Raw genomic sequence first — 115,343 nt, 5'->3', positions numbered from 1 at the left:
ATCAGGAGAAAAATTCATCGCCGTGGCTTGCCATGGCAATAAATTAATCAAAATAGCCAGTACAAACGAGCAAAAAATAAAGCCCACACCGGCAGGACGAAGTAATTGGCGGCTAATTGGCATGGCTCAATCTCCAGCCACTCGCGCAGAGAGTGCGCAAAAAGGATAAAAAATACACATTATTTAGTCTTGGCCTTCGGTGCTGAGGCTTCTGTTGGATAAGGTGGCGGCGCCGCTGGCGCATCCAAAATTAAGAAATAACGATGCTGATCAATTTTGGCTAAAGGCTCGCTATAAATGCGGGCAAAGGCGTTGCCGGTGGTGCGTTCAACCCGAGTCACTCGAGCCACTGGTAAACCCGCCGGATAAATACTATCAATGCCGGATGTAAGCAGTTGGTCGCCCACTTGAACGTCAACATTTTGTGCCATATTGCGCACTTCGAGCGGCGCATGCCGGCCTGTGCCATACACCACGGTTCGCAATTGATTGCGCGCCACGATGACTGGCACCATGTGATTGCGATCAGATAACAACCGCACTTCACTGGTGAGCGGTTGCACGCGAACAATTTGTCCAACCACACCACTGGCGTCGAGCACGATTTGCCCAGCACTAATTTGATTTTGCTGGCCTTTATCAAGGACTAATTTTGCGGCAAAAGGATCGCGGCTATTGTAAAGAATTTTGGTGAGCTGCGAGCGGCGCGGCGTGTTTTCACTGGCAATGCTGAGCGAGCGTAAATTGGCATTTTCAATCTCTAAAGCCTGCAAACGCATGGCCATGCCTTTGGCGGCGAGCTTATCGTTATTGAGTGCTTTGTTTTCGCTAACTAATTGGGCTTGTTGCTGCAGAAAATCGCCACCTTCAATCACCGCATTGATGGGCGTAGTGGCCAGCCATTGCAAGGGATATAGCGCCAAAGACAGCTTATCGCGGGCGAGCCCCAACCATTGATAGTTGGCATCGCCGAAAATCAGCGCAAGCGAGAGTGCAGAAAAAATCAAAACACGCGTCAGCGGTTTCGGGCCTTGTTTAAAAAAGGCAGGTTGATTAGCTTGCATTGGATCTGCGAAGTAGTGAAGGTGTGAGGATGGCGGTAGGGTGACAGCTGCCCAAACTAGCAAAGGCTTGGCATACGCCAAGCCCTATTTGCTTGCCTTACCGCCGATCTAATCAGTCATTAGCAAAAATGCCAATGCCGCCTTTATCGAGCTTTTCAAGTGCTTTACCTGAACCGCGTACGACGCAAGTGAGTGGATCTTCGGCCACAATCACTGGCAGGCCAGTTTCTTCCATCAATAAGCGATCCAAATCGCGCAATAATGCGCCACCGCCAGTTAGTACCATGCCTTTTTCGGCAATATCAGCACCGAGTTCTGGTGGAGTTTGTTCGAGCGCTTGTTTGACTGCTGAAACGATTTGATTGAGTGGGTCAGTCAAGGCTTCGAGAATTTCGTTGCTAGAGATCGTGAACGAGCGTGGAATGCCTTCGGCTAAATTGCGACCTTTGACTTCCATTTCGCGAACTTCGGCGCCCGGGAAGGCCGAACCGATGCGTTTTTTGATTTCTTCAGCAGTGGTTTCGCCGATCAACATGCCGTAGTTACGACGGATGTAGTTGATGATTGATTCATCAAATTTATCGCCACCTACACGCACGCTAGACGCATAAACGATACCGCCGAGCGAAATCACGCCGACTTCGGTCGTGCCGCCACCGATATCCACCACCATTGAGCCCGTTGCTTCTTCAACCGGCAGACCGGCGCCGATTGCGGCAGCCATTGGTTCTTCGATTAATTCAACCTTGCGCGCACCAGCGCCTAGTGCTGATTCACGAATCGCACGGCGCTCAACTTGCGTTGAGCCGCAAGGCACGCAAATGACGATGCGCGGTGGCGATGAAAACATGCGGCTTGGGTTCACTTTTTTAATGAACTGTTTGAGCATTTGTTCGGTGATAGTGAAGTCGGCAATTACACCGTCTTTCATTGGGCGCACGGCGTTGATATTGCCGGGGGTGCGGCCGAGCATTTTTTTGGCTTCTGTACCGACCGATAAAATGGTTTTCTTGCCTGAAGGGCCGCCTTCTTGTTGAATGGCGACGACCGACGGTTCGTCCAATACAATCCCTTTACCTTGCATATAAATCAAGGTGTTAGCTGTACCCAAGTCGATAGCGATGTCGTTGGCAAAGTAGCCAGAGAGAAGTCCAAACATTAATAATCCCGCAATGATGTTGTGTGATGGCAAGCCAAACTTCAGTTCAGCCCACTGTAAATTGGGCGAATGCTCGTATTATGCTGTATTGCAAGGAATCAAGCTTCGCATTTATTTTTAATTTCGCGTCCACTGTAAATGCTACCGCGAGCCTTCGCCGTAGGTGGGAGAAACAAACCCGATATGATACCCTATTGCGTTGTTGTTTAAGTAGCTTTAACGCGGTAAATACGACCACGTTCCGATTAAAGTACGCCGTACTTGGTCAGCAAGGTGATACCGTGGTTTCAGGATGAAAAAACGCGGTAAATTTAAGCTTAGTTGATGTTGGTTTTGCGCCGTGCGGGCACAATTTTCGCGGCAAATGCAATGTTGATAGAGTCTAGCCACGTTCCGATTAAAGTTGTTGTGTTGACCAACATGACTGCTCAGCTATTTAGGACGTATCTACAGGGAAATACGAATATGTCGCTATCTATAGACGATGTACAGCGCATTGCGCGTCTGGCACGGATTGCCGTGACCGAAAATGAAGTGATTGAGAGCCATAAACAACTCAATCAACTCTTTAATCTGATTGAAGAAATGCGCAGCATCGATACCACCGGTGTTGAGCCAATGCCACACCCACAAGACATGTTACTGCGCTTGCGTGACGATGTGGCGACAGCGACTAATCGCCGCGAAGCCTTTCAGGCGATTGCCCCTGCGGTTGAAAACGGCCTTTACCTGGTTCCGAAAGTCATTGAATAAGGAGCAGGGGGTTGGGAATGGGGATTGGGGAGTGGGGAGTGGGCCGTAAGCTCACTTGCTTTTACTCCCTACTCCCTATTCCCCACTCCCTCACAATTATGAACTACACCATCAAACAAATCATTGACCAACTCGCTAGCGGTGAAACCACGGCTGTCGCGTTGGCAACGCAATATTTAGATCGCATCGCGGCGCATCAGCACCTCAATGCCTTTATTACCGTTGACCGCGAAAAATCGCTCGCACAAGCTGCTGCTGCCGATGCCGCGCGGGCTGCCGGTGATACCCGACCGTTGCTCGGTGTTCCTTTGGCCCACAAAGATATTTTCTGCGCTGAAGGCTGGAAAACATCGTGTGGTAGCAAAATGCTCGACAACTTTATTGCGCCGTATTCGAGCAATGTCGTTGAGCGTTGTGATGCTGCCGGTTTGGTGACGCTAGGTCGCACCAATATGGATGAGTTCGCGATGGGCTCTTCCAATGAAAACAGCTTTTACGGCGCAGTTAAAAACCCTTGGGATTTAACTGCCGTACCTGGCGGCTCGTCCGGTGGTTCGGCAGCGGCAGTGGCCGCGCGATTAGTGCCAATGGCAACTGGCACCGATACCGGTGGTTCGATTAGACAGCCTGCGGCATTTTGCGGTATCACGGGAATTAAACCGACCTACGGTACGGTGAGTCGTTTTGGCATGATCGCTTACGCCAGCTCGCTTGACCAAGGTGGCGCAATGGCGCAAACCGCTGAAGATTGCGCGATTTTGCTCAATGTGATGGCTGGCTTTGACGAGCGTGATTCCACCAGCTTGCAGCAAGCGAGCGAAGACTATACTCGCGATTTAAACCAATCTTTGGCTGGACTTAAAATTGGCCTGCCACGCGAATATTTTGCCGATGGTTTAGCCGACGACGTGCGTGCCGCAATTGACGCCGCGGTGGCTGAGTTCAAAAAACTCGGCGCCAGCATTGTTGACGTGAGCCTGCCGAACACCAAAATGGCGATTCCAGCGTATTACGTTATCGCGCCAGCCGAAGCCTCAACCAACTTAAGCCGTTTTGACGGTGTTCGCTACGGTCATCGTGCCGCCGATTACAACGGCCTGAATGATATGTACGAAAAAACCCGTGCCGAGGGCTTTGGTGATGAAGTCAAACGCCGCATTCTGACCGGCGCGTATGTACTCAGCCACGGCTATTACGACGCTTACTACCTACAAGCGCAAAAAATCCGCCGCATGATTGCCAATGACTTCCAGTCTGTATTCAAAGAATGCGACGTATTGTTTAGCCCGGTTTCGCCAAGTACCGCATGGAACTTGGGCGAAAAAACTGCAGACCCAGTGGCGATGTATCTCGAAGACATTTATACGCTGGGCGTGAATTTGGCCGGCTTGCCTGCCATGAGCGTACCCGTTGGCTTTGGCAGCAACGGTCGCCCAGTCGGTATGCAAATCATCGGTAACTACGCAGGTGAAAGCCGCATGCTCGGCATGGCGCATCAATACCAGCAAGTGACTGATTGGCATACTAAGGCACCGCAACTCTAAGGAGATCGGCATGGCACTAACGCAAAGTGATTTGGTTTCACCTGAGCAGTACTTGGCTGAAGAAGAATCGCGGCAGGAACGGCATGAATATTATGACGGTCTCGTTTATGCCATGACGGGGGGCACATTGACGCACAATATTTTGGCGATGAATTTGCTCGTTCGCTTGATGGCGCATTTACAAGGCTCACCTTGCCGAGCGTTCATTAATGATGTTCGCCTGCAGATTGAAAGTGCCGATTGCTATTTTTACCCCGATTTATTGGTGCATTGTGCTGAAACTGCTAAATCGAGTTCGACGGTTAATTCAGCTAAGGTCGTCGTCGAAGTCTTGTCTGCGTCGACGAGTAACTACGATCAGGGTAAAAAATTTACAGTTTATCGCCAGCTTGAATCATTACAAGAATATGTGCTGATTGATTCGGAAATGAAGAGCGTTCGGGTGTATCGCCGTGCGGATCAAGGTGACTGGATCTTTCATGCCTATACCAACGATGAAACTGTACGCCTAGCCAGTATTGATTTTTCTGTGTCGTTGACTGAACTGTACGACGACACGGGCATAGAGGAATAAACCATGAAATGGGAAGTCGTAATCGGGCTAGAGGTTCACACTCAGCTCACCACAAAATCGAAAATTTTCTCACCGGCCAGCACGGCATTTGGCGCTGCGCCTAATACGCAAACGGCGGTGGTGGATATTGCACTGCCGGGCGCTTTGCCAGTGATGAACCGTGCCGCCGTTGAGCGCGCGATTCAGTTTGGTCTGGCCATTGGTGCCAACGTCAAACGCAGATCAGTGTTTGATCGTAAAAACTACTTTTACCCTGATTTGCCAAAAGGCTATCAAATTAGCCAAATGGATTTGCCGGTGGTTGAAGGTGGCGTGATCACCATTCAAGTTGGCGATGAAGAACGCAAAATCAACCTCACTCGCGCCCATTTAGAAGAAGATGCCGGCAAATCGCTGCACGAAGACTACCAAGGCATGACCGGCATCGACTTAAATCGCGCCGGTACACCATTGCTCGAAATCGTCTCTGAACCAGAAATGCGCTCCAGTGCCGAAGCCGTGGCGTATGCCAAAGCATTGTACGAGTTGGTGACATGGATCGGCATTTGCGACGGCAATATGTCGGAAGGCTCATTCCGTGTTGATGCTAACGTTTCGGTACGCCCAGCCGGCCAAGTTGAGCTAGGCACTCGCCGCGAAATCAAGAATCTGAACTCGTTTAAATTCTTGCAGCAAGCGATTGATTACGAAATCCGCTGGCAAATCGAAACCATCGAAGACGGTGGCCGCGTGGTGCAAGGCACGGTGCTGTTCGATCCCGATAAGGGCGAAACGCGCATGATGCGCAGTAAAGAGGACGCGCACGATTACCGCTACTTCCCAGATCCAGATTTGCCACCGCTGGTGATTAGTGAGGAATGGATTGAACGCGTACGCAGCGAATTGCCAGAATTGCCAGTGGCAATGCAAGCGCGCTTTATCGAGCAGTACGGTATTTCCGCCTACGATTCGCGGATGTTGACCACCAGCAAGATACTGGCCGCTTACTTTGAAGCCACCGTTGCTGCTGGCGCCGATGCCAAACTCGCCGCCAACTGGATCATGGGCGACATCTCGGCCACGCTGAACCGCGAAGATAAAGTGTTTGCTGATTGCCCAATTTCGGCAACGGCTTTGGGTGCGTTGATTGCTCGTATCTCGGACAACACCATCAACAACAAAACCGCCAAAGACGTGCTGAAGAAGATGTGGGAATCAGGCGATTCAGCCGACACCATTATCGAGCGCGATGGTCTGAAGCAAGAATCCGACACCGGCGCGATTGAAGCGATTGTCGATACCGTGCTGGCAGCCAACCCAAAAGCGATTGAAGAATATCGCAGCGGTAAAGAGAAGGCACTCAATGCCTTAGTCGGGCAGGTAATGAAAGGCTCCGGCGGCAAGGCCAATCCAGCGATGGCGTTGGAGTTGTTGAAGAAGAAGGTGGGGTGATAATCCTCAAATAATAAAGCGGCCAAATGGCCGCTTTATTTATGAGTAATAAAATTATGCGCTCAAAATATTCAGAGCTTGTTCAACGTTTATTTGCCAAATATTATTTAGCTCTTTAGATTTTTCAAGCATTCGGGTGTATTTATCAATCATCGGTATATGACTATTTAAATTGTCATTTTTTACCATGTACTGTTGTTGTTCAATGAATTTGTTTTGTTTTTGTATTAGGAAGCGACAAAAACTCATGTGCTCTGTTTCATTGTTCCCGTCGAATCCAGGGAAAATTGAGTATCTGTGATTTATTAGTTCATGATCTTTTGTTGTTCGTTTTAAGTCTTCGATTGCTCGATACAAATCAAGTATGTTAAGTACAAATTTACCATCTATTTCTGACATCTCATCAGAAATTCCGCCGATTATTTGATTGTAAAATATAGCATACCCATTTTCTAGGATGTCAATTGCTTCGTTGTAAAATTCAGCATCCTCATTGTCTAGTTTGGCAAGAATTCTGTATTGATTAATTAGGATTAATCGGTCTTTTTTACTGATTTCCAAGATTATCTCTCCTTCTATTTAGAGAATTTTTCGCTTTATGTGGTGTGCCATACCAACTATATCTGGATAGATTGTGTATTCATCTAAATTTGCCCATTTTAAAAATTCACGAGCTTCTGCTTTAGCCGATGCTGGAAGTATTATTTTTCGGTAGCAGGCTGAGGCTGCAGTCTGGCTTTGTTGCACAAATCAGCGGCGCAATGCTGCTGGTAGAATAGCGATATAGAATAGCGATATGAGCAAACCAGCACCCCACAAATACAAAACCACCAACTGGCCAAGCTATCACGCAGCTTTGAAATCGCGTGGCGCATTAATGATTTGGCTTGATCCAGCGCTGAAATGGGCTGCTGAGCCCACTGGCAAGCGCGGACGAAACCCCACTTTTAGCGATGCTGCCATTCAATTCTGCCTCACCATCAAATGCCTGTTTGGCCTCGCATTGCGCCAAGCAACCGGCATGGTTGAAAGCCTACTTCGGCTCGCCAACTTAGATTGGAACGTTCCTGATTCGAGCACGATCTCTCGTCGACAAAAAACGCTGAAAGTCACGATTCCGGCCCGTCAAAGTCAGGGTGGACTGCATTTACTCGTCGATAGCACAGGCATCAAAATGCTCGGTGAAGGTGAATGGAAAACCAAAAAACACGGCGCTGAATATCGTAGGCAGTGGCGTAAAGTTCACCTCGGCATTGATGCCGAAACCCTTGAAATTCGTGCCATCGAGGTCACCGATAACAAAACAGGTGATGCGCCCATTTTGCCGGAATTGATGAATCAGATTCCCGAGTCTGAACAGATTGCGGCGATTTACGGTGATGGCGCTTACGACACCAAAGAATGCCACAATGCCATTGCGGCAAGAGGTGCGGCAGCGATTATTCCTACACGGAAAAATGCACAATTTCGGAAAGAAAATACGGCCGGAGCGAGAGCGCGGAATGACATCTTACGGGCGACCAAATACTTGGGTAGGGCCATCTGGAAAAAATGGTCTGGGTATCATCGACGTAGCTTGGTAGAAACCAAAATGCAATGCTTCAAACTATTGGGTGAACGAGTGATGGCGCGGGACTTTGATCGTCAGGTGGCTGAGTTGCAAGTGCGTGCAGCGATCTTAAATCGCTTCACGCAACTGGGTACGCCAATGACGGTAAGAGTGGGATAAATCCGTCTGGGGTTAGGGGTGACTTACCCTCTAGTTGATTTGTGCAACAAAGCCCTGCAGTCTCAAATGACGCATCTTCTGTTCCAAATATGGTAAAAACACCTTGTTGAGCTCTAATTCGATCGCTAATTTGTTGGCTGGGTTTTATTGCTAATGGCTTTTCAATTTGTACGGGGCGTTTTTCCCAATAAATAGTTTTGTAATCAAATGTTTTGTCTTCTGGGATATTTATGACATCAGTACGGCCACTTAACCTATTTAATGATAGTGGATTCAATATGAAAAGAGCACTATCCTCTGTATCTGTGTAATCTCCGTGGAGAATAAATGCAATGGCTACCCCCATTACAGTTGACCAGTCAAGCAACCGTGTAGGGATCCAGTGATGCTGCATATCAAATAGAGTTTCCCAATCATTTGTCCTTTTTTCGAACAGTCTTGATGCTGTACGTGTAAATTCAAAAAATAGGCTTTTTTCTTTTTCTTCCCAAGAAGTTTGGCGTGGCAAACTTGGAATTAGTTCCCAATCTTTATTCGTATGCCCGCGATACCACGGTTCAGCTGGAGAGCCGAGCTCTTTTTCTGCTTTTCGCACTTCGGTAAGAAAATCATTCCAAGTTGACATTCTATTGTCCAAGTAATTATTTATTAGATTTTAATTAAATTTATTGTAAGCTTTGTGGGTTTTTACGTCTACGATTTTTATTCGTTACCGTATTAATTAGCTTTATGCGGCTGCGCCGCGTGTTTTTTGGTGCGCGTTCCGCCGCGCGGACGGGAAAGGGACTTTGCTTCTGCAAAGCCCCCTTCACCCCAAAGCAGCCCCCGGTATCTGCGCCGACTTCGTCGGTGCCCTCGCTGCGGACAATCGAGGCGGTTGCGCTCAAAACTCGGCCTGCGGCCTCAAACAATGAGCGCAAAAACCCCGCCCCGCTTGTTCCTCACTCGGCTGGATACAGGGGATTAGCAGCCCCAGACCAACGATCAAGCAGGTATGTATATGTATTGCCAGCTAAACATTGCGATATAAGGTCTGGATTTAAATACCTCTTGTTTATGCGAGCGAGGAGGGTGTAATTGCCGAAGGCATTACGCCGCATGAATATCGCTTGGTGTATTGCCGCTTCGCGTCGAATACACCCTAAGGATGTATTTGCTTATAGCCTTTGAATTACAATGCTTTTCTGGCAATACATCTAAATATATTCTTGATCGTGGGTCTGGGGCTTGAGATCCCGTCTAAGCGCACCGAGTGCGGAGCGAGACAGACAGTTTTATCGTTTGGCTCGCGACAATCGAGGGCACAGCGGAGCTGGGCGCGCTCGGGGCGACTTTCTTTCGCCTACCTTTCTTTGGCGAAGCAAAGAAAGGTAGGTGCCGCGCGGCATGAGCGCGACTTCATGTGCAAGAACGCCGCCCTGTACGGCTGCACCGCGTAGGTTTTTGGGCTGATGGGAATAAAAAAGCCACGAATATCGTGGCTTTTTGTTGCTTGGCGGCGGGTTAGCGCTGCGGGTTTATTTCAATTTGACTGACCATTTGGCTTCAACACATTGCGTGTATTGATTGTCGATCAGCGCCGAGAAGCCCGATTGCTCGCTGGTGAGGCGACATTGGTATTTGATTGGCGCTGGGTTGTCGGCGGTTTCTTCCGATTTATTCCAATAGATCGCCACTGCGGCTGAGCTGCCACCGCTAAAGGCTTTCATATCGGTACATTTCATTGACTCTTTGGAGATGTCCAAATTCAATTCGCGGGCAAATTCGACGTAGAAATTATTGCGCGCCTGTGCCGTTGGTTTGATTGGATTGGACATACATTCGCCATTGATAATCTGGCTGGTGGTTGGGAAGTCGTTACCCAAGCCGCCGGCGATATCGACTGCGTTCGGTACCCAAGTGCCATCCAGCGTATGCAATACCGATGGTTTAGGTGGCTGTGGCGTCACAAAGAAGTACAGCGCCGAGGCCATATTCAACCATGTTGATGCCACGAGGTCGGGGTTGTCGCGTAGCACGGCGCGGTCGCCATAAATCGCCAACGACAGTGGGGCGTAGTTGAAGATGTAAGAGATTTGATGCGCGCCACGGCCGTAGTAAGAAATCCACGTGCCATCTGGGTTTTTGCCACAAGCGAGGGTGCCGTCAAACTGCTTTTGCCAGTTCACATCACCACAACCGGATGAATACGCTTCTGAGCCTTTGCCGTCACCACCTTCACGCAGCGCGGTTAAGCCTTGGCGCCATTTTGGATTAGGGCTTGATGCGCTGTGATTACCGGTTTCTTGCACCACATGGGCAAAAAAGGCGGCAACAACGCGGCGGCAAATTTGATCCGCATTGCGGCCATCGGTGTAGTCGGCGCAGAAGCTTGGGAATTTCGCTACGCCGCGCAAAAAGTTGGTGTAGGTGTAGCCCGGATTGGCTTCTGGGAAGAAGTAATTCCATTGCTGCTGCGACACAATGCCTTCCACCCGTTTAACGTTGGCTGGATTGCTTTGATTGCCCGGCGTGACTTGCTCAACCAATTTATTGTCGAGCGTAGCGACCGAGGCGCGGATCATTTGCATATACGGCGTGCTGATCGCTGCGGTTTCGTGCGCTTGCGCTTCGGCTAAGGTTTCTGGGCCAGAGGCACGCGGTGTGCTTGGGCCAGTACACGCGCCAAGTGCTTTCCATGCGCCGCCGACAGCTGAGTTGGCGCTAGGCTCGATATTGCTCGAGTAATAATTGGCTTGGTAGTTTTTGCCATAGGCACTGCGAATCACTAGCCCTAAGTTCGGACGATAAATTTCATCCGGATTCCACACCGGCGCGCAAGTATTGCCACCCGGTGTTGGGCTCGCCGTTGGTGTGGCGGTTGGTGTTGCGGTTGGTGCTGCAGTCGGCGTTGCTGTTGGTGTCGCAGTTGGTTTTACTGTTGGGGTTGCTGTCGGTGTTGCTGTGGGGGTCGCAGTCGGTTTTACCGTTGGGGTGGCTGTTGGTATTGCGGTTGGTGTTGCAGTGGGTTTTGCCGTTGGGCTAGTCGTTGGTGTCGCAGTTGGTATTACTGTGGGGCTTGCTGTTGGTAATGGATTACTTTCGACTGCCCAAGGTCCCCATTGCGTGCCTCCGGGTATTTCGCCGGTAGTCCACCATTTGGCTTTCCAGTTTTTACCTTGATAGGTGACGCTGGCACCTGCGGTATACACGGCTTTGCTGTCCCAATCGGCTGCCATCACACTGGTGCTTAAAAATAGCGCAGCCAGCAGTGCGGCGAGTTTGATTTTTTTATTCATTATCCTCTCCATCCATAGTGGGATTCGCCTGTCCAAATTGGCCTTGATATGCTTCCCAGACACATCTCAGACGTCATACCTTATTGGTATTGTTTTATGAGTTGTAAGCATACTCTTTATGACGGCGTCGTCAAAGCGAGCGAGCATCAAACGCCGCTTTAAGTCGGTCATTGTGGCGAATCTTGTGATTGCTTGGGCGTTGCTACGTGGCTGCGCTGCTGGGGGTTGAATCGCTTGCATCGCACCATCGGCGGTAAGTTGCCGCTTGACCATGGCGCACGCCCATCTCGTCGATCAGATTCCATACGGTAACGTCTTCAATCCAAAAACGCCGTCCGGTTTTGGCGATCCGCAGCCCGCGGTAGCCGCAGGCGTAACCGTGTTCACGCACCGCGCTAAGTAATTGTTCGCGCTCTTCTTGATCAGGTGCAGCGGCAGATAGCCGTGATGGCAGCCCCAGTAATTGGCCATCGGGGTAGTCAAAACAGCGGTGGGCGCTGTCGTTGGCAAAAATAAATCGTGGGTCGTCGCTAGCATCATGCGCGAGCACACAAAACGGCGCCTCATGCTGCAGCCACGCCGCGGCATCGATTAAGGAGTCGGTGGCTGGCACCAAATCATGCCCAAGCAATTGGCGATAGCTGCTTAGCAGCAGTTGGATGAGTGCAAGTGAAGACACGAGAAAATCCGGTGGATGAATATGCGGCTTATTGTAAATTATTTTCACGGCATATTTTTTTGGCTTTGTTCAGATTACGTGTTGATGATTTTAAGTGCCTACGGCACATTGTTTTACAGTCGCAGTCCGCGACGGGGACTCACTTTTCTTGCTTCGCCAAGAAAAGTAAGCAAAAGAAGGCGACCCGTGCGCGCCCAGCTCCGCTGTGCCCTCGATTGTCGTGAGCCAAACGATAAAACCGTTTGTCTCCCTCCTCACTCGGTGCGCTTGGACGGGCTTTTAAGCCCCAGCTCAACGAGCGCGGCACAGCATCAACACAAAATCTGAGCATTGCCTATTTTCTATGGGTATTGACCAGAAATAAAGCCCAGATATATGCTGCATTCATATACCCTTGGTAAACTGATACGGCAGCTTGGTAGCTACAGTGGTTTTTTCTTTTGATTGAATTGTGGATTAATTTTAAATGAATATTTTTCAAGTTTTAAGTCAAGGCAAAGCGCGATTACATGAGCCAAGTATGTCGGCAATGCTGGGGTATTTATTAGATAGTTCGGAAGACCACGGTTTAGGGGATGCTTTTGTACGCGTTTTTCTCGAGCAACTCGGTGCCGAGCATTTTGCTGAGATCTTGAGCTGCCAATTTATTAATTCGAGTACCGAGCTTGAGGTGGCTTATCAGCTTGATGGCGCGAGAAAAGACATTGATATTGAGCTCACTCTATTGGGTAAGGCTGATAGCGTGCCATACCGAATTATTATCGAGAATAAGATTAAAGTCGGTGCAGCTAATCCCAAGCAGCTGCGCGATTATTACCAAGCCATTTTGCAAGATGATCCAACGATTCAGAAGTTGATGGTGGTATTTCTAACGCCAGAATCCAAAACCAGTGCGCTGGTTGCCGAGTATGACAATCTGACGGATTTAAACCCTGAGCATCATAAAGCTTGGTTATATTGGCATTCAGCTACGCAAGCTAGTCTGGTCGCTTTGCTGCGCCAAGTGCTATTGGCCGAGGCCAGCGGTGAAATTAATCCAATTAATGAATATATGCGGCATACGCTAAAAGCTTTTATTCGCCATGCAATCGGCGCATTTTCACCCGTTGCTGGGCAGGGCTCGCGGGTGGGAGAAGATATCGGTGAGATTCAGGCTGAGCTGCTGATCGAGTTAAAAGATGGTAGTCAGTATCGCGTGGTGCAGCGAGACAGTACGCAAATCCAAGTGTTTAATGTTCAAACTGGCGATAAAGAAGTGGCACGCCGGATTATGGGCCAATATATCGATGAACAAAATTTACCCATTAAACATCCCGATTTTAATACCCGTACGATAGGAAAAATGCTGTTTAAATTGCATTCTTCAGTCAGTTAATTGCTTGCCAACAATTTGAACAACAACAGAAAACCGCCAGATTGATTCTGGCGATGCAGTCCGCAAGGCGGTTTGGGGTGGGTGGTGACTTGCCAATCATCCCTTATATTGATTGGGCGAGCGCGGTAATTTGGCGCAGACATGGCTGGTGTGCAATGCCAAAGTACGCTCCTTTGCCGCTAAGCATGCCGCGGCGCTTGATTTAAATTGACTGTATAAGGAAACCGCCGGTGGACTCTTGGCTTACTCAACTTAAAACGCTGTTGTTTGACACGCCCGAAGTTCATCGCGTGCTCTTAGCCATTTTGGTGATTGTGGCGGTGAATGCCTTGCTGGCTTTTGCACTGCGTCAAGTGACGCGGCTGGCGCAAAAATCAAATACCCGCTGGGATGATGTATTGGTGCATGCAGCCCGGCCGGCTTTGCGTAGTTTGGTTTGGGTGCTGGGGATTAGCTATATTTTGACGCTGATTCCACAGTATTTGCATGTCAATATCGTCGGTTTAACGTCGCCATTACGCAGTGTTGGGGTGACGCTGTGCTTGGCTTGGTTTTTATTTCGCTTGATTGCTTTGACCAGCCAAAGCTTTTTGAGTGATCGCTATGAGCGCGGCGAAAGTGTCGATTCTACGACGGTGGATGCCTTATCCAAATTGGGGCGGTTAATCGTCGTTATTGCCACCGCACTCAGCATTTTGCAGACGCTCGGTTTTAGTGTCTCTGGGGTGCTTGCTGCGGGTGGGATTGGTGGTTTGGCGGTGGGTTTTGCCGCCAAAGATTTGCTGGCCAATTTTTTTGGTGGCTTGACGATTTATTTGGATCGACCATTTAGCGTGGGTGAATGGATACGCTCACCCGATAAGCAGATTGAAGGCACGGTAGAAAAAATTTCTTGGCGGCATACGCGAATTCGCGGCTTTAATAAAAATCCGATTTACGTACCGAATGCGATTTTTACTTCCATCGTGGTCGAAAACCCTTCGCGTATGACGCATCGGCGTATTCGCGAAACCATCGGTCTGCGGTATGACGATATTGCCCAAGTGCATAGCATTGTCAGCCAGATTAAAGAAATGCTACACGCTCATCCCGAAATTGATTCGACGCAAACCACCATCGTTAATTTCAATCAATTTGCCGCGTCATCGCTGGATATTATGTTGTACACCTTTACCAAAACCACCGACTGGGTGCGTTTTCATGCGGTGAAACAAGATGTGTTATTGCAAATTGCGGCCATTATTGAGCAGCACCACGCGCAGATTGCCTTTCCAACGCGTACTCTACATATTCCAGAACCACCAGAACCACCAGAAGCTTAAGTAGCCCTGTTGGGTGGAGCGTGCGCAGCACTGATTTCATCCAACACAGCCCAAGCCGCTCGATTCAATTGGAGCGGTTTTTTTATATGCGGCGGCAAATCACTCGTTGAGATTGTCGACGTATTGGCCGCTGGCGCAGTAGATTTAATCACTGCATCTCAATACCCAATGCATATTGTTAAATAGATTGCTGCCGATGTGGAACTCATTGCGCGGAGCAAGGTCTGAATTGACTAGATCGTAGTACTCATTTGATTGATTTATAAAAAGGGGAATTGAGATGGGTTTGTTTGATATGTTCAAGAGCGACACCAGCACGACGATGAGTCCACATTTCGCTTTTGCGACTGGCCTTTTATACATGATGTCGGCTGATGGCGAGATGGATAACGAAGAAGTCGGCCATTTGTTGTCAGTATTGGGCGGCCAAAAATCAAGCAGCGGTGCGATCGGTGTTGGCGCGCAAAATAAACAGTTGCTCGATCGTGCTTTGGCGTATCGCCAAAAAAATTCGATTGATACTTTCTTGGCCGAAGCGACACCGGTGTTAACCGATGCGCAAAAAATGTGCATTTTGATGAATCTGCTCGATTCAGCATTCTCTGATGGCGAAGCCGAGCCAGAAGAACAAGCCTTGTTTGCCAAGATTCAAGCGGCATTTGGTGTGAGCGATGAGCGTTTCAAACCGTTCTTCCAAGTGTTAATGGTGAAAAATGATCGCGCTGTATTTGTGAATAAAGATCACCCAAGCAACCAAGCCGGTTATACCGTGCAATTGAATTAAGCTTTGGACTGTTGTCAGGATGTTAAAAACCGCCGTTTACGGCGGTTTTTTTATGTCTTCGTCTTGCTGAGCACAAGGAAAGATGATGTTGAGCGCAAAGCTTAGATATTGCCTTTGCGCGTATGAAGGGTATTGATCGCGCTGGCATGATGACGTAGTGCTGGGATGAAATACCCTGTTGTTATGGTTTGGCTTTGCAGCTCGATTGGGAATGGATTGATGAAGTGATTGCTGAAGTGATCGACATCGTAAAGCGTGCTGACTGTGTTTTGATTAAGTATTTTGCTTGCAAAATTCTTGTGTTTTCATTGTGTTTGCTTGTTAAATGAGTCAGCAAAATGACTGTAAATGCATGATACTGAATTCAGCACTCATCGAGCTGAGATAGGCAAGGCAGTTATTTATCTCGTTTTTTACCGGCGGGTTTGGTAGGTATTGGGGCGTTATCGCGCTGCGGCGTAGTCATCATGGAGTTTGCTGGAGTCACAGGATGAGGCAAGAGACAAAGCAACAGTTTAATCAATTAGATTGGTCCGCGATGTTGGCGTTGATATGCGCGCTGCTGGCGGCGGTTTTTGTTTATCTTAGCTATTTTACTTTGGCTGAACGGCAAGAGGCGAGCGATCGGCGTTATCAATCATTTTTATTAGCTGAGCAAATGCGCCTGAGCTCAGACCAGCTGACATTGATGGCCCGGGCTTATGCAGCCACGGGTAATCCCAAGTTCTTGCAGTTTTATAATCAAATTTTAGATATTCGCAATGGCAAGCAGCCTAGACCAGAAAATTACCATCGCGTGTATTGGGATTTCTTAATGCCCCAGCAGGGGCAGCCGCCGTTTGCCAATGGCCAAACCATTAGTTTGCATAATTTATTGGATAAAAATGGTTTTACTGAGCAAGAATTGCAGCAATTGCGCTCGGCACAAGCGAGCTCGGATCAATTAGCTGACTTAGAAAGAACTGTATTTAAATTGGTGGCGCAAAATAAACCCAAAGTAGCTGGCAATTATGTAACGCCAGCGGCGGTAAGCCAGTTGTATAGCGAGGCTTATTTACAAGCTAAAAGCCAAATCATGGGGGGATTAATCAATTTTATCATTTGCAAGAAACAAGAAATAACAGCAGTGTTGCCTATGCAGTGACTATGAATAATTTAATGATTGCTTTTTCTGTGTTGAGCTTTATCGGCTTAATCATTAGCTTGATATTTAATTTTAAATTAAGGGCGCGGCTGTCAGCACAATTTATTTCTGACCTACAGAGAGAGGTTACCGAGCAAACTGACATTATTATTGAGAAAAACCAAGAGCTAACACATGCTTTTGATTTGATGGCTAAGGCGCAAAAAAATCTGATTGAAACCGAAAAAATGGCTTCCTTAGGTGCTTTGGTCGTTGGCGTGGCGCATGAAATTAACACGCCGGTTGGGATTTGTATTACCGCTACCAGCTATATGGAAGAAGAAAACAATGAATTAAGCAAAATGGTTTCTGATCAGTCATTAAAGAAAAAATCGCTAGAAAATTACTTAGAGAGGTTTGATCAAAGTATTAAATTGTCACTAAAAAATCTACATCGAATTGCAGGAATTATTAATAATTTTAAAGAAGTTGCAGTAGACCAAGATGTTGATGTTTTTTCTTCTATTGATTTAAAAAAAGACATTAGGTATATGGTTGATGAAATCGTATTGAGTAATCAGTACAATCAAAATAAAATTAATATTGATTTGCATTGCGATGAGCAGTGGATTTGCCTGTGTTACCCTGGGGTGTTAATTAAAGTATTAAGGCAGTTACTTAAAAATGCCTTGATTCATGCTTTTGATCCGGGGGCGAATGGGCAAGTGGATATCGTTGTCGCGAAAATTGATAATTGGTATCAAATTAGCGTGCAAGACAATGGCAAGGGTATGGAAGAGCTCGAGCAGCTCAAAATTTTTGACCCGTTTTATACCACCAAGCGTAATCAAGGCGGGATTGGTTTAGGCTTGCCGATTGTTTTTAATTTGGTAACGCAAAAACTTGGAGGCTCGATTCGTTGTACCTCGGTGCTTGGGCAAGGCACGTGTTTTCAAATAAAAATTCCAGTTGAGGGAAAATCGGTCGATCTTACTTAAGCCAGCTTTGCTGGCGGTAAGCGTGGGTGTTGCTGTTATTGATGGCAGAGCCTGAATGATTGACTTCATTTGGGCTTTATTTATGGCTGATGGAGTTAAGTATGCAATTGGTGATTGGCAATAAAAATTACTCTTCATGGTCGTTGCGGCCGTGGTTGGGGATGAAAGTCGCTGGGATAAAATTTGACGAAGTGGCGCATGATTTGTACGCGCCCAATGCCTGGGCTGAGCGTTTGCAGTTTTCGCCTAGCGCTAAAGTGCCGGTGCTAATTGATGGCGATATCCATATTTGGGATTCTTTAGCCATTGCTGAGTATTTGGCCGAACGTTATCCGGCGGCACAATTGTGGCCACAAGACATCGTGACGCGCGCTTATGCGCGATCGGTTTGTGCTGAAATGCATGCTGGATTTTCGGCATTACGTAGCATTTGCCCGATGGATATTCGGCAGAAACACCCTGTAGTCATGACCCCCGCATTGCAGGCGGATATTGATCGGGTATTGGCGATTTGGCATGACTGCCGCTCGCGTTTTGCGGGATATGGCGAATTTTTATTTGGGCATTTTTCTTGGGTGGATGCGTTTTTTGCGCCGGTGGTCACTCGCTTTGTAACTTACGGCATTGCGGTGCCTGCGCCGTTAGATCTATACATGAATGCCGTGTTGGCCTTGCCCGCAATGCAAGAATGGATGGCCGATGCATGTGCCGAGTCAAGTGTTGCGGTATAGCTGGATTTTAAGTGGTAATCAGCAGCAAAAACAGCGGCTTTTTGCCGCTTTTTGTTGCCTATTTTTTAGGCACGATGTAGAATCCGCGCCTTCCCCTTGAATGATTTATATGCCATGCAGATTGGCCCGTATCAGTTAAAAAATAATCTGATCGTTGCGCCCATGGCGGGAGTGACTGATCGTCCTTTTCGTCAGCTGTGTAAGCAGTTTGGAGCAGGGCATGCGGTCTCAGAAATGATGACTAGCGATGTGGCTTTGCGTTCAAGTCAAAAGTCTTTGCTGCGCGCAAATTTTGACGGTGAACTGGCGCCGATTTCGGCGCAGATTGCCGGATCAGATCCCAAAATGCTGGCCGAAGCGGCGCGATTTCAAGTCGCCAATGGCGCGCAGATTGTGGATATCAATATGGGCTGCCCAGTTAAGAAGGTTTGCAATAAGTTGGCCGGTTCGGCTTTATTGCAAAACGAGCAATTGGTTGGCGATATTTTGGATGCCGTAGTCAATGCCGTTGACGTTCCTGTAACACTCAAAACGCGCTTGGGTTTTGCCAATGGCGCCGAAAACATTTTGCGCGTTGCTCAGTTGGCCGAGAACGCCGGGATTGCCGCATTGGCGATTCATGGCCGTACGCGGGAAGATATGTATCAAGGGCAGGCCAGATATGGATTGATTCGTGCAGTCAAAGAATCAATCTCGATTCCGGTGATTGCCAATGGCGATATTGATAGTCCGGCCAAAGCCGCTTTGGTACTGAAAGAAACCGGTGCCGATGCCATTATGATCGGCCGTGCGGCACAAGGCCGACCTTGGTTATTCCGTGAAATTGCGCATTTTTTGGCGACTGGTGAAACCTTGCCGCCGCCCGAAGTGCTAGAAATTCATGGCGTATTGCTCGGGCATTTGGATGATTTGTATGCGTTTTATGGCGAATATTCCGGTTGCCGAATCGCGCGTAAGCATATTGCTTGGTATACCAAGGGTTTGCATGGCAGTAATGAATTTAGGCAAACGATGTATGCCGAGGAAACAACCGCTGGACAAGCGCTAGCGGTCGATACCTACTTAAAAAGCTTGCTCAATTTTGGCGAGCGACTGCAATACCGCAACACAGCGAACGAATCAGAATAGCGTAACAGCTGTGTGATGAAGACAATAACGAACACCGAAAAATCGGGAGATTGAATGACTACCCCCACCGACTTGATTGCAACGGCAATTAATGAATCGCTCGCGCAGTATTTTAATGACCTAGATGGTGAGCCGCCGAGTGCATTGTATGAAATGGTTTTGGCTCGCATGGAAAAGCCGCTCTTGGTGAACGTGCTGCAGCGCGTTGAGGGTAATCAATCGCGCGCTTCAGAAATGCTCGGCATTAATCGCAATACCCTGCGTAAAAAATTACAAGCCTACGATTTGTTATAAATCGACCCCTGTGGGGTCTAGTTTCAATTCAAACAGAGGAAGCATGATGAGCAAAATTACCCGTGCCTTGATCAGCGTATCGGATAAAACTGGTGTGTTAGCATTTGCCCAAGCCTTGCATCAGCAAGGTGTCGAGATTCTTTCGACTGGTGGCACTGCTAAATTATTTGCCGATCACGGTCTACCCGTGATTGAAGTTGCCGATTACACCGGCTTTCCTGAAATGCTCGATGGCCGCGTGAAGACCTTGCATCCAAAAATCCACGGTGGCATTTTAGGCCGTCGTGATTTAGACGCGCATGTAGCCACCATGGGCGAGCATGGCATTGGTAATATTGATTTAGTTTGTGTGAATCTGTATCCGTTTGAAGCGACGATTGCCAAGCCCGATTGCAGCTATGAAGACGCCATCGAAAACATCGACATCGGCGGCCCAGCCATGGTGCGCTCGGCAGCCAAAAACCACGCGCACGTGGCGATTGTGACCGATGCCGCTGACTACGATTTATTGATCGAAGAAATGCAAGCCAATGGCGGCGCATTGGCTTTGGCAACGCGCAAAAACTTGGCGAAAAAAGCCTTTAGCCATACCGCAGCGTATGACGGCGCGATTTCAAATTACCTCACCGCTTTAACCAGCGACGGTGAAAAAGCGATTTACCCAACGCGTTTAAACTTGCAGTTTGAAAAAGTGCAAGACATGCGTTACGGCGAAAATCCACACCAATCAGCGGCGTTTTACCGTGATTTGGACCCAGCAGCAGGCAGCTTGGCCAATTACAAGCAGTACCAAGGTAAAGAATTGTCGTACAACAATATCGCCGATTCGGATGCCGCGTGGGAATGCGTGAAGCAATTTGCCGAGCCAGCTTGCGTGATTGTTAAACACGCCAACCCTTGTGGCGTTGCCGTGGGTAAAGACAGCTATAGCGCATATCGCCTAGCCTTAGCGACCGATACCACCAGTGCCTTCGGTGGCATTATTGCTTTCAATAAAACCGTTGATGCCGATACGATTGAAGCGGTGTCTACGCAATTCTTGGAAGTATTGATTGCACCATCGTACACAGCAGAAGCATTGGCTTTGATCGCCAAAAAACAAAACGTTCGTGTATTGGAAATCGCCATTGAAAGCGGTGAAAACCGTTTTGATTTGAAGCGTGTTGGCGGTGGCTTGTTGGTGCAAACGCCCGATGTGCATGCCTTGATGTTGGCCGATTTGAAAGTCGTGACTAAGTTGCAACCGACGCCAGAACAATTGAAAGATTTGTTGTTCGCGTGGAATGTGGCCAAGTTTGTTAAATCAAACGCGATTGTGTTCTGCAAAGGCGGCCAAACTCTGGGCGTTGGCGCTGGCCAAATGAGCCGTGTGGATTCAACTAAAATTGCCGCGATTAAAGCGCGTAACGCTGGGTTGGAATTACGTGGTTCGGTCGCAGCGTCAGACGCTTTCTTCCCGTTCCGTGATGGCGTGGATGTGATTGCCGAAAACGGTGTGTCGGCGATTATTCAACCGGGCGGTAGCTTGCGTGATGAAGAAGTGATTGCTGCAGCCGATGAGCACGGCATTGCGATGGTAATGACTGGCATTCGCCACTTCCGTCATTAATTAAGTACGACCTCGGCAGTGCTCAGGCGTTGCCGAGGTGATAGATATAAAAATACTAATAATAAAAACCAATTAGCGAGCCAATAGAGTTCGTATTTCACGGGAAGATGAATACATTTCTAACTATACGAATTATTAAAACAATGACATTTAAAAAAATATGGGCAATGTGTATCGGGCTATTGTTAGCGGCCAATGTATCAGCAGCAGACTGTGCCGATTGGTGGCTGTTTGATAAAGCCTGCAGCAATATTAGTGGCATTTGGAATGAAGGCGAAACTGGATTATTACTCTCTGGCTACGCTTGGCATAATCGCAGCACCTATGATCGAGATAAAATCGATAACTATAACGAACTGGCGTATGGCGGTGGCCTCAGCCTTTATCGTGCTTTACCCAATAATAATGAAGAAATGATTTATGCGATGATGTTTTCTGATTCGCATAGCAAGCCAGAAACCCATATTGGTTATGCCTATATGTGGTACTGGAATGTCTTAGGACCACTTAAAGCGGGTGCAGGTTTGACTGCGGGTTTGTTCTCGCGCAGTGATATCGGCAGTTATGTCCCGTTGCCTTTTGCTTTGCCTTTAGTTGCTCTGAAATATGACAAAGTCAATCTGTATGCGACTTATATTCCAGGTGGTAGTAATAATGGCAATGTGTTGTTTTTATTTTCCCGCTTTGATTACTAATCAGCGCTTGGAGTAAGAAAGAAATGAATATCCTCGTCATTGGCTCAGGTGGCCGTGAACATGCATTAGCTTGGAAATTAGCCCAATCTGAGCGCTCGACTAAAGTATTTGTCGCGCCAGGCAATGCAGGGACTGCACTCGAAAAAAATCTCACCAATGTCGCAATCACCGCTATTCCAGAATTGATTGAATTTGCCAAAGCTGAAAACATCCAGCTGACCGTCGTTGGCCCAGAAGCGCCGTTGTCGCAAGGGATTGTGGATGCATTTCGTTTGGCTGGGCTTAAGATTTTTGGCCCAAGCCAAGCGGGTGCTCAGCTGGAATCATCTAAAGATTTTGCTAAAGCCTTTATGCAGCGCCATGGCATTCCAACTGCCGATTACCAAACTTTTGCCGATGCCGCAGCAGCGCATGCCTATATCGACGCTAAAGGCGCGCCGATTGTGATTAAGGCTGATGGCTTAGCGGCAGGTAAAGGCGTCGTGGTTGCGATGGATTTGCTTGAGGCCCACGCCGCTGTTGATGCGATGTTGTCAGACAATCAATTTGGCGACGCCGGTGCTCGCGTGGTGGTTGAAGAATTTCTCACCGGTGAAGAAGCCAGTTTTATCGTGATGGTCGATGGTAAAAACGTCTTGGCGATGGCCTCCAGCCAAGACCATAAGCGTTTGCTTGACGGCGATCTAGGCCCGAACACTGGCGGCATGGGCGCGTATAGCCCAGCACCGGTCGTTACCCCAGAAATCAACGCACGCGCGATGCGTGAGGTGATTTTGCCAACGGTGCAAGGCATGGCCAAAGACGGTATCGAATACACTGGGTTTTTGTACGCCGGTTTGATGGTGAGCCCTGATGGTTCACTCAAAACACTGGAATTTAACTGCCGCTTTGGTGATCCGGAAACGCAGCCGATTATGCTGCGCTTGAAGTCAGACTTTGTGACTTTGTGTGAACACGGTGTGAATGGCACGTTGGATCAAGTTGAATGCGAATGGGATCGTCGGGTCGCTTTGGGTGTGGTGATGGCCGCAGCTAATTACCCAGAAACCCCGCGCAAAGGCGATGTGATTACCGGTTTGCCAAGTGATTTAGAAGACGGTCATGTGTTCCATGCCGGTACTACGCTGAACGAAGCTGGCGAGCCAATCACCAGTGGCGGCCGTGTGTTGTGCGTTACCGCATTTGGTGAAAACTACAAAATGGCGCAAAAACGCGCGTATGAAATTTTGGCCGATATTCATTTTGATGGCGCGCAATATCGTAATGATATTGCTTGGCGAGCGATTAATCGTAAATAAAGTATTGTGATCAATACAAAGTAAAAAGCGGCCTTGGCCGCTTTTTTTACGCTATAAAATGCTGCTTGTGACTTAAATAAATCGGCGTTATTCGCGCCGATGGCTGCGTAAAGCGTGATTGATTCTGGCGATAAAGCGAGGCTTCATTTCGCTTTATTTTTTGTTGCGAGAGGATTTTGAATCGTGCTTTGTTGATCGGCATCAACGAGAAATCAGCAATATAGTGTGATATTATGAATCATTCTCATTGCGGATTGGCGACTATGCGTGCTCTCTCTCAGCTAGATTTAAACCAACGTGCTCTGGTACATGCCATCAGTACCGATGTTGATTTGCTGCCACGGTTATCGGCGCTGGGTTTGCGTGAGCACAGTGAAGTCACGGTGATTCGCCGCGGTTGGCTGGGTGGACCTTTACATTTGCGGGTAGGCAATACTGAATTTATGTTGCGCCGTGCTGATGCCGCGCTGATTCAGGTGCTGCCGATTGCGTCGAGTGTGGTCGTGCTGGCTCAGACTGAGGTTTTAGCATGAAGCGGGTGGCCCTGGTTGGGATGCCCAATACTGGAAAATCGACGTTATTTAATCGCCTCACTGGCGGCACCGCGCGCGTGGCCAATTGGCCGGGCTTAACTGTTGAGTTGGCTTCCAGCCGAATTTTGCTCGGCGCCAATATGGTGCAAATTTTTGATTTGCCGGGGATTTACGATTTAGTCGGTGGTGCTGAGGACGAACATGTGGCGCAGCGTTTTTTGGCTGAAGCCAAGCTCGACGCCATTGTGCTGGTACTCAATGCCACGCAACTCGATCGCCAATTGGCGCTGGCATTGCAGCTCAAAGCCTTGGGGGCGCCACTGCTGATTTGCCTCAATATGCAAGATGAAGCCAAGCGCGCTGGTATCTCGATTGATTGCGCTTTGCTGGCCAAGGAATTGGGCTGCTCAGTGCAATTAATTAGCGCTAAATTGGGCGCGGGCCTCAATGAAGCCAAGCAGCAATTAAATCAACTGATGTCGCAACCCAGTGTGCAGCTTAATTTAGCCAATGTCCCTGCGGCTAGCGCCATGCATGCGCAAGAAAAACGCCTGTTTCAAGCTGCGGTGCAGCAGCCGCCCACGCTGGCGCTGGACACGACGGCGCAAGTCGATCGCTTTGTGCTACACCCGTGGCTGGGTTTACCGCTGTTTATTGTGGTGATGTTTGGCTTGTTCCAACTCACATACGCCATCGGTACGCCGTTACAAGACACGCTGGAAGCGGGTTTGATTTGGCTTAAAGAAGCCTTTTTATTGCCTGCTACGCAATCGCTGCCGGCCTTTTGGCAAGGCTTGATTGTCAATGGCGTGTTTGATGGCGTGACTACGGTACTGACTTTTGCACCGATTATTTTCTTGTTTTTCTGCTTAATGTCGGTGATTGAAGACTCCGGTTATTTTGCCCGCGCCGCTTTTATGATGGATGGCATCATGAGCCGAATGGGGCTCGATGGCCGTGGTTTTGTCATGCTGATGATGGGCTTTGGCTGCAATGTGCCGGCGATTATGGGTACGCGGGTGATTCGCGATCACAAAGCGCGTTTACTGACGATGCTGACGATTCCATTTTCGCTATGCTCAGCGCGCTTGCAGATTTTCTTGTTTTTGAGTGGCGCTTTGTTTAGTCCAGCTCATGCGCCGTGGGTGTTGTTGTCGCTGTACATCATCAGCATTTTGGTGGCGATGGGCACTGCAGTGTTATTTCGCTCGCACTTTCAATCCAATGAGCCGTTTGCGCTGGAATTGCCGCCTTATCGTTTGCCATTGATGAGCCATATCTGGCGGCGGGGTTGGGGCGAGGCGCGCGACTTTTTGCGTTTAGCCAGCACTATGATCGTCATTGGCGTGGTGTTAGTGTGGCTACTGACTAATTTTCCTAATCCACAACACAGTTATGCTTTGATGGTGTCTGATTTTTTCCAACCGGTATTGTCACCGATTGGCATTGATTCGACCTTGTCGATTGCGTTGATCTTTGGTTTTGTTGCCAAAGAAGTTGTGCTCGGGGCCTTATCGGTGATTACTGGCCATGATGGTACGGCGCTGGCAACACAGCTCGCGCACACGCTTGATCCGGTGTCGGCCTATAGCTTTATGCTGTTTACGCTGACGTATATTCCTTGCGTTTCAGTGATTGCGGCGATGAAAAAAGAATCGAAATCGACAGCATTTACTGCGTTTTCGCTGGTTTGGTCTTTGGGCTTAGCGTGGACGATTTCCTTTGTTTTCTACCAGTCAGCGCGACTGCTGAATTTTTAATCGCGTTCTACTCCTTTAGTGTGGCGTGAAGTGGGTGTTTTCAGGGTAAAATGGCGGGTTTTGCAACCCGCCATTTTTTCATGAACCTGCTCGTCCTCGGCCTTAACTATCAAACTGCACCGCTCGCGGTACGGGAGCGGCTGGCCTTTAATCCGGATGAGTTGCCTTCGGCATTGGCCGACTTGGTCGCCCTCAAGGGTGTTTTTGAAGCTGCGATTGTCTCCACCTGTAATCGAACCGAGCTGTATTGCCACGCTCGCGATATCGATCAAGTGATGTATTGGCTTGCAGACAACAGAAATCAAAGCGTTGATAGCATTACCTCCCATATGTATGTCTATGAAGGTGAAGCTGCGGCGCGGCACGCTTATCGCGTGGTGTCGGGTTTGGACTCGATGGTGGTGGGTGAAACCCAAATTGTTGGCCAGTTTAAAGATGCCGAACGATTAGCGCGAGATGCCGGCACCTTGGGGACTTTGCTCAATGGGGTGTTTCAACGGGCGTTCTCAGTGGCCAAAGAAGTGCGCACGCGTACCCAAATTGGCGCGTCATCGGTGTCGATGGCCGCCGCTGCGGTGCGTTTAGCCGAGCGTATTTTCCCTTCGATTAGCGATTGCAAAGTACTGTTTATTGGTGCCGGTGAAATGATTGCGCTGTGCGCCACGCATTTTGCGGCACAAAATCCCAAAAAAATCGCCATTGCCAATCGCACGCTCGAGCGCGGTCAAGCGCTAGCGCAGCAATTTAATGGCGAAGCGATGCTGTTGGCCGATTTGCCCGCCAGAATGGCCGAGTTTGACGTGGTGGTTACGTCCACTGCCGCGTCCTTACCGATTGTTGGCAAGGGCATGGTCGAGCGGGCTTTAAAAGCGCGCCGCCATCGACCGATTTTTATGGTCGATTTGGCCGTACCGCGTGATATAGAAAGCGAAGTCGCCGATTTAAACGATGTGTATTTATTCACCGTCGACGATTTGGCCGAAGTCGTTCGCCAAGGGATGGCGTCGCGATCATTAGCTGTAGAAAGCGCCGAAGCGATTATCAGCGAGCGTTTGAGTGATTTTAATACTTGGTTAGCCAGCCGTGCATTGGTGCCAACGATTCGTGATTTACGCGATCATTCCGATCGCATTACACGCACCGAGCTGGCACGGGCGCAAAAACGCTTGGCAGCGGGCGCTGATCCAAGTGATGTGATCGAGCAAATGGCGCAGCAAATGAGTAATAAGTTTTTGCATACGCCGCTGTCCGCGCTCAATAGCGCTGCGCCCGATGAGCAAGAAGCCTTGGTCAATTTAGTTCGCCGTTTATATCGATTACAAGATATTGATTAAACGCTGGACTAGGGAGTATATGAATATGGCTTTTATTGTTTAAGGGTTATATTCATATACTTAATTTTTTTGACTTGTTGTCGTGTTGGACAGCAGGTACTGCCTGCGGCATTGCCTCCCCGTGAATGGGCTTATTTAATGGCTTACCTTAACGGACACCACAATCTGAATAAACCTTCTATTTATTGATTGTGCAGCCACAATTATTAGCATTGGTTTGAGTTCTGCGAGGTTTTAATTTTGCTTGCAGCTCGCCTTATGGAAACAGCATGAAACCATCAATTCAAGCCAAATTATCGCAATTGGCTGATCGTTTAGAAGAAGTTAGCGCCTTATTGGCGTCTGAAGAAGCCACTCGCGATATGGACCAATATCGCAAATTAAACCGTGAATACAGCGATATCACCCCGGTGGTTGAGTTGTGGCACGAATTTAATCGCATCAATGCCAATTTGGCCGATGCTGAGGCGATGTTGTCTGATCCGGAAATGGCTGAATTGGCCGCGGAAGAAATCAAAGACGGCAAAGTGCGCCTAGAGCAACTCGATTATGATTTGCAGACTGCGCTTTTGCCTAAAGATCCTAACGACGAGCGCAATATTTTCCTCGAAATTCGCGCCGGTACGGGTGGCGATGAAGCGGCGTTGTTTGCTGCTGATTTGTTCCGCATGTATAGCCGCTACGCCGAGCGCAACCGCTGGCAAGTTGAAATCATGTCGGTGAATGAGTCCGAGCTCGGTGGCTACAAAGAAGTTATCGCGCGCATTGTTGGGCAAGGCGCGTATTCGCGCTTACGTTTTGAATCGGGTGCGCACCGCGTACAGCGGGTGCCAGCGACTGAAACGCAAGGGCGGATTCATACGTCGGCGTGTACCGTTGCGGTGATGGCTGAAGCCGATGAGATGGAAGAAATCAACATCAATCCTGCCGATTTGCGTATTGATACTTACCGCGCTAGCGGGGCTGGTGGTCAGCATATTAATAAAACCGACTCGGCAGTGCGCGTGGTGCATATTCCTACCGGTATTATTGTTGAGTGCCAAGACGATCGCTCACAGCACAAAAATAAAGCCCGGGCATTAGCGGTGTTGTCGGCGCGAATTAAAGACGCGCAAATGCAAGAAATCAACGCCAAAGAGGCCGCAGAACGTAAATCGTTAATCGGCTCGGGCGACCGCTCGGAGCGCATCCGCACGTATAATTATCCGCAAGGCCGGATGACCGATCACCGTATTAATCTGACCTTATACAAGCTCGATTACATCATGGATGGCGATTTAACTGAGCTAACCCAAGCCTTGATGAGCGAGCGCCAAGCCGAATTGCTGGCACAGCTGAGTGATTAGTCCAAAACCTTTTCAACGCAGAGACGCAAAGGCGCAGAGGAAAAACAATTTAAATGGTTTTCTCTGTGCCTCTGTGTCTTTGCGTCAGATTTTAAAGTTGGAATATAAATGAACGTATTTTACGAAGAAGATGGCAGCTTTAAGGTTGCGACGATCCAAGACGAGCAGCCAGCGAGTTTGCAAGTCGAAGATACCCGCGGTAAACGCAGCAAAATCAAGGCCGCCAATGTCTTGCTCAAGTTCGATAAAGTCGGTTTGGATGACTTTTTCAAAGCCGCGCAAAGCGAAGCGGCCGACGTTGATGTGACTTTATTGTGGGAATGTTGCGGTGGCGACGAGCTTAATTTTGCCGCGATTGCCGCAGAGTATTTTGGTAAAAATCCAAGCTTAATTCAGCAAGCGGCCGCCGCGATCGCACTGCACGCTGCGCCGATGTACTTTTATCGTAAAGGTCGCGGGAACTATAAAGCCGCGCCAGAAGAAAACCTCAAAGCGGCGCTCGCCGGTTTAGAGCGTAAACAGCGTGAAGCCGAGCAAATGGCGGCATGGCAAGCCGAATTACTAGCAGGTATCTTGCCAGAAGCCTTTAAGCCTATCCTCTCTAAGCTAATACATCGCCCAGACAAAAACGGTTTGGAATACAAAGCCTTGGCGCAAGCGGCGGAAAGCGCGCAAACATCGACTTTGCGTTTACTGGATAAAGTCGGTGCGATTCCCAATATTGCGCAATATTTCCTTGATGGTTTTTTGGTGGAGCATTTCCCCAAAGGCCGCGGTTTTGCTGAATTTGAGCCGGTGACGGCACCGGAAGATTTACCCATTGCCGACGTGAAAGCATTCTCGATTGACGACGCAACGACGACCGAGATCGACGACGCCTTCAGTCTGCAGAAATTGAAAAACGGCAACTGGCAAGTCGGCATCCATATTGCCGCGCCAGTGCTGGGTATTGCGCCAGGCTCTGCGCTCGATCAAGTGGTGCTCGATCGCCTGTCGACGGTGTATTTCCCCGGCGACAAAATCACCATGTTGCCCGACGACGCGGTGGATGTATTCACGCTAGAAGAAGGCGCGGCGCGCCCAGCGGTATCGATGTATTTGGAAGTATCACTCGGCTTTGATATTTTGAGCTACCGCTCAGTGATTGAACGTGTGCCGGTGGTGGCGAACTTGCGCCACCATGATATCGAGCCGTATTTTAACGAAGAAACTGCCGGTCAAGACGGGCCAGATTATCCGTGGAAAGACGAGCTGAACTTCCTGTGGCATTTCGCCGGTGCGCTCGAAGGCCGTCGCGGTAAGGCTGATCAGCCGCAGCAAACGCGGATGGATTACAACTTTTATATCGACCGCGATGTGGTAGATGGCGTAGAGAATGAAAAAGTTCGCATCGTGCCACGTAAACGCGGCGCGCCGATGGATAAACTCGTCGCCGAGCTGATGATTTTGGTCAATAGCCAATGGGGTAAAGCGCTGCGCGATGCGCAAATCGCCGGTATTTATCGCTCGCAAGGCGGTGGCCGCGTGCGCTTGTCGACGCAAGCTACAGCGCATGCTGGCCTTGGCGTTGAATGCTATATGTGGTCGAGCTCGCCGCTACGCCGTGCCGTGGATTACATTAATCAACAGCAATTAGTGGCCATGCTGCGCGGCGAAAAACCGCGTTACCAAAAAAATGACGCTGAATTATTCACCGCGATTTCGTCATTTGACGCCGCTTATGCCGCTTACGCTGAATTCCAAGATAAGATGGAGCGCTACTGGTGCTTGCGTTACATGGAGCAAGAAAACCTGAAAGACTTTAACGCGCAAGTGATTAAAGAAAATCTGGTGCGTATTGACGGCATGCCTTTGGTATTGCGTGTTGGTGGTTTGCCTGAATTGCCAGCAGGAACTACCGTCGCCTTGCAACGTCTAAATATTGATTATCTTGAATTAGCCGTCGAGATGCGTGTGGCAAGAATGTAAGGCGCAGTCACCGAGCGAGCATCAGGCTCGCTCTGCCGTTTGCGCTGATTAGGCCCAAACGGGTGGTCGCTTTACAATAATATTTGATGGGCTTTCTATTACTTGCCATCAAACTTTTGCACGAGTACTGTTAAATTGACTTCAGTGCCGTGAATGATCGCGGCGTTGATGATTTGGAATACATGAATTTCGTGGCCGCGTTTAAGAATTAAACGCCTACTCACAAGGAATAATGATGCAGCCTAACCGCCGGCTCAGTGATTTTTTACCGTTGAAGTTTGCCAATGGTAATCAAGTAAAGCAATTCTCTAAGCCCTGTGTTCGTTGTGGCACGATGCTCGACGCCAAACAAATGAATGGCATTGCGCGTTTGGTAGAAAACCATATTGCCATTGCCGCGACAGCGCAGTGCCCAAAGTGCAGCGAAAACTTTGGCGTGGCGTGTGTGATTAACCCCGATAAACAAGTTAAGCGGGTGGTTTTGCCGCGTGTGCTATTTAATTTGTATTTACGCGCTTTGCCGGTGCAAAAAGGTGAAGTGAGCGCTCAAGCTACGTTCAATCGTGGCGGTATTACGCCATTGCCTGAAGTGCGTGATGCGATGGAAGACGCCGCCGAAATCGCCCGCCAGCAAGCCAGAAGCGCACAAGTGAAAGCTCGCGATATCGTGCGTTCCGAAGAGGCGCTAGGGCGTTTTAATGAAAAAGCGATTCCGGCTTGGTTGTTACTCGATGGACAACGGTTTGACTTTGAACGCATCGCCCCCAACGCTCAAGTGGGCGAAGGTGAATTTTTGCTCGATGGTTGTTTGATTTATCGCGCCAAAGCCTAATTGATTCTGGGCGCTCAGTCACTGTCAGACCATCAGTGGGGCAGCGTGAGACAGGGCGATCAGAAAGTTTTTGCTTTACTACTTACATTGGGCATTTTCGCCAATGCAATTTATAATCGAGCCCTATTTGAAATGCGCTTAAGTGAACGCTCTGTTTAGGGCACTTGGTCCACCCTTTCGGTATGACCTGCAGCGCGGGAGAAAACCATGCAACGCAATATGCTCAAATCCAAACTGCACCGTGTAACGGCAACGCACGCCGAACTGCATTATGAAGGTTCGTGCGCGATTGATGAAAATCTACTCGATGCCGCCAACATTCGTGAATATGAAGCCATTGATATTTGGAATATCAATAACGGCTCACGCTTCTCGACGTATGCCATTAAAGGCCAACGTGGTTCGGGGATTATTTCAGTGAATGGCTCTGCAGCACGCCATGCACAAGTGGGTGATTTATTGATCATTGCAACTTTTGCCGATTACGACGACAGCGAATTGGCTGACCATAAACCATCGTTGATTTATGTTGATAACAATAATCAAATGACGCATAGCAAAAATGCGATTCCAACGCAGCAGCTTTGATCGCAATTTGGCCGCGGACTAAATCGCTGCCGACTTGCCTTTCATGGCCCAATCCCCTTTAGCCGGTGTTGCCAAAGGGGATTTTTTTATGTGCTTGTTTTGCTAAATAATAATGCTCGTCAGCTCAATGAAGGAATGATGGAATGAATATCACTGCAGTAAAAGAATACCTACTGACGTTGCAACAAAATATCGTAGCGACATTAGAAAACATCGATGGCTGCTGTTTTCAAACCGATCGTTGGCAGCGCCCAGAAGGGGGTGGCGGCATTAGCCGAGTGATCGAAAACGGCGCGGTTTTTGAGCGTGGTGGCGTGAATTTCTCGCATGTATTGGGCGCAACTTTACCGCCGTCAGCCAGCGCGCATCGGCCCGAACTTGCTGGCTGTGCTTGGGAGGCAATGGGCGTTTCATTGGTGCTCCATCCGCGTAATCCGTATATTCCAACGGTGCATATGAATGTGCGGTTTTTTATCGCGCAGCCAGCTGCAGGTAGTGACGCTGAGCCGGTATTTTGGTTTGGTGGTGGTATGGATTTAACGCCGTATTATGGCCACCGCGAAGATGCGTCGCATTTTCATCAAACGTGTCATCAAGCGTTAGCGGACTTTGGCAGCGATTTATACCCACGTTTTAAAGATTGGTGTGACCGGTATTTTTATTTAAAACATCGTCAAGAAGCACGCGGCATTGGTGGGATTTTCTTTGATGATTTTTCTGAGCTGGGCTTTGCGCAAAGCTTTGCCATGATGCAATCGGTGGGCGACGCCTTTTTACCAGCCTACACGCCGATTGTGGCGCGTCGCCGTGATTTGGAATACGGCCAGCGTGAACGCGATTGGCAAGCTTATCGCCGTGGCCGTTATGTTGAATTTAATCTGGTTTGGGATCGTGGCACTTTATTTGGCTTGCAGTCGGGTGGCCGCACCGAATCAATTTTAATGTCGATGCCACCCATGGCGGCGTGGCGTTATGATTATCATCCTGAAGCGGGCTCGCCAGAAGCCGCCTTATTAAGCGATTTTTTACCGATTCAGCACTGGCTGGCATAAATCAAAATGGCGGGACACTGCTTCCCGCCTATCTCTCCGAGGACGCACGATTGCGTCCCTTCGTCGTTTGATCTGCTTGCGGCTTGCTGTCGCATTCTCTTGTTGTTGCCCCGCCTATTTTGCTCTTTAAGTCGAAAAACCTCAGATTATTTGTGGTTTGTGTTTCAGCTTGCGATAAGCAAAAAGTAAGCTAATTTGATAGCTGTGTATCAACTCCCGAGTTAGTGGCACTTTAGGCAAAGGGTATCGCATGGCGAAGACCATTTTAATTGTTGATGACTCATCGAGCATGCGACAAACCGTCGGTATGGCGCTGAAAAAAGCCGGTTATGACGTCGTAGATGCCTGCGATGGTCGTGATGCGCTCTCTAAGCTCGATGGCCGTAAATACAACCTGATTATTTCGGATGTCAATATGCCGAATATGGATGGGATTAGTTTTGTTAAGGCCGCGAAACAGTTGGCCAATTATCGTTTTACGCCGGTGATTATGTTAACCACCGAGTCGGGTGAAACACTTAAAAATGAAGGCCGTGCTGCTGGCGTTAAAGCTTGGGTGGTCAAGCCATTTCAACCCGCACAAATGCTCGAGGCGGTGCAAAAACTCATTTTGCCTTAAATGTCGTTTTAAATTGGCGTGACCCTCGATAAAACCAAAATGGTGTATCAGCAATGACTGAACTTATTTTGAACGGCGAACAAACCATCTACCAAGTGCGTGACACTTATCAGCAACTCAAATCGATCATGAATGAAAGCAAAGGTTTGTCTTTGTCTTTACAGCAGATTCAAGAATGCGATTGCGCTTTTGTGCAGTTACTACTTTGGGTCAAGCAAGAGGCTGAGCGCCAACAGCAGCCACTGCAGTTGTTGCAACCGACTGCACAATTGGTAGAACTACTGAGCTTGCTGGGTTTAAGCGATCACCTATTCGCGTCCAATCAGGAGATGCTCAATGGATGATGAAGGACTACAGGCATTCATTGATGAAGCCAATCAGCTATTGCAGCAAATGGAGCATATTTTACTCGACGCTGAAAATGCCCAAGGCAATATGGATTTGCTCAATGCGCTGTTTCGCACGATGCATACCATTAAAGGCTCGGCGGGATTATTTGCGCTCGATGACATCGTTAAATTTACCCACGAAGTTGAGAACGTACTCGATTTATTGCGAAAAGGTAGCATTGAGCTCGATGAAGCTTTAGTCAGTGTCATGCTGCGTTGTCGTGACTATGTGCAAACCATGGTCGATGCCATTAGTAATGCGAAAATTATCCCATCTATTGAAGATCGCACTGCATTATTAACTGAATTACAGTGCTATCAAGTGGCTAAAACAGTGCTGATCGCGACGTCCGCGCCGATCGTGAAAGAAGCGCAAATTGAGTTCGTTACTTGTGAATCCAGTTCGTTGAGCTGGTTAATCTTTCTGGGTTTTGGTCCTGATTTACTGCGTCATGGTTTGGATCCGGCTAGTTTTCTTCGCTTTCTGACTCGGCAAGGTCGGATTGAAAAGGTATTACCATTAATCGATACGCAGCTAAACGCTGCTGATTTTGACCCTGAGCATAATTATCTGCAGTTTGCGCTGCGCTTTGAAGGTAACACCACGGTCGCCGCCTTACATGATGTATTTGAGTTTGTGCGTGAAGACAGCCTGGTTTTGATTAGCCCATTGGCCGAGGCGCACGAGTTTTTGCAGCAACAAACTGGGCAAATTCAGCCTGAGGTGTGGGAAAAAATCAATGCGGCGTGGGTTGAATTAGGGCTCGCTCCGCTAGCGATAGAAAAACCAGCGCCCGTGGACGAGGCGCCTAGTCGCCCTGCACTGGAAACCACGGCGCAGCAAGGGGGCGGTAAAAAAGTTAAAACCGAGAAAACCGGTGAAACCACCTTTTTGCGAGTGGAGGCGGAAAAGCTCGATAGTTTGATTAATTTAGTCGGTGAATTGGTGATTTCGGGTGCCGCAGGTAATTTGCTGGCGAGTCAAAACGGTGCGATGGCTTTGCAAGAATGGAGCTTGAGCATGAGTAATCTGATCGAGCAAATTCGCGCCGGTGTGTTGTCGATGCGGATGGCGCAAATTGGTGAAGTGTTTCAGCGCTTTCCTCGCGTGGTGCGAGATGTGGCCAAAGAATTGGGTAAAGACATTCATTTGGAAGTCACTGGCGCGGAAACCGAGCTCGATAAATCGATGATTGAAAAGCTTTCTGATCCATTAATGCACATCGTTAGGAATGCCATGGACCATGGTATTGAGTCCAAAGAGGTAAGAATCAAGGCCGGCAAGCCAATACATGGCACTGTTTATCTGAATGCGTATCACGAATCTGGCAGCGTCATGATCGAGGTGAGTGATGACGGCGCCGGCTTACGCCGCGACAAAATCCTAGCTAAAGCGGTTGAGCGCGGCTTGGTCAGCGCCGAAGCACAACTCTCTGAGCAAGAAATATTCAGCCTGATTTTTGAGCCGGGTTTTTCAACCGCTGATCAAGTGACCAATTTATCAGGGCGCGGGGTCGGCATGGATGTGGTGAAAAAAAGCATCGATGCGCTACGTGGTCATGTGATGGTTGATTCGGATGTTGGTGTGGGTACGGTATTGCGCATTCGATTACCGCTCACTTTGGCGATTATTGATGGCTTTTTGGTTCGCAGCAGCAATGCCACGTATGTGGTGCCATTGGAATCAGTCATCGAATGTATTGAATTACCCGATGAATTAAAAATTGACGGTAGTTTGGATCATTTAAATCTACGTGGTGAATTATTGCCTTTATTGCGCTTATCTCAATTTCTTGAATTGGAGTCGAGTGATCAAGAAACTGAGCGAGCGAATGTGGTGGTGATTCGCGCCAATGAAAGAAAAGTCGGTTTAGTGGTGGATGCTTTATTGGGTGAGTTTCAAACGGTAATTAAGCCTTTAGGAACTTTATTTCAGCATTTAAAAGCCATTGGTGGCTCGACGATTTTAGGTAATGGGCAAGTGGCATTGATTTTAGATGTCAGTGAGTTGGTTCAGCATGTCACGCTGCGCGATGCTGAGATTTTTAGTTTTAATCATGAATTGGCCACTCGGTCAGCAATACATAACCACAACCATAACCATTTGGCATTTTGATTGTGTTTGCGGCAAGCGCAGAACCAAGGAGAAAGCGATGAATTCAACTAAAAATATGAGCATTGCAATGCGGCTAGGGCTGGGCTTTGGCGCGCTGGTGGTGATGCTGCTGATCTGTGTTGCGGTGGCGGTGCAGGGTTTGGTACAAATTAATCACGAGCTTGAGGATATTGTTAAAGTTAAATTTGCTCGCAATGATTTGTATGGCTTGATGGTGGATCAGCTGCAAGAAATACGCGTGCTTTATCGGCAAGCGGTGATCGAAGAAGATGAAACTAAGCTCAAAGGCATTGAAGAAAAATACCAAGCGGCGAAAAAAGCATTTTTAGAAACGCAAGCGGCATTTAATAAATCAATGGAAGAACACGACGGCCAAAATTCGCGCAAAGAAATTGAGGTGCAAAATCAAATCAAAGCGCTGGTTCCGCCAGCGTTTGAGTTGGCAGATAAAGTTCTAATGTTAGGTTTGGCCAATAAAGCCGATGAAGCAAAAGTAGTCTTAACGCAAGTCATCATTCCAATGAGCAATTTATTGCAAGTGGTGCGTGATTTGGGCGACGAGCAAACGCGCTTAAGTCAGATTGGCGGTAAAAACGCGGCTGAGAGTGTCGACAAAACCAAGTGGTTATTGATGTCGGTGGCTTTGATTGCCCTGTTATTGTCAATTGCGATTAGCTGGTTGATTATTCGCTCGATTACCCGCGCCTTGGGTGGCGAGCCGTATTATGTGCAAGCGCTGATGTTTGAATTATCAAAAGGCAATTTAATGATTGATGTTGCAGTGCGTGATAATGATAAAAGCAGTTTGGCGTATGGTATTCGAACCATGGTTGAGCGTTTGCGCGGCATTATTGTTGAAGTAAAAAGCAATACCGACAATATGTCTGCCGCTTCAATGCAGCTATCGAGTACCTCACAAAGCCTGTCGCAATCGTCGAGTGAGTCGGCTGCCAGTATTGAGGAAACCTCATCATCGATTGAAGAAATGACGTCTTCGATTAATCAAACCAATGAAAACGCCCGCTTAACTGAAAGTATTGCCACTAAAGCGTCGCGTGAGGCATCTGAGGGCGGCTCTGCGGTGCGCGAAACGGTTGAAGCGATGCGTAAAATCGCCGAACGCATTCGCATCGTCGATGATATTGCGTACAAAACTAATCTATTGGCCCTTAATGCTGCAATTGAAGCTGCGCGTGCCGGTGAGCATGGCAAAGGCTTTGCGGTGGTGGCTGCTGAGGTGCGTAAATTGGCCGAACGTAGTCAAGTTGCAGCGCAAGAAATTAGCTCAGTAGCCAGCAATAGCGTCGCTTTGGCTGAGCGCGCCGGTAGTTTGCTCGATGAAATGGTGCGCTCAAGTACTAAAACCGCCGATTTAGTGCAAGAAATCGCCGCCGCCGCCAATGAACAAGCCAGTGGCGTAGGGCAAATCAATAGCGCGGTTCAGCAAATTAATTGCTCGACGCAATCCAATGCTTCTGCCAGTGAAGAGCTGGCCGCTACGGCTGAAGAAGTCAGCTCGCAAGCGGGCAATCTACAAGATGTGATGGCATTTTTCAAAATCGATAGCAACAGCCACCGCCGCAGCCATGTGCCATCGGGTAAAGGCATGGGTAAAAAACCATCACAGGCGCAGCACGCCACCCAATCATCGGGTTTAGATGAAAATGATTTTGTCCATTTTTGAGAGGAGATGAATGATGGGGGCGCTCGCATTAATGAACAAAATGGTCGGTAAAAGTGATGCAGAAGTCCAAATGCAAAGCACCGAGCAATATCTTTCATTTCAACTGGGGGGGGAAACATTTGCGATTGGTATTCGCTCGATTCGCGAGATTTTAGAGTACGAATATTTAACTGAAGTGCCGATGATGCCGGATTTTTTGCGCGGGGTGATGAATTTGCGCGGGGCGGTGGTGCCGGTAACGGATTTAGCTTTGCGTTTTGGCCGGGCCCGTACCGAGCTGGGCCGGCGTACTTGCGTGGTGATTGTTGAAGTTTTAGATCCTGAAACCGACGCGGCGCAATTGATTGGCGTTTTGGTCGATGCGGTCCATGAAGTCTTAACCATTGCGCTGGATGCTATTGAAAGAGCGCCGCAGTTTGGCAGTAAATTACGCACTGAATTTATTTCCGGCATGGCGTGTGTGGATAATCGCTTTATCGTATTGCTGGATATTTCGCGCGTATTGTCGGTTGAGGAAATGTCCATTTTGGCAGGCATTGAGCATGATGGGGAAACGCCAAAAATGGATGAGAGCCATTCTCATGAAGAGCTTCATGCAATTAAATGATGCCACTTTTGCTCGCTTTAGCGCGTGGATGCGCGAGCAATCGGGCATGCATATGCCCGAGAGTAAAAAAACATTATTGCAGCAGCGCTTATTGAATCGTTTAACCGCAAGGCAAGTGAGTACGTACGAAGCGTATTTGCGGATGTTACAAGATCCAGACGAAGTGCAAGAGCAAGCCATTGCGGTAGATTTATTGACCACACACGAGACTTTTTTCTTTCGCGAGCGCAAGCACTTTGATTGGATGCAGCATGAAGTGGCGGCATGGCCTAAAAATCGATCGCTCAATGTATGGAGCGCTGCCTCATCAACTGGGGAAGAAATCTGGAGCATCGCGATGATTTTGGCGCATCAGCTCGGTGAGCAAGCCGATTGGCATGTACTCGGAAGTGATATTAGTTTGCGGGTGATTGCGCAAGCCAAAGCCGCGCATTATTCGCTCACTCGCGCTGATGGCATCCCTAGCACATTGATGCGCAAATATTGCCTTAAAGGCGTCGGCAAGCAAGATGGCTCATTATTGATTGCGCCAGTACTGAGAAAAAAAGTTGGATTTAGACAAATTAATTTGGCCGCACCATTGCCAGAAATTGGCTTGTTTGATTTTATTTTTTTAAGAAATTTACTGATTTATTTTGATGGTGATGGTAAGCAGGATATATTAAATCGAGTGCTTAAAAAATTAAAAAACAATGCATTTTTATTAGTTAGTCATTCTGAAAGTTTGTATGGTTTAAATGATGGTTTGAAATTAATTCAACCTGGAGTTTATCAATATAAATCGCTGGGGTAATTAAAATTTTTACCTGTATCTGCAGGAGTATTGATAGTCTGCTGTTTGAGTGTTTATACCGTATCCCGTATGCGATTTTTGATTGGAAATTGCTTTTTTTGATTCTAGTTTTTCAAATTCTAGCCCTAAACATACAGCAGTAATAAAAAAACTAACTGCTATGATATTTATCGGATAAAAATATGATTAAGGTCATGGTCGTTGATGATTCGGCAGTAATTCGTCAGGTGGTCAGTGCAGTTTTAAATGCAACTGTAGATATTCGCGTGGTTGATTCCGCGCCTGATCCTGTTTATGCGCTGGAAAAAATGAAAAAAGATTGGCCAGATGTATTGGTGCTGGATGTTGAAATGCCTCGCATGGACGGAATTACTTTTTTGAAGCAACTGATGAGTGAGCATCCAACTGCGGTGGTGGTTTTATCCTCGCTCACCACGCAAGGATCGGCCACTGCGATTGAGGCCTTGCGCGCTGGGGCGGTGCAGGTTTTGGCCAAATCCAGTTTAGGGGTAAAGCAAGCGCTACTGGATGATGCCGCTAGTTTGGTCAGTGCCGTTCGTGCCGCAGCCAGGGCCAAAGTGTCGTTGCTAAAACCCAAACCCGACACGCCGGCGATTGTGGTTCGTCCAAAATTGTCAGCTGATGTGGTGATTGCGCCGCCGACTCAGGGGGCGATGATTCAAACGACGGAGCGTATTGTGTTGCTGGGCGCTTCAACCGGAGGAACGCAGGCTTTGGAGGAGGTGCTAAAAAAATTATCCCGCACCTGCCCACCGATTGCGATTGTTCAGCATATGCCACCTAATTTTACTGAATCATTTGCCAAGCGTTTAGATCAGCTGTGCGATATCGATGTGCGCGAAGCCAAGCATGGTGATCGCTTATTGCCGGGTTTGGCGTTGATCGCGCCTGGCGGCAAGCATTTGATGATTAAGCGCAGTGGCGCTCAGTATCTGGTGGATGTCGTTGATGGTCCATTAGTGAGTCGACATTGCCCTTCGGTGGATGTGTTATTTCGTTCGGGCGCTAAATTTGCCGGCCGCAATGCCATTGGCGTGATTATGACGGGGATGGGGGATGATGGCGCAAAGGGCTTAAAAGAAATGCAAGAGGCAGGCGGGAGAACATACGCCCAAGATGAAACCAGCTGCGTAGTTTTTGGTATGCCTAAAGAAGCGATTAAATTGGGGGCGGCCGATGAGGTGCTGCCATTGTCGAGAATTTCTAGCGTGATCGGCGCTTAAGGAGTCATTGTGTCAACAACAGTGATGGTGGTGGATGATTCTTCGGTACAGCGAAGACACGCTGTTAATTTGTGCCGAGAGCTGGAGTTGGAGGTGATTGCCACGGCTGACGATGGCCTGAATGCTTTATTGCAATTAAAAGCGCCGACGCTAAAGCCTGATTTAATCTTGCTCGACTTAGAAATGCCGGGCGTGAATGGCATTGGTTTACTCAAAGAGTTGGGGCGTAGCCGTCAGCAAGCCGGTATTTTAGTGGTGAGCTCAAGAGAAACCGTATTGCTGTCTTCTGTGGTTTCTTTAGGGCGTAGTGATGGTCTGCATATTGTGGGCTCAGTACAAAAGCCATTGACTGCCGATTTATTACGCGCAGCATTAAGTGGATTTTCTCCGCGGACCAACACCGCCTTGAGTGCGGTTTTACCTGGCGATTTAATTGCGGCAATGAATGCCGGTTTAATTGGTTTTGCTTACCAACCACGGATTGATTTACATAGCCGAATGCTACAAGGGCTGCGTTTGGTGCCAACGTGGGATGAGAGCGTTTTTCCTGGGCAAAATCGCGATGCATTGATTGAGCAATTGTATGCCTTGCCGCAATTTACCGCGCTGGCGCATAGTTTTATGACTCAGGCACTCAATGATTTGGCATCGTGGCAGCGGCATGGATTACGCTTGGTAATGAATATTCCTTTGCCTTTTGCGACCTTTACCGCTTATACGATGGCACCGACGTTTTTAGGCGATTTAGATGCATTACAACTGCCAGCAAACTCAGTGGTATTAGAAGTGGCTTGCTGGGTAGGGCGCGACGATGCGGCGAGTATTCTGAATACTTTATTGCAACTTAGGATCAAAGAAGTGGGTATTGCGTATGTCGATCGTGGGCAAGGCTTTACTTGGCTCGAAGAACAGGGCCAGCTGCCATTGAGCGAGTTTCATTTATCCACCGGTTTGATTGAGCGCGCACAGCATCAAGATTTGAGTCAATTATTGCTGAAATACAGTATTCAACTGGCGCATGATTTATCGCTGAAAACCTATGCCAGTAATGTCACGACGGCAGCGCAATTACAACGATTAGAAAATGCCGCTTGTGATTATGTTTCGGGCGCATTGATTGGCGAGTTAATTAGCGCTGATGAAGTACCCAATTGGAGTAAACAGGCGGCGCTCAGTGGCAAAGTTTGATCCACGGTTTGATCCATTTTTTAACGGATCAAGCCGTGGTTTTAAAAGAAATCAATTCCGGCGCTGCGTGTAGCACTTTGCTGCGATTTGCCCGAGTGTATCGTTTTTTGCTCATGGGTGGTGTAGCTCGATTCTAGCTCGTTCAACCACTGACTTTGCGCAGGTATTGGGCTTTGTTTGGCCAGTAGCTGTTGTAATTTATCCATATCGCCTTGCACATGCCCCATGATTTGCCCCATTCGATCTTGGTATTGTAAGTGCACCAAGACTTCGTGGATTTCTTGCGCGACCGCTTGGCTTTCAGTATTGAGTTGTTGCACGGTTTGATTGAGTTGATCTGCCGTTTGATGAAAGCTGAGTACGACATCATCAATAATATTTTTTGACTCTCCGATCATGCAGGCTTCAGTGATAGATAGGTTTTTGGCTGCCGCTAAAGCACCTTCTATCGTGGCATTGATCGATTCGACTTTGTTGCGAATATGCTGACCGGTTTCGCCAGAGAGTGTTGACAATTTACGGACCTCATCGGCCACCACCGCAAAACCCCGACCCGCTTCACCAGCGCGCGCGGCTTCAATCGCTGCATTGAGTGCCAATAAATTAGTTTGCCCAGCGATTTCAGCCACTGAAGTCGCCATTTGTTTGAGTTCAGTATTAAATTGCCCCAGGCCTTCTAGCTCAACCAAGAGCGAGGCGCGATCTTTGAGCACTTGCTCGAGTGCTTTGACAATATTATTCAGTTGCGCCTCAGAGCGATGGATGGTGGCAATGACATTACCGCCATGTGCATCATCCGAAGCCAAGCGAATCGTGCCCCCCAAACTATCGATAATATCGGAAAAATGCGCTGCTAATTTATCCACCGCCTCTTGGCTTTGATCGCGCGCCAAGCCTAAATTGCGATGCCAAAGCGGCAGTAAATCCACCAATAATAAAGGCAATTCATTGTGAACCGATGGGGGCGGCTGCGCCTCTTGAATGCGTTGTTGCGCGTGATTTTGCTGCTGGTTAATGAGCAATGCGCCGCCTATTAGCCCACCAAGCAATAGACCTTGCCACCAAACTGAGGCAATCAGGCTGCTGATTATGCAATTTATTATTGCAATTGCAAGTAAATAAGCGGTTTTTGTGGACATTTTTCGTAATCTTTATGTAGGCTGTTGGTCTGTCATAGAAGATAAATGTCGCTTCGGCTAGTGGTGTTTCGCCTGACTTTGCTTAAGTTTATTGTTTTTATTTTTTCAGCAGCAAATTATTCTGGCACACTTATCCATTGGGCGATTTTTTCTTGATGAAGTCGGTTAAACGATGTGGTGAAGTCTGCTACTCAGACATTGATATTGCATAGGAATAGACGAATGGACATGGCATTTCCTAACGAGCAGGGGATGTACGACCCCGCCAATGAACATGACGCTTGCGGCGTGGGTTTTGTTGCTCACATCAAAGGCCAAAAAAGCCATCATATTATTGAGCAAGGTTTGCTCATTCTAAAAAATATTGACCATCGCGGCGCAGTGGGTGCGGATGCTTTAGCGGGGGATGGTGCAGGTATATTGATCCAGATCCCTGATGCGCTATTTCGCAAGGTGACACTCACCCAGGGTATTGTTTTACCGCCAATGGGCGATTACGGTGTAGCCATGTGCTTCTTGCCACAAGAAGCTGCAGCCCGCGCCGCCTGTGAAGAAGAAATCGAGCGCGCGGTTCGCGCCGAAAAACAAGTGGTGTTGGGTTGGCGTGATGTCCCCGTTAACCACGACATGCCGATGTCGCCATTGATTCGCGCCACCGAGCCGGTGATTCGCCAACTCTTTATTGGTCGTGGCAATGATGTTTTGGTGACCGATGCGCTAGAGCGCAAACTGTATATCATTCGCAAACGTGCCAGCCATGCCATTCGCGCTTTAAAGCTTAAATACGGTGGCGAGTATTACATTCCGTCGTGTTCCGCTCGAACTATCAATTACAAAGGTTTATTGCTCGCTGACCAAGTGGGCGAGTATTACCTAGATTTGCAAGATCCCGCCTGTATCTCGGCACTAGCCTTAGTGCATCAACGTTTCTCGACCAATACCTTCCCAACTTGGGATTTAGCCCATCCATTCCGTTATATCGCGCATAACGGCGAAATCAACACTTTGCGTGGCAATGTGAACTGGATTCGCGCGCGTGAAAAAGCCATTAGCTCGCCGGTGCTGGGTAAAGACATCGATAAAATCTGGCCGCTGATTTATCCAGGGCAATCGGATTCGGCATCGTTTGATAATGCGCTCGAACTCTTGGTGATGGGCGGTTATTCGCTAGCGCAAGCGATGATGATGATGATTCCTGAAGCTTGGGAACGTAACGGCGAAATGGATGAAAATCGCCGCGCCTTCTACGAATATCACGCCGCGATGATGGAACCTTGGGATGGCCCTGCCGCAGTGGCGTTTACCGACGGTCGCCAAATCGGCGCAACGCTCGATCGTAACGGCCTGCGTCCTGCACGTTATTTAGTCACCAACGATGATTTGGTGGTGATGGCGTCTGAATCGGGTGTGTTGCCGATTAGTGAAGAGCGCATTAATAAAAAATGGCGTTTGCAGCCAGGCAAGATGTTCTTGATCGACTTAGAGCAAGGCCGGATTATCGATGATAAAGAGCTGAAAGACAGCCTCGCCAACGCCAAGCCATATCGCGAATGGATTGAAAAAATCCGCATTAAGCTCGATGACATCGAAGGCGACGATGGCGAGGTGAGTTTCCCACTGCCTGATGCCCACTCGCTGCTCGATCAACAGCAAGCCTTTGGTTACACGCAAGAAGACCTCAAGTTCATTTTGGAGCCGATGGCCAAAGCTGGTGAAGAACCAACGGGCTCAATGGGCAATGACGCTGCGCTCACGGTGTTGTCGCGCAAAAACAAGCCGCTGTATCACTACTTCAAGCAATTATTTGCTCAAGTGACCAATCCACCGATCGATCCGATTCGTGAAGAAATGGTGATGTCTTTGGTGTCGTTTATCGGCCCGAAACCGAATCTACTTGGCACCACCGACATCAATCCACCGATTCGTCTGGAAGTTGCGCAACCGGTATTGTCGAGCGCGCAGTTTGAAAAAATCCGCAATATCGGCCAATACACTGGCGGTAAGTTTTATTCGCATCAACTCGATATCTGCTACCCCGTTGCTTGGGGTAAAGAAGGCGTTGAAGCGCGCTTGGCGTCTTTGGTCGCCGAAGCAGAAGACGCCGTTAAATCAGGCGCCAATATTCTGATCGTTTCTGATCGGGCGATGGATGCCACGCACGTGGCGATTCCGGCCTTGCTGGCCACCTCGGCGATTCATCAGCACTTGGTGAAGCGCGGTCTGCGCACCAGCACTGGTTTGGTGGTTGAAACCGGCTCAGCGCGGGAAACGCACCATATCGCCTTGCTCGGCGGCTATGGCGCAGAAGCGGTGTATCCGTATTTGACCTTGGCGACGCTGGCGGATTTGGCGTATGCCAATGGCGGCGACGCAGAACTGGCAGCGAAATATCAGAAAAACTTTATCAAAGCTGTGGGTAAGGGCTTGATGAAAGTGATGTCGAAAATGGGCATCTCAACGTATATGTCGTACACCGGCGCGCAGATTTTTGAAGCGATTGGTTTGCAAAAATCAGTGGTGAAAAAATACTTTACCGGCACGGCAAGTAATGTTGAGGGTATTGGCCTGTTTGACATTGCTGAAGAGGCTGTGCGGCTACATACCTCGGCATTTGGTACTGATCCGGTGCTCGCCAATCAGCTCGATGCTGGTGGCGAATATGCCTTTAGGATTCGCGGTGAAGACCATTTGTGGACGCCCGATTCGATTGCCAAATTGCAGCACGCAACACGCAGCAACTCGTATTCAACGTACAAAGAATACGCCGCGCTGATTAACGACCAAAGTAAGCGTCACCTGACGCTACGTGGCCTGTTTGAGATTAAACCAGCAGGCGCGCCTGTGCCTTTGGCAGAAGTTGAATCGGCAGCAGAAATCGTGAAACGTTTTGCCACCGGCGCGATGTCGCTGGGTTCGATTTCGACTGAAGCGCATTCAACGTTGGCAATTGCAATGAACCGCATTGGCGGCAAATCCAATACCGGTGAAGGTGGCGAAGACGCGGCGCGATTTGGAGCGCTAAAAGCGGGTCAAACGCTGTCTGAAGTGATTGGTAAGAGCCGCATCGAGCGTGATTACACGTTTAAAGAAGGCGATAGCCTGAGATCCGCCATTAAGCAGGTAGCATCGGGCCGTTTTGGTGTCACCACGGAATACTTGGTGAACGCCGATCAAATTCAGATCAAAATGGCGCAAGGCGCCAAGCCTGGTGAAGGCGGTCAACTTCCGGGCCATAAGGTTTCGGAATACATCGGTAAATTGCGCCATTCAGTGCCGGGCGTGGGTTTGATTTCGCCACCGCCGCATCATGATATTTATTCGATCGAAGATTTGGCGCAGCTGATTCACGATTTGAAAAACGTCAACCCAGTGGCGTCGATTTCGGTGAAATTGGTCGCAGAAGTGGGCGTGGGCACCGTGGCGGCAGGGGTGACTAAAGCCAAAGCCGACCACTTGGTGATTGCCGGTCATGACGGCGGTACCGGTGCTTCACCGCAATCGTCGATCAAGCATGCGGGTGGTCCGTGGGAATTGGGACTGGCTGAAACCCAGCAAACGCTGGTGCTCAATAAGCTACGCGGTCGAGTTCGGGTGCAGGTTGACGGCCAAATGAAAACCGGTCGCGACGTGGTGATTGGTGCTTTGCTCGGTGCGGATGAATTCGGTTTTGCCACAGCGCCGTTGGTGGTGGAGGGCTGCATCATGATGCGCAAATGCCATCTGAACACTTGCCCAGTCGGCGTGGCGACGCAAGATCCAGTGCTGCGTCAGCGTTTTTCGGGTCAGCCTGAGCATGTGGTGAATTACTTCTTCTTCGTTGCCGAAGAGGCGCGCCAAATCATGGCCGAAATGGGCGTTCGCACCATAGATGAATTGATTGGCCGTTCTGATTTACTCGATAAACAAGCAGGGGTAGACCATTGGAAGACCAAGGGTCTGGACTTTAGCAAGATTTTCTACCAGCCCAAAGCCGGGCCAGAAGTCTCTCGTTTGCACGCCGAAGTACAAGATCATGGCCTAAACAAAGCGCTCGACAATCAATTATTGGCGCAAGCGGCTCCAGCGCTGGAACGCGGTGAAGTGACCCAAATTAGTCTCGCCGTGAAAAACATTAACCGCACCGTCGGCGCAATGCTCTCGGGTGAAGTGGCACGTCGTTATGGCCACGCGGGCTTGCCGGAAGACACGCTGCAAGTGGCGCTACACGGCACTGCTGGGCAAAGTTTTGCCGCCTTCTTGGCGCGCGGCATCACCATCACCTTAACCGGTGAAGGTAATGATTATGTCGGTAAAGGCTTGTCGGGCGGGCGGATTGTGATTCGTCCAAATGCAGCATTTAGCGGCAAAACCTGGGAAAACATCATCGTTGGCAATACCGTACTATTTGGCGCGATTGCCGGTGAAGCCTTCTTTGCCGGTGTCGGTGGCGAGCGGTTTGCCGTGCGTAATTCCGGTGCCACGGCGGTGGTTGAAGGCTTGGGCGACCATGGTTGTGAATACATGACCGGTGGTACCGTCGTTGTTCTGGGGCAAACTGGGCGCAATTTTGCCGCCGGGATGTCGGGTGGCATAGCGTATGTTTATGATCCAGACGGCGTGTTTGCTGGGCGCTGCAATATGGCGCAAGTCGCGCTAGAGCGTGTGCTACCCGCAGCGGAACAAGCCGCACCGTTGCACAATGACCTTGCCGATGAAACCCAGCTCAAAGCTTTGATCGCTCGCCACGCTGAGTTAAGCGGCAGCGCTCGTGCCAGCCAGTTGCTGCAAGATTGGCCAGTGAGCCGTGCGGCGTTTGTGAAAGTGTTTCCGAATGAATATCGCCGGGCATTAAACGAAATGGCCGCAGCGAATGTGAATGCCGCAGCCGCAGTGAAGGAGATTGCATAATGGGCAAGCCAACTGGATTTTTAGAAATTGAACGCGTTAAAGACAGTTACGAGCCGGTGGCCCAGCGCCTAACGCATTATCGGGAATTTGTTCCAGCATTAAGCGATGACAAAGCCAAATTGCAAGGCGCACGCTGCATGGACTGCGGCATTCCGTTTTGTAATAACGGTTGCCCAGTCAACAATGTGATCCCTGATTTTAACGATTTGGTGTACCACCAAGACTGGAAAACGGCCTTGGATGTGTTGCATTCAACCAATAATTTTCCGGAGTTTACTGGCCGTGTGTGCCCTGCGCCGTGCGAAGCGGCCTGTACGCTGGGCATTAATGATGATCCGGTCGGGATTAAATCCATCGAGCGCTCGATCATTGATAAAGGCTGGGAAAACGGCTGGGTGCTACCGCAAATCGCCACGGTTAAAACCGGTAAAAAAGTCGCCGTCGTTGGCTCTGGCCCCGCGGGCTTAGCCGCCGCACAGCAATTAGCACGCGCGGGACACGCGGTGACGGTGTTTGAAAAAAACGCCGCTGTGGGTGGTTTATTGCGCTACGGCATTCCTGATTTTAAATTAGAGCAATCGGTGATTGATCGTCGTTTGGCGCAATTAAAAGCCGAGGGTATTTTGTTTAAGACCAATACCATTATTGGTTCTAAAGATATACCTGCTGGTATCGTTTGCGATGCGCAAACGGTGATCACCCCTGCAGAGCTTGATGCTCAGTTTGATGCGGTGATTTTGGCCGGTGGCGCAGAAGTGCCGCGTGATTTACCCGTAGCGGGGCGCGAGCTAAAAGGCGTGCATTACGCTTTGGAATTACTGATTGCGCAAAACAAACAAGTGGCCGGCGGTGCTGCCAATCCTATCCATGCGGCGGGTAAACACGTCGTGGTGATTGGGGGTGGCGATACCGGTTCTGACTGCGTTGGGACGAGTAACCGTCATGGCGCAGCGAGCGTGACGCAACTTGAATTAATGCCGCAACCGCCAGAGCAAGAAAACAAACCGCTGGTTTGGCCATATTGGCCGGTCAAAATGCGCACTTCAAGCAGTCATGAAGAAGGTGCTGACCGCGATTTCGCGGTGCAAACGCAAGCGTTTATCGGTGAAAATGGCGTACTCAAAGCGGTGCAGTTGGTGCGTTTAGCATGGCAAGATGGCAAACCGACCCCGATTGCTGGCAGTGAATTTGAACTGCCAGCCGATTTGGTATTCTTGGCTATGGGCTTTACCCATCCCGTTGCCAGCATCCTTGACGCTTTTGGCGTTGAGAAAGATGCGCGTGGCAATGCCAAAGCCAGCACTGAGGGCAATGCTTGCTATCAAACCAATGTCGCTAAAGTGTTTGCCGCGGGTGATATGCGCCGTGGTCAATCGTTAATTGTGTGGGCCATCCGCGAAGGCCGCCAAGCCGCACGTGAAGTCGATCAATTTTTGATGGGCAAAACAGTCCTGCCTCGTTGATAGGTATTGGCCGGTAGTGCTTTTTAATTATGGTCTACAGGTCAATACATTGAAAAAAGCCAGCATATGCTGGCTTTTTTGTTTTTATACACATGCTGTTGATTGACTGACTTTTAGCCTTACTAGCCCAAAAGCAGTAATCGCTGGCTTTGGGCTGGTATTTACCATGGCTTGTACTATTCGCGGCTCATATCAAAATAAGTGGTTTGCAATATTAATTGCGCACCAATCGTTTGGTTCATATAAAACGGCTTCACAATCTTTAAGCCATTACCGTTGGTGGTGAATGTATAGCGTACGGTGTAGTAGTTTTTTTGCTCGGGTGCGGCCTTGTTAAAGCCATCAGTGATGGTTTGCCACATTTTTTCTGGCATGCGAAATTGTAGCTGGTTGGCCTTCGGGGCTGTGAAGTGCCATCGACCACCAAACGGATGAGTTGGCAATGCGCCGACCCAATCTTTGCCGCCGGAAACAGAGGCGCCAACGGGCGATTCTCCACCTTGATCAGCGCCTGTGCCTTGAATATCTGAGAGTTCAAAGCCGAGTACAGGGGCACCCAGAATCGGGCTGCCGACCGATAAATCGCCGTCTTTTTGGCTGTGAAACAGTTCAATTTTAAGTTTGACTTGCTCACCTGGTGTGAGTGGCGTGATATAGGCGGGTAATAATTTGGCATTAATTGATTGGTTGGTCCATGAGGTCGCAAAGAATGGGTAGTAGCCATGCGAGTGCCACATTTCAACCCCTTGTTGCGCTGTCGCGGCAGGATATTTAGTGTAGTAAGCTTTCTCCGTTAGGCTATTCCAGCCCCAGTTTTTTTCTGGATTACTGCCCCACACGGTCCAAACTAAGGACCAGTTGTACACCCCAAAGCCAATGTCCTTGCTGGATTCATCTAAGAACACATGGCGATGCCCGAGGGCGGCCATACTATCCCATTCGCCCTCATTCCAAATAGCAGATAAGCGCTCATTACTCATAAAGTGGTTCAAATTACTCTGGTCACCACCGGTACCCCCAACTTGGATATTGGCACTGGAGCGACTATGGTAGCCCGCCTCAAAGGTGGCTTTCTTGATGCCGTATTTTTCATTGGCGATGGTCCAACTTGGATAATGGCCGCTGCCTCCTTCGGGTACCACTTGACGGCCAAGCCATGCGCCAGCTTGGGTGGTCGTTTGTTTATAGTTGGAGATATACGAGCGCTGAGCACCATACAGCGCACGAAAGAAATTATAAAAATCTAAACGATTTTCCAGAAACTCCCGCTTATAGACGCCAACATCATGGTCGGCCGTATTGAAGGGGGCTTGGCTTGCAAATACCGGAGGGTGTTTGAAAATAGCGCCACCATCAAATTCTCGGAACGGATTATCAGCAATCCCATGCCGGATATCTCGGTACCAGCGAACTAGATCTTCTTTTTTGGTACTGGCTTGGTCATTGCCTTTGGCAGAAGCATTGTTATAAGAAGTAGTCGGCTCGCGAATATAATCAATGACTCGCGGATCGTCCAGATCCAGATAGGGAATCATGTTTTCTTGAATGAGGCGTTTGCGAAACGAGAAATCATTAAGTAATAGATCTTCTTGCTGGTTGGTAAAAAGGTCATCCTCAAGGCAACTACCATCGTTACAGGGTGTGGTCGGCAGTGTGGCTACCGGTGGCAAGCTAGGCGCTGGAGAAGCACTCGGTATTGGAGAGGCGCTCGGTACGGGGGCTAAGCTGGGTATTGGGTTGACGCCAATACCGGGTTGCTCTGGGTTTGGTGATTCAGTGCCGCCACAAGCGGTTAGAAAGCCTAATAAAATCGGGGTATATAGGGAACGGTTCAACTGCTGCTAGCTCGCTTTAGATGGTCGTGAAGAGGAAGAAAATGAATGTGTAAGGTTTGAATATATTTCAGCATGTTATATTAGAATTTGATTATATTTAAAGTTTTTTATGCTACTTGAGGGTATTTTGTCACTATGTTGCGGCGCATCCGAGCGCATCAGTTAGAGGTTCTGGCTGCAGAGTATTGGTCGTTCAAGACGGATTATCTTTCGGCATTGCCAATTGGTCGTATAATCGAAGCATTCATATTTTTGCCTACACTGTTTGTGGCGGGCGGAAATGATCACGCTGGTGTTGTCGACGCTGCTGTCGGCTACTGGCTTAAGTAGGGATGAGACCAAATGGAAGAAGTTCAAAACGAGCCGAGCAATTGGCATGTGATTTTACGGCCCAATCATGAGCGTAAAGTGTTAGCCAAAAGCAAAATGTATCGCTTACGCAATAATCAACCTGAGCGTTTAGACGTTTTGGAAGAGATCGTCGGTAATTCGCAGTTTAAATACAATCGATTTGCTCGCGTGATTGATTCGCCTGAGCAATATTTAGTCGATCGTTTGCGCGCCGCATGCATCGAAAAAATCGGTCATGACCGCGATATTATCCATTATTTGATCGCCATTGCGATTGAGCGTAGTGAGCTATCAAAACGCCGCTAAAATCGGCAAATTGAGTTCGTTTGCGTGAAGAATTCTGAATGAATGTTTTGCGCAAACTGACTGATTTATTAAGTATTTTCGTCAATCTTCACCTCCCAATATGCCCCTTTCTTGGGGTTTCCCCCGATTGCCGTGCTTTTATGGCTTTGAGTTGCTTTGAGCCCCCTTTATCGCTAGAATCAAGCCCCTTTGCTTGACTAGGGTCAATCCCTAGCAGCATGTATTTGACTGATTCTTGAGCTTTAGTAAGGGTGCCGCTGTGATGGATAGACAAAGCTGGTTGAAGGGCACGTTATACCGCCCGCAGTTCGAGCAAGATAGCTGCGGCTTCGGTTTGATTGCACAAATGGATGATAAGCCGAGTCACTGGCTGGTCTCGACTGCGATCAATTCGCTGGCCTGTTTGACTCACCGCGGAGCGGTGGCTGCAGATGGTAAATCGGGCGATGGTTGTGGTTTACTATTTCGCTTGCCGAAAGGCTTTTTACGCGCAGTTGCTGCGGATAATGGCTACGCTTTAGCTGAGCAGTTCACTGCTGGCTTGGTGTTCTCAAGCCTCGATAAAACTGAATCGGCCAAGTCGATCAGCAATCTCGTGTCAGCGCTTGAAAGCCAAGGCTTGCAAGTAGCAGGTATTCGCGACGTACCGGTCAACCTCGATGCGCTTGGCGCAGCGGCAATGCGCTCTTTGCCGACCATTCAGCAAATCTTTGTTAATTCGCCAGTTACGCTGTCTGAGCTTGATTTTGCTCGACGTTTGTATCAAGCGCGTCGCTTGGCAGAAAAAGCCAATACGGCTGACGCCGCTTTCTACATCCCAACACTTAACCCTTATGTGATGTCATATAAGGGCTTGGTAACACCAGAAAATCTACCGGTGTTTTATCTCGATTTAAAAGACGAGCGTTTTGCTTCGAGTATGGCGGTGTATCATCAACGTTTCTCGACCAATACGTGGCCACAATGGAAATTGGCGCAGCCTTTCCGTTTCCTCGCGCACAATGGCGAAATCAATACGCTAACAGGTAACCGCGCATGGGCGCGTGCTCGCGAAGCGATCATGGACAGCAATGCGCTGGATATGGAAGCGATTCGTCCTATCGTGCAAACCAACGGTTCAGACTCGATGAGTATGGACAATATGCTGGAAAGCTTGGTACTTGGCGGCGTAGATGTGTTCCGTGCCTTCCGTTTGATGGTGCCACCAGCTTGGCAAAACGTCGATACCAATGATCGTGACTTGCGCGCTTTCTACGAATACAACTCGCTGCACATGGAACCATGGGATGGCCCGGCCGGTATCGTTTGGGCGGCAGGCGACTACGCTGGTTGTGCGCTTGACCGTAACGGTTTGCGCCCAGCGCGTTATGTCATCACCAAAGATCGCCATATCACTATCGCCTCAGAAATCGGCGTATGGGGCTATAAGCCAGAAGAAGTGGTGAAAAAAGGCCGCGTGAAACCCGGCCAAATCGTTGCGGTTGATTTTAAATCGGGCGAGTTTATCGAATCAGATGTGATCGATAACAAACTCAAAACTGCACAGCCGTACCGCGCTTGGCTCAAAGAGCACGCCCAGCATTTGGAAATGGCCGCTGACAATAGTCCTCTCGAAGAGATGGACAAAGCCGCCTTGCTGACGTACCAAAAACAATTCCAGTTGACGTTTGAAGAGCGTGATCAAATCTTGCGCATCTTGGCGAACGACGGTCAAGAAGCGATTGGTTCGATGGGGGATGACACGCCGATGGCGGTGTTATCAGAAAAAGTACGCTCGCCGTATGACTTCTTGCGCCAACAATTTGCGCAAGTGACCAACCCACCGATCGATCCAATCCGTGAAGCGATCGTAATGTCGCTGAACACGTGCTTTGGCCCTGAGCGCAATCTGTTTGAAGACGGCCCAGACCACGCCAAACGCATGGAAGTGACTTCGCCAGTGTTGTCGACTGATAAGTTTGCGGTATTGACTAGCCAAACTGATCCAGACTTTAAAACTGCGCATTTTGCATTGACGTTTGAAGGCGTGAGCTTGCAAGCGGCAATTGAAAAGCTGCAAGCCGATGTTATCGCTAGCGTCAACGCTGGCACGGTGATCATCGTATTGTCCGACAAAAATATCGCTAAAGGCCGTATGCCAATTCCGGCCTTATTCGCCGTCGGTGCGGTACATCATGGCTTGATTAACGCTGGTTTACGTTGCAAAACCAATATCATCGTTGAAACCGCCACCACGCGCGATCCGCATCATTTCGCCTGTTTGATCGGCTACGGTGCGACCGCAGTAGTGCCTTACCTTGCTTACCAAACGATCAAAGAATTGGTCGATATGGGTCAAGTTGAGGGCACGCTGGAAAAAGCCGCGAACAATTTCCGTAAGGGTATCAATAAAGGCTTGATGAAAATCTTGTCGAAAATGGGTATCTCGACCGTGGCGTCGTATCGCGGTTCGCAATTGTTTGAAGGCGTAGGGATTGGTGAAGAAGTGATCGATCTGTGCTTAACCGGCACGGTATCGCGGATTTCTGGCGCTAACTTCGCTGATTTTGAAGCCGATCAAATCAAACTCAATAAATTAGCCTTCAACCCAATGCGTCCATTGGCGCAAGGTGGTTTGCTGAAATACGTGTTTGGTGAGGAATATCACGCTTACAACCCTGATGTGGTGATGCAGCTGCAAAAAGCGGTGCAAGGCGGTGATTATAAGGAATACAGCAAGTACGCCGCACTGGTGAATACTCGCCCAGTGGCCATGCTGCGCGACTTAATGGCATTGCAAATTGACCCCGCCAAATCGATCTCTATCGACGAAGTTGAGCCAATTTCATCGATTGTGAAGCGTTTTGACTCGGCCGGTATGTCGCTGGGCGCCTTAAGCCCAGAAGCGCACGAAGCATTGGCAGAAGGCATGCATCGCCTTGGCGCTCGCTCGAACTCGGGTGAGGGTGGTGAAGACGAAGCGCGCTACGGCACGTCAAAAATGTCGAAAATCAAGCAAGTCGCTTCAGGTCGTTTCGGCGTTACGCCGCACTACTTGGTGAATGCTGAAGTCTTGCAAATTAAAGTGGCACAAGGCGCTAAGCCGGGTGAAGGCGGCCAATTGCCAGGCGATAAAGTATCGCCGCTGATCGCTAAATTGCGTCACAGCAAGCCAGGCATTAGCTTGATTTCGCCGCCGCCACATCACGATATTTATTCGATTGAAGACTTGGCACAGCTGATTTTTGACTTGAAACAAGTCAATCCAGAAGCCTTGGTTTCAGTCAAATTAGTGGCAGAACCGGGCGTGGGTACGATTGCTGCCGGTGTGGCTAAAGCCTACGCCGATTTGATCACCATCTCGGGGTATGACGGTGGAACCGCTGCTTCGCCACTGGCTTCAGTTAAATACGCTGGTTCGCCGTTTGAACTTGGCCTGACTGAAGCACAGCAAGTATTGCGTGCTAACGGTTTGCGTGGCCGGGTTCGCGTGCAAGCCGATGGTGGTTTGAAAACCGGTCTAGACGTGGTGAAAGCCGCGATCATGGGCGCGGAAAGTTTCGGCTTCGGTACTGGCCCGATGGTGGCTTTGGGTTGCAAATACTTGCGTATTTGTCACTTGAACAACTGCGCTACTGGCGTGGCAACACAAGAAATTAAATTGCGCAGCAAATTCTTTATCGGCTTGCCAGAAATGGTGGTGAATTACTTCACCTTCATCGCGCAAGAAACGCGTGAATTGATGGCGGCGCTGGGCGTGCGCACGTTTGAAGAAATGATTGGCCGCACAGAAATGCTCGGCTTAATCGATGGCGCTACTGAGAAACAGCAAAAACTCGCGCTGGGTGCATTGCTGAGCCAAGGCAGCACGCCAGATTCAGAATCTCGTTTCTGCGTGGATGAGCGCAACCCAAGTTTTGACAAGGGTGAGTTGGCTGAAGAAATGGTCAAAGACGCGCTGGCAGGCATTAAAGCCAAAACGCCACAACGCTTTGAATATGATGTACGCAATATCCATCGTTCAATCGGTGCGCGCTTGTCAGGTGAAATCGCCAAAGCACACGGCGCAGATGGCCTGCCAGAAGGCACCTTGCACTTGAAATTGCATGGTTCAGCCGGTCAGTCATTTGGTGTGTGGAATGCCAAAGGTTTGACGTTGGAACTCGCTGGCGACGCCAATGACTACGTGGGTAAAGGCATGAACGGCGGCCAAGTAATTATCTATCCACCTGTAGGTAGCGAATTTGCTTCGAGCGATGCTGTGATTGCCGGTAACACGTGTCTGTATGGCGCAACTGGTGGTGAGTTGTTTGCTGCGGGTATGGCCGGCGAGCGTTTCGCGGTGCGTAACTCGGGTGCGACAGCGGTGATTGAAGGCGTTGGTGATCACGGTTGTGAATACATGACTGGCGGCTGCGTGGTGGTACTCGGTGAAACCGGTTACAACTTCGGCGCGGGTATGACTGGTGGTTTTGCTCTGGTTTACGATCCGAAGCAAAAATTTGCTTATCGCTACAACAACGAACTGATCGATACCAACTTGATCAATGGTGAAGCCTACGGCGCGATTCGTGCTTTCTTGAAAGACAAAATCACTGCCCACGTGGCATTGACTGGGTCGAGCAAGGGCGCTGAACTGCTGGCGAACTTTGATGAAGCAGTCGATTACTTCTGGTTGGTAAAACCAAAAGTGGCCAAGCTCGACGCATTGCTAAAAGACTAATTTAGATAGGGAGTCGGGAATGGGGACTAGGGAGTGGTTTTACTCCCCAATCCCTACTTACTACTCCCCGAGGTAATACCATGTCAGATGTATTTCAGTTTCTGAATGTTGCTCGCAACCCTGGCGATAAAGTCGCGGTTGAGAAACGTAAATTTGTATTCAAAGAAATCTACACGCCGTTGGATAAAACCAGCTCGGGTGAACAAGCCGGTCGTTGCCTTGGCTGTGGCAATCCGTATTGCTCTTGGGAGTGCCCAGTGCACAACCATATTCCGCAATGGTTGCAATTGGTCGACGAAGGTAAATTGTTTGAAGCGGCTGAATTGAGCCACAAAACCAATTCATTACCAGAAATCTGTGGCCGTGTTTGCCCACAAGATCGATTGTGCGAAGGTGCATGTACGCTCAATCAAGTTGAAGCTGGCGCGGTGTCGATTGGTTCGGTCGAAAAATACATTACCGACGAAGCCTTCAAAGCCGGTTGGCGTCCAGATATGTCGGGCGTGATCAAAACCGACAAAAAAGTCGCGATTATTGGCGCAGGCCCTGCAGGCCTTGGCTGCGCTGATATTTTGGTGCGTAACGGCGTTGCCCCAGTGGTGTTTGATCGTTATGAAGAAATCGGCGGTTTGTTAACGTTTGGTATTCCAGAATTCAAACTGGAAAAAGACGTCATCGCGACGCGCCGTAAAATCATGGAAGAAATGGGCGTTGAATTCCGCCTAAATACTGAAATCGGTAAAGATGTGAGCATCGAAACCTTGCTCGCTGATTACGATGCGGTATTTATGGGCATGGGCGCGTACAAATACATGAAGGGCGGCTTTGCTGGTGAAGAGTTGCCAGGCGTGATGGAAGCTTTGCCGTTCTTGATCAACAACGTGCGAAATAGCATGGGTACCTTAGGTGATGAAGCCTTTGTATCGATGGCTGGTAAGCGTGTAGTGGTGCTCGGTGGTGGCGATACCGCAATGGATTGCAACCGCACTTCGATTCGTCAAGGCGCCGCCAGCGTGATTTGTGCTTATCGCCGCGACGAAGAAAACATGCCGGGCTCAAAACGCGAAGTGGCGAACGCCAAAGAAGAAGGCGTTCAATTCCAGTGGAATAGCCAACCGGTGAAAATCGAACAAAACGCCGATGGCAGCTTGGCATTGACTTTGGTGTCGACGCAATTGGGCGCGCCAGATGAAAAGGGGCGTCGTCGTCCTGAATTGATTGCCGGTTCTGAGCGCGTTGTCAACTGCGATCACGTCGTGGTGGCGTTTGGTTTCTCGGCTGAGCCAGAAAGCTGGTTTGACGCGCAAGGCGTTAAAACCGATGACTGGGGACGTACGATTGCGGTTGAAAAGCAAACCTTCAAACACCAAACCAGCAACCCGAAAATCTTTGCCGGTGGCGACCAAGTGCGTGGTGCTGATCTGGTGGTACGAGCAGTCTACGAAGGCCGTAATGCAGCCGAAGGCATTTTGGAGTACATTGGCGCTTGGTAAGGCTATTGAAATAAAAAAGGCCTCGCTTTGCGAGGCTTTTTTTATGTTCTGTCTGTTTAGATCGGTATCGCGCTTAAGGTTTGGATAAGTAATGGATTCTTTGGTTTTGGGCCGTACTCTACTGCAGCAAGGACAGTCTCATCAGGCACTACAACACTTTCTTGATGGTCTGGCCCATGCTCAATCTGAGCAGAGTAATGAAGCCGGGTATTGGCTGGCAATCGCTGACATCGTGCATGACAGTGGGCAATTTGAACGCGCTTTAAGTTTACATCAGCATGCGCTTTCTCTGGCTGAGGGTGAGGCGCACTATTGTTCGGCCTATTTAGGGTTGGCGGCTGATTTGTGGGCAATGGGCCAAGTAGCCGCGGCCTATCCGTTGCAAGCACAGGCCTTGGCAATGGCGGTATTGCAAGACGATGCCGTTTTGCTAGTGCAGTCTGCTCGGTTGTATCAATTGCAGCAACAATGGCCGGCGGCTTTGGCGCAATTTGAGCAAGCCGTTTTATTGGTCGACGATTGCGAAAGCTTTATGTTGCATTGGTCGATTTTGTCGCTGTATCTACAAATAAATCAAACCGATGGCCTACCTGCTGCGATCAGCCGAGCGAGTTCGGCATTAGCGCATGCTGGCGCCAGTGATTTGCGCGGCGCATTGCTGATTAAATTAGCGCAGGCGAGCCAAGCCTGTCAGCAGTACACGGCTGCGGTCGATTTTTATCAGGCGGCGATGCTGCATTCAGCGCAACAAAAAAAACCACCACGTCCACGGCGCTTACGCGAGGTCGAATTCAAACTACAGCAAACCACCAGTGAGATTGAAATTGATCTGCTCAGACTCAAAAGTGCTCAGCAAGATGAGCAGGTGCGTTTGCTGGAAAGCACCACTTATCGTGATGCGGTGACGGGCTTACATAATCTACGGTATTTGGAAGCGCGCTGGCCGATGTTACTGGCTCTGGCGATTGATCATCCGTCTTTATGTGTATTGCATTGTGGCGTTGATCAGTCGACCTATTTGCGCGAAGTGATGGGCGAAGCAAAAAGTAATGATTGCAGTCTGCGAATTGCCAAGGTTTTGCAAGACGCACTACCAGAAGGGGCGGAGTTGATTGCGGGTGGGCAGCTGGTGTTTAAATTGATGTTGCCTGCTAGCTCGGCAGACTTGGCCAATGCATTGATTGAGCAAATTCAACAGCAGATCGCGCAATTGGATTTTAGTGATTTACCCGAGGCACTCACCTTGAGTATGGGCGGCACAATTTATCAGCAGGGCGACACCGTTGACGTATTGCAATTACGTGCGGATTTGGCCTTGTATTTGGCGATGCGCCATGGCGCCGGTGCCGTGGTGTGGGAGATGGCAGTATGACCGCGCGTTTAGCGTTATTAACTCAACTTGAGACGGTATTAAATTGTGCCGAGTGTGGTTCGCCGCCTTTGCCTGATCAAGCGCAGCAATGGGTGGCTGAAAGCCAAGCTGACCCACGTTTACACGGGATGGCATTGGATATTTTAGGGCATGCCCAGCAGCATTTTAGCGCGCATCATGCGGCGCAAGCGGCATTTAGTGCGGCGGCTGAGAGTTATCGGCAGGCTGGACAGATAGGTAGTTCGACCAATTCATTGCTGCTGTTGGCGACGTCTTATTTATTAAATGATCAGCCTTTATTGGCACTCGATCAATGGACTAAAGCTTTAATGCAGGCCAAAGGCGCGCAAAACCTAGGGCAATGTGTCCGTGTCTATTTAGGTATTGGGCAGGTTTATATTGGTTTTAACGATAATGAAGCCTCGCTGCGGTGCAGTGAAATGGCGCTCAAAATGGCGGTGGCGATTGCCGACCCGCTGTTAGAGTGTGATGCCTTGCTGTATGTCGCGAGTGATCAATATCGTTTGCAGCGTTACGCTCAAGCTTTAGATGCGATCGCCCGCGCCGAACGATTGATGGAGCTGCCTTTGCACAATAAAGTCTGGGCGGCAGAAATTGTGTATTACCGTGGTTTGATTCATGCCCAGCAAGGGATGTTGCAGCAGGCTAGGGTTGAGTTGGCGACGGCATACGATTTGCATTACGCCAATGATAATCTGTGGGGCAAGGCGCATGCCTTGACCGGTTTGGGTGAGATCCTACTGCAATTACAAGTAGCAGAGGCTGAGCGCATTTTACTACAAGCGCAACAATTGGCGGAGCAGGCGGGGGTATCGAGCCTGCAAACTCGATGTAGCAAGGCTTTAATTGATTGCTATCTGGCACAGCAGCAAGCTGAGTTAGCGCTGCCTTTTTACGCGCAGTTATTTGCACAGCAATCTTTACCTGAGCGAAAAATCAGCGCAACGCATCGCAAAAAAATAATGCAGCTTGAAACACAAAGCCGAGTATTGCAGCTACAAAAATGCCTACAAACTTGCGCCATCAGCTCATAGTCAAAAAACTGGGTATAGCGTTGTAGTTCATATTGAATAATTTTTTCAGCAATATACCCATTCAAACTTCTGAAAAACAACTTGGATTTGATGGCTTTCCCGAATCAATATTTGGCTTGTTTGGATGTACACTAAGCTATGGAATCACAAACTTTTCTTTCCGCTTTTATTTTGCTGCTCTTGGTGATTGATCCCTTGGGCGGCATTCCTTTGTTTGTCGCAATGATGAAAAAAGTCCCGAAGGCGCGGCGCTGGCGAATGATTATTCGCGAAGTCAGTGTCGCGTTTGTGGTACTGGTGACTTTTATGTTGTTTGGCCAAAAGTTTCTTGAAGTCATGCATTTGTCGCAAACCTCATTGGGCATTGCTGGTGGCGTGATTTTGTTTTTAATTGCGCTGCGGATGGTGTTTCCTCACCCCGATGGCGTTTTTGGCGACACCAGCGAGGGCGAGCCGTATATTGTGCCGTTGGCGATTCCTTTATTGGCAGGGCCATCGGCATTGGCCACGGTGTTGTTATTGGTTTCGCGCGATCCAGAGCGAATTGAAGTATGGGTGGCGGCATTGGCCTTGACGATGCTGATTTGCGCGCTGACGTTAGCGTTTTCAGAAAAAATTAGCCAAGTGCTCGGCGCGCAAGTCACGACGGCATTCGAGCGTTTAATGGGTTTGATTTTGACGGCGATTGCGGTGCAAATGTTACTCGATGGCATTCGGCAGTATTTAGTGTCGCTTTAATCACGATATTTAGGCGTTTTGCGCTGACGATCAGGTGGTGTTTGATGCGTCACAAGCCTCATCGCCGGTGTTCGGCGCTAGAATAAGCAGATTGATAACGATGGGTTTGTACTGCGAGACAAACAACGTTAGCAGATACCTTGGTGTAGTTATTTTTAATGGCGGCTAATCAGGAGTTGAACCATGACACAGAATGAATTGAAAGAAGCGGTAGGCCGTGCAGCAGTCGCCTATGTGCCTGAAAATTGTATTGTTGGCGTTGGTACTGGTTCGACTGCCAATTACTTTATTGATGCTTTAGCTGAAATCAAAGGCCAAATTAAAGGCGCGGTGTCTTCGTCAGAGGCGAGCGTTGCGCGTTTAAAATCACACGGGATTCCGGTATTTGATTTAAATACCATTGATGACTTGCCGGTGTATGTTGATGGTGCTGATGAAATTAATCATCAATTGCAAATGATTAAGGGCGGTGGTGCGGCGTTGACGCGCGAGAAAATCATTGCTGCGGTTGCTGGGCAATTTATTTGTATTTGCGATGAAAGCAAATTGGTTGATGTTTTGGGTAGTTTTCCGTTGCCGGTTGAAGTGATCCCAATGGCGCGCTCGTATGTGGCGCGTGAGTTGGTTAAATTGGGCGGACATCCCGCTTACCGTGAAGGTGTAGTGACTGATAACGGTAATATCATTATTGATGTGCATGGTCTGTCGATTAGTCAGGCCACAGTGCTGGAAACACAAATTAATCAAATCGTTGGCGTTGTGACTAACGGTTTATTTGCCCATCGCCGTGCTGACGTGCTCTTATTGGGTACGGCTAACGGGGTGAAAACCATTAAATAAAAGCGCAGCGGCGGATGAAAAGTTCGCCGCTCACGGGCAGATGAAACAGTACTGTAATAAAAAGCTGGTATTTTGCACCGATTAATACACTGGAGAAGCTGTGTCATGTCAGAACATATTTCAAAGCAATTTGATGCCGATTTAGAGGCAATTCGCTCCCAAGTGATGGGAATGGCCGGTTTGGTCGAAGAGCAAGTTCGCTTGGCGATGCAAGCTTTGGCTTCGGGCGATGTGGCAGTTATTAATAAAGTCATTGAGCAAGAAACGCAAGTGAATCAAATGCACGTCAAGCTTGATGATATGTGCGTGCATATGATTGCGCGTCGTCAGCCTGCAGCCACTGATTTGCGGATGGTGATGACGGTGATTAAGTCAGTTGAGGATTTGGAGCGCATTGGCGACAAAGCCTACCGAATTTGCAAACGGGCAAAAAACATTTATGAATCAGGCCGTTTGCAAGTGCCACGTTTTCATGACCTCAACCATATTGCCGATTTGGCGCTGGATATGTTGTCTAATGCACTCGATTCATTTGCCCGTATGGATGCGGTGAGTGCATCAGAAGTGATTCGTGCTGATGCGCAGCTCGATCAAGAATATCAAGCGCTGCATCGCCAATTGATTACCGTGATGATGGAAGATCCACGTTCGATTACGTTGATTTTGGATATCTTATGGATTGCCAAAGCTATTGAGCGTATTGGTGATTTGGGGGTGAATGTCGCCGAGCATGTGATTTACTTGGTTAAAGGCCAAGATGTTCGCCATAAAACCCAAGAAGAAGTTGATCGCGTCGCTTTGCAGTAAGCCGATGCATCAGATTAGGTCGAGGTTTATTGCCCTAGTCTGAAGGAAGTAGTGTCTAATAAAGGGCGGCTGTGGCTGCCCTTTATGATTTGCGTTTGCCACAAACATGACTTTTACGTATTGTTATGCCCGCAAACCCGCTACCTACTGGAGTTTTACTGAATGGGCGACTGTTCTGTCATTGCCGCTGTGGATCTCGGCTCCAACAGTTTTCGCTTGCAAGTCGCCCGTGTGGTCGAAGGGGCTTTGTTTCCGCTGGATTCTTTAAAAGAAACGGTTCGTTTAGGCGCCGGTTTAGATGCTCATGGTTGTTTGACTGCTGAAGCTATTGATGAAATGACCGCAGCACTGGCGCGATTTGGTGAGCGTTTAGCCGGTTTGCCGCCGCAATGTGTGCGTGCCGTTGCGACCAATACCTTTCGTATCGCTAGAAATAGCGCTGCTTTTTTACCTCAGGCCGAGGCGGCCTTGGGTTTTCCTATTGAGATTATTGCTGGCCGTGAAGAAGCGCGATTAATTTATATCGGTGCTGCGCATAGTTTGCCGAGTACGCGTGAGCGTCGCTTGGTGATTGATATTGGCGGCGGATCAACCGAGTTGATTATCGGCAGTCAGTATCGCTCATTTAGTACCGAAAGCATTCAGCTCGGTTGTGTTGGCTGGAGTGCGCGTTATTTTCCCGATGGCGTCATTACGCGTGAGCGAATGGAAACGGCTGAGCTCGCAGCGCGAGGTGCTTTCTTGCCCTTGGTGCCCACGTTTTACTCGGGAGAGTGGCAAAGAGCGATCGGTACTTCAGGCACCGCGCGCTCATTAGCCGATATTTTAGAATTAAACGATTTATCGCCACTGGGTATTACTCGTGATGGTTTAGCCGCTTTGCGTAGCAAAATGATTGCAGCTGGTCATATCAATCATTTGCAATTAAATGGTTTGCGCGATGATCGGCGCCCAGTATTGCCCGGCGGCTTAGCGATTATGCAGGCGGCCTTTGATATGCTCGGTATTGAGCGGATGTCGATCACATATGGCGCGCTGCGTGATGGCGTGCTGTATGACTTGGTACAACGCCAAACCCAATATGATGTGCGGGATCGAACGGTCGATTTCTTTCAGCGTCGTTACCATGTTGATGGACCGCAGGCGTATCGAGTATCGCAATTGGCGGCGCAATTATTTGACGTGCTGCGCGGTGAAACGCAAAGCGATGATGTCGTGCTGGCCAGAAATCTGACGATGGCTGCGGGTTTACACGAGGTGGGGCGCTCGATTGCGCATGCTAGCTACCATAAGCATTCAGCGTATATTTTGCAGCATGCCGATATGCCGGGTTTTTCTAAACGTGAACAAAACTGGTTGTCGCGGCTGGTGCTGGCGCATGCCGGTAGTTTGAGTAAACTCGCCGATCAAGAGATTCAGCCTGCTGAGTGGGATGCCATTTTGTGCTTACGCATGGCGGTGTTGTTTTATCGTGCTCGTCTGGATGAGGCGCCGCCATTGGGTTTGCTCTCGCATTGTGCTGGCGGCTATTGCTTAGAATTAGATGCTGCGTGGTTAGAGGCGCATCCACTCACGATGTATGCCTTAAATGAGGAAATCACTGCATGGCAAAACATGGGCGTAAATCTAATGATTCGAGCCGTCGCCAACGTATAAAAGCGCATTTAAATTCAGCGAAGGCGGGCGCAGATCCCGGTACTTTGCGGTATGTCGGCGGTGAAGCGCCAGCGGCAACGCTGGCGACGTTAATTGAATTTGGTCCTTTGCCTAGCGATTACCTTGCGACTAGTTTTAGCGACGTTGATGTCGGTCGAGCTTTTCAGCCAACGTTTAATACCTTGTGGCTGAACGTACATGGCTTAGAAAATATTGAAATCCTCAAATTAATTGGTCAGCGGTTTAAATTGCATCCGCTGGTTTTAGAGGACATTCTAAATACCCAGCAGCGCCCCAAGGTTGAGCAATATCCCGGTTATTTGTATATCACCGCTCGACTTATGAATTGGGATGCCGACGGCGTTTCTGGTGAGCAAGTGAGCTTAATTGTCGGGCGTGGTTTTGTGTTGACCTTTCAAGAAAAACCCAGCGGCACTTTTGCGGCGATTCGCGATACGCTTAAAAATAGTGAGTCCCAAATTCGTAAATTGGGGCCTGATTATTTGGCCTATGCCTTATTGGATAAACTGGTTGATCGTTATTTCTTAGTGCTTGAGCAATTGGGAGAGCGCTGCGAAGAGCTGGACGAAGCGATTAATAATGAGAGCCAACCCGAGCATATGGTTGAAGTGCAGTCATTACGTCGTAGTTTGCAGCAAATAAAGCGCAGTTTGTGGCCGATGCGGGAAATGCTCAATGTGCTGCAGCGAGATGACGCTGATTTTTTTCATAGTGAAACTCAGCTGTATTTACGCGATGTGTACGACCATACGGTGCAATCGATTGAGACCGTTGAAGCGCTACGCGAAATGATTTCCGGACTGCAAGAAATCTATCTTTCACTGCAGTCGCAACGACTCAATGAACAAATGCGGCTACTCACCGTCATTACCACCATCTTTATGCCGCTAACGTTGATTGCCGGTATCTACGGCATGAATTTTGACATCATGCCCGAGCTACGCTGGAGCTATGGCTACTATGCGGCCTTGGGTTTGATGGGCTGCGTTGCGGTGTTTTTGGGTTTATTCTTTTGGTTGCGACGTTGGGTATGATTGTTTGGGTATATCTATGAAGACTTTAAAATTAAAGACCTTGGTTGATATACCCACCAATCATGCGGCTACGGCCGATATTTCAAGTCTGAATCCGTCGTGGGGGATTTATATCCACCACGCCAGCAAAAACACCCCCAGCATGGCTAAGGCCAGCCCGACTTTAGCAATCGCGCCAATTAACATGCCGATACCGCTGGCGAATCCGACTTTACCGGCGTGTAGCAGATCTTTTCTGGCATAAAACTCACCCGCAGCAGCGCCTAAAAACGGCCCGAGAATTAAGCCAACAATCCCGCCCAGCATACCGACAATCGAGCCAATTAAAGCCCCCCAGACAGCGTAGCGGCTCGCACCAACACGTTTAGCGCCCATTGCGCCGGCAATGTAATCGAGTACGCTGGCGACGATCATCATGACCAATAACAGGCTGAGTGACGGCCAGCCAACATGAATAAATTGATTGCCCCAGGCGATGAGTAACATGCCGGCAAAAATTAAAGGTGTTGATGGTAGCAAAGGTAAAATGGTGCCGGCTAAACCAGCCAGAATCATGCCTGCGCCAAGTAGGTAGCTGATGATTTCAAACGTTTCCAAGATCGCGCTCCAAGGGGAATCAATTATTTTTAATGTGGGTTGGACTACGTCAATGCTAAAAAGATGCTCAGCGCGTGAAAAATAATATCGCAATAAAACAGTCATTTATTGAATATCGTCTCCTTTGGTCTATAGAAAAGCGTGAAAGGAGTTGACGTAAGGCACGTGTTGGTGTTTAATTGCGGCTCTTCGAAACGAAGTAGTGTTTCGAGTGGCTCGTTAGCTCAGTTGGTAGAGCAGCGGATTGAAAATCCGCGTGTCCTTGGTTCGATTCCGAGACGAGCCACCAAGGAATTCAAGGGTTTAGCTGTAAGCTAGGCCCTTTTTCAAATGCTTAGTTAAGCATGGCTCGTTAGCTCAGTTGGTAGAGCAGCGGATTGAAAATCCGCGTGTCCTTGGTTCGATTCCGAGACGAGCCACCAGTATTTCGGTATTCAGTCCGAAGCAAAAACCCGCTAGCGCAAGCTGAGCGGGTTTTTTGTTTTTCCGGGCTATATTTAGCCAGCTCTTGCTGCGTAAGTCGTGCGGGCCAATACAGTAGGTAATAAAAAAGGCAGCGTCAGCTGCCTTTTTGTCATTTAAACCGTAAACGATTTAGTTTTGGCGCTCAACTTGGCTAACATCACGCACTGCGCCAGTGTCGGCGCTGGTGGTCATTGCCGCGTAGGCGCGTAACGCTGCGCTCACGTAGCGTTCGCGGCTAACAGGTTTCCAAGCATCTTTGCCGCGTGCGTTCATTGCTGCGCGACGTTGAGCAAGTTCTTCGTCGCTGACCATTAATTGGATGCGGCGGGTAGCGATATCGATTTCGATGATGTCGCCTTGTTCAACTAGGCCGATCGTACCGCCTTCGGCGGCTTCAGGGCTGGCGTGACCAATCGATAGGCCCGATGTGCCGCCAGAGAAACGACCGTCAGTCAATAGGGCGCAGTATTTGCCTAGCCCTTTTGATTTGAGGTAAGACGTTGGGTAGAGCATCTCTTGCATGCCGGGGCCGCCTTTCGGCCCTTCGTAACGAATCACTACGACTTCGCCAGCTTTCACTTCGTCGTTCAGAATGCCGGCAACAGCATCGTCTTGGCTTTCGTAAACGCGGGCTGGGCCTTTGAAGATACGAATGGTCGATGTCGGTACGCTGGTGGTGTAGCGCAGTTGATCGACTTCAAACATGCTTTCGTCCACGCCAGCGGTCTTTACGATGCAGCCGCGTTCGGCGATATTGCCGTATAGCACAGCAATGCCGCCGTCTTGCGAGTAGGCGTTTTCTTTGTTGCGGATGCAGCCGTTGGCGCGATCTAGGTCTAGTTCAGGCCAGCGCATGCTTTGGCTGAAGGCGATCGTGGTGGCAACGCCGCCCGGTGCTGCGCGGTACATCAAGTGAGCAAGGCTGTCGGGTGAGTTTTTAACGATATCCCATTGGTCGAGTCCTTCGCCCATGGTTTTGGCGTGAACTGTTGGCACGTCGCGATGGATGAGTCCGGCACGGTCAAGTTCGGCCAAAATGCCAATCACGCCACCGGCGCGATGCACGTCTTCCATATGATATTTTTGCGTTGCTGGGGCAACTTTAGCAAGGCACGGTACTTTGCGGCTCATGCGGTCGATGTCGGCCATTTTGAAGTCAACGCCAGCCTCATTCGCTGCGGCGAGTAAGTGCAGTACGGTATTGGTTGAGCCGCCCATGGCGATATCGAGTGCAATTGCGTTTTCAAAAGCTTTAAAGGTTGCAATATTGCGTGGCAATACGGATTGGTCATCTTGTTCGTAATAGCGCTTGGCAAGCTCAACAATGGTGCGCCCGGCTTGTAGGAATAATTGTTTGCGGTCGCCGTGCGTGGCGAGCATTGAGCCATTGCCCGGTAGTGATAGGCCGAGTGCTTCGGTGAGGCAGTTCATCGAATTGGCGGTAAACATGCCTGAGCAAGAGCCACAGGTTGGGCAGGCGCTGCGCTCGATTTCGGCCACTTGTTCGTCGCTGACTTTGTCGTCTGCGGCTTCAACCATCGCATCAACGAGGTCGAGTTTGCGAACTTCACCGTTCCAGTTGACCTTGCCCGCTTCCATTGGGCCGCCAGAAACGAAAATCACCGGGATATTGAGGCGCAAAGAGGCCATTAACATGCCAGGGGTGATTTTATCGCAGTTGGAAATGCAGACAATCGCATCGGCGCAATGGGCGTTGACCATGTATTCGACTGAGTCGGCAATTAAATCGCGACTTGGCAGGCTATACAGCATGCCGCCGTGTCCCATGGCGATGCCGTCGTCAACGGCAATGGTGTTGAATTCTTTAGCGACGCCACCGGCTTTTTCGATTTCGCGTGCGACCAATTGGCCGAGGTTGTGTAAATGCACGTGGCCCGGAACAAATTGCGTAAATGAATTGCAGACGGCGATGATCGGCTTGTCAAAATCGCCGTCTTTCATGCCTGTGGCGCGCCAAAGAGCGCGGGCGCCGGCCATGTTGCGGCCGTGGGTGGTGGTGCGAGAACGGTAAGTGGGCATGTCGATTCCTTGGGCAAAATTCAAAACACGTGGCCGATTGTATCGAAAAAAAGCCAGCCTAGGTTTTCGAAGTAGGGGGCTTTGCTCTGAGAGATTGAATGTGGTGTGAAAAGGTGATTGAAGTTGTTGGTGAGGCGGTATAATCGGCGGCTACTTTCCTGGCGTTAAGGCGAAAATTTATTATGTTTGTTCATCCGCAGTTTGATCCGGTGGCGATTTATATTTACGGCTCATTTGGCGTTCACTGGTACGGTTTAATGTATCTGATCGGCTTTGTGTTGTTTGTGATGTTGGGGCGTTGGCGGATTCGACGCGGCAATCCGCCGGGCTGGCAAACAGCGGAAATGGATGATTTATTGTTTTATGGCGTGCTCGGGGTGATTTTGGGTGGGCGTCTGGGTTATGTCTTGTTTTATAAGCCAGCATTTTATCTGGCCAATCCATTGGATGTCCTCAAAGTTTGGGAAGGCGGGATGGCATTTCATGGCGGCTTTTTGGGTGTGTTGGTTGCTATGGCGCTGTTTGGGCGTAAAACAAACCGAAGTTTTTTCCAGGTAACTGACTTTATTGCGCCATTGGTTCCTTTGGGTTTGGCAGCTGGGCGGATTGGTAACTTTATTAATGGTGAGTTGTGGGGTCGTGTTACTGATGCCACGATGCCATTGGCGATGATTTTTCCACAGGCGCACGATGGTTTGCCACGTCATCCGTCGCAGCTATATCAATTTGCTTTAGAAGGTGTGTTGTTGTTTATTGTGTTGTGGCGTTTCTCGGCCAAGCCTCGCGCTGTTGGTCAAACATCGGCACTATTTTTGATGGGGTATGGTGTGTTCCGTTTTGTTGCGGAATATGCACGTCAGCCGGATGATTTCTTGGGTTTATTGGCGATGAATTTAAGTATGGGGCAGTTGCTGTGCTTGCCGATGATTGTGGCTGGTGCGATTTTGTATGTGTGGGCAACGCGACGAAACAAAATGCTTTGAAGAAGTAAGGGCTATTTTCTTAATTAAATTAGTCCCTTAGTCGATTTTTTGTGGTTTGTACAATTTTTTTTGTCAAAAATGTTTGACGACTTGAGGGCCTGTAGTCATAATGCGGGCTCTCTTAGTGGCGGGGTTACCCCAGCGGTCAACGGGTCCGGACTGTAAATCCGGCGGCTCAGCCTTCGAAGGTTCGAATCCTTCCCCCGCCACCATTTATAAAAGAGCTTGAATAAAGTTTAGAGAACGAATCAGTTATCAAGTATGCGGGTGTAGCTCAATGGTAGAGCAGAAGCCTTCCAAGCTTACGACGAGGGTTCGATTCCCTTCACCCGCTCCAGTTTATTGCCGATGTAGCTCAGGGGTAGAGCACTCCCTTGGTAAGGGAGAGGCCATGAGTTCAATTCTCATCATCGGCTCCAGTCAATTGTCAGTTATTAATTTATTTCAAGATCTCGAAAAGGAATAAGCGATGGCTAAGGAAAAGTTTACACGGACTAAGCCGCACGTTAACGTCGGTACAATCGGTCACGTGGATCATGGTAAAACAACGCTGACAGCTGCAATTACTACAATTCTGTCGAAAAAATTCGGCGGTATTGCTAAAGATTACGCGTCAATCGACTCTGCACCAGAAGAAAAAGCACGTGGTATTACTATTAATACTGCTCACGTTGAGTACGAGACTGAAAAACGTCACTACGCTCACGTTGACTGCCCAGGTCACGCGGATTATGTGAAAAACATGATTACCGGTGCTGCGCAGATGGATGGTGCGGTATTGGTTGTTTCTGCAGCTGACGGTCCTATGCCACAAACTCGCGAGCACATCTTGTTGTCTCGTCAAGTTGGTGTTCCGTACATTATTGTTTTCATGAACAAAGCTGACTTGGTTGATGATGCTGAGTTGCTTGAATTGGTTGAAATGGAAATTCGTGATTTGTTGTCTAAATACGATTTCCCTGGTGATGATACCCCAGTAATTACCGGTTCAGCTCGTTTGGCGCTTGAAGGTAATCAATCAGAATACGGCGAGCCAGCAATCTTCCGTTTGGCAGATGCTTTGGATAGCTACATTCCTGAGCCAGAGCGTGCAATTGACGGTACGTTCTTGATGCCAGTTGAAGATGTATTCTCTATTTCTGGTCGCGGTACTGTTGTGACTGGTCGTGTTGAGCGTGGTATTGTTAAGGTAGGTGAAGAGATCGAGATCGTTGGTATTGTGCCAACAGTTAAGACGACTTGTACTGGTGTTGAGATGTTCCGTAAATTGCTTGACCAAGGTCAAGCGGGTGACAATATCGGTGCCTTGCTTCGTGGTACTAAGCGTGAAGATGTTCAGCGTGGTCAAGTTTTGGCAAAACCAGGTTCGATCACTCCGCACACTAAGTTTACTGCTGAGATCTATGTGTTGTCTAAAGATGAAGGTGGTCGTCATACACCATTCTTTAGTAACTACCGTCCACAGTTCTACTTCCGTACTACTGACGTAACTGGCGCGATTGAATTGCCAGAAGGTACAGAAATGGTAATGCCTGGTGATAACGTATCGATCACTGTAACCTTGATCTGCCCAGTAGCGATGGAGCAAGGTTTGCGTTTCGCGATTCGCGAAGGTGGTCGTACTGTAGGTGCTGGTGTTGTTGCAACAGTAGTTCAATAAAAGGTTGCAAAAAGGGTTTAACGTTGTTATAGTTATGCCCTCTCCGTAGGCGAGTAGCTCAATTGGTAGAGTACCGGTCTCCAAAACCGGGGGTTGTGGGTTCGAGACCCCCCTCGCCTGCCACAATATATCAACGGAGCCGTTCCTTCATAGGAGCGGCTCTGTTTTATGGGTCGCCGATAAAGCAATGCAAAGCATAGAACGACTAAAAGTAGTAGCTGCCCTAGCCCTGGTGTTGTTGGGTGTTGCGGGTTTTTATATGGTTCCAGCGGGTCAGTCCTTTTTGGGGTCTTTGTGTGTCGCGGTAGGTGTGGTAGCGGCAGGTGCGGTAATGTGGTTTACTACATTAGGTCGCACTTTTGTTGATTACGCTCGTGATTCAGTCAAAGAAGCTCAGAAGGTGGTTTGGCCAAGCAGAAAAGAAACATGGCAAGTGACTGCTGTTGTTTTCTTATTTGTCGGTGTATTGGCTCTGTTTATGTGGGCGGTTGACTCAGGTCTCGCTTGGTTGTTTTACGATGTCGTGCTCGGTCGCGGTAAATAAACGGAGGGTTCGATATGGGTATGCGCTGGTATGTAGTTCATGCGTATTCTGGCTTTGAAAAAAGCGTACAGAAAGCATTGAAAGAAAAAATTGATCGCTTGGATATGGCACACTTGTTTGGTCAAGTGTTAGTACCTGTCGAAGAGGTAATGGAAATTAAAAATGGTAAAAAAGCGCTGACTGAGCGTAAGTTTTACCCAGGTTATGTATTTGTTGAGATGGATATGACCGACGATAGCTGGCACTTGGTGAAAAGCACGCCTAAAGTGACTGGTTTTATCGGTGGTAGTGGTACTAAGCCAATGCCAATTCCTGCGAAAGAAGTTGAGCGCATGATGCAGCAAGTGCAAGAAGGTGTTGAGAAGCCGCGTCCAAAAGTGTTGTTTGAAGTGGGTGAGTCTTTGCGAGTTACTGAAGGCCCATTTGCTGATTTTAATGCGACAGTTGAAGATGTGGATTACGATAAGAGTCGTCTGAAAGTATCGGTGATGATTTTTGGTCGTGCGACACCGGTTGATTTAGAGTTTTCTCAGGTCGAAAAAGTCTGATCTGTGTTGGTTTTACGCAGTAATGCGTTTTTCATTGGGGAGCTGGCTGTTGCTAGCGTTTGACCCGCTTTTAGGAGTTGTATCGTGGCTAAAAAAATTGTCGGCTATGTAAAGCTGCAAGTGCCCGCTGGTAAAGCAAATCCATCGCCACCTATCGGTCCGGCATTGGGTCAGCGCGGTTTGAATATCATGGAATTTTGTAAAGCGTTTAACGCTGCAACCCAAGGCGTTGAGCCAGGTTTGCCAATTCCTGTTGTGATTACTGCGTATGCGGATAAATCATTCACTTTCGTGATGAAATCACCACCTGCAACAATTTTGTTGAAAAAAGCAGCTGGTATCACTAAAGGTTCTGCTAAGCCACATACTGACAAAGTTGGTGTTGTGACTCGTGCTCAGCTGGAAGAAATCGCTAAAACTAAGCAAGCAGATTTGACTGGTGCCGATATGGACGCTTCAGTACGTATTCTTGCTGGTTCAGCACGTTCAATCGGTATTACCGTGGAGGGCGTGTAAATGGCTAAGGTTTCTAAACGTCTAGCGGCTTTGAACGCTACTGTAGATCGCAATAAATTGTACCCAGTTGCTGATGCAATTGCTTTGGTACAAGCTGCTGCTACAGCCAAATTTAACGAATCTATCGATGTTTCGTTCAATCTTGGTATTGATGCACGTAAATCAGACCAAGTGGTTCGTGGCGCTGTTGTATTGCCTAAAGGTACTGGTAAATCAGTTCGCGTTGCCGTGTTTACACAAGGTGCAAACGTTGAGTTGGCTAAAGCTGCTGGTGCCGATATCGTTGGTTTTGAAGACTTGGCTGAGCAAATTAAAGCTGGCGTAATGGACTTTGACGTTGTTATTGCATCTCCAGATGCAATGCGTATCGTTGGTCAATTGGGTCAAATTTTGGGCCCACGTGGTCTGATGCCAAATCCAAAAGTGGGTACTGTTACTCCGAACGTTGCTGAAGCAGTTAAAAACGCAAAAGCCGGTCAAGTTCAATACCGTACTGACAAGGGTGGTATCGTACACGCAACAATCGGTCGCGCATCTTTTGCTGCTGCTGATTTGCAAACTAACTTGGCAGCTTTGGCTGATGCTTTGCAAAAAGCAAAACCAGCTAGCTCTAAGGGCGTGTATTTCAAGAAGATCGCTGTTTCTAGTACGATGGGTGTAGGCGTTCGCGTTGACACTGCTTCTGTACTAGCATAAAGACTTTGGGTTGCTGCGTGATGTTTCGATATCACACAGCAAAATGTCAAAGACCGTAGGCGCTAAATCATTGATTTAGCTTAATCACAGCGCCCAAACGCTAGCCTACGCAGACGGTGTGCCCAATGCAGGCTTCTCATCAACTATTTTAGTTGATACAAGTCTCCTGAATATTGGTCGCCGTTTGATTGGGTGGCGCGATTATTCGCGCTGAACTTAACTAATGGAGGTTGACCTTGAGTCTGAATCTTGACGACAAAAAAGCGGTCGTGGCTGAGATTGCAGCAGTAGTTGCAAATGCTCAAACCATCGTTATCGCTGAATACCGTGGAATCGGGGTTGCTAGCATGACTGCATTGCGCAAACAAGCGCGTGAGTCTGGCGTGTTCTTGCGTGTTTTGAAAAACACCTTGGCGCGTCGTGCTGTTGAAGGAACTCCGTTTGCTAGCTTGGCTGACCAAATGTCAGGTCCGCTGGTTTACGCGATTTCTGAAGATGCAGTTGCTGCAGCTAAAGTTCTCCAAAGCTTCTCAAAGAAAGATGAGAAGATTAAGGTGATTGCTGGTTCGTACGAAGGCAAAGTATTAACTGCTGCTGAAGTTGCCCAACTTGCTACTATCCCGAGCCGTGATGAATTGCTCTCGATGTTGCTGGGCGTTATGCAAGCTCCAGTTGCTGCGTTTGCTCGTGGTCTTGGCGCATTGGCTGCTAAGAAAGCTGAAGATGCTGCTCCTGCTGAAGAAGCTCCTGTTGCTGAAGTTGCAGCAACTGAAGCGCCAGCAGACGCTGCCTAAGCTTTATACCAATTTTGAATTTGATTTAATCTGACAAGATTTTCAGGAGTACTAGAAATGGCTGTTACTAAAGAAGACATCCTTGAAGCAGTAGGTGCTTTGACTGTTATGGAATTGAATGACCTCGTTAAGGCATTCGAAGAAAAATTTGGCGTTTCTGCTGCAGCTATGGCTGTTGCTGGTCCTGCTGCTGCTGGTGCAGCCGCTGCTGAAGAACAAACTGAATTTGACGTTATCTTGACTGGCGCTGGCGCTCAGAAAGTTGGCGTGATTAAAGTTGTTCGTGAAGTGACTGGCTTGGGCTTGAAAGAAGCTAAAGACTTGGTTGATGGCGCACCTAAAGCAGTTAAAGAAGGCGTGTCTAAAGCTGATGCTGATGCAATCGCTAAGAAATTGATCGAAGCCGGCGCTACTGCTGAAGTTAAGTAATTGTTCTTGAAGTAATGTAGTGCAGGCAGGCGGAGGAATCCGCCTGCCCTTTTGCGTTTGTATACTGCGAGCTTGCTTACGGCTGTTTGAGTTGTGAGCAAATTATAATTTGCAGCTGGCAAACCAGAAACCGCTCACAACCGTAAGCGGGCGTTTTGCGGTTTGTCCATTGCGCCCAACCCCATGGAGAGTTTATGAGTATGAAATACTCGTTCACTGAGAAAAAACGTATTCGCAAAAGTTTTGCGAAACGGGCGAGCGTCCTCGAAGTGCCGTTTCTGCTGGCTACTCAGATCGACTCTTATACCGAATATCTGCAACTAGGTGTGCCAACTGAGGCGCGTCGCGAAATTGGCTTGCAGGCTGCGTTTAACTCGATTTTCCCTATCGTTTCCCATAATGAATATGCACGTCTTGAATTTGTGCATTATTCCTTGGGTGAGCCTGCATTCGATGTAATCGAATGTCAACAACGTGGCATTACCTTTGCTGCGCCGTTGCGTGCTCGTGTTCGTCTGGTCATTATGGACCGTGATGCAGCAAAGCCAACGGTAAAGGAAGTCAAAGAGCAGGATGTTTATTTCGGTGAAATCCCGTTAATGACACGTAGTGGTTCATTCGTGATCAACGGCACTGAACGTGTAATTGTTTCTCAGTTACACCGCTCTCCGGGCGTGTTCTTTGAGCATGACAAGGGTAAAACCCATAGTTCCGGTAAATTATTGTTCTCAGCCCGTGTGATTCCTTACCGTGGATCATGGCTTGATTTCGAATTTGACCCGAAAGATTTGCTGTTCTTCCGTATTGACCGTCGTCGTAAAATGCCGGTATCAATTTTGCTTAAAGCATTGGGGTATACGGCTGAGCAGATTTTAGCTGAGTTCTTTGATACAGATACCTTCTACCTTACCGATGATGGCGTGTTTTGGGAATTAGTTCCAGATCGCTTGCGTGGTGAAGTTGCTAAGTTTGACATCATTGCTGATGATGGTCGTGTGTTGGCGCAAAAAGATAAGCGTATTACAGCAAAAACGATTCGCGACATCACTAATGCTGGTATGACCCGTATTCCAGTTCCGCTGGATTATATGTATGGCCGTATGTTATCGACTGCGGTTATTAGCCCAGAAACGGGCGAGCTCGTTGCTAAAGCCAATGATGAAATCACTGAAGATTTATTGGTTAAACTCGATAGCAACGAAGTAAAAGAAATTCAGACTTTGTACATCAATGATTTGGACCAGGGCGGCTTTATGTCGGCGACTCTGCGTACTGATGAAACCGTTGATGAATGGCAAGCTCGCGTTGCGATTTATCGCATGATGCGTCCGGGCGAGCCGCCAACAGAAGATGCGGTACAGGCCTTATTTAAAGGTTTGTTCTTTAATGAAGATCGTTATGATCTCTCTGCTGTTGGCCGCATGAAATTCAATAGCCGTGCTTATCCAGATCGTTTGGAAGAAAAAGCACCGGGCTGGCAACGCCGCTTCTATGAGCGCGCAGGCAAAAAAGGCATCACCGGCCCTGGTATCTTGTCGACAGAAGATATCGTCGCTGTTATTGGTATTTTGCTTGAATTACGCAATAGTCGTGGTGAAGTCGATGATATCGATCACTTGGGTAACCGTCGTGTTCGTTCAGTCGGTGAGTTGGCTGAAAATCAATTCCGTGCTGGCTTGGTTCGTGTTGAGCGCGCTGTTAAAGAGCGTTTGTCGCAAGCAGAATCAGACAATTTGATGCCACATGATTTGATCAACGCTAAGCCGGTATCGGCAGCGGTGAAAGAATTCTTTGGTTCATCACAATTGTCGCAGTTTATGGATCAAACGAATCCATTGTCTGAAATCACCCACAAACGCCGTGTTTCGGCGTTGGGCCCAGGTGGTTTGACGCGCGAACGCGCAGGCTTTGAAGTTCGTGACGTGCATCCAACGCATTACGGCCGTGTTTGTCCGATTGAAACGCCGGAAGGTCCAAACATTGGTCTGATCAACTCATTGTCTTGCTATGCACGTACTAATGAGTATGGTTTCTTGGAAACGCCATATCGTAAAGTAATCAATGGTCAAGCGACGCTTGAAATTGAATACTTGTCGGCAATTCAAGAAGGTAAGTATGTGATTGCACAGGCCAATGCTGGCTTGGATGACGATAGCAAACTGACTGATGAATTGGTGACTTGCCGTGAAGCGGGCGAGACGATTGTTGCTACGCCTGATCGCGTTCAGTACATGGACGTGGCGCCAAGCCAGATCGTTTCTGTTGCTGCATCATTGATTCCATTCTTGGAACACGATGACGCCAACCGTGCATTGATGGGCGCCAACATGCAACGTCAAGCTGTACCTTGCTTGCGTGCTGAGAAGCCAATGGTCGGTACTGGTATTGAGCGTACATGCGCAACTGACTCGGGTACTGCAGTAACTGCATTGCGTGGCGGTGTGGTTGATTTCGTTGATGCGACTCGTGTTGTGGTTCGCGTGAATGATAGCGAAACAATCGCTGGCGAAACCGGTGTTGATATTTACAACTTGGTTAAATTCACTCGTTCGAATCAGAATACCAACACCAACCAACGTCCTATCGTTGTTAAAGGTGATCGGATTGAGAAGGGTGATGTCGTTGCAGATGGTGCATCGACTGACTTAGGTGAGTTAGCTTTGGGTCAAAATATGACCATCGCTTTCATGCCTTGGAACGGCTATAACTTCGAAGATTCGATTTTGATCTCCGAAAAAGTCATTGCTGATGATCGTTATACTTCGATTCACATCGAAGAATTGAACGTCATGGCGCGTGATACTAAGCTCGGTCCTGAAGAAATTACCCGTGATATTTCAAACTTGTCTGAGCGTATGCTTGGCCGTTTGGATGAAGCTGGTGTGGTGTATATCGGTGCTGAAGTTGAGGCTGGTGATGTTCTGGTTGGTAAAGTAACGCCTAAGGGCGAAACTCAACTGACACCAGAAGAGAAACTACTGCGTGCCATCTTTGGTGAAAAAGCTTCTGACGTTAAAGACACTAGCTTGCGCGTGCCATCAGGCATGGTTGGTACTGTCATTGATGTGCAAGTGTTTACTCGTGAAGGGATTGAACGTGATAAACGCGCTCAAGCCATTATCGATGAACAGTTACGTCGCTATCGCCAAGACTTGAATGACCAATTGCGTATTGTTAATGATGACTTGTTCGAGCGTATCGAACGGATGATCGTTGGCAAAATTGCAAATGGTGGTCCAAAACGCCTAGCGAAAGGTACAGCCATCACTTCAGAATACTTGGCCGATCAACTTTCTAAGCACGATTGGTTCGATATTCGTTTGGCTGAAGAAGAAGCCGCGCGTCAACTCGAAGCAATGAAAGATTTGATTGCCCAGATGAAGCAAGAGTTTGAGTTACGCTTTGAAGATAAAAAGCGTAAATTGACTCAAGGTGATGAGTTACCACCTGGCGTGATCAAGATGGTTAAAGTGTATGTGGCAGTAAAACGTCGCTTACAACCAGGCGATAAAATGGCCGGCCGTCACGGTAACAAGGGTGTGGTTTCTAAGATCTTGCCAGTTGAAGACTTGCCACATATGGCAGATGGTTCAACTGTTGATATTGTTTTGAATCCATTGGGTGTTCCATCACGGATGAATATCGGGCAGATTCTCGAAGTTCATTTAGGCTGGGCAGCAAAAGGGATCGGCCAGCGTATTGATGCGATGTTGCGTGAACAACGAAATGTTGCTGAAATTCGTGAGATTTTGGATAAGATTTATCAATCCAAAGGCAAGGCCGAAGACATCAGTGATCTGAGCGATGTTGAAATCATGACATTGGCGCGTGGTTTGCGTACTGGTATGACTTTTGCAAGTCCAGTGTTTGACGGTGCTGATGAGTCTGAAATCCAAGAAATGCTTGATTTAGCATATCCAGATGAAGATGAACGCACTCAACAATTGGATTTCAACTCAAGTAAGACACAAATGCAGTTGTATGACGGTCGTACGGGTGAGCCGTTCGAGCGTAAAGTCACTGTTGGTGTGATGCATTACTTGAAATTGCATCACTTGGTTGATGACAAGATGCATGCACGTTCAACTGGACCTTACTCGCTCGTGACTCAGCAGCCGCTGGGTGGTAAAGCGCAGTTTGGTGGTCAGCGTTTTGGTGAGATGGAGGTTTGGGCCTTGGAAGCATATGGCGCAGCGTACACCTTGCAAGAAATGCTTACTGTTAAATCCGATGATGTGAATGGTCGTACTAAAGTTTACGAAAACATTGTGAAGGGTGATCACCGCATTGATGCTGGCATGCCAGAGTCGTTCAATGTATTGGTCAAGGAAATCCGTTCGCTCGGTATCGACATCGATCTGGAAACCTACTGATCTGTGTGAGGTGTGGGGAGGTGACTATTTAATGGTCGCCTCACACCTAACAACTCGCCCTCACTGGAGAATATTGGAATGAAAGGCTTACTCGAACTATTCAAGCAAGTCGCGCAGGACGAAGAATTTGACGCGATTAAAATTGGCTTAGCATCGCCAGAGAAAATCCGTTCTTGGTCTTTCGGCGAAGTGAAAAAGCCAGAAACCATTAACTATCGTACGTTCAAACCTGAGCGCGATGGTTTGTTTTGTGCTCGTATTTTCGGGCCGATTAAAGATTATGAGTGCTTGTGTGGTAAATACAAGCGTTTGAAGCACCGTGGCGTTATTTGTGAAAAATGCGGCGTAGAAGTTACTTTATCTAAAGTGCGTCGTGAGCGCATGGGTCATATCGACCTTGCTTCGCCTGTTGCTCATATTTGGTTCTTGAAATCACTCCCAAGTCGTTTGGGTATGGTACTTGATATTGCTTTGCGCGATATCGAGCGCGTATTGTATTTCGAGGCATTTATTGTTGTTGAGCCAGGCATGACACCGCTAACGCGTGGTCAGTTGCTGACAGAAGAAGATTACTTTACCAAAGTTGAAGAATACGGTGACGAATTTGTCGCTTTGATGGGCGCAGAAGCTGTCCGTGAATTGCTAAAATCGATGGACGTAGACCAAGAAATTAGCAACTTGCGCGCTGAACTCGATAGCACCGGTTCTGAAACTAAAATCAAGAAAATCGCTAAGCGTTTGAAAGTCCTAGAAGCGTTCGATCGCTCAGGTATCAAGCCAGAGTGGATGATTATGGAAGTGTTGCCGGTATTACCTCCGGAATTACGTCCATTGGTTCCATTGGATGGCGGCCGTTTTGCGACTTCTGATTTGAATGATTTATATCGCCGCGTTATTAACCGTAATAACCGTTTGAAGCGCCTGCTTGAATTACGCGCTCCGGAAATTATTGTTCGCAACGAAAAGCGTATGTTGCAAGAAGCTGTGGACTCTTTGCTCGATAATGGCCGACGCGGTAAAGCGATGACTGGTGCTAACAAGCGGCCATTAAAATCGCTTGCAGATATGATCAAAGGTAAGGGCGGTCGTTTCCGTCAGAACTTGTTGGGTAAACGTGTCGATTACTCTGGTCGTTCGGTAATTACCGTTGGTCCTACTTTGCGTTTACATCAATGTGGCTTGCCAAAATTGATGGCGTTGGAATTGTTTAAACCATTCATTTTCCATAAATTGGAAGTGATGGGTTTGGCAACGACGATTAAAGCTGCGAAGAAAATGGTTGAAAGCCAAGAGCCTGTGGTTTGGGATATCTTGGAAGACGTTATCCGCGAACATCCAGTACTATTGAATCGTGCGCCTACATTGCACCGTTTGGGTATTCAAGCGTTTGAACCGACCTTGATTGAAGGTAAAGCTATTCAATTGCATCCACTCGTCTGCGCGGCATTCAATGCTGACTTTGACGGTGACCAAATGGCGGTTCACGTTCCATTGTCGCTTGAAGCACAAATGGAAGCACGCACATTGATGCTGGCATCGAATAATGTCTTGGCTCCAGCTAATGGCGAGCCAATTATTGTTCCTTCGCAAGATATCGTGTTGGGCTTGTATTACATGACGCGTGAAGCGAAATACGCCAAAGGTGAGCGCCTCAATGAGGATGGCCAGCGTTTGACGATTCTTGCTGACGTGTCTGAGGCTTTACGTGCCTACCAGAGTAAAGAGGTTACCCTACAGACTCGCGTTTCTATTCGCTTAAAAGAATGGTTCCGCAATGATTTGGGCGACTGGGAAAGCAAGATGGTCCGTCGTGATACAACGGTGGGTCGTGCAATTCTGTCTGAGATTTTGCCTAAAGGCTTGGCCTTCTCGCATATCGACAAGTCATTGAAGAAAAAAGAAATTGGTAAGCTGATCAATGCTTCTTTCCGTCGTTGCGGCTTGAAAGAAACTGTTATTTTTGCTGATCAACTGATGTATACCGGGTTCTCGTATTCGACTCGTGGTGGTATCTCGATTTGTGTCGATGATATGTTGGTTCCTGCGAAGAAGGTTGAATTGTTGGCAGCAGCCCAAGCCGAAGTGAAAGAGATTGAGCAGCAATATAGCTCAGGTCTAGTAACGCAAGGTGAACGCTACAATAAGGTCGTTGATATCTGGGGTCGTGCTGGTGATCAAATTGCGAAAGCAATGATGGATCAATTGGCAAAAGAAACTGTTTACGATAGTAACGGCAAAAAAGACGAACAAGAATCGTTTAACTCGATTTACATGATGGCTGACTCAGGTGCTCGTGGTTCACCAGCACAGATTCGTCAGTTGGCAGGTATGCGTGGTTTGATGGCTAAACCGGACGGTTCGATTATTGAAACGCCGATTACAACTAACTTCCGTGAAGGTTTGACGGTTCTTCAGTACTTTATTTCGACACACGGTGCACGTAAAGGTTTGGCTGATACGGCATTGAAGACTGCAAACTCGGGTTATTTGACTCGTCGTTTGGTCGATGTGACACAAGATTTGGTTGTTACTGAAGATGATTGCGGCACGAAACATGGCGTTGCAATGAAGGCCGTCATGCAAGGTGGTGATGTTGTTGAAGCATTGCGTGATCGTATTTTGGGCCGGATTGTTGTTAAAGACGTTGTAGATCCTTCAACACAAGAAACCGTATATGAAGTTGGTTACTTGCTAGATGAAGATGCCGTTGACGAAATTGAAAGCCGCAATATCGATGAAGTAGTTGTGCGTACTCCGTTGTCTTGTGAGACACGTTACGGTCTGTGTGCAAAATGTTATGGTCGTGACTTAGGTCGCGGGCAAATTGTTAATGCTGGTGAGGCTGTTGGTGTTATTGCTGCTCAATCAATTGGTGAGCCGGGTACACAGTTAACAATGCGTACGTTCCATATTGGTGGTGCGGCATCTCGAGCTGCTGCTGCTAGCCAGGTTGAAGCGAAGTCAAATGGTCGCCTTGGTTTTAGCGCAAATATGCGTTATGTAACAAATGCGAAAAATGAGCTTGTTGTTATTGCACGCTCTGCTGAACTGTTGATTCTCGATGATGTGGGTCGTGAACGCGAGACACATAAAGTACCTTATGGTGCAACTCTTGCTGTTAAAGATGGCGACATCATTAAAGCTGGTTCAGTACTAGGTACGTGGGATCCGCATACTCGTCCAATTATTACTGAGTATTCAGGTATTGTTCGATTTGAAAATGTCGAAGAAGGCATGACCGTTGTTAAACAAGTCGATGAAGTGACTGGCTTGTCAACATTAGTGGTTATTGCTTCTAAAGCAAAAGTAACCGCTGCAAAAGGCGTTCGTCCATTAGTTAAGTTGCTGGATGAGAATGGCCAAGAAATGAAATTAGCTGGCACCGATACTCCGGTGACTATTTCATTCCAAGTGGGTTCTATCATTACGGTGAAAGACGGCCAGCAAGTGGGTGTGGGTGATGTACTTGCTCGTATTCCACAAGAATCGGCTAAAACGCGTGATATTACCGGTGGTCTGCCGCGTGTAGCAGAGTTGTTTGAAGCTCGTTCACCGAAAGATGCGGGTATGTTGGCAGAGATCACTGGTACAGCTAGCTTTGGTAAAGATACTAAAGGTAAGCAGCGTCTAGTTCTGACTGATTTGGATGGCGTTCCACATGAATATCTGATTTCCAAAGACAAGCATGTCATGGTGCATGATGGTCAAGTGGTAAGTCAGGGTGAGGTCATTGTGGATGGACCTATCGATCCACATGACATCTTGCGCTTACAAGGTATTGAAGCACTTGCTCGTTATATTGTTCAGGAAGTGCAAGAAGTGTATCGCTTGCAAGGCGTGAAGATTAATGACAAGCATATCGAAGTGATTGTTCGTCAGATGTTACGTCGAGTAGTGATTTCTGATCAGGGTGGTTCAAACTTCATCTTGGGTGAGCAAGTTGAACGTGCTGAAGTTCTAATCATGAATGACAAGCTAGCTGAAGAAGGTAAGGAGTTGGCTAAGTTTGACAACATTCTCTTAGGTATTACTAAGGCTTCATTGTCGACTGACTCCTTTATTTCAGCAGCATCGTTCCAAGAAACAACGCGTGTTCTGACTGAAGCTGCCATTATGGGTAAAGTTGACGATTTACGTGGACTGAAAGAAAACGTCATTGTTGGTCGTTTGATTCCAGCAGGAACAGGGCTGGCATATCACAAAAATCGGAAGCGTTTGCTAGCAAAAGCCGAAAGCTTGGCACCATTTGCTGAAGCAGCTGCTGAAGTTATTGCTGAAATTGGGAATATTTCTGAATAAATACTGAGATGCAAGCCGACATCTGTCGGTTTGCATTGACGTGTATTCATTCTTTTCCTTATAATTCAAAGTCTTTTTCTGCGGAGAGCGATTTTATCGCTCTCCGCAGCGTTTCCATTAGGGAAACCATAGCCGTGTCACAGTCGTGGCAAGGTCTTTTTTAACGCGGTAGGAAGTGAAAAACAATGCCAACTATCAATCAACTCGTTCGTAAAGGACGTGTTGCGGAAAAACTGAAGAGCAAAGTACCAGCTCTTGAAGCTTGCCCGCAAAAGCGTGGTGTATGCACACGTGTATATACAACAACTCCAAAAAAACCAAACTCTGCATTGCGTAAAGTATGCAAAGTTCGCCTCACTAACGGTTTCGAAGTAATTTCGTACATCGGTGGTGAAGGTCATAACCTGCAAGAGCATAGCGTTGTATTGCTACGCGGCGGTCGTGTAAAAGATTTGCCAGGTGTTCGCTATCACTGCGTCCGTGGCTCTCTTGACTTGGCTGGCGTTAAAAATCGTAAGCAGTCTCGCTCTAAATACGGTGCAAAACGCCCTAAGGCTTAATTTGTATCGTATGAGTGGCGGCTACTAATGCAGTCGTCAAGTAAGTGGGCAATTTTATAGTTGTCCGCGGGGTTGTCCCCAGCTGAATGTCACATTAAGGAAGTATGTTATGCCAAGACGCAGAGAAGTCCCTAAGCGTGATGTGTTGCCAGATCCAAAATTTGGTAGCACAGAACTCGCAAAATTCATGAACGTTGTAATGCTCGACGGTAAAAAAGCTGTTGCAGAGCGTATCGTTTATGGTGCATTGGCCCAGATCGAGAAAAAGACTGGTAAAGATGCAATTGAAGTTTTTAACACCGCAATTGGTAATGTTAAGCCAGTTGTTGAAGTTAAGAGCCGCCGTGTCGGTGGCGCCAACTACCAGGTGCCAGTAGAAGTACGTCCAAGCCGTCGTCTGGCATTGTCGATGCGCTGGGTTCGCGAAGCGGCTCGTAAACGTGGTGAAAAATCAATGGATCTGCGTCTAGCAGGTGAACTTCTTGACGCGGCTGAAGGCCGTGGCGGCGCGATGAAAAAACGCGATGAAGTGCATCGTATGGCTGATGCTAATAAAGCATTCGCCCACTTCCGTTTCTAATCGCGTAATTAAGATAAGGAAATCGCCGTGGCTCGCAAGACCCCTATTGAGCGTTACCGCAATATTGGTATTTCCGCTCACATTGATGCTGGTAAAACAACCACAACAGAACGTGTTTTGTTTTATACCGGTGTTAACCATAAGATTGGTGAAGTTCATGATGGCGCTGCCACTATGGACTGGATGGAGCAAGAACAGGAACGTGGTATTACAATCACTTCTGCTGCTACGACCACATACTGGAAAGGTATGAGTCTGCAGTTTCCTGAGCATTTGATTAACATCATTGACACCCCAGGCCACGTTGACTTCACGATTGAAGTTGAGCGTTCAATGCGTGTTCTTGATGGTGCGTGTATGGTTTATTGTGCTGTGGGTGGTGTTCAACCTCAGTCTGAAACTGTATGGCGTCAAGCTAACAAGTACAAAGTTCCACGTTTGGCTTTCGTGAATAAGATGGACCGCTCAGGTGCCAACTTTTTCCGTGCTGTTGAGCAAATGAAATTGCGCTTGAAAGCAAATCCAGTACCAGTGGTTATTCCTATTGGTGCGGAAGATAAATTTGAAGGTGTTGTTGATCTACTTAAGATGAAAGCAATTATCTGGGACGAATCATCTCAAGGTATGACTTTCACGTACGGTGATATCCCTGCAGATTTAGTATCGGTTGCCGAAGAGTGGCGCGAAAAAATGGTCGAAACGGCCGCCGAAGCTTCTGAAGAGTTGATGAACAAGTACCTCGAAGCTGGTGAATTGTCGGAGGCTGAAATTGTTGCGGCAATTCGTGCCCGTACTTTGGCTTGCGAGATTCAGCCTGTATTGTGTGGTTCTGCGTTCAAAAACAAAGGTGTTCAACGGATGTTGGATGCTGTGATCGAATTCTTGCCATCGCCTGTGGATATTGACGCAGTTAAAGGTATGGATGATCGTGATCAAGAAGTGACTCGCGAAGCTACAGATGACGCACCGTTTTCTTCGTTGGCTTTCAAGCTAATGAATGACCCGTACGTAGGTCAGCTGACATTCTTCCGTGTGTATTCAGGTACTTTGCAATCTGGCGACTTTGTTTTGAATTCGAACAAAGACAAGAAAGAGCGCATTGGTCGTCTTGTGCAAATGCATGCGAATGATCGTAAAGAAATTGATGAAGTTCGCGCTGGTGACATCGCGGCTGCAATTGGTTTGAAAGATGTAACAACGGGTGAAACCCTTTGCGATTTGAAAGATGTAATTATTCTTGAGCGCATGGTTTTCCCTGAGCCAGTAATTCACGTTGCTGTTGAGCCAAAAACTAAGGCTGACCAAGAGAAAATGGGTCTAGCTTTGGGTCGCTTGTCTAAAGAAGATCCTTCTTTCCGTGTTAAAACGGACGAAGAGACTGGCCAGACTATTATGTCTGGTATGGGCGAGTTGCATCTTGAGATCTTGGTTGATCGTATGCGTCGTGAGTTTGGTGTTGATGCAAACGTTGGTGCGCCACAAGTGGCTTACCGCGAGACCATTACTCAAGTTGCTGCAGATGTTCAAGGTAAGCACGCGAAGCAGTCTGGTGGTAAGGGTCAATACGGTGACGTGACTATTACTATTGAGCCAGCTGGTGAGGGTAATGGCTATAGCTTTGTTGACGAGATTAAGGGCGGTGTAATTCCTCGTGAATTCATTCCTTCTGTTGATAAAGGTATCCAAAATACACTGAAATCAGGTGTGTTGGCTGGTTTCCCTGTTGTTGACGTTAAAGTACGCCTGACCTTTGGTTCGTACCATGACGTGGACTCGTCGCAAATTGCCTTTGAACTTGCTGGCTCTATGGCGTTCAAAGAAGCGATGCGTCGTGCTGGTCCTGTAATTCTTGAGCCAATGATGTACGTTGAAATTGAAACGCCTGAAGATTACATGGGCGACATCATGGGTGATATTTCTTCTCGTCGTGGTCTATTGCAAGGTATGGATGATAATCCTGCCGGCGGAAAAATGATTAAAGCGGAAGTTCCATTGTCTGAGATGTTTGGTTACTCGACTACTCTGCGCTCTATGTCGCAAGGTCGCGCTACATACTCAATGGAATTTAAGCATTATTCAATTGCGCCTAAGCATATTGCTGATGCAATTGTTACTAAGAAATAATTTTAATTAAGGAATTTTGAAAAATGGCAAAAGAAAAGTTTACTCGGACTAAGCCGCACGTTAACGTCGGTACAATCGGTCACGTGGATCATGGTAAAACAACGCTGACAGCTGCAATTACTACAATTCTGTCGAAAAAATTCGGCGGTATTGCTAAAGATTACGCGTCAATCGACTCTGCACCAGAAGAAAAAGCACGTGGTATTACTATTAATACTGCTCACGTTGAGTACGAGACTGAAAAACGTCACTACGCTCACGTTGACTGCCCAGGTCACGCGGATTATGTGAAAAACATGATTACCGGTGCTGCGCAGATGGATGGTGCGGTATTGGTTGTTTCTGCAGCTGACGGTCCTATGCCACAAACTCGCGAGCACATCTTGTTGTCTCGTCAAGTTGGTGTTCCGTACATTATTGTTTTCATGAACAAAGCTGACTTGGTTGATGATGCTGAGTTGCTTGAATTGGTTGAAATGGAAATTCGTGATTTGTTGTCTAAATACGATTTCCCTGGTGATGATACCCCAGTAATTACCGGTTCAGCTCGTTTGGCGCTTGAAGGTAATCAATCAGAATACGGCGAGCCAGCAATCTTCCGTTTGGCAGATGCTTTGGATAGCTACATTCCTGAGCCAGAGCGTGCAATTGACGGTACGTTCTTGATGCCAGTTGAAGATGTATTCTCTATTTCTGGTCGCGGTACTGTTGTGACTGGTCGTGTTGAGCGTGGTATTGTTAAGGTAGGTGAAGAGATCGAGATCGTTGGTATTGTGCCAACAGTTAAGACGACTTGTACTGGTGTTGAGATGTTCCGTAAATTGCTTGACCAAGGTCAAGCGGGTGACAATATCGGTGCCTTGCTTCGTGGTACTAAGCGTGAAGATGTTCAGCGTGGTCAAGTTTTGGCAAAACCAGGTTCGATCACTCCGCACACTAAGTTTACTGCTGAGATCTATGTGTTGTCTAAAGATGAAGGTGGTCGTCATACACCATTCTTTAGTAACTACCGTCCACAGTTCTACTTCCGTACTACTGACGTAACTGGCGCGATTGAATTGCCAGAAGGTACAGAAATGGTAATGCCTGGTGATAACGTATCGATCACTGTAACCTTGATCTGCCCAGTAGCGATGGAGCAAGGTTTGCGTTTCGCGATTCGCGAAGGTGGTCGTACTGTTGGCGCTGGTGTTGTTGCCACTGTTCTTGCTTAAGGAACTTGGAAATGCAAAATCAGAAAATTCGTATTCGCTTGAAAGCTTTTGATTATTCTTTGATCGATCGTTCGGCTCAAGAAATTGTTGAAACTGCAAAGCGTACTGGCGCAGTTGTTAAAGGTCCAATTCCTTTGCCAACAAAAATTGAGCGTTATGATATCTTGAGTTCGCCACACGTAAATAAAACTGCGCGTGATCAATTTGAGATTCGCACTCACTTGCGTATGTTGGATATTGTTGATCCAACTGACAAGACTGTTGATGCATTGATGAAGCTGGACTTGCCAGCGGGTGTTGATGTTGAGATTAAATTGAACTAATGACTCAGTTTTGCCGTTGAGGGCGAAACCCCTTGCGACGGTTAATAAACTTTGTTAGTATCTCGGGCTTGCCATTTAATGTGGCAAGCCCGTTTTATTTTTTAATAGTCATAGCCAGTCAATCGTAACTGGCCCTTGAAAAGGGAATAACTATGAGCTTAGGTCTTGTAGGTCGCAAAGTCGGCATGACCCGCGTATTTGCTGAGGATGGTGCGTCCATTCCAGTAACTGTGTTGGACATGGCTGCAAATCGCGTCACGCAAATCAAAACTCTGGAAGCTGACGGCTACTCTGCTGTTCAGGTTACTTTCGGTACAAAAAAAGCAAGTCGAGTGAATAAGGCTGAGGCTGGTCATTTCGCGAAAGCAGGCGTTGAAGCAGGTTTGGCACTCGTTGAGTTCCGCATTCCTGCAGAGAAAGCTGCTGAGTTGAAAGCTGGTGATGCTTTGTCGGTTGAGTTGTTTAGTGTTGGTCAAATGGTTGATGTTACTGGTACTAGCCAAGGTAAAGGTTGGGCTGGTGTTATCAAGCGTTATCATTTTGCTTCTAATCGTGCTACGCACGGTAATTCACTGTCGCATCGTTCTGCTGGCTCTATCGGTCAAGCGCAAGATCCGGGTCGTGTATTGCCAGGTAAACGCATGGCTGGTCAGCTCGGTAATGTTCAGCGTACCGTGCAAAACCTTGAAATCGTGCGGGTTGATGCTGAGCGTCAATTGTTGCTGGTTAAGGGTGGTGTACCAGGCTCCAAGGGCAATGACGTTATCGTTCGTTCGAGCGTTAAGGCAGGTGCATAATGGAACTTAAAGTTGTTAATACGAAAGGCGAGGCTCAAGTAGCTGTTGCTGCTTCAGATGACTTGTTTGGTCGTGAATTTAATGAAGCCTTGGTTCATCAGGTTGTAACTGCATACTTTGCCAATGCCCGTAGCGGTAATCGCGCGCAATTGGGTCGTGGTAATGTAAAGCATTCAACTAAAAAACCATGGCGTCAAAAAGGTACTGGCCGTGCTCGTGCTGGTATGACATCTTCTCCGTTGTGGCGTGGTGGTGGTCGTGCATTCCCGAACAGCCCTGACGAGAATTTTTCGCATAAAGTTAACCGTAAGATGTACCGTGCTGGTATTGCAACAATTATGTCGCAATTGGTGCGTGAAGAGCGTCTGATCGTTGTTGATTCTTTTGCCCTAGAAGCACCTAAGACTAAGGCTTTTGCTCAAAAATTGGCAGAAATGCAGCTCGATAACGTGCTCATTGTGACCAAAGAATTGGACGAGAATCTGTATTTGGCTTCCCGTAATCTTCCGCATGTTTTGGTGTTGGAAGCGGCTCAGGCAGATCCAGTTAGTTTGGTGCGCTTCAAAAAAGTTGTGTTCACTCGTGATGCACTACAGGCTTTTGAGGAGTTGTTTGCATGATCAAAATTGCAGAAAATCGCATGCTTCAGGTGATTTTGGCTCCAATAGTTTCTGAAAAGAGCACTTTGGTTGCTGAGAAAGCTGAGCAAGTCGTATTTCGTGTTTCTACCGATGCGACTAAGGCTGAAATCAAGGCTGCCGTTGAACTTCTCTTTAAAGTGAAGGTTGAGGCAGTCAACGTAGTTAATGTTAAAGGTAAGTCTAAGCGTTTTGGCCGTACGAATGGTCGCCGCAAAGACTGGAAAAAAGCTTATGTAAGCTTAGTATCCGGTCAAGAACTTGACCTTGCAGCTGCGCAATAAGGGGACTAAACATGGCATTGGTAAAAGTTAAGCCGACATCGCCCGGTCGCCGCGCAGTCGTTAAGGTTGTAAGTCCTGACTTGCATAAAGGTGCGCCGTACGCTCCTTTATTGGTTAAGAAATCAAAGACTGGTGGTCGTAATAACAACGGTCACATCACTACCCGTCATATCGGTGGTGGTCATAAGCAGCATTATCGCTTGGTTGATTTCCGTCGCAATAAAGATGGTATTGTCGCGAAAGTTGAGCGTTTAGAATACGATCCAAACCGTACTGCTAACATTGCTTTGTTGTGCTATACGGATGGTGAACGTGCTTACATTATTGCTCCTAAAGGCTTGAGTGCAGGCATGACGGTCGTATCTGGTTCAGATGCTCCGATTAAAGTTGGTAATACGCTCCCTATCCGGAATATTCCAGTAGGTTCGACAATTCATTGCATCGAAATGCAGCCAGGCAAGGGTGCGCAGATTGCGCGTTCTGCAGGTACTAGCGTTCAATTGTTGGCTCGTGATGGCATGTACGCGCAGTTACGTCTTCGTTCTGGCGAAATTCGTAAAGTACACGTTGATTGCCGCGCAACAATCGGTGAAGTGGGTAATGGCGAACACAGTCTGCGTTCGTATGGTAAAGCAGGTGCGAAGCGCTGGTTGGGTATTCGTCCAACAGTGCGCGGTACTGCGATGAATCCGGTGGATCATCCGCACGGTGGTGGTGAAGGCCGTACTGGTGAAGGTCGTGTTCCAGTTAGTCCGTGGGGTCAGCCAGCTAAGGGCTATCGTACGCGTCGTAATAAGCGTACTAGCAATATGATCGTGCGCCGTCGTCCAGCGAATAAGAGGTAATGTAAATGGCACGTTCTCTTAAAAAGGGTCCATTTGTTGACCTGCACTTGTTGAAAAAAGTTGAGGCAGTTCGCGCGACAAACGACAAGCGCCCAGTTAAAACTTGGTCACGTCGTTCTACGGTATTGCCAGACTTTGTTGGTCTGACAATTGCTGTGCATAACGGTAAGCAGCATATTCCTGTTTACGTTAATGAAAACATGGTTGGCCACAAGTTGGGTGAGTTTGCACTGACCCGTACTTTTAAAGGTCACGCCGCGGACAAAAAATCCAAGCGATAAGGTGAAGACATGCAAGTATCTGCTGTACTAAGCAACACTCGCCTCTCCGCTCAAAAAGCGCGGCTTGTCGCTGACCTCGTCCGTGGCAAGTCCGTTGAGCAGGCGTTAAATATTCTGGCCTTCAGCCCTAAAAAGGGTGCAGTTTTAATTAAGAAGGTTTTGGAGTCGGCTATTGCCAATGCCGAGCACAATGAGGGTGCCGATATCGATACTCTTAAAGTGAAAACGATTTATGTGGATAAAGGACCTTCTTTGAAGCGTTTTACTGCACGTGCGAAAGGCCGTGGCAATAAAATCGAGAAGCAAACTTGCCACATTACGCTGACTGTTGGCGATTAAGGAGCGACTCATGGGTCAGAAAATTCATCCGACGGGTTTTCGTTTACCTGTCACCAAAAATTGGTCCTCGCGTTGGTATGCTAATAGCAGCAACTTTGCAAAAATGCTTAACGAAGATATTGAAGTTCGTGCATTTTTGAAGAAAAAGTTGGTTGGTGCTGCTGTTAGTCGTATCGTGATTGAGCGTCCGGCAAAAAATGCAAAAGTTACAATCTACTCGGCGCGTCCTGGTGTTGTAATTGGTAAAAAAGGCGAAGATATCGAGCAGTTGAAGCTCGCTTTGCAGAAAATCTTGAATGTTCCAGTTCATGTGAATATTGAAGAAGTTCGCAAGCCTGAGATCGATGCTCAGATTATTGCTGATAGTATTACTGCTCAGCTTGAGAAGCGCGTGATGTTCCGTCGTGCAATGAAGCGTGCAATGCAAAATGCAATGCGCCTTGGTGCGCAAGGTATTAAAATCATGTCGTCTGGTCGCTTGAATGGTATCGAAATTGCACGTACTGAATGGTATCGTGAAGGTCGTGTTCCATTGCATACATTGCGTGCAGATATTGATTATGCTACTTCTGAAGCCAAAACAACCTACGGTATTATTGGTGTTAAGGTTTGGGTCTACAAAGGTGATGTGAAGCCTGGTGATAAATTCGCCGCTGAGCCAGTAGAAACACAGAAGAAACCACGTAAGGGGCCTCGAAATGCTGCAGCCAACTAGACTCAAGTACCGTAAGGTTCAAAAAGGTCGCAATACTGGTATCGCCACTCGTGGTAATACTGTTGCGTTCGGTGAGTACGGTTTGAAGGCAACTAGCCGTGGCCGTTTAACTGCGCGTCAAATTGAATCTGCTCGTCGTGCGATTACGCGTTACATTAAACGTGGTGGTCGTGTTTGGATTCGTGCATTTCCAGACAAGCCTATTTCTACAAAGCCTGCTGAAGTTCGTATGGGTGGAGGGAAGGGTTCGCCGGATTACTACGTTGCTGAAATTCAGCCGGGTAAAGTATTGTACGAATTGAATGGTGTATCTGAAGAGGTTGCACGTGAGGCTTTCCGCCTGGCGTCTGCTAAGTTGCCTTTCTCAGTTACCATGGTTACACGTCAAGTGGGGCAATGATGAAAGCATCTGAACTACAACAGAAATCCGTTGAAGAGCTTAAGGGCGAATTGACGGCACTGCTGAAAGCACAGTTTAGTCTTCGCATGCAGCATGCGACAGGCCAATTGGCTAACACTAGTGAGATCAAGCGTGTGCGTAAAGATGTTGCACGTGTTCTTACCGTTCTGAATCAGAAGGCGGCTTAATATGAGCGAAGCTAAACTCAAGCGTACGCTGACTGGTCGAGTGGTTAGCGCAAAGATGGACAAAACCGTAACTGTATTGGTGGAGCGTTTGGTTAAGCATCCACTGTATGGCAAAATGGTGCGTCAGTCTAAAAAGTATCACGCACATGATGAATCAAATCAGTATGCAGATGGTGATTTGGTCATGATTGCTGAGTGCCGTCCACTGTCTAAGACTAAAAATTGGACAGTAACTGCATTGGTTGAAAAAGCTCGTGCTGCGTAATTTTAATTAATTTCGCGTAAAGGCTTGTGAGGGCATTCTGCTTTGTGTAGAATGCCCCTTTCATTGTGTGGCCTGCAGTTGTGGGTTGCACTGTTTTCCCTTCGGGATCCAAAACTAGCCGCTATTGGCTCGGTAATGCCGGGCACCTGGTTTGCCAGGCTGATTAAGCGGGTTAAGTTGGAGGTTTGTCTTAAATGATTCAAATGCAATCAAAACTAGATGTTGCCGATAACACTGGTGCGCGTTCTGTAATGTGCATTAAAGTGCTTGGTGGCTCTAAGCGTCGTTATGCGTCTGTCGGCGATATCATTAAGGTCAGCATTAAAGATGCTGCTCCTCGTGGTCGCGTCAAAAAAGGCGATGTATACAACGCGGTCGTTGTTCGTACTGCTAAAGGCGTTCGTCGTGCTGATGGTGCACTTATCAAGTTTGATGGTAATGCAGCCGTTCTTCTTAATGCAAAACTTGAGCCGATTGGCACTCGTATCTTTGGGCCTGTTACGCGTGAATTGCGTACCGAGCGCTTTATGAAGATCGTGTCTCTTGCGCCAGAAGTTCTTTAAGGAGTATCCAGCATGAACAAGATTCGCAAAGGCGATGAAGTAATCGTTCTCACTGGCAAAGATAAGGGTAAGCGCGGTATCGTACTTACTTCTGTTCCAGCCGAAGGCCGTGTAGTGGTTGAGGGTGTAAATGTTGTTAAAAAACACCAAAAACCAAATCCAATGCGCGGTGTTCAGGGTGGTATCGTTGAACTGACTAAGTCGGTTGACGTATCTAATGTGGCTATTTTCAATACTGCGACTGGCAAGGCTGATCGTGTTGGCTTCAAGACTCTTGAAGACGGCAAGAAAGTCCGTGTATTTAAGTCGAGTGGCGAAGTGGTTGGCGGCTAAGGGGAATCTAGATGGCTCGTTTTCAAGAGATTTATGAGAACCAGATTGTTCCCGAGTTGGTCAAGCAATTCGGTTACAAGTCTGTAATGCAAGTGCCTCGTATTGAAAAAATCACCATCAACATGGGTGTTGGTGAGGCAGTTGCAGATAAAAAAGTAATGGATTTCGCTGTTGGCGATATGCAAAAAATTGCTGGTCAAAAGCCGGTTGTTACAAAATCTAAAAAATCAATTGCTGGTTTTAAGATTCGTGATGGCTATCCGGTTGGCTGCAAGGTAACTTTGCGTCGTGAACGTATGTTTGAATTCCTTGATCGCCTAGTTACTATCGCGCTACCGCGTGTACGTGACTTCCGTGGTATTGGTGGCAAGTCCTTCGATGGTCGTGGTAACTTTAACATGGGTGTGAAAGAGCAAATTATCTTCCCGGAAATTGAGTACGATAAGATTGATGCGCTTCGTGGTATGAATATCACGATCACAACTACGGCTAAAACTGACGATGAAGCGCGTGCTCTGCTCGCTGCATTCAAATTCCCGTTTAAGACTTGAGGCGATCATGGCAAAACTTGCACTGATTAATCGTGAAGCAAAGCGCGTAGCTGTAGTTGCGAAGTTTGCAGCTAAACGTGCAGCGCTCTTGGTCGTTATTAACGATCAAAACGCGAGTGAGGAAGAACAATTCCAAGCCCGCTTGAAACTCCAGCAACTCCCACGTAATGCATCACCAGTTCGTTTGCACAATCGTTGCACATTAACTGGTCGCTCACGTGGCGTGTTCCGCAAATTCGGTCTCGGTCGCAGCAAGCTGCGTGAACTCGCTTTCAAGGGCGAAGTACCGGGTCTGGTCAAAGCTAGCTGGTAATAGGAGAGAAAACACATGGCAATGCATGATCCTATCGCCGATATGTTGACTCGTATCCGCAATGCACAACGTGCTGATAAAGCTGCTGTAGCTATGCCATCTTCAAAGTTGAAGGTTGCAATTGCTAAGGTATTAGTGGAAGAAGGTTATGTTGAATCGTTTACTGTAGCTGGTGATGTTAAGCCAGTCTTGACGATTGAGTTGAAGTACTACGCAGGTCGCCCAGTAATTGAGCGTCTTGATCGTGTTTCAAAACCAGGCCTGCGTGATTACCGCGGTGCTGGCGACATTCCAAATGTAATGAATGGTCTTGGTGTGGCGATCGTGTCTACATCCAAGGGTGTGATGACCGACCGCAAAGCGCGTGCCAATGGTGTTGGTGGCGAGCTTTTGTGCATCGTTGCTTGATGAGGTATCACAATGTCCCGCGTAGCTAAAAATCCGGTAACCATTCCGGCTGGCGTTGAAGTAAATATCGCCGCAGGTGAAATCGTAGTTAAGGGTCCAAAAGGATCTTTGGCGCAACCTATTGTTACTGATGTGACTGTCAAAGTTGAAAACGGCTCTGTCGTTTTCGAAGCTAATGGAAATAGCAAATTTGCTCGTTCTATGTCTGGTACTTTGCGTGCATTAGTTAACAACATGGTTAACGGTGTTTCTAAGGGCTTTGAGCGTAAATTAACACTTGTTGGTGTTGGTTATCGTGCTCAGGCTCAAGGTGAAGTATTGAACCTGTCACTAGGTTTCTCTCATCCAGTTGCTCATGCTATTCCTAAGGGAATTACTTGTGAGACTCCAACTCAGACTGAGATCCTTTTGAAGGGTGCCGATAAACAACTTATTGGTCAGGTTGCTGCAGAGATTCGTGCTTACCGTTCGCCAGAGCCATATAAAGGCAAGGGTGTTCGTTATGCTGATGAAGTTGTGGTTATCAAAGAAACCAAGAAGAAGTAATCGAGGCTGAATCATGGATAAGAATCAAAGTAGACTTCGCCGTGCACGTAAAACCCGTGCCAAGATTGCGGAGCTCAAGGTTGTGCGCTTGTCGGTCCATCGTACCAATAGCCATATGTACGCCCAAATTATTGATGCAACGGGCGGTAATGTTTTGGCTTCAGCTAATACCTTGGAAGCAGGGTTGCGTGCAGAAGTTAAAAATGGTGGCAGTGTTGCTGGTGCAACCGCTGTTGGTAAGTTGATTGCTGAACGTGCTAAGGCTGCTGGTATTGAATCAGTTGCTTTTGACCGTTCCGGTTTCCAGTACCATGGTCGCGTGAAAGCGTTGGCTGATGCTGCTCGTGAAGCTGGCCTGGCCTTCTAATTGAGTTTGGAGTTGAATAATGGCTAAGAACGAAAGAGAAGAAGTCAAGGACGGTCTACTCGAAAAAATGGTTAGCGTTAATCGCGTAACCAAAGTAGTGAAGGGTGGTCGTATCCTTGGTTTCGCAGCACTAACCGTTGTTGGTAATGGTGACGGTAGTGTTGGTATGGGTAAAGGCAAATCAAAAGAAGTGCCTGTAGCTGTACAGAAAGCAATGGAAGAAGCTCGCCGTAAAATGGTAAAAGTTAGTCTGCGTAATGGTACAGTGCAACACACTGTATTTGGTAAACATGGTGCAACAACAGTGTTTATGCAGCCAGCTCCTGAAGGTACTGGTATTATTGCCGGTGGTCCTATGCGTGCTGTTTTTGAAGTAATGGGTATTCATAACATTACTGCAAAATGCCATGGCTCAACTAATCCATATAATATCGTTCGCGCGACGTTGGATGGATTGGCTAAATTACACACCCCTTCTGATATTGCTGCTAAACGTGGCAAAACAGTTGAAGAGATTCTTGGGGGTGCGCAATGAGCGACGTTAAAACAATTAAGGTGACTCTGGTTAAAAGCTTGATTGGTCGTCTTGAGGCTCATAAAGCTTGTGCTCGTGGTTTAGGGTTGCGTCGTATGAACAGTTCTTCTGTTGTCATCGATACGCCAGAAAATCGTGGCATGGTTAATAAAATCAGCTACTTGCTAAAGGTGGAGGGTTAATATGAAACTCAATAACCTAACTCCTGGTGCCGGCGCAAAGCATGCTGCTAAGCGTGTTGGTCGTGGTATCGGTTCTGGTTTGGGCAAGACTTGTGGTCGTGGTCATAAGGGGCAAAAGTCCCGTACTGGCGGCTTCCATAAGGTTGGTTTTGAAGGCGGTCAAATGCCTTTGCAACGCCGTTTGCCGAAACGTGGTTTTGTATCTCTTGCTAAAGGCAAGAATGCTGAAATTACTTTGTCTGAATTAAACGCTTTGCCAATTGGTGAGGTTGACTTATTAAGTCTAATTCAGGCTGGTTTGATTTCTCAGCATTCTTTGACTTGCAAAGTTGTACTGTCTGGTACCATCGAGCGCGCTGTAACTGTTAAAGGTTTGGGCGTAACCAAGGGTGCCAAGGCTGCAATCGAGGCTGCTGGCGGTTCTATTAGCGAGTAATGTTGTAAATCAACAGGATAGGGCAGAACGTGGCAAATCCCGCTTTGGCTGGCTCAGCAAGTAAATTTGCTGATCTTAAAAAACGGATCTGGTTCGTTGTAGGTGCGCTGATCGTATATCGTATTGGCGCACATATTCCAGTGCCGGGTATTAATCCGGTTGAGCTGGCGAACTTGTTCCAATCGTCACAAACTGGCTTGTTAAACATGTTTAACATGTTTTCAGGTGGAGCTTTATCGCGCTTTACTGTATTTGCGATTGGTATCATGCCTTATATCTCGGCATCGATTATTGTTCAGCTAGCCGGTGAAGTGTTGCCATCCCTAAAACAGTTGAAGAAAGAGGGTGAGTCGGGTAAGCGTAAGCTTACACAGTACACTCGTTATTTTACTGTTCTTTTGGCTTCGGCACAAAGTTTTGGTATTTCAATGATGTTGTTCCGACAACCAAATTTGGTTGTTATGGATCAAGGCATGTTTGTTGCTGTGACAATGATCTCTTTGGTTACTGGAACAATGTTTTTGATGTGGCTTGGTGAGCAAATTACTGAGCGCGGATTGGGGAATGGTATTTCTATCCTAATTTGTGCAGGTATTGCCGCTGGTGTACCTTCTGCAATTGCAAAAACTTTAACGTTATCAAGTCAAGGTTCACTGCCAATTTTGTTGGTGTTGTTCTTGTTTGTCGGCGTTATTTTGCTAACAGCTGTTGTTGTTTTTGTTGAGCGTGGGCAACGTAAGGTGCCTATTCAATATGCAAAAAGACAGGTTGGCAATCGGTTGATGCAGGCGCAAAGTTCGTTCTTGCCACTGAAAATTAATATGGCCGGTGTTATTCCGCCAATTTTTGCCTCTTCAATTATTTTATTTCCAGCTACTGTTTTGTCTTGGACTGGGAATGGCGAAAAATTGACTTGGCTTAAATCCTTGGGTGACATGCTGCATCCTGGCCAGCCGTTGTATGTTTTGTTTTATGCTGCTGCAATCATCTTCTTCTGTTTTTTCTATACGGCACTGGTTTTTAGTCCACGGGAAACTGCAGATAATTTAAAGAAGAGTGGTGCTATGGTGCCTGGGTATCGCCCTGGTGAGCATACTGCAAAATATGTTGAGAAGTTAATACTAAGATTGACATTGATCGGTGCTGTTTACATCACTATCATTTGCTTGATCCCTGAGTTTCTGATTCTGAAATGGAATGTTCCATTCTACTTTGGCGGCACTTCGTTGCTGATCTTAGTGGTTGTTACTATGGACTTTATGGCTCAGTTACAGTCTTATGTGCTGTCGCATCAGTATGAAGGTCTGTTGAAGAAGGCGAACTTCAAGGGTTAATTAATTTGCATTTAAATGTGCAAGTGTCATTTTAATGGTTGGATATATTCTCAGTACAATTTGTATTGTACTGAGAATTTGTCCTAATTCAGACATGCGGCTCTTGTTTTGCTTCCCAGATTGTATTGGATGCTATATTATTCATTCCCTCTTGGGTGGGCGGTTGCGAATTTATTCACAGCTGTTGAAACAGGAATTGTATTGTATTTCAACTTACAAGTTGAAATTTTACTTTGATCGTAAAGGATAGACCATGAGAGTTCAGGCATCGGTCAAGAAAATCTGCCGTAACTGCAAAATTATTCGTCGCAACCGTGTTGTACGTGTAATTTGTACAGACCCGCGGCATAAGCAACGTCAAGGCTGATTGAGTCAATCGGCTATTGGTGTTAAGATCCACCACTTTTTAACCTGGGGTAAGAAGTATGGCCCGTATTGCTGGGGTTAATATTCCCAATCATCAGCATACTGTGATCGGCCTTCAGGCTATTTTTGGTATTGGTCAAACTCGCGCTAAAGCGATTTGTGCTATTACTGAAATTGAGCCAAGCAAGAAGGTAAAAGATCTCAGTGATGTTGAACTTGAAAAATTGCGTGACGAAGTAGGCAAGTTCACTATTGAAGGTGATCTACGTCGTGAAGTAACCATGAACATCAAGCGTCTTATGGATCTTGGTTGTTACCGTGGTTTACGTCATCGTAAAGGCTTACCTTGTCGCGGTCAGCGTACGAAAACCAATGCACGTACTCGTAAGGGTCCGCGCAAGGCAATCGCTGGCAAGAAGTAATTAAGGACATAAATTATGGCTAAAGCAAACACAGCTCGTGTACGTAAGAAAGTCAAGAAGAGCGTGTCTGAAGGTATCGTGCACGTTCACGCGTCTTTCAATAACACGATCATTACCATCACTGATCGCCAAGGCAATGCTTTATCTTGGGCTACCTCGGGCGGTGCTGGTTTCAAGGGCTCTCGTAAAAGTACACCTTTTGCTGCACAGGTTGCGGCAGAAGCTGCTGGTAAAGTTGCCCAAGAATATGGTGTTAAGAACCTCGAAGTTCGTATCAAGGGTCCGGGTCCAGGTCGTGAATCTGCAGTGCGTGCATTGAACGCTCTTGGTTTCAAGATCACCAGTATCTCGGATGTGACGCCTGTTCCGCACAACGGCTGCCGTCCGCCGAAGAAGCGTCGTATCTAATTCTGGAGTAAGAAATGGCTCGTTATATTGGACCTAAGTGCAAACTCGCACGCCGCGAAGGAACGGATCTGTTCTTGAAGAGCGCGCGTCGTTCGCTCGATAGCAAATGCAAGCTGGAACAAGCCCCAGGCCAGCATGGCGCGAAGAAAAATACGCGTCAGTCGGACTACGGCGTTCACCTGCGTGAAAAGCAAAAGATCCGTCGTATTTACGGCGTTCTTGAACGTCAGTTCCGTGGTTATTTCCATGAAGCGGCTCGTCGTAAAGGTTCTACAGGTGAAAATCTGTTGAAACTTCTCGAAAGTCGTCTCGATAATGTTGTTTATCGCATGGGCTACGGTTCGACTCGTTCTGAATCTCGTCAACTAGTTTCCCATAAAGCAATCACTGTAAATGGCAAACCTGTAAACATTCCTTCTTTCCAAGTGAAAGCTGGTGATGTGGTTGCTGTTCGTGAGAAGTCTAAGAAGCAAGTACGTATTCAAGAGGCTCTCTCTCTTGCTGAAGGTATTGGTTTCCCAAATTGGGTACAGGTTGATTCTAAGAAAATGGAAGGTGTATTTAAGAATATGCCAGAGCGTTCCGATCTATCTAGCGATATTAATGAATCGTTAGTGGTGGAATTCTATTCCAAGTAATAACCTGACCCGCTAAGGCAAGGGATACTGACTTATGCAAATCAACGCAAACGACTTGCTCAAACCGCGCATTATTGACGTACAGACTGTTGCTACGGCACATGCTAAAGTCGTAATGGAGCCTTTTGAGCGTGGTTATGGCCATACGCTCGGTAATGCACTACGCCGAATTTTGCTTTCTTCTATGCCGGGCTTTGCTCCGACAGAAGTAAAGATTGAAGGTGTTGTGCATGAATACTCCGCGCTGGATGGTGTACAGGAAGATGTCGTTGACATCCTGTTGAACCTTAAAGGCGTTGTGCTCAAGCTGCATGGTCGGGACTCTGTTACTCTCACCCTTTCTAAAGAGGGTGAGGGTATCGTAACGGCGTCCGACATCCAGCTGCCGCATGATGTCGAAGTGATCAATCCAGAACATGTGATTGCTCATCTTTCTGCTGGTGGTAAGTTAAACATGGAAATTACAGTCGAAAAAGGTCGTGGTTATCAACCAGCTCCTGCTCGATTGAATAAAGAAGAGGGTCGTACCATTGGTACGGTTATGCTGGATGCTTCATTCAGCCCAATTCGCCGTGTTAGTTATCATGTAGAGAGTGCTCGTGTCGAACAGCGTACCGATCTTGACCGCTTGATTATCGACATTGAAACTAATGGCGTGATTGAGCCGGATGAGGCAGTTCGCCAAGCCGCTCGGATGTTGATTGACCAGCTCGGCGTATTTGCTGACTTGGAAGGTACGCCAGAAGTTACAGTTGCAGAACCTACGATTACTATTGATCCTATCTTGTTACGTCCGGTAGATGATCTTGAACTGACAGTTCGTTCGGCAAATTGCCTCAAAGCGGAAAACATCTATTACATTGGCGATCTGATTCAGCGAACAGAAACTGAGTTGTTAAAAGCTCCGAATCTGGGTCGTAAATCGTTGAATGAGATCAAAGAAGTGCTAGCTTCGAAGGGCCTTAGCCTCGGCATGCGCCTAGAAAACTGGCCTCCGGCTGGCTTAGATAAGCCTTGAAGTCCGGCACTAGTAAAGGAACTGACAAATGCGTCACCGTCTTTCTAATCGTAAACTGAATCGCACGACAAGTCATCGTCTTGCTATGCTTCGCAACTTGGCTAACTCGTTGTTGAAGCATGAAGTTATTAAAACGACTCTACCAAAGGCTAAAGAATTACGCCGTGTTGCAGAGCCGTTGATTACTTTAGGTAAAAAACCTTGTTTGGCTAATCGTCGCTTGGCTTTTGACCGTACTCGTGATCGTGAAGTTGTAGTTAAATTATTTGATATTCTAGGCCCACGTTACGCAACGCGTAACGGTGGCTACCTTCGTATCTTGAAATGCGGCTTCCGTCAAGGTGACAATGCTCCTATGGCATATGTTGAACTTGTCGATCGCCCAGAAGAAGCTGAAGCTGTAGACGCTGCTGAATAAAATAGTTTTTTTAAAAAAGGCCAACTTTGTTGGCCTTTTTTTGTTTTTCTTTATTTAATATTCAATGATTCTTGCTGCTGCTGTTTCTACCTGATACCAATTCCATTCTTTAGCAGTTCTAAGTGCTGTATTAACGATAATAGTATGTGCTTCATCATTACTAATGTGCAAAATCTGAGCACATTTTTCGATGTCCATGTAGTTTAGTTCTTGATTCCAACTCCATTCTGTATGTCTCGCTATTGAGGTTGAAACCAGCACTAATAGCACTCTTGGGTCATTTACATAGCTTTCATCTACGAGATGTAGCAATATTTTAGGCAAATGCCAGTGAATGATTAGTTCTTGCTGTAATTCATTTACAGTGCAGCCTAAAATTTCTTTTTGGATTGATTTGCTTCTAATTTCTGGATTATTTTTTAATGAATCTCTAATTTTAAGCATTAACTCAGGGGCAGCTAGCCATAATAAAATCTCCGCTGTTTCATGTAATAAAGCAGCAGTAATGATTTCTTTTGGGTCTATATCCCGCCTAGATTTACTCATGGTTTCTGCGAGCTGTGCAGCATAATATGCTCTGGCACAGGTCTTTAAGCAAGTTTGTAATGTGTCGGTATTTTGGGATAATTCTTCTTCTAGAATTTGGCAGTCACGTATAATTTCAAAAAATTCTTTAATTCCAATCATTAGAAGTACTTTTTCAATGTTCGTGATGTCTGTTACTTGCTGCTGACTCCGCCGATGCACTTGGTACTTTAGCATCTTCAAACTTAATAATGGGTCGTGGCCGATTACATAGGCTAGATCACGTAGATCAATACAATCCATATTGCTACGTAATTTAGTAATATGTTCTTTAGTGCTAGCAAGTATTGGAATTTCAACATGACTGATGATGTTGATCCAGCTGGCTAAATTTTTCGGATTATTCTGCATCATTACCTTGTTCATTTTAAAGGCAGTTTTATATGGCGCGCTATGCTATTGGTGATATACAAGGGTGCTATTCTGAGTTCTGTTCCTTGCTCTCTCTTATCCAGTTTAATCCAAGTTCTGATAAAGTATATCTTGTTGGTGACCTGGTCAATCGTGGGCCTCAGTCATTGGAAGTTTTGCGATTGGTTAAATCACTCTCTCCGGCTATAGAAGTAGTACTTGGCAACCATGATCTACATTTATTGGCTTGTTGGGCAGGAGTATCAAAGGTAAAAGAGCTCGATACACTTGATGCAATATTAAATGCGCCCGATGTGGATGATTTGCTGCATTGGCTAAGAAAACAACCATTGATAATTGAATTGCCAGATTGCTTTATATGTCATGCTGGAATTAATCCAACCATTTCTAAGATTGACTCATTACGCATTGCTGAAAATTGTGAGAGAAATTTATCATCGGATGGTTACTATAATTGGCTACAAATCATGTATGGCAATACACCTACCACATGGGATGCTGCTTTTACTGCAGAATCTGAGTTTCGATTTGGAATTAACTCATTTACAAGAATGCGTATGTTAGATCGCTTAGCTTTAGAGTTTAAATTTAAAGGCGATATTGTAGACACTCCTAGTCAGTTAACACCGTGGTATATGCTTCAGTCTGACGTTTCAAAACGAATCGTGTTTGGGCATTGGTCTACCCTTGGCTTAATGGTTAATCAACAATTTGCTTGCTTGGATACGGGTTGCATTTGGGGTGGGCAACTAACAGCGTTATGCTTAGATGATGGACATTTATATCAAGTGCCAGCTGAGTATGATTGCCAGTCTTTTTTAGAATAAATTTAAAATTTTGTATTCTTTTTTGGATGATGGAATAGTCGAATTCAATTCGCTGTGTACTCATTTTTCCTATATTCCCCATGCTATGGAGGATGCTCATTTTGGCATGGAAAAATGTTGTGCATATCGTTTGCTAAGTTGTTTTGTGGGTAGCAACATTAAAAAGTCCGCTGTATTAAATGTTGGGTCCCAAGCCGGCTCTCCACAAATCATTGCGCCAGCTCTTAGATAGCCTTTTATGAGTGCCGGTACTTCTACTTGGTTGGAGTGGTGTTGTTGCGGTGTTGGTAGTGGCATTCTTGGAAACACACGCCACTCGATAGGAGCCAGTGATTTTTTGGCGATTTGCTGATATAAATTAATTGCAGTATGTCCATTGTCAATGAGGGATACACTGGCACAGCCGATCATATATTGGTATTGGTTTTCTGCCATGTATTTAGCTAGTCCAGCCCATAGTAATGTAATGGTGGCACCATTTCTATATTTTGGATGGACGCAGCTTCGGCCTAATTCTACAAGTTGTGGTCGGATATGCTGAAGTCGTGTTAAATCAAATTCGGTGTCGGAGTAGTAACTGCCTACTTTTCTTGCTTGGTGAGGTGGGAGTATACGGTATGTGCCGACAACTTCGCCGGAGTTTTCATCATGGGCAACAAGATGATCGCAATAATCATCAAATAGATCGCGATCGAGCCCACTTGTATTATTCGGTAGTTGTGCACCCATTTCATCAACGAACACTTTATACCGCAGTGCTTGAGCCGCCTTGATCGTGTCTTGATGATTAGCGATGGAAACGGTTAATTTTCTATTTTGTTTGTCGTGACTAGAAAATATATTTTCGAGGTGCATATTAACTCTCCTAGATGGAGAGTTCAAATTACTAGCCTCATATTACACAGCTGTGATAAATCGATGAATTTGTGATTACGATCTAGTCAGATTTTTTAAATAAATCAAAATCTAAATCGGGAGGAGTAGATTCATCCGGAACACGATACGTTTCAGTTGCCCATGCGCCTAAATCAACTAACTTGCAGCGTTCAGAACAAAAAGGACGAAAGGGATTATCAGTTGAATAAGGGGTACTTATTCCACAGGACGGGCATTTAATTATTTTTTTCATAAATTACAATAAGCAAGGGTAAACGATACATCACTATCAATGACTTTAGCTCTTTCACCGCTTGTACTTGGTACCACGAATCTAATATTAATCGCATAGCGATTGGCTGAAAGCTCCGGTATGGCTGGTAGGTCGTTATTTAAACTCACTTTGAGTAGCTGAACTGTTTTCCCTCCCGACATTTGCTGAAATGAACCTGACTTCGCAATAAAGTGGCTTGATTTGGCAGAATCGCGCAGTAATTTTAGTACAATATCTAAGCCCTGCTTAATTGGCATTAATGGATTTAGCCAACGAGCTAAATCATTTTTCCTGCGTTCTGCTGCTTGGGTACGCCAATAATGATAAGAAGGTAAATCAAACTCACAAACGCCACCAGGAATAGAGCTACGTTGCTTAATTGCCATTAGCCATTCGTTTTCACGCAGATATTGCCCTAATTTGCCGGTCATATTCAACAGGCGAGCATGTGTAGATTCGATATCTAATAATACTCGATCTAAAGCATCTTCAGAGATGTGTGGATTATTGCGCAGAGCGAGTAGTGTTTGGCGCTGCCGTTCTAATTCTTGGAGTAAATCAGACTTTAAATCAGCACGACTGGCCACTTCCATAATTTCGAAAATACCAAGTAGCGCCATGTGATGATCAGTCGGTTGCTCGCGCGAAGCGAACTCTTCGGTGCGGACATAGAGATCTTCGAGCCGAAGAAGGGTTCGTATTCTCTCATTGATCGGAAATTCGTAACTGATCACAATGCATAGGTCCGGTAAAGATTCGCAATTTTGCAGCATACACTACAATTTGAAAACCTATTGTTTGATTAATTTAAACTTTTTCAGCAAAAAATCATGTGTCTGTGACACTTTTGCGTCGATATCCTGCGGTGTCCCGTTATTGCTGAGAACTTCATCGGCATATTGATTTCTTTGCTCACGGCTCATTTGAGTCGTAATGATTTGTCTGATTTCAATTTCAGATAAGTGACTTCTAGATTTAACGCGCTCAATCTGTAAATATTCCTCGCAATCGATTGCAATAGAATAGTCAATCAGGCTCAGAAATAATTGAGTTTCAAAAAGTAAAGGAACTGCCAGGATGCAATATGCTTGTTCGAGGGGAACATTTTTAATTAACTCAGCGGCCATTTTATAAATGAGAGGATGGAGTATTTTTTCTAAGGTTTGTTTGCCAGTTGGATTGGAAAAAATATGTTGCCGCATCCATGTACGATTGAGTGCACCATCATCTTGTATTGCTGACTCGCCAAATTTCGCCAAAATAGCAGGCATCGCAGCTGAAGATGCTTGCGTTAGCTGATGGGCAAGTTGGTCGGTATCAATGACCGTAATGCCTAGGCGTACAAATGCATGGCAGAAACTACTTTTCCCACTGCCAATGCCTCCTGTTATGCCGACGACGTACACTTATGCCATTCCATACAACATGAGCGATAGATCTTTGCCCCAAATTAAGGCCAATAAACCGGCGACGCCAAGGTAGGGTCCAAATGGCATTGGCTTATTCCAGCCTCGATTTTGACCTAAAACCATCACAATACCGATCGCTGCACCAGCAAACGAAGACAATAGAATAATCATTGGGATCATGCTCCAGCCAAACCAAGCACCCAGCGCGGCAAGTAATTTAAAGTCGCCGTAGCCCATGCCCTCTTTGCCTGTGATCAACTTAAACGCCCAGTATACGAGCCAAAGCGACATATAGCCTGCAATTGCACCATATACTGCACTTTCTAGTGAGGTAAAGACGTTAAAGCTATTGAAGATTAATCCAATCCAAATCAATGGCAATGTCAAACTATCGGGCAGTAGATAAGTGTCAGCATCAATCATTATTAATGTGATTAAGAACCACGCCAGAATTAGCGCACCAATGAGCGGGGCGCTATAGCCAAAGTGCCAAGCTAGCCCACCTGAAATCAGTGCAGTCATTAATTCTACGAGTGGGTAGCGTGCACTGATTTTGTTTTTGCACTGACGGCATTGGCCACGTAGCAGTAGCCAACTGAAAATTGGAATATTCTCAAGTGCGGTGATTTGATGCCCACATTGAGGACAAGCTGAACGCGGAACGACTAAATTATATTTTGCCGCTGGAGTCGGCATGGGTTCGTCGAGGAGTGTTGCGCATTCTTGTTTAAACTCTCTTTCCATCATTAACGGTAAGCGATGAATAACCACATTTAAAAAGCTGCCAACCAATAAACCTAATACCGCAATACAAAAAATAAACATAGAAATTTCAATTGAAGAATTCATAAAATTAACCAACAGCCGCACCCATTTTGAAAATAGGCAGATACATTGCTACAACTAAGCCACCGATCAAAGTGCCGAGCACCACCATAATGATCGGCTCCATTAAGCTGGATAATGCTTCAACCGCATTGTCGACTTCTTCTTCGTAGTAATCCGCTACCTTACTGAGCATGGCATCGAGCGAGCCTGATTCTTCACCAATCGAGGTCATTTGCATCACCATATTGGGAAACACATTTGCATTTTGCATCGCGACCGTCAAACTGGTACCGGTGCTCACTTCAGATTGAATTTTTTTCGTCGCTATTTTGTAAATATAGTTGCCTGACGCTCCCCCTACGGATTCAAGAGATTCAACCAGGGGTACCCCTGCGGCAAACATGGTGGCTAAGGTTCGAGTCCAGCGAGCAATGGTGGCATTTTTGACGATTTCGCCAAAAATTGGCAACTTAAGGATCAATCGATCCATAAAAATTTGCATCGTTTCTGAGCGACGCCAAGCGTTCATAAATAGCCAGAAGCCACCAAAGATGCCGCCAAAGATGAGGAACCAGTATGAAACAAAAAAATCCGACATTGCCATCACCATTAATGTCGGCGCGGGTAAGTCGGCACCAAAACTTGAAAATAAGTCTTTAAATGCCGGAATGACAAAAATCATAATGACCGCAGTAATTACAAATGCCGCAACAATCACAGCTGTAGGATAAAACATCGCAGATTTGATTTTTTTCTTAACGCCAAGGATTTTTTCTTTGTAAGTCGCGAGTCGAGCGAGTAACGCATCCAAAATACCGGCCTGCTCACCGGCCTGCACTAAATTGCAATACAGCGCATCAAATTGCAGCGGATGTTTACGAAATGCCTGTGTTAGTGATGAACCCGTTTCGATATCGGTTTTGATATCAAGTAATAACTTGGTGACCGAAGGGTTGCCATGGCCTTTGGCGACGATATCAAACGCGGTGAGTAACGGTACGCCAGATTTGAGCATGGTGGCTAATTGCCGCGTAAACATGGCAATATCAAGCTCGGTGATTTTTCGTCCAGCAGGAACACGAACTTTTTTAACCGAAGCAATATTAATGCCTTGGCGGCGTAAGGTGGTTTTGACAACGGCTTCGCCGCTGGCACGCATTTCACCGCTCACCGCTTTGCCGGTGCGATCTTTGCCTTTCCAATGGTAATTAAATTCTTTGACCGCTATTGTTTTTTTTTGGACTGCCATGCGGGCTCCCTTGTTATTCGTTGGTAACGGCCATAATTTCTTCTAAAGAAGTGAGACCTTGTTTTACTTTTCTTAAACCTGCTTCACGTAAAGAGAGAACTCCTTCGCGACGTGCTTGGTCGGCAATATCAATGGCATTACCATTGGTCATAATAATGCGATTGAGTTCGTCAGTAATGGGCATAACTTGATAAATGCCAACGCGGCCTTTGTAGCCGCTGTCTTTGCATATTTCACAGCCTTTGGGGCCATAACTATGCCATGTTCCATCAAGATCGCTTTGATCAAAACCAGCATTAAGTAGGGCTTCGGTTGGAATATCAACGGGCTGCTTGCAGCTACACAGCCGCCGCGCCAAACGTTGAGCGGTAATCAAGATCACCGAGGAGGCAATGTTAAAGGGTTGAATACCCATATTTAACATCCGCGTTAATGTGGTTGGTGCATCATTGGTATGCAGAGTAGAAAAAACCATATGCCCAGTTTGGGCCGCTTTAATCGCAATATCCGCCGTCTCTAAATCACGGATCTCACCGACCATGATAATGTCAGGATCTTGCCGTAAGAAGGCTTTCAGTGCGGCAGAAAAAGTTAAACCAGCTTTATCATTCACGTTAACTTGGTTAATGCCAGGCAGGTTAATCTCGCAAGGATCTTCCGCAGTAGAAATATTGATGTCCGGTTTATTAAGTAAATTCAAACAGGTATATAGCGATACCGTTTTGCCAGAACCAGTCGGGCCGGTGACCAAGACCATGCCATAGGGGCGATGAATGGCCTCGAGAATAGTGGCTTTTTGGTCTGGGTCGTAGCCTAGCGCATCAATGCCGAGTGTCGCTGACGATGGATCTAAAATCCGCATAACGATTTTTTCGCCATGCATGGTCGGCAAGGTTGAAACCCGGAAATCAATGGCGCGGCTTTTGGATAAAACGAGTTTCATCCGGCCATCTTGCGGAACGCGTTTTTCAGAAATGTCGAGCTTGGAGATCACTTTAATGCGGGAAGAAATTTTCTCTTTAATCGCCAGTGGTGGTGTTGCAACTTCGCGCAAAACGCCATCGACACGATAACGAACGCGGAAAAATTTTTCGTAAGGTTCAAAGTGGATATCCGATGCGCCTTGATTAATGGCATCCATTAAGATCTTTTGTAGGTACTTAACAACAGGGGCGTCATCGATTTCTAGATTGGCTGCGGTATCTTGAACCGGCGCGTCATCGCCGCCAGCCATTTCCAAATCAGCCTCATCAATCACCATGTCTTTGAGGTTGGCGCCACTGGCTTCTAGCAGTTTATTGAGTAAAACCGCGAGCTTGGGGTCTTCGACAATAATGGGTTCGACTTGGGCATTGGTCTGAAAACGTACGTTTTCCACTGCCGCCATATTGGTAATGTCAGAGATACCAACAAATAACTTAGTGCCGCGCTTATAGAGCGGAACAAGGCGTTGCGCCTGCATGGCTTTGCTATCGAGTACACCTTGTGGAATATAGCTAGGATCAATCCGATCAAGATCTAATAAAGGATAGCCGAAGGTCTTTGACGAAAAATCGGCAATATCTCGCGCCGACATTTTTTTGCTTTGAATTAACTGCTCGATGAACGAGGTTTTATTTGTGGCTGCGGTGGTCTGCAGCATTTCGGCATCAGCTTCGATTAAACGGCCGTGCTGCACCAAAAGCCGTGCGAGCCCAGAAATAAGGGGGGCAGTCATAAGCGCTGAGTTTCTCCAAAGCCGTTAGTCATTTTGTAATTAGAGATTCGCTGGAAATCTTATTTTTTCTTCAAATCACAACTCTAGTCTAGCAGATGTCTATAGATTGACGACGTGCTGATGTTCGCATTGCCTTGAATGGGGTGTCTAATCTCAAGTTTTGTTGTGTTTTAGTTGCGGATATTTCATTGCTGAGTCAGCAAAGAGTCTGTGTGTATTCTTGGCGCCGAAAGCTAAGTAGTCGTTTCGCAATAGAATTGCCATCTTTAGTTTTGGGTATATTTACTCAACCCTGTTGAATAAAGACTTCCAAAACTATACGTGTGCCAATATAGCCAAGAAATAATAAGATAAAGCCTGCCAAGGCCCAGTTGGCGGCAAAACGCCCGCGCCAACCATATAATACTCGGCCTACTAATAGCGCCCCAAAAATGGCCCAAGACATAAAAGCAAAAATAGTTTTATGCGAGAGTGTCAGCAATAAGCCACTATTTTGTGCTGAAAAATAAACGCCAGTAATGAGAGCCGCACTCAATAAAATAAATCCTAACGTGACGCAGCTAAACAGTAATTGTTCCAGAGTTAGTAGGGGCGGTAAGGTACGCACTAGAATTTTTCTATTGTTGCTGTGCAGATTCCGGTCTGAAAAACGCATTAGAATGGCGATGGCTGCTGCGTTGACGATCAAACCTTGAGCCAGCATCGACAGTAAAAAATGGCTACGAGATAGCGTGCTTTGTGCATAAGTAATCAAATGCCCTGCCGGAAGTAGCATCGATAGCAATAAAAAGCAGCTGATAAATGCAAATAACGGCGGTTCTAGGCCATCGAGTTGCCAATATTGCCGGCCGATAATATAAATCAGCAGGCTCAGCCAAGCGGTGAGCGATAAAGATTCGGCGGCGCCAAAATGCAATTGATGGCCGCTAATAAATGGGAGCAAGATCACTGTGCCGTGGATACAAAGTCCCGTGAGCAATAAGATTGTTTCAGGAAAATGGCGTGCAGCCGCTTGCCCTGTCAGCCGGATTTGGCAAAAATGCCAGCCGAGGATCAGGTAAATAGTAAAGGTCAATAGGGTAAGCAGGGTGAGCACGTCAAATCAGGGTAAAATGTTAATTGTTTAGTCTAACAGAGTCGGTGCCGAATCGGCACCAACCGTATTAAAGGTGTAACGCATGTTTGAGAATCTGTCCGGCCGCTTGGGTGGTGTAGTTAAAACGCTGCGCGGTAACGCCCGCTTGACTGAAGACAATATGAAGGATGCGCTGCGCGAAGTTCGCATGGCGCTGCTCGAAGCCGACGTGGCTCTGCCAGCGGTGAAGCAATTTATCGCTGACGTCAAAGTTCGTGCGGAAGGCCAAGAAGTTGTTGGTAGCTTAACGCCAGGGCAGGCCTTGATTGGTGTCGTTTACGAAGAGCTCACCAAGTTAATGGGCGCACAAAATGATGCGCTTAATTTGGCCGCAGTACCACCAGCCGTTATTTTGATGGCGGGCTTGCAAGGTGCCGGTAAAACGACGACATCGGGTAAGTTAGCCAAGTTACTGAAAGAAACCCAAAAGAAGAAAGTCCTGTTGGTATCAACCGACGTCTATCGCCCGGCGGCGATTGAACAGCTCAAAACGCTGGCTGGTCAATTAACGGTGGATTGGTTCCCGTCTGATGTGAGTCAAAAGCCGGTGGATATCGCCTTGGCGGCGATTGATCATGCGAAACGTCATTTTTATGACGTATTAATCGTCGATACGGCGGGTCGCTTAGCGATTGACGAAGCGATGATGGCTGAAATCAAAGCCCTGCATGCGGCGGTGAATCCGGTTGAAACGCTGTTTGTCGTTGACGCAATGCAAGGTCAAGATGCGGTGAATGTCGCCCAAGCCTTTAATCAAACTTTGCCATTGACCGGTATTGTTCTGACCAAGATGGACGGCGATTCGCGCGGGGGCGCGGCACTGTCAGTACGGCACGTGACCGGCAAGCCAATTAAATTCTTAGGTACCGGAGAAAAACTCACCGGACTTGAGCCATTCCATCCGGATCGGATGGCCAGCCGTGTACTCGGTATGGGTGATGTACTCTCTTTGATTGAAGACGTTAAAAATTCAGTCGATGAGGCCGAAGCGCTCAAGATGATGAAAAAGGTCAAGTCCGGTAAAGGATTTGATCTGGAAGACTTTAAAACCCAAATTCAGCAAATGAAAAAAATGGGTGGCATGTCGGCCTTGATGGATAAGTTGCCAGGCAATATGGCGGCGATGGCCGATAGCCAAGTGAACGATAAATCAGTGGCACGAATTGAAGGCATTATTAATTCGATGACGCCGCTTGAGCGTCGTAAGCCTGAGCTCTTAAAAGCCAGTCGTAAACGCCGAATTGCAGCTGGATCTGGCGTAACGGTGCAAGAAGTTAATCGTCTGCTTAAGCAGTTCGAGCAAACACAAAAAATGATGAAGCAATTCTCCGGCGGCGGCATGATGAAAATGATGCGTGGCTTAAAAGGCATGATGCCTGGTATGTGATTTATGGGTATCTAGTTGTAGCCCTTGCATTGTTGAGGCTTCGGTTTGATACCCATGCAGCAGTTGTTTTAAAGTCGCGGTGCTGTAGCAATTCACTATTGCCGTTTAGAACATAATCTCTGCTCGTCCTTGCGGTGAACGCCGATTTCTGGCAGAATCGCCGCCTTTCTGCTAATTACCAATATTGGGTTTTATTATGGTCGTGATTCGTCTAGCTCGTGGTGGCGCAAAAGATCGCCCGTTCTACAACATCGTTGTGACTGATTCGCGCAACCGCCGCGATGGTCGTTTCATCGAGCGCGTAGGTTTCTACAATCCTCAAGCTCGCGGTGCTGAAGAAGCCGTTCGTTTGACTCAAGATCGTCTAACTTACTGGTTAGGTGTTGGCGCTCAGCCTTCAGATACTGTTGCTCGTTTGATCAAAAACGCAGCTAAGTAATCAGTGTCAAACAATCTTAAGGCCTCGCACTCTGCTACTGAGATACCCAATGACTTGGTATCGATGGGCTATGTGAACGGGGCTTTTGGCATTCAAGGCTGGATTAGCCTCGTCGCGGATACCGAACATGCTGATAGTTTGCTGGACTACAAAGTCTGGTGGCTGGGGCGAAACGGTGTTTTTCGTGCTTATAAAGTCGTTGATTCGCATGTGCAACCTAAGAAATTAGGCGCCAAGCTTGAAGGCGTAAATGACCGTGATGCGGCATTTGCACTTAAAGGCTGCGAAATTTCGATTCCGCGTAGCAGCATGCCTGCCGCCGGTGAAGGTGAGTACTATTGGGCTGATTTAATTGGCTTGGCAGTATTTAATGAGCAAGGCGAGCGCTTGGGCGTCATTGAGAAGCTGTTTGAAACTGGCGCAAACGATGTCATCGTTGTAAAAGATGAAACAACAGAGCGCCTGGTGCCTTTTGTTGGACACGTTGTGCTTGATGTCAATCTTGAGACGCGTGTGATGCGCGTGGACTGGGGTTTGGATTATTAATCCGAATTCCATGGCACGGTGCTTAGGTTTGCATGCAATTTGATGTTGTTACTTTATTTCCGGAAATGTTTGATGCCATCAGTGCGCATGGGGTAACTCGGCGCGCGGTAGAATTAAACTTAATCGGATTAACAACATGGAATCCGCGCAACTACACGACGGACAATTACCATCGCGTTGATGATCGCCCCTTCGGCGGTGGTCCGGGCATGGTGATGTTTGCAGCACCTTTGGATGCAGCGTTGACTGCTGCAAAGCAACGTCAGCGTGAATTAGGTGTCGTGCCGCATACGGTTTATTTGTCACCGCAAGGTGCACCGCTAACGCACAAAAAAGCCGAAGCTTTGGCGCAAATGCCGGGTTTGGTTTTGTTATGTGGGCGTTATGAAGGTGTTGATGAGCGAGTGATTCAATCGCAAGTCGACGAAGAAATTTCGGTCGGTGATTATGTTTTATCGGGTGGTGAATTGCCCGCGATGATCTTAATCGACGCCGTATCCCGCCTGATTCCAGGGGTATTAAATACCGCTGCCAGTGCGGTAGAAGATTCATTTGTGGATGGGTTGCTGGATTGCCCGCATTACACCCGTCCCGAAAATTATCGCGATATGATCGTCCCTGATGTCTTGATGTCAGGTAATCATGCCGCAATAAGGCGCTGGCGCCTAAAGCAATCTTTGGGGCGTACTTGGTTACGCCGCCCAGATTTGTTGCAAGGTCGTCAGTTAACTAAAGAGGAAGCTCGTCTTCTGGCTGAATTCAAAACTGAATATTCAGCAAGCTCAATGGATTAAACCATTGCGTGGAAGGTACGGTTTCACATACGGAGTAGTATCCAAATGAATTTGTTACAAATTCTTGAGCAAGAAGAAATTGCTCGCTTGAACAAAGCAATCCCTGATTTCGCGCCTGGCGACACTGTTATCGTTAGCGTAAAAGTGAAAGAGGGTACTCGTGAACGTCTACAGGCTTACGAAGGCATTGTTATTGCTAAACGTAACCGTGGTCTGAACAGCGCCTTTATCGTGCGTAAGATTTCTTCTGGTATGGGCGTTGAGCGTACATTCCAAACTTACTCTCCACTCGTAGCTTCAGTTGAAGTTAAGCGTCGTGGTGATGTTCGTCGCGCTAAATTGTATTACCTCCGTGATCGTTCAGGTAAATCTGCACGTATTAAGGAAAAATTGCCAGCACGTAAAGTGGTTGCTGCTAAGGCTTAATTGCTTTTTCACAACGACTCAAGTGCCAGCTACCCCGCGTAGCGCAGAAAAACCCGCAAATCGCGGGTTTTTTTTCGTCCGAGCTCAACCCTCGGTCGCTAATGGTAACAGCGCTAGCTTGGCCGCTTGGATCACCGCTTGACTGAGCCGTTCAAGTTTGGGAGATTGTACTTGCCAGCAATGCCAATACAACGTGATGTCGGTGGGCTGGCTCGGCGCCAGATCAATTAATTGACGCAGGCCAGTTGCGGGTTGGTATTGTATTTCAGGCACCATGCCGTAGCCCAAACCCAATTCAATAGCTTGTAAAAATGCTTCGCTTGATGGCACGAAATGGCAATTGAGATGAGTGCTAGGTAGCCCGAGCGTTCGCAATAAGAAGTTACTTTGCAGCGCATCTTTACGATTAAAAACCATCAATGGCGCACGGCGCGCCGCTTCGCGTTGCAAGCCTTGCGGAAAATACCGGCTGGCAAAGTCAGGATGTGCCAATAGGCGGTAGCGCATAATACCAAGTGCTTGAGCACGGCAACCACGTAATGCTTCCGATTCACTGGAGATTCCCACTAAGGCCTGTCCACTCTCCAGCTGGGCATAAGTATGGTCTTGGTCGTCCAAGCTAATGTCGAGTAAGAGCTGCTCATCTTGCAAAAACTGGCTCAAGGCGGGTAGTAGCCAAGTGGCTAGGGTGTCATGGTTGACCACCATCGGCACCGGTAAAAAATGCTGCTGTTCATGCTCAAGTTCGGCTAAAAACTCATGCTCTAAAAACTGACTGCGCCGCAGATATTGCAGTAAACGCTGGCCAGCGCGCGTGGCGCGGC

113 protein-coding genes and 6 tRNA genes (2 of these 119 only partly in view) are annotated in these 115,343 nt (G+C 47.6%); 98 read left to right on the top strand and 21 right to left on the bottom strand.

All coding sequences use genetic code 11. The features are described from left to right. From mreD to K4H25_RS16750, 3 genes are all read right to left on the bottom strand, one after another. On the bottom strand, positions 1-123 hold the start of the coding sequence (gene mreD / locus K4H25_RS16760) for a rod shape-determining protein MreD (protein WP_173532507.1). The gene continues 384 nt to the left of window position 1, outside the view; 123 of the gene's 507 nt are visible here — the first part of the coding sequence; the start codon lies at positions 121-123; its stop codon lies beyond the left edge, outside the window. A gap of 56 nt (positions 124-179) precedes the next feature. Continuing rightward, complete coding sequence (mreC, locus tag K4H25_RS16755) at positions 180-1,064, bottom strand: rod shape-determining protein MreC (RefSeq protein WP_173532506.1); 885 nt, start codon at positions 1,062-1,064, stop codon at positions 180-182. A 112-nt stretch (positions 1,065-1,176) separates the two neighbouring features. After that, complete coding sequence (locus K4H25_RS16750) at positions 1,177-2,223, bottom strand: rod shape-determining protein (RefSeq protein ID WP_173532505.1); 1,047 nt, start codon at positions 2,221-2,223, stop codon at positions 1,177-1,179. A 465-nt stretch (positions 2,224-2,688) separates the two neighbouring features. On the opposite strand from K4H25_RS16750, the gene gatC reads away from it, so the two are divergent. The 4 genes from gatC (at position 2,689) to gatB (ending at position 6,525) form a co-directional block, all read left to right on the top strand. Further along, complete coding sequence (gatC, locus tag K4H25_RS16745) at positions 2,689-2,976, top strand: Asp-tRNA(Asn)/Glu-tRNA(Gln) amidotransferase subunit GatC (protein WP_221021469.1); 288 nt, start codon at positions 2,689-2,691, stop codon at positions 2,974-2,976. A gap of 95 nt (positions 2,977-3,071) precedes the next feature. Then, on the top strand, positions 3,072-4,520 hold the full coding sequence (gatA, locus tag K4H25_RS16740) for an Asp-tRNA(Asn)/Glu-tRNA(Gln) amidotransferase subunit GatA (protein WP_221022826.1): 1,449 nt from the start codon (positions 3,072-3,074) through the stop codon (positions 4,518-4,520). A 10-nt stretch (positions 4,521-4,530) separates the two neighbouring features. After that, positions 4,531-5,094, top strand: a complete 564-nt coding sequence (locus tag K4H25_RS16735; protein ID WP_221021468.1) for a Uma2 family endonuclease — start codon at positions 4,531-4,533, stop codon at positions 5,092-5,094. Between the two features lie 3 nt (positions 5,095-5,097). Next, positions 5,098-6,525, top strand: coding sequence for an Asp-tRNA(Asn)/Glu-tRNA(Gln) amidotransferase subunit GatB (gatB, locus tag K4H25_RS16730; RefSeq protein ID WP_221021467.1), 1,428 nt, complete (start codon positions 5,098-5,100; stop codon positions 6,523-6,525). A gap of 54 nt (positions 6,526-6,579) precedes the next feature. On the opposite strand, the gene K4H25_RS16725 is transcribed toward gatB, so the two are convergent. Beyond that, positions 6,580-7,086: a YfbU family protein gene (locus K4H25_RS16725; RefSeq protein WP_221021466.1), complete on the bottom strand. Its 507-nt coding sequence runs from the start codon at positions 7,084-7,086 to the stop codon at positions 6,580-6,582. A 235-nt stretch (positions 7,087-7,321) separates the two neighbouring features. Here K4H25_RS16725 and K4H25_RS16720 point away from each other — a divergent pair, with 235 nt between their 5' ends. Beyond that, positions 7,322-8,254 (top strand): IS5 family transposase, encoded by a 933-nt coding sequence (locus K4H25_RS16720; protein ID WP_221020333.1) that lies wholly within the window; start codon positions 7,322-7,324, stop codon positions 8,252-8,254. Here the strand turns inward: K4H25_RS16720 and K4H25_RS16715 are convergent. The 3 genes from K4H25_RS16715 to K4H25_RS16705 form a co-directional block, all read right to left on the bottom strand. Beyond that, positions 8,214-8,879 carry an FRG domain-containing protein gene (locus tag K4H25_RS16715; protein WP_221021465.1) on the bottom strand — a complete coding sequence of 222 codons (666 nt, stop codon included), beginning with the start codon at positions 8,877-8,879 and terminating at the stop codon, positions 8,214-8,216. The genes K4H25_RS16720 and K4H25_RS16715 overlap by 41 nt on opposite strands. Before the next feature lie 892 nt (positions 8,880-9,771). Next, complete coding sequence (locus K4H25_RS16710) at positions 9,772-11,532, bottom strand: glycoside hydrolase family 19 protein (protein WP_221021464.1); 1,761 nt, start codon at positions 11,530-11,532, stop codon at positions 9,772-9,774. 202 nt (positions 11,533-11,734) lie between these two features. Next, positions 11,735-12,211: an MEKHLA domain-containing protein gene (locus K4H25_RS16705; protein WP_221021463.1), complete on the bottom strand. Its 477-nt coding sequence runs from the start codon at positions 12,209-12,211 to the stop codon at positions 11,735-11,737. A gap of 466 nt (positions 12,212-12,677) precedes the next feature. Between K4H25_RS16705 and K4H25_RS16700 the strand changes: the two genes are divergently transcribed. The 27 genes from K4H25_RS16700 (at position 12,678) to K4H25_RS16570 (ending at position 41,621) form a co-directional block, all read left to right on the top strand. Then, positions 12,678-13,586 (top strand): PD-(D/E)XK nuclease family protein, encoded by a 909-nt coding sequence (locus tag K4H25_RS16700; RefSeq protein ID WP_221021462.1) that lies wholly within the window; start codon positions 12,678-12,680, stop codon positions 13,584-13,586. 230 nt (positions 13,587-13,816) lie between these two features. Further along, on the top strand, positions 13,817-14,908 hold the full coding sequence (locus K4H25_RS16695) for a mechanosensitive ion channel family protein (protein ID WP_255587817.1): 1,092 nt from the start codon (positions 13,817-13,819) through the stop codon (positions 14,906-14,908). A gap of 280 nt (positions 14,909-15,188) precedes the next feature. Next, positions 15,189-15,692 (top strand): tellurite resistance TerB family protein, encoded by a 504-nt coding sequence (locus K4H25_RS16690; RefSeq protein WP_221021461.1) that lies wholly within the window; start codon positions 15,189-15,191, stop codon positions 15,690-15,692. Positions 15,693-16,182: 490 nt separating this feature from the next. Next, positions 16,183-16,836 carry a hypothetical protein gene (locus tag K4H25_RS16685; RefSeq protein WP_221021460.1) on the top strand — a complete coding sequence of 218 codons (654 nt, stop codon included), beginning with the start codon at positions 16,183-16,185 and terminating at the stop codon, positions 16,834-16,836. A 2-nt stretch (positions 16,837-16,838) separates the two neighbouring features. Further along, the gene (locus tag K4H25_RS16680) at positions 16,839-17,813 is read left to right on the top strand and encodes a sensor histidine kinase (RefSeq protein WP_221021459.1); all 975 of its coding nucleotides are present in this window, start codon (positions 16,839-16,841) and stop codon (positions 17,811-17,813) included. A 101-nt stretch (positions 17,814-17,914) separates the two neighbouring features. After that, a complete protein-coding gene (locus K4H25_RS16675; protein WP_221021458.1) occupies positions 17,915-18,544 on the top strand; it encodes a glutathione S-transferase family protein in 630 nt (209 codons plus the stop codon). A gap of 114 nt (positions 18,545-18,658) precedes the next feature. Further along, the gene (gene dusB, locus K4H25_RS16670) at positions 18,659-19,672 is read left to right on the top strand and encodes a tRNA dihydrouridine synthase DusB (protein WP_221021457.1); all 1,014 of its coding nucleotides are present in this window, start codon (positions 18,659-18,661) and stop codon (positions 19,670-19,672) included. Between the two features lie 54 nt (positions 19,673-19,726). Beyond that, on the top strand, positions 19,727-19,966 hold the full coding sequence (locus K4H25_RS16665) for a helix-turn-helix domain-containing protein (protein ID WP_173532493.1): 240 nt from the start codon (positions 19,727-19,729) through the stop codon (positions 19,964-19,966). 46 nt (positions 19,967-20,012) lie between these two features. Next, positions 20,013-21,575, top strand: a complete 1,563-nt coding sequence (gene purH / locus K4H25_RS16660) for a bifunctional phosphoribosylaminoimidazolecarboxamide formyltransferase/IMP cyclohydrolase (RefSeq protein ID WP_173534596.1) — start codon at positions 20,013-20,015, stop codon at positions 21,573-21,575. Between the two features lie 143 nt (positions 21,576-21,718). Next, positions 21,719-22,270, top strand: a complete 552-nt coding sequence (gene pagP / locus K4H25_RS16655) for a lipid IV(A) palmitoyltransferase PagP (protein WP_221021456.1) — start codon at positions 21,719-21,721, stop codon at positions 22,268-22,270. A gap of 23 nt (positions 22,271-22,293) precedes the next feature. After that, complete coding sequence (gene purD / locus K4H25_RS16650; RefSeq protein WP_221021455.1) at positions 22,294-23,568, top strand: phosphoribosylamine--glycine ligase; 1,275 nt, start codon at positions 22,294-22,296, stop codon at positions 23,566-23,568. A gap of 263 nt (positions 23,569-23,831) precedes the next feature. Then, entirely contained in the window at positions 23,832-24,101 is a 270-nt protein-coding gene (locus K4H25_RS16645; protein WP_221021454.1) for a FeoA family protein, read from the top strand. Beyond that, positions 24,098-25,861, top strand: a complete 1,764-nt coding sequence (gene feoB / locus K4H25_RS16640) for a ferrous iron transport protein B (RefSeq protein ID WP_221021453.1) — start codon at positions 24,098-24,100, stop codon at positions 25,859-25,861. The genes K4H25_RS16645 and feoB overlap by 4 nt, the downstream gene beginning before the upstream one ends. An 80-nt stretch (positions 25,862-25,941) precedes the next feature. Next, entirely contained in the window at positions 25,942-27,195 is a 1,254-nt protein-coding gene (gene hemA, locus K4H25_RS16635; protein ID WP_221021452.1) for a glutamyl-tRNA reductase, read from the top strand. 269 nt (positions 27,196-27,464) lie between these two features. Next, positions 27,465-28,541 carry a peptide chain release factor 1 gene (gene prfA, locus K4H25_RS16630; RefSeq protein WP_221021451.1) on the top strand — a complete coding sequence of 359 codons (1,077 nt, stop codon included), beginning with the start codon at positions 27,465-27,467 and terminating at the stop codon, positions 28,539-28,541. Between the two features lie 108 nt (positions 28,542-28,649). Continuing rightward, positions 28,650-30,509 (top strand): ribonuclease catalytic domain-containing protein, encoded by a 1,860-nt coding sequence (locus K4H25_RS16625; RefSeq protein ID WP_221021450.1) that lies wholly within the window; start codon positions 28,650-28,652, stop codon positions 30,507-30,509. A 232-nt stretch (positions 30,510-30,741) separates the two neighbouring features. Next, on the top strand, positions 30,742-31,341 hold the full coding sequence (locus K4H25_RS16620; RefSeq protein ID WP_221021449.1) for a hypothetical protein: 600 nt from the start codon (positions 30,742-30,744) through the stop codon (positions 31,339-31,341). Positions 31,342-31,548: 207 nt separating this feature from the next. After that, a complete protein-coding gene (gene panD / locus K4H25_RS16615) occupies positions 31,549-31,929 on the top strand; it encodes an aspartate 1-decarboxylase (RefSeq protein WP_173532484.1) in 381 nt (126 codons plus the stop codon). A 143-nt stretch (positions 31,930-32,072) separates the two neighbouring features. Then, positions 32,073-32,981: an oxygen-dependent coproporphyrinogen oxidase gene (gene hemF / locus K4H25_RS16610; RefSeq protein ID WP_221021448.1), complete on the top strand. Its 909-nt coding sequence runs from the start codon at positions 32,073-32,075 to the stop codon at positions 32,979-32,981. 250 nt (positions 32,982-33,231) lie between these two features. Continuing rightward, positions 33,232-33,600, top strand: a complete 369-nt coding sequence (locus tag K4H25_RS16605) for a response regulator (protein WP_173532482.1) — start codon at positions 33,232-33,234, stop codon at positions 33,598-33,600. A 53-nt stretch (positions 33,601-33,653) separates the two neighbouring features. Continuing rightward, positions 33,654-33,944: an STAS domain-containing protein gene (locus K4H25_RS16600; protein WP_221021447.1), complete on the top strand. Its 291-nt coding sequence runs from the start codon at positions 33,654-33,656 to the stop codon at positions 33,942-33,944. Beyond that, positions 33,937-36,105, top strand: a complete 2,169-nt coding sequence (locus tag K4H25_RS16595; RefSeq protein ID WP_221021446.1) for a chemotaxis protein CheA — start codon at positions 33,937-33,939, stop codon at positions 36,103-36,105. The genes K4H25_RS16600 and K4H25_RS16595 overlap by 8 nt, the downstream gene beginning before the upstream one ends. Positions 36,106-36,142: 37 nt before the next feature. After that, positions 36,143-37,789 (top strand): methyl-accepting chemotaxis protein, encoded by a 1,647-nt coding sequence (locus K4H25_RS16590; RefSeq protein WP_221021445.1) that lies wholly within the window; start codon positions 36,143-36,145, stop codon positions 37,787-37,789. Positions 37,790-37,799: 10 nt separating this feature from the next. Next, entirely contained in the window at positions 37,800-38,396 is a 597-nt protein-coding gene (locus K4H25_RS16585) for a chemotaxis protein CheW (RefSeq protein ID WP_255587811.1), read from the top strand. Further along, positions 38,383-39,189 carry a CheR family methyltransferase gene (locus K4H25_RS16580; protein WP_221021444.1) on the top strand — a complete coding sequence of 269 codons (807 nt, stop codon included), beginning with the start codon at positions 38,383-38,385 and terminating at the stop codon, positions 39,187-39,189. The genes K4H25_RS16585 and K4H25_RS16580 overlap by 14 nt, the downstream gene beginning before the upstream one ends. A gap of 182 nt (positions 39,190-39,371) precedes the next feature. Next, complete coding sequence (locus tag K4H25_RS16575; RefSeq protein WP_221021443.1) at positions 39,372-40,433, top strand: protein-glutamate methylesterase/protein-glutamine glutaminase; 1,062 nt, start codon at positions 39,372-39,374, stop codon at positions 40,431-40,433. A gap of 9 nt (positions 40,434-40,442) precedes the next feature. Next, on the top strand, positions 40,443-41,621 hold the full coding sequence (locus K4H25_RS16570) for an EAL domain-containing protein (protein ID WP_221021442.1): 1,179 nt from the start codon (positions 40,443-40,445) through the stop codon (positions 41,619-41,621). 41 nt (positions 41,622-41,662) lie between these two features. Here the strand turns inward: K4H25_RS16570 and K4H25_RS16565 are convergent, their stop codons facing one another. Continuing rightward, the gene (locus K4H25_RS16565) at positions 41,663-42,643 is read right to left on the bottom strand and encodes a methyl-accepting chemotaxis protein (protein ID WP_255587808.1); all 981 of its coding nucleotides are present in this window, start codon (positions 42,641-42,643) and stop codon (positions 41,663-41,665) included. 339 nt (positions 42,644-42,982) lie between these two features. On the opposite strand from K4H25_RS16565, the gene gltB (K4H25_RS16560) reads away from it, so the two are divergent. Further along, positions 42,983-47,647: a glutamate synthase large subunit gene (gltB, locus tag K4H25_RS16560; protein ID WP_221021440.1), complete on the top strand. Its 4,665-nt coding sequence runs from the start codon at positions 42,983-42,985 to the stop codon at positions 47,645-47,647. Beyond that, positions 47,647-49,110 (top strand): glutamate synthase subunit beta, encoded by a 1,464-nt coding sequence (locus K4H25_RS16555; RefSeq protein ID WP_221021439.1) that lies wholly within the window; start codon positions 47,647-47,649, stop codon positions 49,108-49,110. Before gltB (K4H25_RS16560) ends, K4H25_RS16555 begins: the two co-directional genes overlap by 1 nt. 176 nt (positions 49,111-49,286) lie before the next feature. On the opposite strand, the gene K4H25_RS16550 is transcribed toward K4H25_RS16555, so the two are convergent. Beyond that, a complete protein-coding gene (locus K4H25_RS16550) occupies positions 49,287-50,945 on the bottom strand; it encodes a hypothetical protein (RefSeq protein ID WP_221021438.1) in 1,659 nt (552 codons plus the stop codon). A gap of 342 nt (positions 50,946-51,287) precedes the next feature. Between K4H25_RS16550 and K4H25_RS16545 the strand changes: the two genes are divergently transcribed. The 10 genes from K4H25_RS16545 (at position 51,288) to corA (ending at position 65,320) form a co-directional block, all read left to right on the top strand. Next, positions 51,288-51,602, top strand: a complete 315-nt coding sequence (locus K4H25_RS16545) for a hypothetical protein (protein WP_173532474.1) — start codon at positions 51,288-51,290, stop codon at positions 51,600-51,602. A gap of 262 nt (positions 51,603-51,864) precedes the next feature. Beyond that, positions 51,865-56,304 (top strand): glutamate synthase large subunit, encoded by a 4,440-nt coding sequence (gene gltB, locus K4H25_RS16540; protein WP_221021437.1) that lies wholly within the window; start codon positions 51,865-51,867, stop codon positions 56,302-56,304. Positions 56,305-56,384: 80 nt separating this feature from the next. Then, on the top strand, positions 56,385-57,797 hold the full coding sequence (locus K4H25_RS16535; protein ID WP_221021436.1) for an FAD-dependent oxidoreductase: 1,413 nt from the start codon (positions 56,385-56,387) through the stop codon (positions 57,795-57,797). Between the two features lie 91 nt (positions 57,798-57,888). Next, on the top strand, positions 57,889-59,169 hold the full coding sequence (locus K4H25_RS16530) for a tetratricopeptide repeat-containing diguanylate cyclase (RefSeq protein WP_221021435.1): 1,281 nt from the start codon (positions 57,889-57,891) through the stop codon (positions 59,167-59,169). Continuing rightward, positions 59,166-60,224: a hypothetical protein gene (locus tag K4H25_RS16525; protein ID WP_221021434.1), complete on the top strand. Its 1,059-nt coding sequence runs from the start codon at positions 59,166-59,168 to the stop codon at positions 60,222-60,224. Before K4H25_RS16530 ends, K4H25_RS16525 begins: the two co-directional genes overlap by 4 nt. 138 nt (positions 60,225-60,362) lie before the next feature. Beyond that, positions 60,363-60,962: a MarC family protein gene (locus tag K4H25_RS16520; RefSeq protein WP_182075722.1), complete on the top strand. Its 600-nt coding sequence runs from the start codon at positions 60,363-60,365 to the stop codon at positions 60,960-60,962. Positions 60,963-61,145: 183 nt separating this feature from the next. Next, complete coding sequence (gene rpiA, locus K4H25_RS16515) at positions 61,146-61,802, top strand: ribose-5-phosphate isomerase RpiA (protein ID WP_221021433.1); 657 nt, start codon at positions 61,146-61,148, stop codon at positions 61,800-61,802. Positions 61,803-61,907: 105 nt separating this feature from the next. Next, the gene (gene phoU, locus K4H25_RS16510) at positions 61,908-62,609 is read left to right on the top strand and encodes a phosphate signaling complex protein PhoU (protein WP_221021432.1); all 702 of its coding nucleotides are present in this window, start codon (positions 61,908-61,910) and stop codon (positions 62,607-62,609) included. 162 nt (positions 62,610-62,771) lie between these two features. Then, complete coding sequence (locus K4H25_RS16505) at positions 62,772-64,265, top strand: Ppx/GppA phosphatase family protein (RefSeq protein WP_221021431.1); 1,494 nt, start codon at positions 62,772-62,774, stop codon at positions 64,263-64,265. After that, positions 64,214-65,320: a magnesium/cobalt transporter CorA gene (gene corA / locus K4H25_RS16500; protein ID WP_221021430.1), complete on the top strand. Its 1,107-nt coding sequence runs from the start codon at positions 64,214-64,216 to the stop codon at positions 65,318-65,320. Before K4H25_RS16505 ends, corA begins: the two co-directional genes overlap by 52 nt. A gap of 108 nt (positions 65,321-65,428) precedes the next feature. Here corA and K4H25_RS16495 read toward each other — a convergent pair whose 3' ends face one another. After that, a complete protein-coding gene (locus K4H25_RS16495) occupies positions 65,429-65,917 on the bottom strand; it encodes a DUF456 domain-containing protein (RefSeq protein WP_255587801.1) in 489 nt (162 codons plus the stop codon). 213 nt (positions 65,918-66,130) lie between these two features. Here K4H25_RS16495 and K4H25_RS16490 point away from each other — a divergent pair. Both K4H25_RS16490 and K4H25_RS16485 read left to right on the top strand, forming a co-directional pair. Continuing rightward, positions 66,131-66,206: transfer RNA gene (locus K4H25_RS16490), tRNA-Phe, on the top strand. A gap of 57 nt (positions 66,207-66,263) precedes the next feature. Continuing rightward, positions 66,264-66,339, top strand: a tRNA-Phe gene (locus K4H25_RS16485). Positions 66,340-66,511: 172 nt separating this feature from the next. On the opposite strand, the gene ilvD is transcribed toward K4H25_RS16485, so the two are convergent. After that, positions 66,512-68,422, bottom strand: coding sequence for a dihydroxy-acid dehydratase (gene ilvD / locus K4H25_RS16480; RefSeq protein ID WP_221021428.1), 1,911 nt, complete (start codon positions 68,420-68,422; stop codon positions 66,512-66,514). 182 nt (positions 68,423-68,604) lie between these two features. On the opposite strand from ilvD, the gene lgt reads away from it, so the two are divergent. From lgt to rplQ, 46 genes are all read left to right on the top strand, one after another. Then, positions 68,605-69,405 carry a prolipoprotein diacylglyceryl transferase gene (gene lgt / locus K4H25_RS16475; RefSeq protein ID WP_221021427.1) on the top strand — a complete coding sequence of 267 codons (801 nt, stop codon included), beginning with the start codon at positions 68,605-68,607 and terminating at the stop codon, positions 69,403-69,405. 126 nt (positions 69,406-69,531) lie between these two features. Next, positions 69,532-69,617, top strand: a tRNA-Tyr gene (locus K4H25_RS16470). 51 nt (positions 69,618-69,668) lie between these two features. Continuing rightward, a tRNA-Gly gene (locus tag K4H25_RS16465) sits at positions 69,669-69,742 on the top strand. A 7-nt stretch (positions 69,743-69,749) separates the two neighbouring features. Further along, positions 69,750-69,824: transfer RNA gene (locus tag K4H25_RS16460), tRNA-Thr, on the top strand. 50 nt (positions 69,825-69,874) lie between these two features. Next, positions 69,875-71,065: an elongation factor Tu gene (gene tuf, locus K4H25_RS16455; RefSeq protein ID WP_173532462.1), complete on the top strand. Its 1,191-nt coding sequence runs from the start codon at positions 69,875-69,877 to the stop codon at positions 71,063-71,065. Positions 71,066-71,112: 47 nt separating this feature from the next. Further along, positions 71,113-71,188, top strand: a tRNA-Trp gene (locus K4H25_RS16450). A 64-nt stretch (positions 71,189-71,252) separates the two neighbouring features. Beyond that, on the top strand, positions 71,253-71,609 hold the full coding sequence (gene secE, locus K4H25_RS16445; protein WP_221021426.1) for a preprotein translocase subunit SecE: 357 nt from the start codon (positions 71,253-71,255) through the stop codon (positions 71,607-71,609). Between the two features lie 14 nt (positions 71,610-71,623). Then, positions 71,624-72,157 (top strand): transcription termination/antitermination protein NusG, encoded by a 534-nt coding sequence (gene nusG, locus K4H25_RS16440; RefSeq protein ID WP_173532460.1) that lies wholly within the window; start codon positions 71,624-71,626, stop codon positions 72,155-72,157. 84 nt (positions 72,158-72,241) lie between these two features. After that, a complete protein-coding gene (gene rplK, locus K4H25_RS16435) occupies positions 72,242-72,673 on the top strand; it encodes a 50S ribosomal protein L11 (RefSeq protein WP_173532459.1) in 432 nt (143 codons plus the stop codon). After that, positions 72,674-73,369 carry a 50S ribosomal protein L1 gene (gene rplA / locus K4H25_RS16430; protein ID WP_173532458.1) on the top strand — a complete coding sequence of 232 codons (696 nt, stop codon included), beginning with the start codon at positions 72,674-72,676 and terminating at the stop codon, positions 73,367-73,369. 236 nt (positions 73,370-73,605) lie between these two features. Continuing rightward, positions 73,606-74,163 (top strand): 50S ribosomal protein L10, encoded by a 558-nt coding sequence (gene rplJ, locus K4H25_RS16425; RefSeq protein ID WP_221021425.1) that lies wholly within the window; start codon positions 73,606-73,608, stop codon positions 74,161-74,163. 57 nt (positions 74,164-74,220) lie between these two features. Continuing rightward, positions 74,221-74,592: a 50S ribosomal protein L7/L12 gene (rplL, locus tag K4H25_RS16420; RefSeq protein ID WP_173532456.1), complete on the top strand. Its 372-nt coding sequence runs from the start codon at positions 74,221-74,223 to the stop codon at positions 74,590-74,592. A gap of 200 nt (positions 74,593-74,792) precedes the next feature. Next, positions 74,793-78,965: a DNA-directed RNA polymerase subunit beta gene (gene rpoB, locus K4H25_RS16415; RefSeq protein ID WP_173534590.1), complete on the top strand. Its 4,173-nt coding sequence runs from the start codon at positions 74,793-74,795 to the stop codon at positions 78,963-78,965. 78 nt (positions 78,966-79,043) lie between these two features. After that, on the top strand, positions 79,044-83,264 hold the full coding sequence (rpoC, locus tag K4H25_RS16410; protein WP_221021424.1) for a DNA-directed RNA polymerase subunit beta': 4,221 nt from the start codon (positions 79,044-79,046) through the stop codon (positions 83,262-83,264). A gap of 185 nt (positions 83,265-83,449) precedes the next feature. Next, positions 83,450-83,824 (top strand): 30S ribosomal protein S12, encoded by a 375-nt coding sequence (gene rpsL / locus K4H25_RS16405; RefSeq protein ID WP_173532454.1) that lies wholly within the window; start codon positions 83,450-83,452, stop codon positions 83,822-83,824. Positions 83,825-83,933: 109 nt separating this feature from the next. Further along, positions 83,934-84,404 (top strand): 30S ribosomal protein S7, encoded by a 471-nt coding sequence (gene rpsG, locus K4H25_RS16400; RefSeq protein ID WP_173532453.1) that lies wholly within the window; start codon positions 83,934-83,936, stop codon positions 84,402-84,404. Positions 84,405-84,431: 27 nt separating this feature from the next. Continuing rightward, entirely contained in the window at positions 84,432-86,528 is a 2,097-nt protein-coding gene (gene fusA, locus K4H25_RS16395; protein ID WP_221021423.1) for an elongation factor G, read from the top strand. 23 nt (positions 86,529-86,551) lie between these two features. Further along, complete coding sequence (tuf, locus tag K4H25_RS16390) at positions 86,552-87,742, top strand: elongation factor Tu (RefSeq protein ID WP_173532451.1); 1,191 nt, start codon at positions 86,552-86,554, stop codon at positions 87,740-87,742. 11 nt (positions 87,743-87,753) lie between these two features. Further along, positions 87,754-88,065, top strand: coding sequence for a 30S ribosomal protein S10 (gene rpsJ / locus K4H25_RS16385; RefSeq protein ID WP_173532450.1), 312 nt, complete (start codon positions 87,754-87,756; stop codon positions 88,063-88,065). Positions 88,066-88,217: 152 nt separating this feature from the next. Next, positions 88,218-88,862, top strand: a complete 645-nt coding sequence (gene rplC, locus K4H25_RS16380; protein WP_173532449.1) for a 50S ribosomal protein L3 — start codon at positions 88,218-88,220, stop codon at positions 88,860-88,862. Continuing rightward, positions 88,862-89,482, top strand: coding sequence for a 50S ribosomal protein L4 (gene rplD, locus K4H25_RS16375; protein WP_173532448.1), 621 nt, complete (start codon positions 88,862-88,864; stop codon positions 89,480-89,482). The genes rplC and rplD overlap by 1 nt, the downstream gene beginning before the upstream one ends. 5 nt (positions 89,483-89,487) lie before the next feature. Beyond that, positions 89,488-89,784 carry a 50S ribosomal protein L23 gene (rplW, locus tag K4H25_RS16370; protein ID WP_203564299.1) on the top strand — a complete coding sequence of 99 codons (297 nt, stop codon included), beginning with the start codon at positions 89,488-89,490 and terminating at the stop codon, positions 89,782-89,784. An 11-nt stretch (positions 89,785-89,795) separates the two neighbouring features. Continuing rightward, positions 89,796-90,629 carry a 50S ribosomal protein L2 gene (gene rplB / locus K4H25_RS16365; RefSeq protein ID WP_173532446.1) on the top strand — a complete coding sequence of 278 codons (834 nt, stop codon included), beginning with the start codon at positions 89,796-89,798 and terminating at the stop codon, positions 90,627-90,629. A gap of 5 nt (positions 90,630-90,634) precedes the next feature. Continuing rightward, entirely contained in the window at positions 90,635-90,910 is a 276-nt protein-coding gene (rpsS, locus tag K4H25_RS16360; protein ID WP_027469928.1) for a 30S ribosomal protein S19, read from the top strand. A gap of 9 nt (positions 90,911-90,919) precedes the next feature. Further along, on the top strand, positions 90,920-91,249 hold the full coding sequence (gene rplV / locus K4H25_RS16355; RefSeq protein ID WP_173532445.1) for a 50S ribosomal protein L22: 330 nt from the start codon (positions 90,920-90,922) through the stop codon (positions 91,247-91,249). Positions 91,250-91,259: 10 nt separating this feature from the next. Beyond that, positions 91,260-91,964 (top strand): 30S ribosomal protein S3, encoded by a 705-nt coding sequence (rpsC, locus tag K4H25_RS16350; RefSeq protein ID WP_173532444.1) that lies wholly within the window; start codon positions 91,260-91,262, stop codon positions 91,962-91,964. Then, on the top strand, positions 91,948-92,364 hold the full coding sequence (gene rplP / locus K4H25_RS16345) for a 50S ribosomal protein L16 (protein WP_173532443.1): 417 nt from the start codon (positions 91,948-91,950) through the stop codon (positions 92,362-92,364). Before rpsC ends, rplP begins: the two co-directional genes overlap by 17 nt. After that, entirely contained in the window at positions 92,364-92,552 is a 189-nt protein-coding gene (rpmC, locus tag K4H25_RS16340) for a 50S ribosomal protein L29 (RefSeq protein WP_173534589.1), read from the top strand. Before rplP ends, rpmC begins: the two co-directional genes overlap by 1 nt. 1 nt (position 92,553) lies before the next feature. Next, the gene (rpsQ, locus tag K4H25_RS16335) at positions 92,554-92,817 is read left to right on the top strand and encodes a 30S ribosomal protein S17 (protein WP_173532442.1); all 264 of its coding nucleotides are present in this window, start codon (positions 92,554-92,556) and stop codon (positions 92,815-92,817) included. Between the two features lie 194 nt (positions 92,818-93,011). Then, positions 93,012-93,380 (top strand): 50S ribosomal protein L14, encoded by a 369-nt coding sequence (rplN, locus tag K4H25_RS16330; protein WP_173532441.1) that lies wholly within the window; start codon positions 93,012-93,014, stop codon positions 93,378-93,380. A 12-nt stretch (positions 93,381-93,392) separates the two neighbouring features. Continuing rightward, positions 93,393-93,713, top strand: coding sequence for a 50S ribosomal protein L24 (rplX, locus tag K4H25_RS16325; RefSeq protein WP_221021422.1), 321 nt, complete (start codon positions 93,393-93,395; stop codon positions 93,711-93,713). Between the two features lie 11 nt (positions 93,714-93,724). Beyond that, a complete protein-coding gene (rplE, locus tag K4H25_RS16320) occupies positions 93,725-94,264 on the top strand; it encodes a 50S ribosomal protein L5 (protein ID WP_173532439.1) in 540 nt (179 codons plus the stop codon). Between the two features lie 7 nt (positions 94,265-94,271). Continuing rightward, a complete protein-coding gene (gene rpsN / locus K4H25_RS16315) occupies positions 94,272-94,577 on the top strand; it encodes a 30S ribosomal protein S14 (RefSeq protein WP_173532438.1) in 306 nt (101 codons plus the stop codon). A gap of 15 nt (positions 94,578-94,592) precedes the next feature. Beyond that, positions 94,593-94,985 carry a 30S ribosomal protein S8 gene (rpsH, locus tag K4H25_RS16310; RefSeq protein WP_173532437.1) on the top strand — a complete coding sequence of 131 codons (393 nt, stop codon included), beginning with the start codon at positions 94,593-94,595 and terminating at the stop codon, positions 94,983-94,985. A 12-nt stretch (positions 94,986-94,997) separates the two neighbouring features. Beyond that, the gene (gene rplF / locus K4H25_RS16305; RefSeq protein WP_173532436.1) at positions 94,998-95,531 is read left to right on the top strand and encodes a 50S ribosomal protein L6; all 534 of its coding nucleotides are present in this window, start codon (positions 94,998-95,000) and stop codon (positions 95,529-95,531) included. 13 nt (positions 95,532-95,544) lie between these two features. Continuing rightward, the gene (gene rplR / locus K4H25_RS16300) at positions 95,545-95,898 is read left to right on the top strand and encodes a 50S ribosomal protein L18 (RefSeq protein ID WP_173532435.1); all 354 of its coding nucleotides are present in this window, start codon (positions 95,545-95,547) and stop codon (positions 95,896-95,898) included. Positions 95,899-95,917: 19 nt separating this feature from the next. Continuing rightward, positions 95,918-96,433, top strand: coding sequence for a 30S ribosomal protein S5 (gene rpsE / locus K4H25_RS16295; protein WP_173532434.1), 516 nt, complete (start codon positions 95,918-95,920; stop codon positions 96,431-96,433). Continuing rightward, positions 96,430-96,615: a 50S ribosomal protein L30 gene (gene rpmD / locus K4H25_RS16290; protein ID WP_173532433.1), complete on the top strand. Its 186-nt coding sequence runs from the start codon at positions 96,430-96,432 to the stop codon at positions 96,613-96,615. The genes rpsE and rpmD overlap by 4 nt, the downstream gene beginning before the upstream one ends. Position 96,616: 1 nt before the next feature. Further along, complete coding sequence (gene rplO / locus K4H25_RS16285) at positions 96,617-97,051, top strand: 50S ribosomal protein L15 (protein ID WP_221021421.1); 435 nt, start codon at positions 96,617-96,619, stop codon at positions 97,049-97,051. Positions 97,052-97,080: 29 nt separating this feature from the next. After that, positions 97,081-98,385, top strand: coding sequence for a preprotein translocase subunit SecY (gene secY, locus K4H25_RS16280; protein WP_173532431.1), 1,305 nt, complete (start codon positions 97,081-97,083; stop codon positions 98,383-98,385). Between the two features lie 253 nt (positions 98,386-98,638). Beyond that, positions 98,639-98,752: a 50S ribosomal protein L36 gene (rpmJ, locus tag K4H25_RS16275; RefSeq protein ID WP_018748524.1), complete on the top strand. Its 114-nt coding sequence runs from the start codon at positions 98,639-98,641 to the stop codon at positions 98,750-98,752. A 58-nt stretch (positions 98,753-98,810) separates the two neighbouring features. Next, positions 98,811-99,173 (top strand): 30S ribosomal protein S13, encoded by a 363-nt coding sequence (rpsM, locus tag K4H25_RS16270; protein ID WP_173532430.1) that lies wholly within the window; start codon positions 98,811-98,813, stop codon positions 99,171-99,173. Positions 99,174-99,188: 15 nt separating this feature from the next. Further along, entirely contained in the window at positions 99,189-99,581 is a 393-nt protein-coding gene (gene rpsK / locus K4H25_RS16265; RefSeq protein WP_027469946.1) for a 30S ribosomal protein S11, read from the top strand. Positions 99,582-99,595: 14 nt separating this feature from the next. Further along, positions 99,596-100,219 carry a 30S ribosomal protein S4 gene (gene rpsD / locus K4H25_RS16260; RefSeq protein WP_027469947.1) on the top strand — a complete coding sequence of 208 codons (624 nt, stop codon included), beginning with the start codon at positions 99,596-99,598 and terminating at the stop codon, positions 100,217-100,219. 34 nt (positions 100,220-100,253) lie between these two features. Next, positions 100,254-101,237: a DNA-directed RNA polymerase subunit alpha gene (locus K4H25_RS16255; protein ID WP_173532429.1), complete on the top strand. Its 984-nt coding sequence runs from the start codon at positions 100,254-100,256 to the stop codon at positions 101,235-101,237. A gap of 28 nt (positions 101,238-101,265) precedes the next feature. Next, positions 101,266-101,655 carry a 50S ribosomal protein L17 gene (gene rplQ, locus K4H25_RS16250; RefSeq protein WP_173532428.1) on the top strand — a complete coding sequence of 130 codons (390 nt, stop codon included), beginning with the start codon at positions 101,266-101,268 and terminating at the stop codon, positions 101,653-101,655. 54 nt (positions 101,656-101,709) lie between these two features. Here the strand turns inward: rplQ and K4H25_RS16245 are convergent, their stop codons facing one another. Next, a complete protein-coding gene (locus tag K4H25_RS16245) occupies positions 101,710-102,594 on the bottom strand; it encodes an HDOD domain-containing protein (RefSeq protein ID WP_221021420.1) in 885 nt (294 codons plus the stop codon). 29 nt (positions 102,595-102,623) lie between these two features. Between K4H25_RS16245 and K4H25_RS16240 the strand changes: the two genes are divergently transcribed. Then, positions 102,624-103,439, top strand: a complete 816-nt coding sequence (locus K4H25_RS16240; protein WP_221021419.1) for a symmetrical bis(5'-nucleosyl)-tetraphosphatase — start codon at positions 102,624-102,626, stop codon at positions 103,437-103,439. Between the two features lie 96 nt (positions 103,440-103,535). Here K4H25_RS16240 and K4H25_RS16235 read toward each other — a convergent pair whose 3' ends face one another. The 8 genes from K4H25_RS16235 to K4H25_RS16200 all read right to left on the bottom strand — a co-directional run bounded on the left by K4H25_RS16235 (position 103,536) and on the right by K4H25_RS16200 (position 110,888). Continuing rightward, complete coding sequence (locus tag K4H25_RS16235; protein ID WP_221021418.1) at positions 103,536-104,294, bottom strand: GNAT family N-acetyltransferase; 759 nt, start codon at positions 104,292-104,294, stop codon at positions 103,536-103,538. Between the two features lie 82 nt (positions 104,295-104,376). Continuing rightward, on the bottom strand, positions 104,377-104,568 hold the full coding sequence (locus K4H25_RS16230; protein WP_221021417.1) for a DNA gyrase inhibitor YacG: 192 nt from the start codon (positions 104,566-104,568) through the stop codon (positions 104,377-104,379). After that, the gene (zapD, locus tag K4H25_RS16225; RefSeq protein ID WP_255587786.1) at positions 104,565-105,362 is read right to left on the bottom strand and encodes a cell division protein ZapD; all 798 of its coding nucleotides are present in this window, start codon (positions 105,360-105,362) and stop codon (positions 104,565-104,567) included. The genes K4H25_RS16230 and zapD overlap by 4 nt, the downstream gene beginning before the upstream one ends. An 18-nt stretch (positions 105,363-105,380) precedes the next feature. Next, positions 105,381-105,995 carry a dephospho-CoA kinase gene (gene coaE / locus K4H25_RS16220; protein ID WP_221021415.1) on the bottom strand — a complete coding sequence of 205 codons (615 nt, stop codon included), beginning with the start codon at positions 105,993-105,995 and terminating at the stop codon, positions 105,381-105,383. Then, entirely contained in the window at positions 105,996-106,847 is an 852-nt protein-coding gene (locus K4H25_RS16215; RefSeq protein ID WP_221021414.1) for a prepilin peptidase, read from the bottom strand. It lies immediately after the preceding gene. Between the two features lie 4 nt (positions 106,848-106,851). Further along, positions 106,852-108,075 (bottom strand): type II secretion system F family protein, encoded by a 1,224-nt coding sequence (locus K4H25_RS16210; protein WP_221021413.1) that lies wholly within the window; start codon positions 108,073-108,075, stop codon positions 106,852-106,854. 13 nt (positions 108,076-108,088) lie between these two features. Beyond that, positions 108,089-109,792, bottom strand: coding sequence for a type IV-A pilus assembly ATPase PilB (gene pilB / locus K4H25_RS16205; protein WP_221021412.1), 1,704 nt, complete (start codon positions 109,790-109,792; stop codon positions 108,089-108,091). A 286-nt stretch (positions 109,793-110,078) separates the two neighbouring features. Further along, positions 110,079-110,888 carry a cytochrome C assembly family protein gene (locus K4H25_RS16200; protein WP_221021411.1) on the bottom strand — a complete coding sequence of 270 codons (810 nt, stop codon included), beginning with the start codon at positions 110,886-110,888 and terminating at the stop codon, positions 110,079-110,081. An 82-nt stretch (positions 110,889-110,970) separates the two neighbouring features. On the opposite strand from K4H25_RS16200, the gene ffh reads away from it, so the two are divergent. From ffh to rplS, 5 genes are all read left to right on the top strand, one after another. Continuing rightward, positions 110,971-112,314, top strand: coding sequence for a signal recognition particle protein (gene ffh, locus K4H25_RS16195; RefSeq protein WP_221021410.1), 1,344 nt, complete (start codon positions 110,971-110,973; stop codon positions 112,312-112,314). A gap of 196 nt (positions 112,315-112,510) precedes the next feature. Next, positions 112,511-112,753, top strand: a complete 243-nt coding sequence (gene rpsP, locus K4H25_RS16190) for a 30S ribosomal protein S16 (protein WP_173532418.1) — start codon at positions 112,511-112,513, stop codon at positions 112,751-112,753. A 3-nt stretch (positions 112,754-112,756) separates the two neighbouring features. Next, positions 112,757-113,299 (top strand): ribosome maturation factor RimM, encoded by a 543-nt coding sequence (gene rimM, locus K4H25_RS16185; RefSeq protein WP_308419424.1) that lies wholly within the window; start codon positions 112,757-112,759, stop codon positions 113,297-113,299. A 32-nt stretch (positions 113,300-113,331) separates the two neighbouring features. Then, positions 113,332-114,093 (top strand): tRNA (guanosine(37)-N1)-methyltransferase TrmD, encoded by a 762-nt coding sequence (gene trmD / locus K4H25_RS16180; protein ID WP_221021409.1) that lies wholly within the window; start codon positions 113,332-113,334, stop codon positions 114,091-114,093. A 45-nt stretch (positions 114,094-114,138) separates the two neighbouring features. After that, a complete protein-coding gene (gene rplS / locus K4H25_RS16175) occupies positions 114,139-114,519 on the top strand; it encodes a 50S ribosomal protein L19 (protein ID WP_221021408.1) in 381 nt (126 codons plus the stop codon). A gap of 84 nt (positions 114,520-114,603) precedes the next feature. Here rplS and K4H25_RS16170 read toward each other — a convergent pair whose 3' ends face one another. Beyond that, a protein-coding gene (locus K4H25_RS16170) for a LysR family transcriptional regulator ArgP (protein ID WP_221021407.1) crosses the window boundary here: on the bottom strand, positions 114,604-115,343 show its 3' portion. It continues 163 nt past the right edge of the window; the window shows 740 of its 903 coding nt (coding positions 164-903); the start codon falls outside the window, past its right edge; it ends in the stop codon at positions 114,604-114,606.

The sequence above is a fragment of the Deefgea piscis genome, from assembly GCF_019665785.1.
Classification (GTDB): Bacteria; Pseudomonadota; Gammaproteobacteria; order Burkholderiales; family Chitinibacteraceae; genus Deefgea.
Note: the sequence above shows the minus strand (reverse complement) of the source record. Positions and strands in the feature narration are given on the sequence as shown.

Bases quoted from the DNA above. Each gene is read 5' to 3' on its own strand.
- mreC (WP_173532506.1), bottom strand. From the start codon at position 1,064: ATGCAAGCTAATCAACCTGCCTTTTTTAAACAAGGCCCGAAACCGCTG.
- K4H25_RS16750 (WP_173532505.1), bottom strand. From the start codon at position 2,223: ATGTTTGGACTTCTCTCTGGCTACTTTGCCAACGACATCGCTATCGAC.
- gatC (WP_221021469.1), top strand. From the start codon at position 2,689: ATGTCGCTATCTATAGACGATGTACAGCGCATTGCGCGTCTGGCACGG.
- K4H25_RS16735 (WP_221021468.1), top strand. From the start codon at position 4,531: ATGGCACTAACGCAAAGTGATTTGGTTTCACCTGAGCAGTACTTGGCT.
- gatB (WP_221021467.1), top strand. From the start codon at position 5,098: ATGAAATGGGAAGTCGTAATCGGGCTAGAGGTTCACACTCAGCTCACC.
- K4H25_RS16720 (WP_221020333.1), top strand. From the start codon at position 7,322: ATGAGCAAACCAGCACCCCACAAATACAAAACCACCAACTGGCCAAGC.
- K4H25_RS16715 (WP_221021465.1), bottom strand. From the start codon at position 8,879: ATGTCAACTTGGAATGATTTTCTTACCGAAGTGCGAAAAGCAGAAAAA.
- K4H25_RS16710 (WP_221021464.1), bottom strand. From the start codon at position 11,532: ATGAATAAAAAAATCAAACTCGCCGCACTGCTGGCTGCGCTATTTTTA.
- K4H25_RS16700 (WP_221021462.1), top strand. From the start codon at position 12,678: ATGAATATTTTTCAAGTTTTAAGTCAAGGCAAAGCGCGATTACATGAG.
- K4H25_RS16690 (WP_221021461.1), top strand. From the start codon at position 15,189: ATGGGTTTGTTTGATATGTTCAAGAGCGACACCAGCACGACGATGAGT.
- K4H25_RS16685 (WP_221021460.1), top strand. From the start codon at position 16,183: ATGAGGCAAGAGACAAAGCAACAGTTTAATCAATTAGATTGGTCCGCG.
- K4H25_RS16680 (WP_221021459.1), top strand. From the start codon at position 16,839: ATGAATAATTTAATGATTGCTTTTTCTGTGTTGAGCTTTATCGGCTTA.
- K4H25_RS16675 (WP_221021458.1), top strand. From the start codon at position 17,915: ATGCAATTGGTGATTGGCAATAAAAATTACTCTTCATGGTCGTTGCGG.
- dusB (WP_221021457.1), top strand. From the start codon at position 18,659: ATGCAGATTGGCCCGTATCAGTTAAAAAATAATCTGATCGTTGCGCCC.
- K4H25_RS16665 (WP_173532493.1), top strand. From the start codon at position 19,727: ATGACTACCCCCACCGACTTGATTGCAACGGCAATTAATGAATCGCTC.
- purH (WP_173534596.1), top strand. From the start codon at position 20,013: ATGAGCAAAATTACCCGTGCCTTGATCAGCGTATCGGATAAAACTGGT.
- pagP (WP_221021456.1), top strand. From the start codon at position 21,719: ATGACATTTAAAAAAATATGGGCAATGTGTATCGGGCTATTGTTAGCG.
- purD (WP_221021455.1), top strand. From the start codon at position 22,294: ATGAATATCCTCGTCATTGGCTCAGGTGGCCGTGAACATGCATTAGCT.
- K4H25_RS16645 (WP_221021454.1), top strand. From the start codon at position 23,832: ATGCGTGCTCTCTCTCAGCTAGATTTAAACCAACGTGCTCTGGTACAT.
- feoB (WP_221021453.1), top strand. From the start codon at position 24,098: ATGAAGCGGGTGGCCCTGGTTGGGATGCCCAATACTGGAAAATCGACG.
- hemA (WP_221021452.1), top strand. From the start codon at position 25,942: ATGAACCTGCTCGTCCTCGGCCTTAACTATCAAACTGCACCGCTCGCG.
- prfA (WP_221021451.1), top strand. From the start codon at position 27,465: ATGAAACCATCAATTCAAGCCAAATTATCGCAATTGGCTGATCGTTTA.
- K4H25_RS16625 (WP_221021450.1), top strand. From the start codon at position 28,650: ATGAACGTATTTTACGAAGAAGATGGCAGCTTTAAGGTTGCGACGATC.
- K4H25_RS16620 (WP_221021449.1), top strand. From the start codon at position 30,742: ATGATGCAGCCTAACCGCCGGCTCAGTGATTTTTTACCGTTGAAGTTT.
- panD (WP_173532484.1), top strand. From the start codon at position 31,549: ATGCAACGCAATATGCTCAAATCCAAACTGCACCGTGTAACGGCAACG.
- hemF (WP_221021448.1), top strand. From the start codon at position 32,073: ATGAATATCACTGCAGTAAAAGAATACCTACTGACGTTGCAACAAAAT.
- K4H25_RS16605 (WP_173532482.1), top strand. From the start codon at position 33,232: ATGGCGAAGACCATTTTAATTGTTGATGACTCATCGAGCATGCGACAA.
- K4H25_RS16600 (WP_221021447.1), top strand. From the start codon at position 33,654: ATGACTGAACTTATTTTGAACGGCGAACAAACCATCTACCAAGTGCGT.
- K4H25_RS16595 (WP_221021446.1), top strand. From the start codon at position 33,937: ATGGATGATGAAGGACTACAGGCATTCATTGATGAAGCCAATCAGCTA.
- K4H25_RS16590 (WP_221021445.1), top strand. From the start codon at position 36,143: ATGAATTCAACTAAAAATATGAGCATTGCAATGCGGCTAGGGCTGGGC.
- K4H25_RS16585 (WP_255587811.1), top strand. From the start codon at position 37,800: ATGATGGGGGCGCTCGCATTAATGAACAAAATGGTCGGTAAAAGTGAT.
- K4H25_RS16580 (WP_221021444.1), top strand. From the start codon at position 38,383: ATGCAATTAAATGATGCCACTTTTGCTCGCTTTAGCGCGTGGATGCGC.
- K4H25_RS16575 (WP_221021443.1), top strand. From the start codon at position 39,372: ATGATTAAGGTCATGGTCGTTGATGATTCGGCAGTAATTCGTCAGGTG.
- gltB (WP_221021440.1), top strand. From the start codon at position 42,983: ATGGACATGGCATTTCCTAACGAGCAGGGGATGTACGACCCCGCCAAT.
- K4H25_RS16555 (WP_221021439.1), top strand. From the start codon at position 47,647: ATGGGCAAGCCAACTGGATTTTTAGAAATTGAACGCGTTAAAGACAGT.
- K4H25_RS16545 (WP_173532474.1), top strand. From the start codon at position 51,288: ATGGAAGAAGTTCAAAACGAGCCGAGCAATTGGCATGTGATTTTACGG.
- gltB (WP_221021437.1), top strand. From the start codon at position 51,865: ATGGATAGACAAAGCTGGTTGAAGGGCACGTTATACCGCCCGCAGTTC.
- K4H25_RS16535 (WP_221021436.1), top strand. From the start codon at position 56,385: ATGTCAGATGTATTTCAGTTTCTGAATGTTGCTCGCAACCCTGGCGAT.
- K4H25_RS16530 (WP_221021435.1), top strand. From the start codon at position 57,889: ATGGATTCTTTGGTTTTGGGCCGTACTCTACTGCAGCAAGGACAGTCT.
- K4H25_RS16525 (WP_221021434.1), top strand. From the start codon at position 59,166: ATGACCGCGCGTTTAGCGTTATTAACTCAACTTGAGACGGTATTAAAT.
- K4H25_RS16520 (WP_182075722.1), top strand. From the start codon at position 60,363: ATGGAATCACAAACTTTTCTTTCCGCTTTTATTTTGCTGCTCTTGGTG.
- rpiA (WP_221021433.1), top strand. From the start codon at position 61,146: ATGACACAGAATGAATTGAAAGAAGCGGTAGGCCGTGCAGCAGTCGCC.
- phoU (WP_221021432.1), top strand. From the start codon at position 61,908: ATGTCAGAACATATTTCAAAGCAATTTGATGCCGATTTAGAGGCAATT.
- K4H25_RS16505 (WP_221021431.1), top strand. From the start codon at position 62,772: ATGGGCGACTGTTCTGTCATTGCCGCTGTGGATCTCGGCTCCAACAGT.
- corA (WP_221021430.1), top strand. From the start codon at position 64,214: ATGGCAAAACATGGGCGTAAATCTAATGATTCGAGCCGTCGCCAACGT.
- ilvD (WP_221021428.1), bottom strand. From the start codon at position 68,422: ATGCCCACTTACCGTTCTCGCACCACCACCCACGGCCGCAACATGGCC.
- lgt (WP_221021427.1), top strand. From the start codon at position 68,605: ATGTTTGTTCATCCGCAGTTTGATCCGGTGGCGATTTATATTTACGGC.
- tuf (WP_173532462.1), top strand. From the start codon at position 69,875: ATGGCTAAGGAAAAGTTTACACGGACTAAGCCGCACGTTAACGTCGGT.
- secE (WP_221021426.1), top strand. From the start codon at position 71,253: ATGCAAAGCATAGAACGACTAAAAGTAGTAGCTGCCCTAGCCCTGGTG.
- nusG (WP_173532460.1), top strand. From the start codon at position 71,624: ATGGGTATGCGCTGGTATGTAGTTCATGCGTATTCTGGCTTTGAAAAA.
- rplA (WP_173532458.1), top strand. From the start codon at position 72,674: ATGGCTAAGGTTTCTAAACGTCTAGCGGCTTTGAACGCTACTGTAGAT.
- rplL (WP_173532456.1), top strand. From the start codon at position 74,221: ATGGCTGTTACTAAAGAAGACATCCTTGAAGCAGTAGGTGCTTTGACT.
- rpoB (WP_173534590.1), top strand. From the start codon at position 74,793: ATGAAATACTCGTTCACTGAGAAAAAACGTATTCGCAAAAGTTTTGCG.
- rpoC (WP_221021424.1), top strand. From the start codon at position 79,044: ATGAAAGGCTTACTCGAACTATTCAAGCAAGTCGCGCAGGACGAAGAA.
- rpsL (WP_173532454.1), top strand. From the start codon at position 83,450: ATGCCAACTATCAATCAACTCGTTCGTAAAGGACGTGTTGCGGAAAAA.
- rpsG (WP_173532453.1), top strand. From the start codon at position 83,934: ATGCCAAGACGCAGAGAAGTCCCTAAGCGTGATGTGTTGCCAGATCCA.
- tuf (WP_173532451.1), top strand. From the start codon at position 86,552: ATGGCAAAAGAAAAGTTTACTCGGACTAAGCCGCACGTTAACGTCGGT.
- rpsJ (WP_173532450.1), top strand. From the start codon at position 87,754: ATGCAAAATCAGAAAATTCGTATTCGCTTGAAAGCTTTTGATTATTCT.
- rplC (WP_173532449.1), top strand. From the start codon at position 88,218: ATGAGCTTAGGTCTTGTAGGTCGCAAAGTCGGCATGACCCGCGTATTT.
- rplD (WP_173532448.1), top strand. From the start codon at position 88,862: ATGGAACTTAAAGTTGTTAATACGAAAGGCGAGGCTCAAGTAGCTGTT.
- rplB (WP_173532446.1), top strand. From the start codon at position 89,796: ATGGCATTGGTAAAAGTTAAGCCGACATCGCCCGGTCGCCGCGCAGTC.
- rpsS (WP_027469928.1), top strand. From the start codon at position 90,635: ATGGCACGTTCTCTTAAAAAGGGTCCATTTGTTGACCTGCACTTGTTG.
- rplV (WP_173532445.1), top strand. From the start codon at position 90,920: ATGCAAGTATCTGCTGTACTAAGCAACACTCGCCTCTCCGCTCAAAAA.
- rpsC (WP_173532444.1), top strand. From the start codon at position 91,260: ATGGGTCAGAAAATTCATCCGACGGGTTTTCGTTTACCTGTCACCAAA.
- rplP (WP_173532443.1), top strand. From the start codon at position 91,948: ATGCTGCAGCCAACTAGACTCAAGTACCGTAAGGTTCAAAAAGGTCGC.
- rpmC (WP_173534589.1), top strand. From the start codon at position 92,364: ATGAAAGCATCTGAACTACAACAGAAATCCGTTGAAGAGCTTAAGGGC.
- rpsQ (WP_173532442.1), top strand. From the start codon at position 92,554: ATGAGCGAAGCTAAACTCAAGCGTACGCTGACTGGTCGAGTGGTTAGC.
- rplN (WP_173532441.1), top strand. From the start codon at position 93,012: ATGATTCAAATGCAATCAAAACTAGATGTTGCCGATAACACTGGTGCG.
- rplX (WP_221021422.1), top strand. From the start codon at position 93,393: ATGAACAAGATTCGCAAAGGCGATGAAGTAATCGTTCTCACTGGCAAA.
- rplE (WP_173532439.1), top strand. From the start codon at position 93,725: ATGGCTCGTTTTCAAGAGATTTATGAGAACCAGATTGTTCCCGAGTTG.
- rpsN (WP_173532438.1), top strand. From the start codon at position 94,272: ATGGCAAAACTTGCACTGATTAATCGTGAAGCAAAGCGCGTAGCTGTA.
- rpsH (WP_173532437.1), top strand. From the start codon at position 94,593: ATGGCAATGCATGATCCTATCGCCGATATGTTGACTCGTATCCGCAAT.
- rplF (WP_173532436.1), top strand. From the start codon at position 94,998: ATGTCCCGCGTAGCTAAAAATCCGGTAACCATTCCGGCTGGCGTTGAA.
- rplR (WP_173532435.1), top strand. From the start codon at position 95,545: ATGGATAAGAATCAAAGTAGACTTCGCCGTGCACGTAAAACCCGTGCC.
- rpsE (WP_173532434.1), top strand. From the start codon at position 95,918: ATGGCTAAGAACGAAAGAGAAGAAGTCAAGGACGGTCTACTCGAAAAA.
- rpmD (WP_173532433.1), top strand. From the start codon at position 96,430: ATGAGCGACGTTAAAACAATTAAGGTGACTCTGGTTAAAAGCTTGATT.
- rplO (WP_221021421.1), top strand. From the start codon at position 96,617: ATGAAACTCAATAACCTAACTCCTGGTGCCGGCGCAAAGCATGCTGCT.
- rpmJ (WP_018748524.1), top strand. From the start codon at position 98,639: ATGAGAGTTCAGGCATCGGTCAAGAAAATCTGCCGTAACTGCAAAATT.
- rpsM (WP_173532430.1), top strand. From the start codon at position 98,811: ATGGCCCGTATTGCTGGGGTTAATATTCCCAATCATCAGCATACTGTG.
- rpsK (WP_027469946.1), top strand. From the start codon at position 99,189: ATGGCTAAAGCAAACACAGCTCGTGTACGTAAGAAAGTCAAGAAGAGC.
- rpsD (WP_027469947.1), top strand. From the start codon at position 99,596: ATGGCTCGTTATATTGGACCTAAGTGCAAACTCGCACGCCGCGAAGGA.
- K4H25_RS16255 (WP_173532429.1), top strand. From the start codon at position 100,254: ATGCAAATCAACGCAAACGACTTGCTCAAACCGCGCATTATTGACGTA.
- rplQ (WP_173532428.1), top strand. From the start codon at position 101,266: ATGCGTCACCGTCTTTCTAATCGTAAACTGAATCGCACGACAAGTCAT.
- K4H25_RS16245 (WP_221021420.1), bottom strand. From the start codon at position 102,594: ATGATGCAGAATAATCCGAAAAATTTAGCCAGCTGGATCAACATCATC.
- K4H25_RS16240 (WP_221021419.1), top strand. From the start codon at position 102,624: ATGGCGCGCTATGCTATTGGTGATATACAAGGGTGCTATTCTGAGTTC.
- K4H25_RS16235 (WP_221021418.1), bottom strand. From the start codon at position 104,294: ATGCACCTCGAAAATATATTTTCTAGTCACGACAAACAAAATAGAAAA.
- K4H25_RS16230 (WP_221021417.1), bottom strand. From the start codon at position 104,568: ATGAAAAAAATAATTAAATGCCCGTCCTGTGGAATAAGTACCCCTTAT.
- zapD (WP_255587786.1), bottom strand. From the start codon at position 105,362: ATGCTGCAAAATTGCGAATCTTTACCGGACCTATGCATTGTGATCAGT.
- K4H25_RS16215 (WP_221021414.1), bottom strand. From the start codon at position 106,847: ATGAATTCTTCAATTGAAATTTCTATGTTTATTTTTTGTATTGCGGTA.
- K4H25_RS16210 (WP_221021413.1), bottom strand. From the start codon at position 108,075: ATGGCAGTCCAAAAAAAAACAATAGCGGTCAAAGAATTTAATTACCAT.
- pilB (WP_221021412.1), bottom strand. From the start codon at position 109,792: ATGACTGCCCCCCTTATTTCTGGGCTCGCACGGCTTTTGGTGCAGCAC.
- ffh (WP_221021410.1), top strand. From the start codon at position 110,971: ATGTTTGAGAATCTGTCCGGCCGCTTGGGTGGTGTAGTTAAAACGCTG.
- rpsP (WP_173532418.1), top strand. From the start codon at position 112,511: ATGGTCGTGATTCGTCTAGCTCGTGGTGGCGCAAAAGATCGCCCGTTC.
- trmD (WP_221021409.1), top strand. From the start codon at position 113,332: ATGCAATTTGATGTTGTTACTTTATTTCCGGAAATGTTTGATGCCATC.
- rplS (WP_221021408.1), top strand. From the start codon at position 114,139: ATGAATTTGTTACAAATTCTTGAGCAAGAAGAAATTGCTCGCTTGAAC.